Annotated in this window: 90 protein-coding genes and 1 pseudogene (2 of these 91 running past the window's edge); 11 read left to right on the top strand and 80 right to left on the bottom strand. The window is 28.3% G+C overall.

Annotated features, from left to right (window positions below; translation table 11 throughout):
• Positions 1 to 41: the start of a hypothetical protein gene (locus AC2A4K_RS10585; RefSeq protein WP_322502458.1), read on the bottom strand. It extends 250 nt beyond the left edge of the window; the window shows 41 of its 291 coding nt (coding positions 1-41); its start codon is at positions 39 to 41; its stop codon lies off the left edge, out of view.
• A 176-nt stretch (positions 42 to 217) separates the two neighbouring features.
• Between AC2A4K_RS10585 and AC2A4K_RS10590 the strand changes: the two genes are divergently transcribed.
• A complete protein-coding gene (locus tag AC2A4K_RS10590) occupies positions 218 to 934 on the top strand; it encodes a polysaccharide deacetylase family protein (RefSeq protein ID WP_322502459.1) in 717 nt (238 codons plus the stop codon).
• An 18-nt stretch (positions 935 to 952) separates the two neighbouring features.
• Here the strand turns inward: AC2A4K_RS10590 and AC2A4K_RS10595 are convergent, their stop codons facing one another.
• Positions 953 to 1,489 carry an N-acetylmuramoyl-L-alanine amidase CwlD gene (locus AC2A4K_RS10595; protein WP_322502460.1) on the bottom strand — a complete coding sequence of 179 codons (537 nt, stop codon included), beginning with the start codon at positions 1,487 to 1,489 and terminating at the stop codon, positions 953 to 955.
• Between the two features lie 126 nt (positions 1,490 to 1,615).
• Entirely contained in the window at positions 1,616 to 2,251 is a 636-nt protein-coding gene (locus tag AC2A4K_RS10600) for a hypothetical protein (RefSeq protein ID WP_322502461.1), read from the bottom strand.
• A 217-nt stretch (positions 2,252 to 2,468) separates the two neighbouring features.
• Between AC2A4K_RS10600 and AC2A4K_RS10605 the strand changes: the two genes are divergently transcribed.
• Positions 2,469 to 4,124, top strand: a complete 1,656-nt coding sequence (locus AC2A4K_RS10605; protein ID WP_322502462.1) for a SulP family inorganic anion transporter — start codon at positions 2,469 to 2,471, stop codon at positions 4,122 to 4,124.
• A 54-nt stretch (positions 4,125 to 4,178) separates the two neighbouring features.
• Here AC2A4K_RS10605 and AC2A4K_RS10610 read toward each other — a convergent pair whose 3' ends face one another.
• From AC2A4K_RS10610 to AC2A4K_RS10660, 11 genes are all read right to left on the bottom strand, one after another.
• Positions 4,179 to 4,331 (bottom strand): hypothetical protein, encoded by a 153-nt coding sequence (locus tag AC2A4K_RS10610; RefSeq protein ID WP_322502463.1) that lies wholly within the window; start codon positions 4,329 to 4,331, stop codon positions 4,179 to 4,181.
• Positions 4,332 to 4,410: 79 nt separating this feature from the next.
• Positions 4,411 to 5,376, bottom strand: a complete 966-nt coding sequence (locus tag AC2A4K_RS10615) for a carbohydrate kinase family protein (protein ID WP_322502464.1) — start codon at positions 5,374 to 5,376, stop codon at positions 4,411 to 4,413.
• A 38-nt stretch (positions 5,377 to 5,414) separates the two neighbouring features.
• Positions 5,415 to 5,609, bottom strand: a complete 195-nt coding sequence (locus AC2A4K_RS10620; protein WP_322502465.1) for a DUF4250 domain-containing protein — start codon at positions 5,607 to 5,609, stop codon at positions 5,415 to 5,417.
• A gap of 254 nt (positions 5,610 to 5,863) precedes the next feature.
• A complete protein-coding gene (locus tag AC2A4K_RS10625; RefSeq protein ID WP_322502466.1) occupies positions 5,864 to 7,192 on the bottom strand; it encodes an MATE family efflux transporter in 1,329 nt (442 codons plus the stop codon).
• A gap of 16 nt (positions 7,193 to 7,208) precedes the next feature.
• The gene (locus AC2A4K_RS10630; RefSeq protein ID WP_322502467.1) at positions 7,209 to 7,895 is read right to left on the bottom strand and encodes an ABC transporter ATP-binding protein; all 687 of its coding nucleotides are present in this window, start codon (positions 7,893 to 7,895) and stop codon (positions 7,209 to 7,211) included.
• A 1-nt stretch (position 7,896) separates the two neighbouring features.
• Positions 7,897 to 8,652, bottom strand: coding sequence for an ABC transporter permease (locus AC2A4K_RS10635; protein WP_322502468.1), 756 nt, complete (start codon positions 8,650 to 8,652; stop codon positions 7,897 to 7,899).
• On the bottom strand, positions 8,627 to 9,631 hold the full coding sequence (locus tag AC2A4K_RS10640) for an ABC transporter substrate-binding protein (protein WP_322502469.1): 1,005 nt from the start codon (positions 9,629 to 9,631) through the stop codon (positions 8,627 to 8,629). The genes AC2A4K_RS10635 and AC2A4K_RS10640 overlap by 26 nt, the downstream gene beginning before the upstream one ends.
• A gap of 254 nt (positions 9,632 to 9,885) precedes the next feature.
• On the bottom strand, positions 9,886 to 10,071 hold the full coding sequence (locus AC2A4K_RS10645) for a hypothetical protein (RefSeq protein WP_322502470.1): 186 nt from the start codon (positions 10,069 to 10,071) through the stop codon (positions 9,886 to 9,888).
• Between the two features lie 229 nt (positions 10,072 to 10,300).
• Positions 10,301 to 10,492: a hypothetical protein gene (locus tag AC2A4K_RS10650; RefSeq protein ID WP_322502471.1), complete on the bottom strand. Its 192-nt coding sequence runs from the start codon at positions 10,490 to 10,492 to the stop codon at positions 10,301 to 10,303.
• 255 nt (positions 10,493 to 10,747) lie between these two features.
• A complete protein-coding gene (locus AC2A4K_RS10655; protein ID WP_322502472.1) occupies positions 10,748 to 11,605 on the bottom strand; it encodes a hypothetical protein in 858 nt (285 codons plus the stop codon).
• 105 nt (positions 11,606 to 11,710) lie between these two features.
• Positions 11,711 to 12,487 carry a sulfite exporter TauE/SafE family protein gene (locus tag AC2A4K_RS10660; RefSeq protein WP_322502473.1) on the bottom strand — a complete coding sequence of 259 codons (777 nt, stop codon included), beginning with the start codon at positions 12,485 to 12,487 and terminating at the stop codon, positions 11,711 to 11,713.
• A 140-nt stretch (positions 12,488 to 12,627) separates the two neighbouring features.
• Between AC2A4K_RS10660 and AC2A4K_RS10665 the strand changes: the two genes are divergently transcribed.
• Entirely contained in the window at positions 12,628 to 13,050 is a 423-nt protein-coding gene (locus tag AC2A4K_RS10665) for a hypothetical protein (protein WP_322502474.1), read from the top strand.
• Positions 13,051 to 13,129: 79 nt separating this feature from the next.
• Here the strand turns inward: AC2A4K_RS10665 and AC2A4K_RS10670 are convergent, their stop codons facing one another.
• The 11 genes and pseudogenes from AC2A4K_RS10670 to uraA all read right to left on the bottom strand — a co-directional run bounded on the left by AC2A4K_RS10670 (position 13,130) and on the right by uraA (position 24,418).
• Positions 13,130 to 13,630: a DedA family protein gene (locus AC2A4K_RS10670; protein WP_322502475.1), complete on the bottom strand. Its 501-nt coding sequence runs from the start codon at positions 13,628 to 13,630 to the stop codon at positions 13,130 to 13,132.
• Between the two features lie 233 nt (positions 13,631 to 13,863).
• The gene (locus AC2A4K_RS10675) at positions 13,864 to 14,361 is read right to left on the bottom strand and encodes a DedA family protein (RefSeq protein ID WP_416173344.1); all 498 of its coding nucleotides are present in this window, start codon (positions 14,359 to 14,361) and stop codon (positions 13,864 to 13,866) included.
• A 357-nt stretch (positions 14,362 to 14,718) separates the two neighbouring features.
• Positions 14,719 to 15,579: pseudogene (locus AC2A4K_RS10680) on the bottom strand (tRNA 2-thiocytidine biosynthesis TtcA family protein); the annotation flags it as partial.
• 265 nt (positions 15,580 to 15,844) lie between these two features.
• Positions 15,845 to 16,348 carry a QueT transporter family protein gene (locus AC2A4K_RS10685; RefSeq protein ID WP_322502476.1) on the bottom strand — a complete coding sequence of 168 codons (504 nt, stop codon included), beginning with the start codon at positions 16,346 to 16,348 and terminating at the stop codon, positions 15,845 to 15,847.
• 323 nt (positions 16,349 to 16,671) lie between these two features.
• The gene (locus AC2A4K_RS10690) at positions 16,672 to 17,550 is read right to left on the bottom strand and encodes a ComEC/Rec2 family competence protein (RefSeq protein ID WP_322502477.1); all 879 of its coding nucleotides are present in this window, start codon (positions 17,548 to 17,550) and stop codon (positions 16,672 to 16,674) included.
• A gap of 188 nt (positions 17,551 to 17,738) precedes the next feature.
• Complete coding sequence (locus AC2A4K_RS10695; RefSeq protein ID WP_322502478.1) at positions 17,739 to 19,064, bottom strand: ATP-binding protein; 1,326 nt, start codon at positions 19,062 to 19,064, stop codon at positions 17,739 to 17,741.
• Positions 19,058 to 19,768: a LytR/AlgR family response regulator transcription factor gene (locus tag AC2A4K_RS10700; protein WP_322502479.1), complete on the bottom strand. Its 711-nt coding sequence runs from the start codon at positions 19,766 to 19,768 to the stop codon at positions 19,058 to 19,060. Before AC2A4K_RS10700 ends, AC2A4K_RS10695 begins: the two co-directional genes overlap by 7 nt.
• Positions 19,769 to 19,905: 137 nt before the next feature.
• Positions 19,906 to 20,949, bottom strand: a complete 1,044-nt coding sequence (locus AC2A4K_RS10705; protein WP_322502480.1) for an N-acetylmuramoyl-L-alanine amidase — start codon at positions 20,947 to 20,949, stop codon at positions 19,906 to 19,908.
• Between the two features lie 102 nt (positions 20,950 to 21,051).
• Complete coding sequence (locus AC2A4K_RS10710) at positions 21,052 to 21,339, bottom strand: MTH1187 family thiamine-binding protein (protein ID WP_322502481.1); 288 nt, start codon at positions 21,337 to 21,339, stop codon at positions 21,052 to 21,054.
• A gap of 342 nt (positions 21,340 to 21,681) precedes the next feature.
• Positions 21,682 to 22,695, bottom strand: coding sequence for a resuscitation-promoting factor (locus tag AC2A4K_RS10715; protein ID WP_322502482.1), 1,014 nt, complete (start codon positions 22,693 to 22,695; stop codon positions 21,682 to 21,684).
• Between the two features lie 421 nt (positions 22,696 to 23,116).
• The gene (uraA, locus tag AC2A4K_RS10720; RefSeq protein WP_322502483.1) at positions 23,117 to 24,418 is read right to left on the bottom strand and encodes a uracil permease; all 1,302 of its coding nucleotides are present in this window, start codon (positions 24,416 to 24,418) and stop codon (positions 23,117 to 23,119) included.
• Positions 24,419 to 24,605: 187 nt separating this feature from the next.
• On the opposite strand from uraA, the gene AC2A4K_RS10725 reads away from it, so the two are divergent.
• Positions 24,606 to 26,189: an ABC-F family ATP-binding cassette domain-containing protein gene (locus AC2A4K_RS10725; protein ID WP_322502484.1), complete on the top strand. Its 1,584-nt coding sequence runs from the start codon at positions 24,606 to 24,608 to the stop codon at positions 26,187 to 26,189.
• Positions 26,190 to 26,246: 57 nt separating this feature from the next.
• Here the strand turns inward: AC2A4K_RS10725 and AC2A4K_RS10730 are convergent, their stop codons facing one another.
• The 18 genes from AC2A4K_RS10730 to AC2A4K_RS10815 all read right to left on the bottom strand — a co-directional run bounded on the left by AC2A4K_RS10730 (position 26,247) and on the right by AC2A4K_RS10815 (position 55,658).
• A complete protein-coding gene (locus AC2A4K_RS10730) occupies positions 26,247 to 27,218 on the bottom strand; it encodes a polysaccharide deacetylase family protein (protein WP_322502485.1) in 972 nt (323 codons plus the stop codon).
• Positions 27,219 to 27,495: 277 nt separating this feature from the next.
• On the bottom strand, positions 27,496 to 33,006 hold the full coding sequence (locus AC2A4K_RS10735) for a glycoside hydrolase domain-containing protein (RefSeq protein ID WP_322502486.1): 5,511 nt from the start codon (positions 33,004 to 33,006) through the stop codon (positions 27,496 to 27,498).
• 306 nt (positions 33,007 to 33,312) lie between these two features.
• Entirely contained in the window at positions 33,313 to 35,499 is a 2,187-nt protein-coding gene (locus AC2A4K_RS10740; protein ID WP_322502487.1) for a DNA topoisomerase III, read from the bottom strand.
• 182 nt (positions 35,500 to 35,681) lie between these two features.
• Positions 35,682 to 37,100: a PH domain-containing protein gene (locus AC2A4K_RS10745; RefSeq protein ID WP_322502488.1), complete on the bottom strand. Its 1,419-nt coding sequence runs from the start codon at positions 37,098 to 37,100 to the stop codon at positions 35,682 to 35,684.
• A gap of 9 nt (positions 37,101 to 37,109) precedes the next feature.
• Complete coding sequence (locus AC2A4K_RS10750) at positions 37,110 to 37,550, bottom strand: PH domain-containing protein (protein ID WP_322502489.1); 441 nt, start codon at positions 37,548 to 37,550, stop codon at positions 37,110 to 37,112.
• A 166-nt stretch (positions 37,551 to 37,716) separates the two neighbouring features.
• Positions 37,717 to 38,109: a hypothetical protein gene (locus AC2A4K_RS10755; RefSeq protein ID WP_322502490.1), complete on the bottom strand. Its 393-nt coding sequence runs from the start codon at positions 38,107 to 38,109 to the stop codon at positions 37,717 to 37,719.
• Between the two features lie 214 nt (positions 38,110 to 38,323).
• On the bottom strand, positions 38,324 to 41,602 hold the full coding sequence (locus AC2A4K_RS10760) for a ligand-binding sensor domain-containing protein (protein ID WP_322502491.1): 3,279 nt from the start codon (positions 41,600 to 41,602) through the stop codon (positions 38,324 to 38,326).
• An 81-nt stretch (positions 41,603 to 41,683) separates the two neighbouring features.
• Positions 41,684 to 42,784 carry a DHHW family protein gene (locus AC2A4K_RS10765; RefSeq protein ID WP_322502492.1) on the bottom strand — a complete coding sequence of 367 codons (1,101 nt, stop codon included), beginning with the start codon at positions 42,782 to 42,784 and terminating at the stop codon, positions 41,684 to 41,686.
• A 23-nt stretch (positions 42,785 to 42,807) separates the two neighbouring features.
• A complete protein-coding gene (locus AC2A4K_RS10770) occupies positions 42,808 to 44,175 on the bottom strand; it encodes an MBOAT family O-acyltransferase (protein WP_322502493.1) in 1,368 nt (455 codons plus the stop codon).
• A gap of 273 nt (positions 44,176 to 44,448) precedes the next feature.
• The gene (locus AC2A4K_RS10775; RefSeq protein WP_322502494.1) at positions 44,449 to 44,946 is read right to left on the bottom strand and encodes a DUF4358 domain-containing protein; all 498 of its coding nucleotides are present in this window, start codon (positions 44,944 to 44,946) and stop codon (positions 44,449 to 44,451) included.
• A 230-nt stretch (positions 44,947 to 45,176) separates the two neighbouring features.
• Complete coding sequence (locus AC2A4K_RS10780) at positions 45,177 to 46,394, bottom strand: DEAD/DEAH box helicase (RefSeq protein ID WP_322502495.1); 1,218 nt, start codon at positions 46,392 to 46,394, stop codon at positions 45,177 to 45,179.
• A 20-nt stretch (positions 46,395 to 46,414) separates the two neighbouring features.
• Complete coding sequence (locus AC2A4K_RS10785; RefSeq protein WP_322502496.1) at positions 46,415 to 46,726, bottom strand: hypothetical protein; 312 nt, start codon at positions 46,724 to 46,726, stop codon at positions 46,415 to 46,417.
• Between the two features lie 428 nt (positions 46,727 to 47,154).
• Positions 47,155 to 48,501: an NADP-specific glutamate dehydrogenase gene (gdhA, locus tag AC2A4K_RS10790; RefSeq protein WP_322502497.1), complete on the bottom strand. Its 1,347-nt coding sequence runs from the start codon at positions 48,499 to 48,501 to the stop codon at positions 47,155 to 47,157.
• Between the two features lie 565 nt (positions 48,502 to 49,066).
• The gene (locus AC2A4K_RS10795) at positions 49,067 to 51,151 is read right to left on the bottom strand and encodes a cellulose biosynthesis cyclic di-GMP-binding regulatory protein BcsB (RefSeq protein WP_322502498.1); all 2,085 of its coding nucleotides are present in this window, start codon (positions 51,149 to 51,151) and stop codon (positions 49,067 to 49,069) included.
• A gap of 22 nt (positions 51,152 to 51,173) precedes the next feature.
• A complete protein-coding gene (locus AC2A4K_RS10800; RefSeq protein ID WP_322502499.1) occupies positions 51,174 to 52,436 on the bottom strand; it encodes a glycosyltransferase family 2 protein in 1,263 nt (420 codons plus the stop codon).
• Positions 52,437 to 52,440: 4 nt separating this feature from the next.
• Positions 52,441 to 54,090, bottom strand: a complete 1,650-nt coding sequence (locus tag AC2A4K_RS10805; RefSeq protein WP_322503247.1) for a DUF2334 domain-containing protein — start codon at positions 54,088 to 54,090, stop codon at positions 52,441 to 52,443.
• On the bottom strand, positions 54,083 to 54,928 hold the full coding sequence (locus AC2A4K_RS10810; protein ID WP_322502500.1) for a GGDEF domain-containing protein: 846 nt from the start codon (positions 54,926 to 54,928) through the stop codon (positions 54,083 to 54,085). The genes AC2A4K_RS10805 and AC2A4K_RS10810 overlap by 8 nt, the downstream gene beginning before the upstream one ends.
• A gap of 235 nt (positions 54,929 to 55,163) precedes the next feature.
• Positions 55,164 to 55,658 carry a DUF6106 family protein gene (locus AC2A4K_RS10815; protein WP_322502501.1) on the bottom strand — a complete coding sequence of 165 codons (495 nt, stop codon included), beginning with the start codon at positions 55,656 to 55,658 and terminating at the stop codon, positions 55,164 to 55,166.
• A gap of 232 nt (positions 55,659 to 55,890) precedes the next feature.
• Between AC2A4K_RS10815 and AC2A4K_RS10820 the strand changes: the two genes are divergently transcribed.
• Positions 55,891 to 56,916 carry a branched-chain amino acid aminotransferase gene (locus AC2A4K_RS10820; RefSeq protein WP_322502502.1) on the top strand — a complete coding sequence of 342 codons (1,026 nt, stop codon included), beginning with the start codon at positions 55,891 to 55,893 and terminating at the stop codon, positions 56,914 to 56,916.
• Between the two features lie 41 nt (positions 56,917 to 56,957).
• On the opposite strand, the gene AC2A4K_RS10825 is transcribed toward AC2A4K_RS10820, so the two are convergent.
• The 4 genes from AC2A4K_RS10825 to AC2A4K_RS10840 form a co-directional block, all read right to left on the bottom strand.
• Positions 56,958 to 57,398 carry a thioredoxin domain-containing protein gene (locus AC2A4K_RS10825; protein ID WP_322502503.1) on the bottom strand — a complete coding sequence of 147 codons (441 nt, stop codon included), beginning with the start codon at positions 57,396 to 57,398 and terminating at the stop codon, positions 56,958 to 56,960.
• Between the two features lie 22 nt (positions 57,399 to 57,420).
• Complete coding sequence (locus tag AC2A4K_RS10830) at positions 57,421 to 57,966, bottom strand: hypothetical protein (protein WP_322502504.1); 546 nt, start codon at positions 57,964 to 57,966, stop codon at positions 57,421 to 57,423.
• 285 nt (positions 57,967 to 58,251) lie between these two features.
• Positions 58,252 to 61,626, bottom strand: a complete 3,375-nt coding sequence (locus AC2A4K_RS10835; RefSeq protein ID WP_322502505.1) for a beta-N-acetylglucosaminidase domain-containing protein — start codon at positions 61,624 to 61,626, stop codon at positions 58,252 to 58,254.
• Positions 61,627 to 62,108: 482 nt separating this feature from the next.
• Positions 62,109 to 65,492 (bottom strand): beta-N-acetylglucosaminidase domain-containing protein, encoded by a 3,384-nt coding sequence (locus AC2A4K_RS10840; protein WP_322502506.1) that lies wholly within the window; start codon positions 65,490 to 65,492, stop codon positions 62,109 to 62,111.
• A gap of 395 nt (positions 65,493 to 65,887) precedes the next feature.
• Here AC2A4K_RS10840 and AC2A4K_RS10845 point away from each other — a divergent pair, with 395 nt between their 5' ends.
• Positions 65,888 to 66,838, top strand: coding sequence for a fused DSP-PTPase phosphatase/NAD kinase-like protein (locus tag AC2A4K_RS10845; RefSeq protein WP_322502507.1), 951 nt, complete (start codon positions 65,888 to 65,890; stop codon positions 66,836 to 66,838).
• A gap of 62 nt (positions 66,839 to 66,900) precedes the next feature.
• Here AC2A4K_RS10845 and AC2A4K_RS10850 read toward each other — a convergent pair whose 3' ends face one another.
• The 7 genes from AC2A4K_RS10850 to AC2A4K_RS10880 all read right to left on the bottom strand — a co-directional run bounded on the left by AC2A4K_RS10850 (position 66,901) and on the right by AC2A4K_RS10880 (position 81,950).
• Complete coding sequence (locus AC2A4K_RS10850; protein ID WP_322502508.1) at positions 66,901 to 68,670, bottom strand: ABC transporter ATP-binding protein; 1,770 nt, start codon at positions 68,668 to 68,670, stop codon at positions 66,901 to 66,903.
• 61 nt (positions 68,671 to 68,731) lie between these two features.
• Positions 68,732 to 70,462 (bottom strand): ABC transporter ATP-binding protein, encoded by a 1,731-nt coding sequence (locus AC2A4K_RS10855; protein ID WP_322502509.1) that lies wholly within the window; start codon positions 70,460 to 70,462, stop codon positions 68,732 to 68,734.
• An 841-nt stretch (positions 70,463 to 71,303) separates the two neighbouring features.
• Positions 71,304 to 72,332 carry a hypothetical protein gene (locus AC2A4K_RS10860; RefSeq protein WP_322502510.1) on the bottom strand — a complete coding sequence of 343 codons (1,029 nt, stop codon included), beginning with the start codon at positions 72,330 to 72,332 and terminating at the stop codon, positions 71,304 to 71,306.
• A gap of 220 nt (positions 72,333 to 72,552) precedes the next feature.
• Positions 72,553 to 75,303, bottom strand: coding sequence for an endo-beta-N-acetylglucosaminidase (locus AC2A4K_RS10865; protein ID WP_322502511.1), 2,751 nt, complete (start codon positions 75,301 to 75,303; stop codon positions 72,553 to 72,555).
• 415 nt (positions 75,304 to 75,718) lie between these two features.
• Complete coding sequence (gene pulA / locus AC2A4K_RS10870; RefSeq protein ID WP_322502512.1) at positions 75,719 to 79,231, bottom strand: type I pullulanase; 3,513 nt, start codon at positions 79,229 to 79,231, stop codon at positions 75,719 to 75,721.
• A gap of 223 nt (positions 79,232 to 79,454) precedes the next feature.
• The gene (locus AC2A4K_RS10875) at positions 79,455 to 81,041 is read right to left on the bottom strand and encodes an alpha/beta hydrolase family protein (RefSeq protein WP_322502513.1); all 1,587 of its coding nucleotides are present in this window, start codon (positions 81,039 to 81,041) and stop codon (positions 79,455 to 79,457) included.
• 111 nt (positions 81,042 to 81,152) lie between these two features.
• Complete coding sequence (locus AC2A4K_RS10880) at positions 81,153 to 81,950, bottom strand: MerR family transcriptional regulator (RefSeq protein ID WP_322502514.1); 798 nt, start codon at positions 81,948 to 81,950, stop codon at positions 81,153 to 81,155.
• 83 nt (positions 81,951 to 82,033) lie between these two features.
• Between AC2A4K_RS10880 and AC2A4K_RS10885 the strand changes: the two genes are divergently transcribed.
• A complete protein-coding gene (locus AC2A4K_RS10885) occupies positions 82,034 to 82,675 on the top strand; it encodes a GNAT family N-acetyltransferase (protein ID WP_322502515.1) in 642 nt (213 codons plus the stop codon).
• A 163-nt stretch (positions 82,676 to 82,838) separates the two neighbouring features.
• Here AC2A4K_RS10885 and AC2A4K_RS10890 read toward each other — a convergent pair whose 3' ends face one another.
• Positions 82,839 to 83,246, bottom strand: a complete 408-nt coding sequence (locus AC2A4K_RS10890) for a hypothetical protein (protein WP_322502516.1) — start codon at positions 83,244 to 83,246, stop codon at positions 82,839 to 82,841.
• 181 nt (positions 83,247 to 83,427) lie between these two features.
• The gene (locus AC2A4K_RS10895) at positions 83,428 to 83,787 is read right to left on the bottom strand and encodes a hypothetical protein (protein WP_322502517.1); all 360 of its coding nucleotides are present in this window, start codon (positions 83,785 to 83,787) and stop codon (positions 83,428 to 83,430) included.
• Between the two features lie 202 nt (positions 83,788 to 83,989).
• Here AC2A4K_RS10895 and AC2A4K_RS10900 point away from each other — a divergent pair, with 202 nt between their 5' ends.
• Positions 83,990 to 84,325, top strand: coding sequence for a YnfA family protein (locus AC2A4K_RS10900; RefSeq protein ID WP_322502518.1), 336 nt, complete (start codon positions 83,990 to 83,992; stop codon positions 84,323 to 84,325).
• A gap of 114 nt (positions 84,326 to 84,439) precedes the next feature.
• Here AC2A4K_RS10900 and AC2A4K_RS10905 read toward each other — a convergent pair whose 3' ends face one another.
• Both AC2A4K_RS10905 and AC2A4K_RS10910 read right to left on the bottom strand, forming a co-directional pair.
• Positions 84,440 to 85,345, bottom strand: a complete 906-nt coding sequence (locus AC2A4K_RS10905) for a 3'-5' exoribonuclease YhaM family protein (protein ID WP_322502519.1) — start codon at positions 85,343 to 85,345, stop codon at positions 84,440 to 84,442.
• Positions 85,346 to 85,530: 185 nt separating this feature from the next.
• Positions 85,531 to 86,949, bottom strand: a complete 1,419-nt coding sequence (locus AC2A4K_RS10910) for a glycosyltransferase family 39 protein (protein ID WP_322502520.1) — start codon at positions 86,947 to 86,949, stop codon at positions 85,531 to 85,533.
• Positions 86,950 to 87,398: 449 nt separating this feature from the next.
• On the opposite strand from AC2A4K_RS10910, the gene AC2A4K_RS10915 reads away from it, so the two are divergent.
• Complete coding sequence (locus tag AC2A4K_RS10915) at positions 87,399 to 88,730, top strand: polysaccharide deacetylase family protein (RefSeq protein WP_322502521.1); 1,332 nt, start codon at positions 87,399 to 87,401, stop codon at positions 88,728 to 88,730.
• A gap of 231 nt (positions 88,731 to 88,961) precedes the next feature.
• Here the strand turns inward: AC2A4K_RS10915 and AC2A4K_RS10920 are convergent, their stop codons facing one another.
• The 9 genes from AC2A4K_RS10920 to asrA form a co-directional block, all read right to left on the bottom strand.
• Complete coding sequence (locus AC2A4K_RS10920; RefSeq protein WP_322502522.1) at positions 88,962 to 89,375, bottom strand: zinc ABC transporter ATPase; 414 nt, start codon at positions 89,373 to 89,375, stop codon at positions 88,962 to 88,964.
• A 252-nt stretch (positions 89,376 to 89,627) separates the two neighbouring features.
• Positions 89,628 to 90,575: a carbohydrate kinase family protein gene (locus AC2A4K_RS10925; RefSeq protein ID WP_322502523.1), complete on the bottom strand. Its 948-nt coding sequence runs from the start codon at positions 90,573 to 90,575 to the stop codon at positions 89,628 to 89,630.
• On the bottom strand, positions 90,568 to 92,031 hold the full coding sequence (locus tag AC2A4K_RS10930) for a glycoside hydrolase family 32 protein (RefSeq protein ID WP_322502524.1): 1,464 nt from the start codon (positions 92,029 to 92,031) through the stop codon (positions 90,568 to 90,570). The genes AC2A4K_RS10925 and AC2A4K_RS10930 overlap by 8 nt, the downstream gene beginning before the upstream one ends.
• Positions 92,032 to 92,085: 54 nt before the next feature.
• Positions 92,086 to 93,063 carry a LacI family DNA-binding transcriptional regulator gene (locus AC2A4K_RS10935; protein ID WP_322502525.1) on the bottom strand — a complete coding sequence of 326 codons (978 nt, stop codon included), beginning with the start codon at positions 93,061 to 93,063 and terminating at the stop codon, positions 92,086 to 92,088.
• A gap of 134 nt (positions 93,064 to 93,197) precedes the next feature.
• Positions 93,198 to 94,550, bottom strand: coding sequence for a sucrose-specific PTS transporter subunit IIBC (locus tag AC2A4K_RS10940; RefSeq protein WP_322502526.1), 1,353 nt, complete (start codon positions 94,548 to 94,550; stop codon positions 93,198 to 93,200).
• Between the two features lie 345 nt (positions 94,551 to 94,895).
• Positions 94,896 to 95,522: an alpha/beta hydrolase gene (locus tag AC2A4K_RS10945; protein ID WP_322502527.1), complete on the bottom strand. Its 627-nt coding sequence runs from the start codon at positions 95,520 to 95,522 to the stop codon at positions 94,896 to 94,898.
• A gap of 540 nt (positions 95,523 to 96,062) precedes the next feature.
• Positions 96,063 to 97,109 carry a sulfite reductase subunit C gene (gene asrC / locus AC2A4K_RS10950; RefSeq protein ID WP_322502528.1) on the bottom strand — a complete coding sequence of 349 codons (1,047 nt, stop codon included), beginning with the start codon at positions 97,107 to 97,109 and terminating at the stop codon, positions 96,063 to 96,065.
• A gap of 12 nt (positions 97,110 to 97,121) precedes the next feature.
• Complete coding sequence (gene asrB, locus AC2A4K_RS10955; RefSeq protein WP_322502529.1) at positions 97,122 to 97,913, bottom strand: anaerobic sulfite reductase subunit AsrB; 792 nt, start codon at positions 97,911 to 97,913, stop codon at positions 97,122 to 97,124.
• Positions 97,914 to 98,945: an anaerobic sulfite reductase subunit AsrA gene (asrA, locus tag AC2A4K_RS10960; protein WP_322502530.1), complete on the bottom strand. Its 1,032-nt coding sequence runs from the start codon at positions 98,943 to 98,945 to the stop codon at positions 97,914 to 97,916.
• A 258-nt stretch (positions 98,946 to 99,203) separates the two neighbouring features.
• Between asrA and AC2A4K_RS10965 the strand changes: the two genes are divergently transcribed.
• A complete protein-coding gene (locus AC2A4K_RS10965) occupies positions 99,204 to 100,250 on the top strand; it encodes a YdcF family protein (RefSeq protein ID WP_322502531.1) in 1,047 nt (348 codons plus the stop codon).
• A gap of 53 nt (positions 100,251 to 100,303) precedes the next feature.
• Here AC2A4K_RS10965 and AC2A4K_RS10970 read toward each other — a convergent pair whose 3' ends face one another.
• The 4 genes from AC2A4K_RS10970 to AC2A4K_RS10985 all read right to left on the bottom strand — a co-directional run bounded on the left by AC2A4K_RS10970 (position 100,304) and on the right by AC2A4K_RS10985 (position 105,337).
• Positions 100,304 to 100,768, bottom strand: a complete 465-nt coding sequence (locus AC2A4K_RS10970; RefSeq protein ID WP_322502532.1) for a hypothetical protein — start codon at positions 100,766 to 100,768, stop codon at positions 100,304 to 100,306.
• A 58-nt stretch (positions 100,769 to 100,826) separates the two neighbouring features.
• Complete coding sequence (locus AC2A4K_RS10975) at positions 100,827 to 102,311, bottom strand: sensor histidine kinase (RefSeq protein ID WP_322502533.1); 1,485 nt, start codon at positions 102,309 to 102,311, stop codon at positions 100,827 to 100,829.
• The gene (locus AC2A4K_RS10980; RefSeq protein ID WP_322502534.1) at positions 102,304 to 102,969 is read right to left on the bottom strand and encodes a response regulator transcription factor; all 666 of its coding nucleotides are present in this window, start codon (positions 102,967 to 102,969) and stop codon (positions 102,304 to 102,306) included. The genes AC2A4K_RS10975 and AC2A4K_RS10980 overlap by 8 nt, the downstream gene beginning before the upstream one ends.
• A 373-nt stretch (positions 102,970 to 103,342) precedes the next feature.
• On the bottom strand, positions 103,343 to 105,337 hold the full coding sequence (locus AC2A4K_RS10985; RefSeq protein ID WP_322502535.1) for a bifunctional 2',3'-cyclic-nucleotide 2'-phosphodiesterase/3'-nucleotidase: 1,995 nt from the start codon (positions 105,335 to 105,337) through the stop codon (positions 103,343 to 103,345).
• A 242-nt stretch (positions 105,338 to 105,579) separates the two neighbouring features.
• On the opposite strand from AC2A4K_RS10985, the gene AC2A4K_RS10990 reads away from it, so the two are divergent.
• Positions 105,580 to 105,990, top strand: coding sequence for a hypothetical protein (locus AC2A4K_RS10990; protein WP_322502536.1), 411 nt, complete (start codon positions 105,580 to 105,582; stop codon positions 105,988 to 105,990).
• Positions 105,991 to 106,089: 99 nt separating this feature from the next.
• Here AC2A4K_RS10990 and AC2A4K_RS10995 read toward each other — a convergent pair whose 3' ends face one another.
• The 9 genes from AC2A4K_RS10995 to AC2A4K_RS11035 form a co-directional block, all read right to left on the bottom strand.
• Positions 106,090 to 107,274 (bottom strand): ABC transporter permease, encoded by a 1,185-nt coding sequence (locus AC2A4K_RS10995; RefSeq protein WP_322502537.1) that lies wholly within the window; start codon positions 107,272 to 107,274, stop codon positions 106,090 to 106,092.
• Entirely contained in the window at positions 107,261 to 107,959 is a 699-nt protein-coding gene (locus tag AC2A4K_RS11000; protein WP_322502538.1) for an ABC transporter ATP-binding protein, read from the bottom strand. The genes AC2A4K_RS10995 and AC2A4K_RS11000 overlap by 14 nt, the downstream gene beginning before the upstream one ends.
• Complete coding sequence (locus AC2A4K_RS11005; protein WP_322502539.1) at positions 107,952 to 109,082, bottom strand: efflux RND transporter periplasmic adaptor subunit; 1,131 nt, start codon at positions 109,080 to 109,082, stop codon at positions 107,952 to 107,954. Before AC2A4K_RS11005 ends, AC2A4K_RS11000 begins: the two co-directional genes overlap by 8 nt.
• Positions 109,083 to 109,245: 163 nt before the next feature.
• A complete protein-coding gene (bioA, locus tag AC2A4K_RS11010; RefSeq protein WP_322502540.1) occupies positions 109,246 to 110,601 on the bottom strand; it encodes an adenosylmethionine--8-amino-7-oxononanoate transaminase in 1,356 nt (451 codons plus the stop codon).
• The gene (gene bioD / locus AC2A4K_RS11015; RefSeq protein WP_322502541.1) at positions 110,591 to 111,277 is read right to left on the bottom strand and encodes a dethiobiotin synthase; all 687 of its coding nucleotides are present in this window, start codon (positions 111,275 to 111,277) and stop codon (positions 110,591 to 110,593) included. The genes bioA and bioD overlap by 11 nt, the downstream gene beginning before the upstream one ends.
• Positions 111,278 to 111,279: 2 nt before the next feature.
• Positions 111,280 to 112,239: a biotin synthase BioB gene (bioB, locus tag AC2A4K_RS11020; protein WP_322502542.1), complete on the bottom strand. Its 960-nt coding sequence runs from the start codon at positions 112,237 to 112,239 to the stop codon at positions 111,280 to 111,282.
• A gap of 17 nt (positions 112,240 to 112,256) precedes the next feature.
• Complete coding sequence (locus AC2A4K_RS11025; RefSeq protein WP_322502543.1) at positions 112,257 to 112,811, bottom strand: biotin transporter BioY; 555 nt, start codon at positions 112,809 to 112,811, stop codon at positions 112,257 to 112,259.
• Between the two features lie 303 nt (positions 112,812 to 113,114).
• Positions 113,115 to 114,260 (bottom strand): DUF1002 domain-containing protein, encoded by a 1,146-nt coding sequence (locus tag AC2A4K_RS11030; protein WP_416173345.1) that lies wholly within the window; start codon positions 114,258 to 114,260, stop codon positions 113,115 to 113,117.
• 459 nt (positions 114,261 to 114,719) lie between these two features.
• On the bottom strand, positions 114,720 to 115,343 hold the final stretch of the coding sequence (locus tag AC2A4K_RS11035; RefSeq protein WP_322502544.1) for an AAA family ATPase. Its footprint extends 2,778 nt past the window's final position; 624 of the gene's 3,402 nt are visible here — the last part of the coding sequence; its start codon lies beyond the right edge, outside the window; its stop codon occupies positions 114,720 to 114,722.

Here is a 115,343-nt window from a genome sequence, read left to right on the forward strand (position 1 = left end):
GCAATAATTATTCCTAATCCTATTTTTAAATACTTCTCCATACATTATCACTCTCTTTTATATTTTTTATTTTATTAATTATAACATAAAGTTAAAAAAATAAAAAACACTTATTAATTTCAGAATTGCTATATATTTTCTCTTATATTTAATTATTTTTTGACAATACTAATTAAGACATCTTAAATACAAAATCAAAAATTAAGGAAGTGACAAAATGAAAAAATTTATACTTTTACTAATTGCATGTATTTTATCTTTTTCTGCAATTAACGTTTCTTCAGAAATTGTTAAGGCAACCACACTAGAGGATAACAACAAAAAAATCTTTTTAACCTTTGATGATGGTCCTGGTGGAAAGGTTACTGAGGATATTTTAAATATACTTAAAGAAAAAGGTGTCAAAGCTACATTCTTTCTAATAGGAGAACAAGTTGAACAATATCCTGATTTAGTTAAACGTATGGATGATGAAGGACATACTATAGGAGTACACACTTTTACTCATGAAAGAAGTAAAATTTATAGAAATAATTATTCTTTTATTCAAGAAAATCTTAAAGCACAACAAGCTATAGAAAAAGTTATTGGTAAAAAAGTATTTTCTCTTAGATTTCCTTTTGGCTCAAATAATAGCACCTATAGGCTTACTAGTTCTCTAGTAGAAACTTTACATAGTCAAGGATTTAGAATATATGATTGGACTGTAGATAGTACTGATTCTTTAAATCCTAATCTTAGTCCAAATTCAATATTTAAAAAATGCATTACTAATTCTGATTATGTAGTTCTTTTAATGCATTGTGGAAACATAAACAAAAACTCTGTTAAAGCATTACCTGCAATAATAGACCACTTTAAAGGTTGTGGTTATAGTTTTGAAGTAATAGATGAGACAACTCCAGAAATTTATAGATTAAAAAATAAAGGCTGAGAAATCACTCAGCCTTTATTATTTTGTTCCTAAAGTTAAAATTGAATCTACTAAGGTTTGTGCTATAAAAGAACACTTTTCAATGATATCAATTTCATCACCCACATCTAAATTCAAGTTTATTATTATACTTGGCTTATTTACATATAGTAAATTATATACTTCTGCATTTTTTATCCCTTTATTCTTATAATTAATTACTTCGAATGATGAGCATATATTTTCTGCAAACTTTCTTCCTCTAGAATCAAACTCATTTACTGAACATAATATTTCATTTTCCTTTGAAAAATCAATATTTAATGTAATGTGTAAAGATGACTTACTTAAATTAGCTTTTTCAACTCTGCTTTTTAGTTCTTCTCCATTAAAAAGAAATATCTCATTATAAGGAGTACAATCAATAAATTTTAAGTTATTCTTAACAATAAACTTTTTAAAGAAATGGCTTATTGTCTCTCTAATCTCTTCTTTTAATTTATCTGATGTATTTTCTCCTTTAATATGACCTTTACCTAAGTCCATACTTATAATGGCACCTTGAGCTAAATACATATTATCCTCCTATGTTAATATATTATATTTCATAATATGTTTGTTTTAGCCAAAATGCCATAATTCTATTTCATTTGATATTCTTTTGTTTGATTCTACCTTATAAATAAAAATTAACTTTTGAATTTATTTCCTTAATATTGCCTTATCACCATTTTCATAAGTTATAAATTCAAATTCAGGGTTAATTTCCTCTACAAAATTAGCTATCCATGAATTTCTTAGATTATGGAATTCTTCTACATTTCCATCCACTTGATCCCAAAACCTTTTATGTAAATCTCTACTAATACTCCATAATACTTTATCATTAGAATTTTCTAAAACCTCATTTATTCTATCACAAGGCATACCATCTAAAATATAATCATTTAAAGCTGTATAAATTTCAATAGCACTCTCTTTATCTAATTGATTTTTACATTCCTTTGCATTTAATCTTCCATGTTTTTTATAAAGTTCAACTAAATCTTCTTTTACTGCTGGGTCTCTATTAATTATATTATTTATATAGTATGCACATCTACCTTCAGCTGCATTTATTCTTTCTTCTAACCATCCATGAATATTTCCTTCATCTATTATTTCATCTAGTGGTTTATTAGGAGTTTTTTCTCCAAAATTTAAATTAGCATAAGAAATCCATTCATTTACTGGCATTTTTCTTTCTTTTGCTATTTCTAAAACTTCATCTTCTAAATTTTCAAACCATTTTATTTTATCAAATAACCAAAAATGTATTTTTCCTAAAAATAAGCTCATATTTTCACCTCTAAATATAAATTATATTTTAATTATATTTTATCTTTCCCTATTCTTCTGTAACATAGGTTACCACTAAGAGATATTTTGTAAACTTTTCGTAAATAAAGCGTATTTCCTAATTAATAACGTTTCAAATCGTTCCACGAAATTGTAAACCTCCCATTTAAGTAATATAATAGAAATCGACTGTTTTATAAGGAGTTGATATATTTCAATGTATAAACCAAAATTACTCTCTTTATTAGATGATAAAGAGAATGGATTCTCAAAAGAACAATTTTTTAAAGATTTAATTGCAGGTATAATAGTTGCTATTATTGCCTTACCTCTATCAATTGCATTAGGTATCTCTTCAGGTGTATCTCCTGAGAAAGGTCTTATAACTGCAATTATAGCTGGATTCATAATTTCCTTATTAGGAGGAAGTAGAGTTCAAATAGGTGGACCTACTGGTGCCTTCGTTGTTATAGTCTTCGGCATAATTCAAAGCCATGGAATTGACGGATTAATAATTGCTACATTTATGGCTGGTATTATTCTTATTTTATTTGGTTTATTGAGATTTGGTAGCTTAATAAAGTATATACCTTATCCAATAACAGTAGGATTCACATCTGGTATAGCTGTGACACTTTTTTCGACTCAGATTAAAGATTTTTTAGGCCTTACAATGACTAAAACACCATCTGAGTTCATACCTAAATGGGAAGCCTATATATCCCATATGAATACTACTAACTTTTATACTTTAGCTATTGGATTATTAGCTTTAGCTATTCTTATTTTTTGGCCAAAAATTAATAAAAAGATTCCTGGTTCCCTAGTAGCCTTAATCGTGACTACTCTTGTTGTATTTATTTTCAATTTACCTGTTGCAACAATAGGAAGCCAATTTGGAAAAATAAGTTCAAGTATTCCAATGCCTCATATCCCAAATTTAAATCCTGAAACATTAAAAGCATTGATAGGTCCTGCTTTTACCATAGCACTTTTAGGTGGTATTGAATCCCTATTATCTGCTGTGGTTTCAGATGGTATGATTGGAGACAAGCATAATTCTAATGCTGAACTTATAGCTCAAGGAGTTGCTAATATAGGTTCTTCTTTATTTGGTGGAATACCTGCCACTGGAGCAATTGCTAGAACTGCAGCTAATGTAAAAAATGGAGGTAGAACTCCTATTGCCGGTATAGTTCATTCAATAACATTATTACTTATAATGTTATTATTTATGCCTCTTGCTAAGTTTATTCCATTAACTACTTTAGCAGCAATATTAATGATAGTTTCATATAATATGAGTGAATGGAGAACTTTTAAAGCTATACTTAAGGCACCTAAAAGTGATATAGCCATATTATTAACAACATTCTTCTTAACAGTATTATTTGATTTAGTAATTGCTATAGGAATTGGAATGTTAGTTTCTATGTGTTTATTTATGAGAAGAGTTGCTACTTCTATAGAAATAAATGAATTAAATGAAGGTGACTGCTCTGATAAATCCACTATAGATACGGATATGGAAAATCTTAAAGTTGGAGAAAATGTTCTAGTATATGACATAAGAGGTCATTTATTCTTTGGTGCTGTTGATACCTTTATGAATACAATGAAAGAAATAAATGACGATGCTAAAGTTCTTGTTTTAAGAATGAGACACACAAAGACTTTAGATGTAACTGGTTATAAACAAATAAAAAATATAGCCTTAAGTTGTAAATCTCGTAATATTACCTTAATATTATCTGAAGTACAAGATCAACCAAAAAAAGTTATGAGACTTATGGGATTCATTGATTATTTAGGTAAAGATCATTTTGCAAATACTTTCGATGAAGCTTTAGAAAAAGCTAATTCTTTAGTTTAAGAAATACATAAAAAAGACACTAGCATAAACACTAGTGTCTTTTTATATTATGAACTAAACTTCTGAATCTTTATTTTCTAATTCTAGCTCTAAATTTTCCATTTCTTTTTTATTTTTTTGATTTTTATCATATAATAATGATGCTACAAAAGCACTCCCTGCTAGAGCTAGTAGAGCAAGTTTTCCTTTTTTTATTTTTTTACCCATAATCTCACCTCACCACATTTATATATTTATGTATGCTTATAATTAAGACTATTGTCAAGTTTTAAATTTATTATTCACTCTACTTATTTAAATCGTATTTTTCTTCTTTCCATTCTGTCTTTTCTAACTTAGTTAAAACAGTATCTAAAGCCATGTCTGGATGAATAGTTTCTTCATGAGATATTGTTATATTAGACATTGTTATAGCGAATTTAACAGTATCTTCTATAGGTAATTCATTCATATATCCATATCCTAATCCCGCTACAAAAGAATCTCCTGCTCCTGTAACGTTCTTAACTTCAACTTCTGTTGCTTTTATCTTACCACAACATACACCGTCATTATAGAATATACCATCAGCATCTAAGCTTATAAATACTTTTTTAATTCCTAAACCTAAGAAATAATTACTTGCCTTTATTAAATCCTCTGTATCTGTTATAGGGAAGCCTGCTAAAATTTCAGCTTCATGTCTATTTGGTTTTATTGTGTGGAAATCCTTTATAAGGTGTTTTACCCAGCTTGCTTTTTCAGCTGATACTGGATCTAATATAAAATTAGTCTTGTCCTTGAAGTTCTTTAATAAATATTCCATTATCTCTGGATTATCAGAATCTAAAACTGTATATTCTGCATTCTCAAAAATTTCTCTTTTAGAATCTATAAACTCAGTATTCATAGCTCCTATACTTTTCATATCTGCAATAGCAGAAACCATTTCACCATTTTCGTCTAAAATAGCTAAATAAGTTGGGGTACTTCCACCCTCAATTACCATAGAATCATCCATGTAATATCCTATTTTTTTTGAGTGCTCTAATATACTCTTTCCATGTTCATCATTACCTAATATTGACATAAAGTTAGTGTTTACTCCTACTCTTGCCATATTTTCAGCAATATTTCTGCAAACTCCACCAAAAGATATCTTTACATGGCCTGGTGTTGAGTTATATGCTCTGTAACTTGCCTTACTAAATCCAAATACATCTACTACAGAAGCTCCAAACACCAATAAATATGGTTCTTTTCTTAAGTTCATTTAATTAATCCTCCCTATTTAAAAAAACATAAATTATATTATTCAGCAACAAACTGATTACTTTCACTATTATATATGTATCCACATTCCTTTAGCCTTTGTCCAATAACTTCCTTGTCAACTGCTAAATCATCGCACATACTATCTAAATCACTGTAATAATCTCTTAATTTTAAATTTATAATACTAAGTAACATATATGGATTCATCTCTTTATAGTTTCCAATGTCCATTATAAAAATCTCTCCTTTAAAAAAATGCTTTAATATTATTATATACAACTTATTTAAGTTCTACAATTTTTTATTTAATTTATTGTCACATTTTAATAAATCAGCATACTATATTATTAGGTTAATTATAAGCCAATACCTCACTTATAAGAACTTAACCTCCTGTTTACAAAATCACTATAACTCTTACTATACTATATTTATTTCTTTGCATTTACAATAAAAACCGTTGATACTCAACGGTTTTTATTATTTTAAGCATTATTTCTTTTATTCTTAAGCTCAAATAGTAAAAATATTATAAGTGTTGCTAACTCTGCACTTGGTATTGTTAACCAGACACCGTAAACTCCTAGTATTCTAGGTAATATAATGATAAAGATTATAATAAATATCAATCCCCTTAAACTTGATAGCAAAGAGGATTCCTTTGCTTTTTCAACTGCTTGTAAATAAGCTACATTTACTATATTGCTACCATTAAATAAGAATGTTATGAAGTATAAGTAAATTCCTTGTCTAGTTATGCTTAGTAATTTACCTGTATCACTTGTAAATATACTTATCATTTGGTTTGGTAATAGTAATCCCATTCCAAAGAATATCACTCCTAGAATTAATACTATTCTTCTTGTTAACCTTAAAAACTCTTTAACACGTTCCCCTTTTTGAGCACCAAAGTTCACACTTATTAAAGGTTGAACTCCTTGAGAAACTCCATTAAATATAGCAGTAAAGATTAGAACAAGGTTTGTGATGATTCCATAAGCTGATACACCTAAATCCCCTTCAAATTTAAATATTACAATATTAAAAATAAATATAACAAATCCAGCTGATATTTCATTTAAGAAACTAGGTACTCCATTTTTAAGCACTCTTCCTATGTGCTCTATGTTAATTCCTCCAATTTCTAAATGCATAGTATTTTTCTTTTTTATAAAATGTATCGATAAAACAGCTAAAGCAACTAATTGACCTATTGAAGTAGCTAAAGCTGCCCCAAACATTCCCCAATTGAAAATATAAATAAAAATATAGTCTAAAACTATATTTGTTATATTAGATGCTATTACAGCATACATAGCTAGTTTTGGTTCTCCATCATTTCTTACAAAGACAATGAAAGATGATGCCAAAATGAAAGCTGAGTTAAAAGTTAAGATAACTTTTAAATAATCCCTAGTTAGAGAAAAAGTAGCTTCTGATGCTCCTAACATATAGACTATATTATCTAAAAAGAAAAATTCTAGTAAATTTATTATTATACAAAATATAATAGCTGCAAATACAGCTGAGGTAAATATCCTATTAACCTTATGAAATTTCTTTTGCCCCATAGCTATGGATAAAGTTGTTGCTCCTCCAATTCCAATAGCCAATCCTATGGCATTATATAAATTATATGTAGGTAAGGCTATATTTAATGCTGCTAAACCCAACTCCCCAAGTTTATGACCTATAAACATAGTGTCGAATAATATACATACTGAAAGCCCCAGCATTCCAGCCACTGAAGGTATCATATACTTTCTTAACAGTGTAATTTCTTTATCATGTAGTAAATCTAATTTTTTACTCAATGTACCCCCTCCTCAATTATTTGTTTTTTAAAATATATAAGATTTTTTCCTCTATAGTATCTTTTTCTAATTTTCTTATCTGCTTAAAATGTGCCATTAAATTTACTGGATTATCACCTAAAATAAATATGTTGTCTGCAATATCTAAAGCTTCTCTTATATCATGAGTAACCATGATTACCGTATTATTTTTCTCTAAATGAACTTCTTTAAAAATTTTTATAACATTTTCTTTACTATTTTCATCTAGAGATTTAAAAGGTTCATCCATTAAAAGAAGTCCCTCTTCATAAAGAAAAGCTCTGGCTATATTTACTCTTTGCCTCATTCCTCCACTTAATTCCTTTGGAAAACTATCTATATAATCATCTAGTTCCATTACTTTTAACATTCTTTCTATTTTTTCTTTTCTCTCATCTTTTTTATAAAGTTTTAAAAGAGGTAGTTCCATGTTTTTATATATACTCTTCCATTCAATAAGCCTATCCTCTTGAAACACATAAGCAATTTTTGATGGAACACCTATGATTTTTCCTGATTGAAACTCTTCAAGACCACTTATAATATTTAATAGAGTACTTTTACCACAACCAGACTTTCCTAAAATACAATTAACCTTTCCATATTCAAAGGTTAATGAAAATTTATTATATAACTTTTTGTTATTAAAACTTTTCTCTATATTTATTAATTTAATATCCATTTTACCTCATCCATCTAAAAACCCTAACATTAATAGTTTTTTGTATTAAAGAAAAAATTATTCCTATAATGATTACTAGGATTATCCACGCAAAAACCATGTTGGTATTCAAATAGTTCTTTTCAACAAAAAGGGCAGTTCCTATGCCATACTTAGGTTGTCCAATAACTTCACCTCCAATAACTAATTTCATAGTTAAAGAAAATGTAGATACCATAATTCTACATATAGCAAAACTTATACTTGGTAAATAAATATTATTTACTAGATTAATTTTACTTACTCCATAAACATTTGCCATTTCCAATATATTTTTATCTATATTTAACATAGAACCAATTATGGCATCATAAAATATTGGAAAACTTATTACAAAACCAACTAATATAGGTGCACTTCCTTGACTTAACCAAATTAAAGCTAATATTATAAAACCTATAGTTGGTAAAGATCTCATTATATTAAGTATAGGTATCATAAAATTATATATATATTTATTAAATGCACTGGCTACGCCTAAACAGATTGCTATAATTAAAGCTAATATAAAACTTATAAATGTTCTCCCTAAAGTACTTATAATTATTTTAAAAAAGTCATTTGATTTTATTACTTCAATTAATCCCTTAAACGTTAAATAGGGAGAAGGTAATATTACCTCGCTCCCTATAATCATACTAGCTAATTGCCATATAATAAAAAGTATAATTGAAGATAAAAGTATTAATTTCTTATTTTTGTAAGAAAATTTCTTCATTTACCTTTTTACCTCCTATAGCTTTAGGCTCTAAGCTGTAAATCTTGTCATAATATCCAATATAAGCACTTTCACTATCAACAGCACTTACATAATTTAAATTGGCTCTTTCTAATGATTTAGCTATTATTTCTTTTTTGCCTGTTATTCCTACTTCTTCTGCAAAAGAACCAGCTTCTTCTCTATTTTCGTTTGCCCATTTAGTACTATTATCTATTTCTTTTAGTATCTTTTGAACATCATCAAAATGATTATTTACTAAATCTTCTTTAACTATAACACTGGATTGAGGGTATCCCATTTCAGAATCACTCATCTCTTTCCACTGATCATTTAAAGATGCAACTATTTTAGTATCTGGTTTTTTAGTCATTATTTGAGTTAACATAGGCTCTGGAACAACTGCATATTTAGCTTTTCCTTCTATAAATAAAGGAGCTAATTCTGAAGCTGCATTTACATAACTTAAGGTTAAATCTTTTTCAGGATTTATTCCATTATTTTGAAGAATTATTTTAAATATTAAATCAGGAGTCAATCCTTGTCCTACATTATAAACATCTTTTCCTTTAAGATCACTTAAAGTTTTAACAAAATCATCACTGCTTATTACATATAATGAGCCAAACCCTACGGTTCCTGCAAGCTTATATCCAACTTCTTTGTTATATGCAATAGCTGCTACATTTGAAGGAACTATACATATATCTCCCTCACCTTTTAAAACTTTAGATACTAAAGCATCTGATCCTTTTACAATAGAATAATTTATGTTTAAGTTCTTACTTATTTCTGGTTTTTCTTTTATCATTTTAACTATGCTTATCGCTGGCAGCCCATCTGGCACAACTATTTCTATAGATGTTTTTTCATCTGGATCTTTAGCTTCTTCTTTTTTAGAAGTATTACATCCTATGAATAAAAACACTGAAAATACGGCCATTAGAACTAATGATAAAATTCTATTTAACTTTTTCACCCCTATGCCTCCATGTAATAAAATTTTCTATGTTTTATTTTGCCACTTATTCATTATTTTTTCAATATTTATTTATGCTTTTCTTTACCTTGAATTTCTGGCACTGGTTCTTCGTTATTTTTTTTAGGTGTTTTAAATCTTTTTGAATTCCAAGAAGATTGTTGATTCTGTTTTGACATGACTTTCACCTCCTCATATTAAAAACTAATTTTATTTTATGAGTAAAGGCGTATTTTATTCATAACAAAATAACTCTATTTTTTCTCTTGAATTCTATTTATTAGTTCAGTCTCTATAAGTTCTGATTTAGAAAATCCCTTTCTAAAATATCTTATTTGTTTATATTTTATTCCATTCATCTCAAAATCTAAAACATCTATTCTATCTCCACTATAAACAAAAGGATCTCTTTTCCCCTTAACATAAACTGAAAGTTCCATTTTTTATTGCTCCTCTCCTTAGCTCTATAATGCTTTTAATTATAGCATATTTTTCATATTTATGAATATTTTATTTGTACCTGTTAATGAGTAAAAATCGTAATCTAAACTATAAATAAGCTTTTAAATTTGCTTCTATTTTAAACTAGTATTGATTTTTAAATAGGTTTTCAGAGCCAGCTAAAAATTAATCTTTAACTAAAACAAAGTTTTAAATTTTAAAACTTCTTTACTCTATTTTTATTCCTGTAGCCTTAAAAACAACTTCATCTTCAAGACCTAAATCTTTTAATCTTTTTGCGATTCTCATTCTCTCATCTTCTCTTATGAGCAACTCTTCTTTATTATGATTTTCCTTATTATCTTCAACATTTAATATGTGTTGCCAAGTTTTAAACATACCATTATCAAATTTACTCATAGTAATTACCTCCAATATCTTATATTAGAATTATTTACTATTATTTTAATATAAATTCTAAGAATTTGTTTACTAAAATTCATATTGTTGTTATATTCTCTTGTTTAATTTCTCTTTATTAAGTTAAATAAAAAAAGACTTTGTATATTTTAAAGATTTTATTTGTAAAATTAATACAAATCATTTTTTCTCTTTAAACAAAGTCATTTTTATTATTTCTATTAAATATATCTTTCCACAAACATAAAAATTTATTTATCCTTCAGCATTTTGAAGTTCATATATTTCTTCAATAGTTATACCTAACTTTTCTGATATTAACTCTGCTGATAATATTCCAGCAAGGTTTTTTGCTATTCTTAATTGCTCTTCTTTTCTTGCATTTTTAACCGCTATATCTCTTTCTTCATTATACAATCTCTCAATCTTAGTCATTTCTAACAACTCCTTAAGTTCTCTAGCTTGATCATCATTAATAAATTTATCTGTAGACTCAATTATTCCATTTAATATAATTGCTTCATCTCTCTCGGATTTTATAGATTTTGCTAGTTGAACACATTCTCTTAGCATATTTGTGTCTTCATATTCATTTTTCATAAGTGGTAGCATTATAAACTTTATTTTATCAGCCTGTGTTAAGTTTCCTTCTATAACTTTAGGTTTTAATTCATTTAAAACTTTTTCTCCACTTAATTCTGACATAAATATACTTTCTGAACAAATAAGTATATCTCCAAAACTTAATGTATTTCTTGCTTCTTTAACACTTGAGTTATAGATTATGGCCATTCTAACCTTTGGGAAAGTCCCTCTATGTTTATAGTATCTTTTTATAACCTTAACAGCTACCTCTAAATATATAAACATATTTTCATCTATATTTCTCTCATCTTCATACCCAAAAAGTAAGATAGAACCATCTTCTAAAATAAATATTTCATTAGGCCCTCCTTCTAAAACTTCATTTTCAAAAAAGTTTCTAGGTAGCCTGTCCATTATTTTAGGCATATCACTAACTCCTAATGCCTCTAATGGTCTTCCTTTATAAAGTTGTCCCATGAGCTTATATAGAATATCTTTAGCTCCATAACTTATGTTAGTTTTTCCCATACTTTTATCACCTTCACTTTGTTGAGAATATATTCTTTTTCACCTATTATATCACATTTTATTCACATATATAGTTCATCTCAGTGTCAGACTCTAAAGTTTTTCTTAAATTGCAATTATAAAATTATATATGTTTAATCCTATAATCATAATTACTACTGTATTAAAAACTTTCAAAATAACCTCATTACTAAATATTTTATTAAATTTAGCCCCTATAAACCCACCTAAAATACCACCTAAAACCATATAACCTAGCATAGATAAATCATATACTGAAAATCCTGTTCCACAGGCAATAGTTAAAAGTTTAGATCCTTGAGAAAATAAAATTATTATAATTGAATTTCTAGCTGCATTCTTAGCTTCCATTGAAAAAAATATTGTTAAAAAAGCAACATTTATAGGCCCTCCTCCAATACCTAAAAAAGCTGCTATTAGGCCCAAAAATATTCCGATTAAAATACTTAAAACAAAACTATCAATTTTATAACTCTTAAATCTTTCCTTATAGTTCATATAAATATAAACAAATATAAGAAGCAAAGCTAAAATTCCACTTTGTACTAAAGAAACAATTCTACTTTCAACCACATCTAATATTAATGTTAATACCTGTTGCCCTAATAGTCCTCCCAATACTGATCCTATTGCTAAGGCTCCAGTATTTTTTATATCTATTTTACTTTTATAAAGTATTTGTCTTATTATTGAAACTATGGCCATAGCAAAAACTGTAAAGGAAGATAATACACTAATAGTCGCTATATTATAATCCCCTAAAAAGTCTAAAACAGGTTTTATTATTACACCTCCACCTAATCCAGCCATAGATCCAGCAATAGTTGATAATAAAGCAACCAAAAAATAAATTAAAATCATATACCCCTCCCATTTCCCACACTCTTTATACCAATATATTACAATAAGAAATTTTTAACAACAGAAAAATTCAATTATTTACATAAGATTCTTTATGTAGTATGTTATAGTTATAAATATAAACTAAGGAGCTTAGTATTATGGAAACACTAAATGAATTACTAAATTTAGATTTAAATAAATCTAGTATTTTTGATATAACTGAAGAACACTTAATATTATTAAAGACAGAAGATTTTTACACTCAAAATAACTTCTATTTTTATCTTTACAATAAACTTCTTTCTATTGATACTTCTAAAAAGAAAGAATTAGCTTATTGTAACTACCTTATCTCTTATTATTTATTCATAGTAATGACTCCTTTATACTACGAGGAATTAGCTTTTTATCATGGAAAAAAAGCATTTGAATTAGAAAATTCAATTAGATATATGGAATGGCTATTATTATTTGGAACTTTAGAAAAGCCTCTATTGACTTATGAAATATGCTCTAATCTTGCAAAGCAAATTTTAAAAGAAAATCCTGAGTCTACTTTAGCTAATTTTTTTCTTATGTAAAGCAAAAGCACAGAATGCCTACTTTTAAGGACACTCTGTGCTTTTTAATCGTTATCTTCTATCTGACCGTTAAATCCTTTTATTTAAATAGTATATCTCCAAAGAAATATCCTGCAAAAATAAACCCTAAATTCCAAAGAAATATACCTGGAGTAGAATATATTAAAAACTTTCCAAAACTCATTCTTACAGAACCAGCTATTATGGATACTATGGTTCTAAGTACTGGGATTAATCTACATAGAAAAATTCCAAAACTTCCTCTTTCTCTTAAAATTAATCCAGTCTTATTTATAGTAGACTGTGTTTTTGGATATTTTTTAGCCATTTTATCAAGCAAAACTGCTCCCCCATAATATCCTATAGAATATAATACTATACTACCAAGTACCCCAGCCACTACTGAAATAAAAACTATTAAAATTAAACTTTCATTATTCCTAACTGCTATAATTCCAGCCGCCGACATTATTACACCTGCTGGCAATCCTGGTAAATTTAAATATTCTAAAAATACTATTATAAATAATAAAGTTAATCCATACATTGCAAAATAATCTAGAACAGTTTGTATGCTCATAAATCCTCCCCAAACCTTTAGTTAAATATAATTAACTATATTTTATCCTAAATAAATTAATAACACACTTTCAAATAAAATGATTTAATATAAACTTAGGATAAATTGTAATCTTATTTGAGAATTAAGTACATTTTTAATATCAAAATTAATTTACTTAATCCCTATGTACTATTTATAAATTTCTAATAAGTTTGCTTAAAGTTCTAAATTTAATATTTGACCATGAAAGATTAACTTAGTAATGTACCTCCAAAGAAATAGCCTACAACAATACCACTTAAATTCCAACAGAATATTCCTGGAATTGAGAAAAGCACAAACTTAAAACAATCCATTTTTATAGATCCTGCAATAGCTGAAACAAGAGTTCTCACAATAGGTATTAATCTACAAATAAATATGCCTATAAAATCATGTTTTTCCAATATATCCTGTGTTCTTTCTATTGGCTTTTTGGTCTTTGGAAATCTCTTTTCTATTTTCTCCAAAAGAGGCGATCCCACATAATAACCAACAGTATATAAAGCTATGCTACCTACTAAACCTGCTATTAAGGAAATAAATATTACAAGAAACAAACCTTTATGAGCTCGTCCTGCCATAATTCCAGCTGCTGGCATTACTATTCCTGGTGGTATTCCTGGTATAGAATATTCTCCAACAACTATTATAAATAATACTATTAACCCATAAATGTGTATATAGTGCATAACAACTTGCATGTCCATAAATTGCACCAACCCTTTCTATTAAATTATTTAAACATCTGTAAAAAAGCTAACACAATGTAATATAGTATATAGTAACACATTTATTGGTAATTTTCTATCTATCATAATTTGCTTTTATACTAAAAAAGTGCATGAATCTAAGAATATTCTTAGTCTTCATACACTTCTTAATACACATTAATTGCTAAGTTTCATACTTTTAATTTCTTTTAATGAAAGTCCTGTTTTCTCTGCAATAACTTCATCATCTAAAAGTCCAATAAGATTTCTAGCTATATTTTGTCTTTCATAAGCCACAGCTTCATTTACTAAGCCCTTTTGTTTTAATTCAGCTGTTGAATTTAATAATGAATATTCATCATAAAAGTCTAAATAAGAATAATGTTCTCCATCAATATCCCATCCTAAGATAGAATCAACACTTACATTTTGAGCTGCTCTAAATATTGATTTATCTACTCCATCAAACTTTTCCTTAAACTCTTCTATCATATCCTTAATTTCAAAACGCTTATTACCAATCTTCTTAGCAGCAACCATACATGCACAGTTTAATGGCCATATTCCAGCTCTTTGTATCCATCTTTTTATATATTTTTCTTCTATATAATATAATGGTCTTATAAGCTCTATTCCCTCAAAGTTTGCAGCTTTAAGTTTTGGAAGCATTGTTTTAAAGTTACCTGCATATAAAACATTAAGCATTGTTGTTTCTATAACATCATTAAAATGATGTCCTAAAGCTAATTTATTACATCCAAGCTCCTTTGCCTTTCCGTATAATGACCCTCTTCTCATTCTTGCACACATGTAACATGGATAGTCTTTAGCTATATTATCTACAACTTGGAATATTCCTGATTCATATATATGTACTGGTATATCTAAGTATTTGCAATTATCCTCAAGCAGCTCTCTAATTTGAGGATGATATCCTGGATCCATTGCTAAAAAAACAAGTTCAAAATTTATTTGCCCATGCTTCTTAAGCTCTTGAAATAGTTTTGCCATTATTAAAGAATCTTTTCCTCCAGAGATGGCAATTGCTATTTTATCTCCTTCTTCAACTAATTTGTAGTCCTTTATAGCTTTTATAAACTTTGACCAAACTTGTTTTCTATATGTTTTAACTAAACTTCTCTCTATTTCAGCTAAAGGTCTTCTCTCATTAAATGGCACTAAAATCTCGCATCCTTCTCCTGCTACACCACTCATTTAAATCACCTCACAATATAAAACTCTTTTGTTATTATAACAATTTTATTTCTTTTTGTCTTTATAAAATAATAGTTAATTAAAAGGGAACCAACTATAAAAAATTAAAAGCTATATAAAAACTTCTTAAATTAGGTCTACATTAAAATAATAAGACTTATAGAAAGATCTACATAAGCTTTAAAATTTAAAACTATTACGTAGATTTATAAGTTTTATTTTAAGTTTATTTAATATAGCTAATTTGTTTTTATATAGCTAAAAACTATCTTGTTATTATATTTAATTTTCCAAAATACTTCTTTCTTATAAAGTTGAATAAAGGAACTCCTATAATTGTTATTACAACAAATTCTCCTAAAGCAACCTGGCCCATTGATAAAACTAATGGTAATCCATAAACATAATTAAGCATCCACCCAATTATAAGACCATTAAATATAGTTGGCCAAATTGAAGCAATCCAAAGAGCCTTCTTTCCTTTTATATACTTTCCAGTTAGATATATAGCCCAAACACTTATAAATGTTGCAAATGTTCCTAAAACCACATCAACTGTACCATTAGGACCTAAAATATTTGCTATGAAACATCCTAAAGTTAATCCAATTATATAATCTGAATTATAAAAAGCTAAAAGTACCATTATCTCTGATACCCTAAATTGAACTCCTGAATAACTTATTGGAGCTAAGGCTATTGTTAATGTTGCATATAATGCAGCAATAAGTGCTGATGTAACTATTCTTTTTATATTTTTATCTGTCATACTTCCTCCTTAAAACATCATTTTTGAAAGACTCCTAACTAAGATGTTTTAAGAAAAATAATAATTCACAAAGAAAAAATTTATTTCCTCTAAATATGAGAAATAAACTCTAATATTCTTGAAAATAATTATAAATAAAAAACCGTAGAAAAAGTTTCTACGGTTTAAAGCATGCAAATAGATATTACATAAAAAAATTTACATAATTATACTTAAAACACCGTAGTTTTATTTAAAGACAGGAGGCTTCCGAACTGTCTATATCCTATTTTCTAAGTCATTATATACTATATGTATAAAAAAATCAACATATCATTTAATAACTATTTAGCACTCTCACTGTGTAATTTTACATCAAGCTTTTCTCCATTAGATGTAATTGTTATATCTCCATCTCTAAATGTTTCATAAACTGTAACTCCTGCCTTTTTAAGATTGCTCATAGTTTCTTTATGTGGATGACCGTATTTATTATCTTTTCCACAAGAAACTATAGATATACTAGGATTAACAGCCTTTAAAAATGGTTCACTAGTTGATGAGTGAGATCCATGGTGTCCTAGTTTAAGAACATCTGCTTTTAAATCTTTATGCTCATTTAATACTTCTTGTTCTACAAGGGCTTCTGCATCACCTGTAAACATAAATGAATTCTTACCATAAGATATCTTCATTACTGGTGAATAGTTGTTTAATTCCTCATAATCTGTTTTTACAGGAGAATAAACTTCTACCTTTGTATTCTTCCCTAAATCTATGTTAGTTCCTTCTTTTATTGGTTTTATTTTTAAACCTTCATTCTTAACTGCCTTTAACATATTTTCATAGGTTTTTGTTGTGTGAGCTACCTTAGGAGCATAAAAATCTTTAACATCAAAGTTTTCTAATACCTCATCCATTCCTCCTATGTGGTCCTCATGTGGATGAGTCGCTATTGCTATATCAATAGTCTTTATTCCTCTGTTTTTTAAATCCTTAACTAAGTCTTCTGCTCCCGCATTTGTTCCTGCATCTATAAGCATATTTTTTCCATTAACCTGAATTAATTCACTATCTCCTTGTCCAACATTTAAATATGTAACACTCATACCATTCCCTTGAACTTGAGAAGTCTTTGCACTTTTATTACTATTTTGCGCTCCACATCCTGCAAAGCTCAAAACTGTAATTGTACTTATTATTGCTAATACCTTTTTAAACATTTCTCCTCCAAAACAATTTTATATATTCTTTATAATATTAACATATTTTTAATCTTTATTGTGTTTTTTCTTAATTTTAATAACTATTTTATGTATAATATCCTCTTCTAAATTTAATAAAAATATAATATAATTAAGGTATAGTCAGCAAATATATAATTATAAAAAAGAAGCATAGATTTTTATATCTAAGCTTCTTTTTCCCTATTTATAGGAATAAGCATTTTCAAAACAAATTTATCCTCTAAATGTTCAATGCTTATTTCTCCATCATATTTTTCTAAAGCTAATCTTATATTTTTAAGCCCTATTCCATGCAAAAATTTATCTTTTTTATCTGTTAAAAATTTCCCATTTAATACTTGAACTTTATTAGTCTTTGAATTTTCAATCTTAACAACATAAAAATTATTTATATATGTTCCTTTAATATATATATATCTTCTTTCATAATCTCTTATCTTTTTACAAGCTTCTATAGCATTATCGATACAATTAGAAAAAATAGTACATATATCAAAATATTCAATAAAGTTAACCTTTGAAAAATCTATAAATACTTTTAAATCAATTTTATTTTTAATACAAGAATCTCTTTTATTATTTAATATTACATCTAAAACCTCATTTCCTGTATTAAATCCAATATTAAGCTTATCAATTTCTAATTTAATGCTATCTATATATTTTTTTCTAATTTCTGAGTCCTTATTATTTCCTTCAATACAAGAAATATGATTTTTCATATCATGATAAAGCCTCTTTACCTTTTCTTGATTATCTCTCAAATTAGAATAATATTCATATTCCATTTCCAATTTATTTTTTATAAATTCATTTTCTAACTTTAACTTATTATTTTTAATTATTTTGCTAACAATAAACATTAAAGACATATTAGATAACAAAATCAGTATGGCAATAAAAAATATAGAAATATCATCTCCTAAATTCTCATTTCCACCACTAAAGGCATATCCAAAAATAACTAATATCATTATTATATTTGTTGCTATAGGTGTAAGCATATATAAAAAATCGCCTTTACCAATATCCACATGAAGCTTTAAATACTTAACAATAATAATTAAAGATATCAAAATAACCTTAGATAATATCATTGTTTCAAGTCTATAAAAATTTCTGTTTAAAAGTTCAGAAACACTACTTAAATCATTTATCTTAACCACAAAGGATATAGACAAAGCCTCTACTGTAAGCATAAACAACCAAAATATTAAAGACACCATAATACATTTTATATTGTTAACCTTAAAATTTCTCTTATAAAATACTAGACCTAAAAAAAAGCATATTATTATTCGCTCATTAGGATATACATTTATAAATTTCAAACCAATAGAAAAAATTATTATTATTATAAATGAGAAAATCCCATATTTAGTACTTCTCTTTTTTTCACTAAATTGACTTATAAGAATATAAAAACTTAACCACTCTATAAGTATAGAAACAGTCTCCATCAAATCCCAAGTTATATTGTTCATCAGCATATTAAGTCTCCTAAAATACTAGTTAATCTCAGCTTTAAGTTCTTCATTCTATGCTTACTTACAGGTAGATTAAATTCATTTATTATAAGAGAGTCTTTTTGAAGCTCCTCTATTTTTGATAAATTAACAATATAGCTTGTATGACATCTAAAAAAACCAATATTTTTTAGTTCTTTTTCTAATTTGTTCATACTAGTCTTTACTATATATTCCTGGGAGTTAGTATGTATAATCACCTTTCTATCAAAGGTTTCAAGAAACAATATCTCTTCAATCCTAAGCTTAAGCATACTTCCCTTATCTTTTATTGTTATATATGTATCTCTTTTTTTAATAATACTCTCTACACAAGCAGTTACTTGCTCTTTTAATTCTATAAGCTTAACTGGTTTTATCAAATACCTGAAAGCCCTTACTTCATATCCTTTTTGAACATAATCCCATAAAGCTGTTATAAATATAATCTCAACCTTATCGTCATATTCCCTAACTTTTCTAGCTGTTTCCATTCCAGTTAATTTTCCCATTTGAATATCTAAAAAAAGTATGTCCAACTTTTCTGGATATGATTTCAATAAATCTTCTCCACTTTCAAAAGCTATTATTTTATAATCAATACCTATTTCATCTAAAACTTTACTTAAATTATTTTTTAGTTCTTCTCTTTGCAAGGAATTATCTTCACATAATGCAATAGTAAACATGTCTAATAATCTCCTTTTACCTTATTGTACACTCGTAATTTTATCATATTTTTCTATACATTGGTGAAAATTCTAAGTCATTTTTTAAATATTTAATAAAACTAAACAAGACCTAGAAAAACCAGGTCTTATTAACATTAATCCATTTTAATATACTTTGCAGTAAACCATGCAGTCTTATATCCATAACCAGCAAAGTAGGTAGCCAAAGCATATCCATTTTCTGTTTTATGAACATAAAGGCGTTCATTATTTTTAACATATCCCATTTTACTTGATGTTTGCGCTGGATTATATCTAGCATCTAATTCTGTAACTATATTTATAGATGTTGCATTAGTATCTATTTTCAAATATTTTTGATTAGCACTAACCCATACTTTTGAAGACTCTACTCCACTAGAATCTTTCCAGTAAGTCACTGGTAAATAGTCCTTTTTATCACATACTTCAGGCAAAATCCTAATTCTCTCTCCAGCAAATATTTCTCCTAAATCTCTATAATTAGTACTTGGGTTATCCCTTGGATCTAAAGCAACTATTGCTTTTGCATTAGTTATTTTTAAAAACTTATCTTTTGAAGAGTCATTTATAGAAGGCGGAGTCTCACCACCATTATTTTCTGAATCAGATCCACTATCATTACCTATACTATTTCCATCTATAGCTTCTGCAATTAATTTTCCTATAAAATCTGGTCCTTTTTCCTTATATATTCTAACATCTTCAGTTGCTTCACAAAAACAAACTTCTACTATAACTGCTGGCATTGATGTTTTTCTTAATTCATATAGCTTAGAATTAACTTTAACCCCTCTATTCTTAAATCCAGTTTCACTAGAAACTTTATTAACTATTTTTTTTGCATATTCTTCTGCTTTTCCTCCAGTGCCATAAATCCAAGTACCTGTTCCCAAGGCACCTTCATAAATATCATAAGCCTTATCAAAGTGTATTGATATAAATAAATTTACATTATTATCTTCTGCCTTTTGTACTCCTAAATATAAATCTGTATTAACATCACAATCTCCTGGAGTTACATCAATAACATTATGACCTAGTTGATTCAAATACTTAATTACAGCCTTATAAACCTTTCTGTTCTCAGTTGTTTCATCAATTATACCACTTGCACCCTTTGCTTGAAAATTATGTCCACCTCTTACTGCTATTTTCATAAGAAATTACCTCCTGAAAAATATTTTCTTCTCATTATATAAATATTTTCAAATAGTAATTTCAGTTCCAATATTCTAAAATTTTCTTTAATTTATGTTATTTTATCTGTATTTTCCAACTTTTTCTTCCATAGTAACTCCATCTTTTTTATAATCTATTTTTACTATAGATATAACTCTTCCTGCCCCTTCTTTAAGACATATCTCTTGAGATTTCTTTACTATTTCTAATAATTCATCAATATTTCCTTCCATAGTTGTTTCCATAGGTCCAACCTCATATTTGACACCAGTTGATTCTATATACTCAATAACCTTATCAACAACTTCATAAAGTCTTTCTTCTTTTACCGATGGGATTATTTGCAAACTAACATTACAAGTCATCATTTTAATTCACTCCTCATATTAAAATTTCACATTATACATTTTATACATTAAAATTATCATGTAATAACCAAAATAGGTTTACATAATTCTATATAATTACATTTTATCATAAATCCTATTTCAGTTTTAATTCTTTCTATTTTTATTGATTAAAAATATCTAAGTTAAAATCATCAGATAAGTATTGTAGCATTCTCTCTTCCGCTCTACTATTTCCTTTATTAGCAAAATAGCTTCTGTTCTTGCTAGGTCTAAGACTGTTATTTCTATAAAACACTGCTTGTAAAAAGATTTCTAGTTAAAACAAAAAGACAGGCTAAAAAGCCTGTCTCTTTATCGTAGTTAATTTAATATATAAACGTCTAAGTTTCTAACGCCCCAGTTAGATGCCTCTGCTTCTGTATTAAAGAAAAGGTCTATCTTATTTCCTTTTATAGCACCACCTGTATCAGCCGCAATAGCATAACCATAACCTTCTACATATAGCTTTGTTCCTAAAGGTATAACATTAGGATCCACAGCAATTGTACTGTATCCATTTGGATCTCTAAGAACATGCATTCCTGATGCTGTATATGCTTCTGCTGAGCCTGCTGGATGATTATAAGCTGTAGAGGTAACACTTAGTTTTTTCTTAAAGTTTATACTTTCTCCCCCTCTACTTAGGGTTTGAGCCTCTTGCGTACCTTTTACAACCTCTTTATTTACAGGTTCCTTAACAACTAATTCCTGTACAACGTTATTACTTACTTCTTTTCCATTCTCATAAACAAGTTCGCGAGTTACTTTTTTCTCGCCATTTTGTCCACTGCTTAATGTTTCTGTATATGTTTGTGGCTTAGATTCATCCTTTTTAACTTCTGTTGTAAATTCTATAGGTTGAACTTCTGTAACTTTCTTTACATCAACATTTACCACTTCAACATTCATTCCATCTTTTAGACTCTCATCTTTGCTTGGTAGTATCTTATCATTATCATCAAAAGGTATTCCTTCTGATTTTAACATATCCTCTACATTATCTTCCGCACTAACAATCTCTTTTTCACCATCTGCTGTCTTTACTTTTACATTAACAGCCTCACTTATAATGATTGTTTCATTTCTTGATATTTTACTTTCTAATGAAGGTGTTACTTTGTCTTGAGGTGCTACTGTTATTCCATTATCGTGTAAAGCCCCTTGTACTGTACCTTTGTAGGTAACAATCTCCGTTTTCTCTCCATTAACTACTACGTTAAGAGTTTTTCTCATTGAAAATACTATTAGCCCTCCAGCTAGCACTAACCCCGTCAGTCCTATAGCTAAAGTCTTATTTCTATTTTCCCTTGAAAATAACTTTTTAATGTTTACCATATTATCTCCTCCTTCTGGCAAATAAAAGTTTTACGCTTCCATGCGAAAGTTATACGCTTTTCTGTATGTCAGAAGGGATTTTACACTTTTTAAGTAAAATACCTTTTTCATTGTAACCCATTTGTAATAATTAATCAAATGACCTATTTTACTCATATTCGTACTATTTCTATAAATTCTTAGGTGTATTAGCTAAAAAGCAAGTTTAACTCCATAAATGCTCCCTTATGCTTCGCATAACTATAAATAATGCATAGTTTTATGCTATTAATTAAAAATTCAGACAATTCTCTATCTTTATTTTAGAGGTATTTTTGGAAAAATATAAACTAGATTCTATTAAAATCCTAAATAAAAATAAAGGATAAAACAATGAAGTTTTTATCCTTTATTTTACTTACTTTAATAAAATCTAGTTTAATTATTCTTTTTCATTCATTAAACCTAATTTATCAAATAACATAAATGATAAGCTTAAAATCATAGCAACTATTGTTGCTAATCCCATTCCTTTAATTTCTACTGCACCAAACCTTACTGCAATATTACTTAATCCAACTATCATTACTACTGATGTTAGTATTAAGTTTCTTGATTTTGAATAATCAACCTTTTCTTCTATAAATGTTCTTAATCCAGATGTAGCTATAGTACCGAATAGAAGTAAACTTACGCCTCCTATTACTGGTGTTGGAATACTTCTTATAAGAGCTGACAAAGTTCCTGAAAATCCTAATAATAAAGAAAGTGCTCCGGCACCGCATATTACGTAAGAACTATAAACCTTTGTTAATGCCATAACTCCAATATTCTCACCATAAGTTGTTGTAGGTACCGAACCAAAAAATCCAGATATCATTGTTGATAATCCATCTCCTAAAAGAGATTTATTAAGTCCCGGATCCTTAGATAAATCCTTACCAACAATACTACTTGTTACTACTAAATGGCCAACATGCTCTGCAACTACTACAAAGGTTGCTGGTAAAATTGTTAATATTGCATTTAAACTTGGTTTAGCTATATGTATTTGAGGTAGGACGAAAAGGCTTGCCTCTTTTACTGGCGTAAAATCTACTAATCCTAAGAAGCAACTAACTACGTACCCCGTAACTATACCTATTAATATAGGTATTACTTTTAAAAATCCTTTTAATAATACTGAAGATAAGATTACAGTTATTATTGTAATCATTGAAACTAGTACCCATGTTTGATTTAAAGTTGGTGAGTTAGATAAACCTACTGGGAAGCCAGCCATATCTGCAGCTGTTGGAGCTAACTCCAACCCTATTATTGTTACTATAGATCCCATAGCTGCTGGTGGAAATAACTTTCTAATCCAACCAGTTCCTACAAAGCCTACAATAATAGCTATAGTAGCAAACAATAAACCTGAAACTACAAACCCACTTTGTACTTCAGTAAATGAATATCCTTCTCCCATTAAAAGTAATACTGGTGATATAAATGCAAAACTTGATCCTAAGTATGCTGGAATCTTTCTCTTTGTTATAAATGCATATAATAATGTTCCTATTCCATTAAAGAATAAAACCGTTGCAGGATCAATATTTAAAAGAATTGGTACTAAGACTGATGATCCAAACATTGCAAATAAATGTTGGACACTTAAAGGAATTGCTTTTTTTAGAGGTACTTTATCCTCTACTCCTATGACTTCTAGTAGTTCTACCTCTTTATTTTGTGCAGCATCTGCCATGTTATTTCTCCTCCCTTTTCTAGACTCTCAGGTCTAAATTAAAAGTTTATATAAAATATAGCATACCGTTCATAATAATTCAATATTTTTTTGTCGTATTTTATGATATAATAAGTATTCATGTACATAAAACTATTTTTGTGCATTAACAAATTATTAAAATTAGAAAAAGAAAGGACAGAACTTAATGATTACAGTAAATAATGTAAGCTTAAGATTTGGTGGAAGAAAACTTTTTGAAGATGTTAACTTAAAGTTTACTCCTGGAAATTGTTACGGAGTTATCGGTGCAAATGGTGCTGGTAAATCTACATTTTTAAAAATATTAGCTGGCGAAATAGAACCTAATACAGGAGAAGTTTCAATCCCTGCTAAGACAAGAGTTTCAGTTTTAAAACAGGATCACTATAAATATGATGAATGTGAAGTTTTAAAAACAGTTATAATGGGAAATCCAAGATTATTTGAAATAATGGAAGAAAAAGATGCTTTATATGCTAAGCCAGATTTTTCTGATGAAGATGGAATAAAAGCTGCAGAACTTGAGGCAGAATTTGCTGATTTAGATGGATGGGAAGCAGAATCAGAAGCTTCTTCATTACTTCAAGGTTTAGGAATCGGTACTGAGCTTCACTATAACACTGTTGGTGATCTTAAAGGTGATGAAAAAGTTAAGGTTCTTTTAGCTCAGGCTTTATTTGGTAAGCCAGATGTACTTATACTTGACGAGCCTACAAACCACTTAGATATAAAAGCTATTACATGGCTTGAAAACTTCTTAGGAAACTTTGAAGGAACAGTTATAGTTGTATCCCATGATAGACATTTCTTAAACATGGTTTGTACACAAATATGTGACGTTGACTTTGGAAAAATCAAATTATATGTTGGTAACTATGATTTCTGGTATGAATCAAGTCAACTTGCTCTTCAAATGGCAAAAGATCAAAATAAGAAAAAAGAAGATAAGATTAAAGAACTTCAAAACTTCATTGCTAGATTCAGTGCTAATGCTTCTAAATCTAAGCAAGCAACTTCTCGTAAAAAGTTATTAGATAAGATAACTTTAGATGATATTCAACCTTCAAGTAGAAAATATCCATTTGTTGGTTTTAAACCTGAAAGAGAAGTTGGAAATGACATATTAGAAGTTAATGGAATCTCAAAAACTGTTGATGGAGTTAAACTTTTAGATAACGTAAGCTTCAGAGTTAATAAAGACGATAAGATTGCTTTCGTTGGAAATGAAAGATCAATAACAACTTTATTCAAGATTATAAACGGAGAAATGGAACCAGATTCAGGAGATTATAAATGGGGTGTAACTATTTCAAATGCATACTTCCCTAAAGATAATACTGAATTCTTTGATGGTTGTGAATTAAGTCTAGTTGATTGGCTTAGACAATTCTCTGATGAAAAATCTGAATCTTACTTAAGAGGATTTTTAGGAAGAATGTTATTCTCAGGTGAAGAAGCTCTTAAACAAGCTTCTGTGTTATCAGGGGGAGAAAAAGTTAGATGTATGCTTTCTAAGTTAATGCTTAGCTCAGCTAACGTTTTAACATTAGATCAACCTACTAACCACTTAGATCTTGAATCAATAACAGCAGTAAACAATGGTTTAGATGACTATAAGAGTGTATTATTATTCGCTTGTCACGACCACCAATTCGTTCAAACTATAGCAAACAGAATCATAGAATTAACTCCAGAAGGAATTAAATTCGATAAATCTTGCTCATATGATGAATATTTAGAAACTAAATAATAAAAAAGCACTAGTTTTTCTAGTGCTTTTTTTATTGGATATATTTTGAACTGAGCCCTAAACATTAGCATCACTTATAGTTTTAAACTCATATCCTTCTTCTTTATAAAATTTTATTATTTCAGGTAATGCTTTTACGGTTTTTTCTTTACCAAAAGTATCATGCATAAGTAGAACTACTTGATTCTTTCCCTTTGATGTCTTTTTAACATAATCAATCATTTCCTGTGGAGTATATGGTTTTCCTTCAGCATCTCCATTTAAAGCATTCCAATCTACACTTACAATTCTATTCTTTTCTAAGTTATTATTTAAGTCCTGTAAGTTTCTATCTTTATAATATACTCTACTATTATATCCTCCTGGCATTCTTAGAACATTTGTATCAAATTCAACTCCAAGAACTTCTCTCATTAATTCATTTGTCTTTTTAAACTCATCCATGAAATAATTAACATCTGTTATATTGCCAGGATAAAGACGTTTAAAATTATGACTATAACTATGGTTAGCTATGGCATGCCCCTCTTCAATTGCTCTTTTCAAACTTTCCTTTGGCGCTTGTCCAGACTCTAGTCTTGAACCTAGCATAAAGAAAGTTCCTTTAACATCTTCACTTTTTAGAATATCTAAAACCTGTTCTGTAAGCGGACTAGGTCCATCATCAAAAGTAAGAAATACATACTTCTCATCTCCTTCATAAGAACCATCTACCATTTTACTTACATCTTTTACATTAACAGCATAGTTTTTACCATCAAAAGTAACGTTTCTACCTGGAACAATATCAGTTAGTTCATATTTAGGAAGCTCAACTGTGGATTCTTCCGTTTCTATCTCTTTATTTTCCTCTTCTTTAATTTCATCTCCTGTATTTCCCTTAGCTATTTCTGTTTTTCCATTTAAAGCAATTCTTGTCCCTAAAAAGACCAAGACAGCTATAGTGATCAAAACTACTCCAATTCTTCTTCGTATATATTTTCTTTTTAAAGCCTTACTTTTTCTTTTGCTGAAAACTTCCTTACTCATATTACCTCCAAAACACAACTTAATTCTATTTAATTATACAAATTTCTTCCTTTTTAAATGGTGAAATTTCTATTACAGAACGGTGTTATTTTATGTACTTTTAATTAATTCTTTATATAAACTTTTTAAATAACAAAATAAATTTCTTTATACCAATAGTATATTCAAAATACGCTTTTATATTATTTTATAAAAAAAAATTAACTCTACTCTTTTAGCTTTTTTCATACAAATAATAAATTAAAAGAATAGAGTCAAATTTTAATTTTTTATAAGATTAATTTAATATTTTATGTGATATAAATTGAACTTCATAGCTATTTATTAAACCATCTAAATTCAAATCAGCCTTTAAACTTACGGCATTACTTTCATCTACTTCTCCTTGATATTTAGATGCTATTGCTAAATCTCCTAAATCAACTTTTCCATTTTCGTTTATATCTCCAGTATTTTCACTTATCAATCTATTATTAAATAGCTCTAAAGCATTTTTTAAGGAGATTATTGAAGAGAGCACCTCTTCTAAATCCTTTGAAGTATTGTAAATATCATAACAACTATTTATAGTCTCTAAAAGTATATCCTTACTTCCTTTGTGATAATTTCCAACTTCGATTCCTTCTACAGCATTTTGAATCTTATTATTCCCTTCATTAATTAGAAGTTTTAATTCCTCTTTAGCTTTTTTTATGTCTGATTTTTCTCCAAATACCTTTAATTCAAAGAAGGATGCCCATATATTACTAGCAGGCAAACTATTAACTTGAAGTTTTACATATCTAACATTATCTTCTGATAATAAAACTTCACTTAATTGTTCTGCCACTAAGTTATTATTATTGTCAAAAACAGTTCTCCATTCCTCACCATCTTCTGATACTAATATAGAGAATCCATAGGCAGCTTCTTTTTCCCATTTAATACTTACTCCATCAATATTATAAACATCTTCTAAATCAACCTGCCACCACTGATTAGAATTTCCATTTGATGCACACCATCTTGTATTTTCATCTCCATCATTTCCTTTATTTGCTTCTCTTCCTAATTCATAAGAGCTTGCAGTAGCTGGTTTATTTAAAACTAAATTATTCGCGACAACTTTTAAAGTAGATACAATTTCTTGTAAATCATCCTCTCCATATAAATCACTTATAATCTTAATATCTTTAGCTTTAATATCCGTAGAATTAATTTTTTTATTTGCAGTAAACTTTACTTCTAAAATATTTCCCTTTCCATTAAAAGCTTTATTTTCACTTGGAATTTCAAGTTTTACAAAAACTTCTCCTGGATTTCTTTCTTCAAAGGAAACTACTTCAAAACCATTTACCCCAACTAACTTATTAGATAAAGATAAAACTTCACTATCATAAGTTAATAATAACTCTAAGCTTCTCATATCAATAGCTTTATCAACTGATATTTTATAAGAAAACTCTTCTCCAATTTCTACAGAACTCTTAGTTTCTGAAACTAACATTGTATCTGGTTTTGGTGGTTCCTCTCCACTTATTAACTTTCTAACTATACTTTCTAAAGCTTCTTTGGCCTCATTAACCTCTTCTCCAAAATCCACACCATCACCTAATCTGTATCCTCTATCTAAATCACCTAAAATTTTATCTATTTCTACTTCCCATTCTGGGTGCTCTTTTAATATATATCTTATCTTTTCATTATCTTGAATTCCTTCTCTAAATCTTTCAAATCTTACTGAACTTCTCTCTGGATAAACAATAAAGCAGTCTCCTGATTCAAATCTTGTATGATCTGTTGTTTCTAAAGGATTTTCAACCCAATTATCAAAAGACCATCTTAAAAATCCATCAATATCAGTTTTAGCAGAATACCATCCAACCCAAGCACTTTCTGTTGGATTTGAATAAGTAAAGAAATTTGGATAATCTCCAGTAGCTAAATACAAAGTTGTATTTTGTCCCTTTTCTCTTCTTTCTCTAGCAAAGTTAGCAAATTCCTCTTCATTATGAATTTCTCTTACTGCCACTGACATATCATCAACTTTATCTGATATTTGCTCTACATTTCCATAATCCATAGCACCTGATATTTTAAGAGGAGTATCTTTTAAAAGTTCAAAAACTGGATTCATAACATTGGCTGGTCTTTCATCCATAGCTATATAAGTTATATCCTCCCATCCTTTTGATTCAAGATGAGCTACAAAAGCATCTATGAATTGTCCCCAATAAGAATTCCAAGTTGAGCTTCCAGGTGTTAATATCTCAAATACTTCCTTTCCTTGTGCTTCATCATAATATGATACTCTATTAGCCCAAGGCACCATGCTATAACAATTTATTTGATCATCTATTCCAATTTCCATACAAAGCTCTACATACTTATCAAAATCATCAAAATTAAATTCAAAAGTTCCATTGGATTTTTTATTCCACTTAATCATAGAATCATAAGGATCATAAGTTTGACCATTCCAAGGATCTTTAACAATGGTAGTTGTTATAACCTTTTGCCCAGCATCCTTTAACCTTGCTAGGTGAGGTTTTAAATAATTTATGTGTTCTTCTGACCATAAAGGAACATTAAAATACCTAGCTACTGAATATGGATTTTGCCACATATCTAGATGGAATGTCCAGTCCTCTGGTACAGGTAATGTCATATCTAAAATCTCTAAGTTAACATTAAAAATAACTTCCTCCCCAGATTCTGCTTTGGCTTTTATTGTCCCTTTATAATTTCCTTCCTCAGAACTTTCAGGAATTTTCAATGAAAACCATAAAGGTTGAACACTTCTTCTCTCAATAAGCTCCTCTTCATTTATATCTACTATATCTGGTATTAACTTATTATCCGCTCTTACATATTCAATAAAATTGATTTCAGAATTAGTAGAATCTATAGTATAGCCATTTTCCTTTACAAAATCAGAAACTTCTAATTTTACTCCCCTCATTTCAGCAAATTCAGTCCATAAAACTAGTTGAGAATTTAATTTTTCACCTTTCCAAGAAGTAATATTTAACTCTTTATTTGAACTCTCAGTGATTATACTTTCATAATCTTCTTTAAAATAATGTTTGTCCTTACTTCCAACAAAGCCATTCAAGCTCTTTTCTACCTGAGAATCTATATAGTTAATTACCGGATTCCAATGTGTATTATCCTGAGCTATATTTCCATCTATTCCATTTACCTCAAAATAAATTAAATCTCCTTCTTTTAAAGTCAACATTAAATCTAAATTATATCCACTAATATCATTATAATTTAACTTTTGCCACTCTTCATTTTCTGGCCAAACTCTATTTTCATTTTGCATTACTCTAAGATTTACTCCATTACCACCTGATAATATTTTTCTAACATTTCCACTTACTAATACATCTCCATCTCGAGGTGCTTTAAAAGCTAAAACTGTATTTTGATTTGTTCCTGGATGCATTGATGAAGGTTTATAAATTCTACTCCATTCATGGGTTCCTTGCCATACTCCTCCATCTAAAGTAGCATTATAAGTCATATCTCTATATTCTCCATTAGAGAACTCTTTGTAATACCAGTTATTTTCTCCTTGATTAACTGAAAATCCCTTAGAAAACGCATAAATATTTTGAATCTTATTAGGATCTAAAATAATATTGGAATTATTGGCTAATACTCCTTCGGATAAAGTAACATCACAATCTGTTCCATTTTCATCACTTATATGTCCTCCATTTAATCTTATGTTAGGAGCATTATCTAAATCTTCACTATTATCCCCTGATGAAACTATATATTTAAAACGAAGTGTGTCACTTCCTGTTCCACTTATATAATCAGCCAATCCATCTGATTCTTTTCCTACATTAAGTGCTATTTGAGGATTACCTTTTACATAAACCTCTTTATCAAATTTAACTTCAAGCTCAATAGCATCTCCAACACCATAAACTCCATCCTTAGTTACCGCCTTAATATCCAAAACTTTAGATCCTACTCTATTCTCAACTATTTCATCAATTTCATTTAAAGTTAATCTTAAGCTTTTTATATATGGCTTATTGTAATCTTCTTCCCAATAGCCATAAGAAGTTAAAATATAAGTACCATCATTTAAAACTTCATTACCTGCATAACCACAATCTCCAGACTTAACAGAAGGAGTAAAATCTTCCATGAGTCTTATTCTATATTGTCCTTCCCTATTATGAACTAAGTCATCATAAGTACCTACCCAAGCAACCCAATCTCCAGCTACCCAATCATTATTATCTCCCGTTCCATTTGGATCTCTTATTATTTCTCTAAAAGTTATTAATAATCTTCCTGATATAGGATCATAAGTTGCCTGATGTCTTTCTCCCATCAAAGCTCCTTGAAGTTCTACAGGCTCTGTCCATGTTTCCCCTTCATCATTAGAAAAAGCAATCATAGAATTATGCTTCTTAGCTTGTGATCTAGCTATTAAAGCTAATTGATTTCCATCTGGAGATCTTAAAACCTCGATTTCACAAAGCTGAGCAGCTTTTTCTATGGAATTATGCTCTTCTAAAAGCCTAACAGGCTCTGTCCAAACTTCTTCTCCATTTTCATCAAAACTTAAATAAGTTTTCCAGTTATTATAACTAAAATCATGGAATATTCCCATCCACTTATTGTCAAACTCTCCATTTTCATCTTTAAGCTGAGTTAGACTAGCGTGTGCAACTATACCAGCATATTTTCCTGTAGGAAAATGATCTTCAAATTCACTCCATGTTTCTCCATCATCCTCTGAATATGCAGTTCTAAATCCTCCTTCTGGACTTCTTGGAACTCCAGATATCATTTGAATTCTAGTAGTTCCATCTGGTTTATTTATTTTATATATAACAGGAGTTTCTTCACTTTTATTCCAGCTCACTGGAGTCTCTAATCTATCACTCCAAGTTAAACCTGCATCTTCACTTTTTTTAAGAACCACTGGTCCCACACCATGCCCCTTTGGGTAAACAGCATACATGGTTTCTTCATCATCCATCAAGACGGTTGACGGATGTCCTAAATAAACACCCTCCTCTTTATCAACTAAAACCTGTCTTTCTATATCCTTTGATAAGTCAACAAAAGGAATATCATATCCAATCTTAACTTCTTGTTTGCTTAATTCTTTTACCTCTTCTAAATTTAAATATTTATCATATATATCTAAATAGTCTATATCCCCTTCAAAATACCATTCTCCTGAATTATTACTATCTAAATTTCTTCCAATATTCATAGAGTTAAGCTCAGTAACCATACTAACGTTGACTGGACTTTGTGATGAGCCAACTTCATTTCCATCAACATAAATCTTTACTCCAGAATCTCCTAAAGTCATAACTCCTGTATGCCAAGAATTATCACCATATCGCTCCGTAGATTTTATATTGCATAAAAAATTATTATTCTCTCTTATATGAGCATTTAATTTACCATCTGTTAAGGTTAATGCTAATTCACTTGAATGATCCTTTGAATCTGATACACTAAATAAGGTTCTAGCACCACTATTTGAACCAGTCTTAAATTTAACTACAACTGTCATTTCTTTTAAATTTTCAACCTTATCTATATCTTCACTTATATCTACATATTCTTTTTCAGAACTTAAAAAGTTTTCTTTAACCGAATAGCTTAAAATATAATTATTATTTTCTCCCTCTACTGATTCTAAAGGCATATTCTTAGAATCCACATCAATAGTACTTGCTAAAACACTAGTTGAAAATAAGTTCACTGCAAAGATGATTCCTAAATACTTACTTATTTTCTTTAAATTTTTTCTTACCCCCATCTATATCCTCCTAAATTTCTAATTTCTTTTTAAAGCAAATAAAATACGACTCCTCCTCTCCTATTTAAAATCAAATAAATATTTTACTAAATTCTCTTATCTTCAAATTTATGTATACGTTTAATTTTTTTCTTTATGCTATTTTTGAAATATGAAAATTAATAAGCTTTTTACATTAAACTTAGGAATTTTTAATTATAAAAAATTTTCTTTTTAAATATCTATTAAAATTCCAAAAAAATAAGAGTTTAAATATGCTATAAAGCATACTTAAACTCTTTAACAAAATTTGTACTTTAAATTTAATTAATCAAATTTAAATCCACTTAAAAGATCTGCAAATGGATTATTCCCTTCTTCATTCGCCTCTTTTTTCATTTTTTGCATTATTTTATTTACTTCTCTTTTATTAGTTTTATTATTTTTATCAAATCTCTTCTTAAATTGAGATTCCTTCTCTCTAAAATTACAGTTAGCTCCTGGACAAACATATATTTTACCTTCTCCATGACCTCTAAGCTCTAACTTTTTCTTGCACTCAGGACATCTAGCGTTAGTTACTCTAGAAATATTTTCTCTATACCCACATGCTCTATCCTGACATACATTCATAGTTCCATTCTTTCCTTTAACCTCAAGCATATACTTACCGCACTCTGGGCATTTTTTACCAGTTAAATTATCGTGATGGAACTTATTCTCTCCAAGTTTTACATCTTCAATTAATGCAACTGTATAATTTCTTATATCCTTTATAAACTTCTTAGAATCGCCTTTTCCTTTGCTTATTCTCTCTAACATCTCTTCCCAGTTAGCTGTAAGAAGTGGAGATTTTAAATCCTTTGGAACTAAATCTATAAGCTGTTTTCCTTTAGAAGTAGGTACTATTTCTTTTCCTCTTTTCTCTATTACAAAAGAATTAAATAGTTTTTCTATAATATCAGCTCTAGTTGCAACAGTACCTAGACCACCAGTTTCTCCTAAAGTTTTTGCTGATGATTTATCTATAGACATATACTTTTGAGGATTTTCCATAGCAGATAATAAAGTTCCTTCATTAAATCTTGCTGGCGGCTTAGTTTCTCCTTTTTTCACATTAACTTTAAGAACTTTAAACTCATCTCCCTTATTTAACTTAGGAAGCTCTTGTTCTTTTATATCTTCTTCTCCATCATCTTCTGTATCCCTGTCATAAAGCTTTTTCCATCCTTTGGCTTTGACAACTTTTCCCTTTGCAATTAACCTTTCTCCATTAACATCTCCTGTTAAAGTTGTTTGAATATATTCAAATGGAGGCATTAAAACGCTTAAAAATCTTTTAACTACAAGCTCGTAGACCCTTCTTTCATCTGAACTTAAATTAGCTAAGTTTCCTCTTTCTTCAGTCGGAATTATCGCATGGTGGTCTGAAACCTTGTTATCATCTACAAAACTTTTATTTGCTTTAATTCCACCTTTTAAAAGCTCTGTAGCTATAGTTCTAAACTCCCCTGTAGCTACTGCCTTTAATCTATCTGGAATTGTAGAAACTATATCCTTTGAAATATACCTTGAATCAGTTCTTGGATATGTAAGAAGCTTATGATTTTCATATAATCTTTGCATTATATTTAAAGTTTGTTTAGCTGAATATCCGAATATCTTATTACAATCTCTTTGAAGTTCAGTTAAGTCATATAATTGTGGAGAAAATTTCTTTTTATTAGCTTCATTTATACTAAGAATTGTTCCCTTCTTATCCCCATTTAATTTACTTACTACCTTTTCTTTAAATTCCTCATTAAATATTCTTGAATTATTTTCTTTATTAACCCATGTGAAAGAACACTTGTCTGTATCCACAGAGATTGTATTAAAAGCTTTAGGCTTAAAGTTCTTTATATCCTCTTCTCTTTGGACTATCATTGCTAAAGTAGGTGATTGAACCCTTCCAGCTGAAAGTTGAGCATTATATTTACAAGTTAATGCCCTAGTAACGTTTAGTCCTACTAGCCAATCCGCCTCTGCTCTACATTGAGCAGCTCTATATAAATTATCATATTGCTCTCCTGGCTTTAAGTTTTTAAATCCATCTAATATAGCCTTATTTGTTTGAGAAGATATCCAAAGTCTCTTAATAGGCTTCTTAACATGCGCCTTCTCTATTATCCAACGGGCTACAAGCTCTCCTTCTCTTCCTGCATCTGTAGCAATTATAATTTCATCTACGTCTTTTCTTTCCATTTGTTTTTTAACTTCATAGAATTGCTTTGTAGCTTTTTTTATAACTTTAAGTTTCATATTTTTAGGAAGCATAGGAAGAGTCTCCATAGACCATGTTTTAAATTTATTGTCATAATCCTCTGGTGATTGTAACTCAACTAAATGTCCTAAAGCCCAAGTTATGATATAATCTTTTCCTTCTATATAACTACCTTTATTATTATTGCACTTTAAAACCTTAGCAATTTCTCTACCAACACTAGGTTTTTCTGCTAATACTAATTTTTTCAATAAAATCATCCTTTCACAGTACTAAATTCCTTTTTAGTACCTCTTTAGGTATTATTAAAATATTTTAATAACACATTACATAATAATATACTACATTAAATATTCTTACTTAACAAATAAAAAATTGATGTCCAAATAATCTAATCTATTCAGACATCAATTTTAAATAAAAAGATTCTCAACTAAGCCCATCTTTTAAGCTCATTATATATATCTACTTTTAAGTTTTTTAATTTTATCCAATCCATCTTTTTTTGAGAATAGAATCTTAGCTTAAAACTTCCTATATTCTTCCTCATTTGAAATGGATTTGATGTAACTTTAATCTCTTCCATACTAGATCTTTTTATAAAAAATTGCCTCTTATTAAAAGACTTATAACTTACATAATACAAATCTTTTCCGAATCCAAACTTAGTATTTCTATAAAGTAAAGTTCTATCAATAACAACTAAAGTTATGGCTACCATCATCACCCATATCTCTCCAGTTAATAAGAATATTATTATACCTGAATAAATAGCTACCTGAAGAGGAACTGTATAAAATCTTCTCATTACGCTTTTTTCTGGCTTATATACCTCTCCCTCAAATATAAATTCAGGTACAAGGTTTTTAAGTATTTCTCTATATCCATTTTCATTGCACAATGGAAATATAAGCTCATCTTCCTTTAATGTGTTTCCATATCCAACAACACAACACTTTATTGTATAAAACTTAAATATTTGATTTATAACATTTTGTTCTATTTTTAAAGCATGTATATTATCTGTTGATATTGAATAACTTCTTCTCGTTATTAAGCCATACTCCACCTTTAAATAGTTATTATTTCTGTATATTGTGAATTTGTAATATTTGGATAATATTGCTGATATTGAAAATACTAATATTATTAATAATAAGATACTAAATAAAAAAAGTGCTGATAAAAATATTGCTAATATTGTATTTCTAGATATTACATTTTCCTCAATAACATTTGTAAAAAAATTTATTAATCCTTGATTTAACCCTTTGTATATTTTATTCATAAAATGTATGCTAGAATATAAAACCCCTATTCCTAATATTATATTATTTCTAAGCATTGATAATAAAATTAAATGAATTGCTGATATATTGTAAACTAAAGTCTCATTTATTTCTCGTTCATCATGTATTAAGTTTCTTATTCTATCACTTAAATTCCTATAAAGAAAGTCTAAATCTTTTTTCTTAAGTACCATAACTATTTCGGCACTTCTCTTAGAAGCCGGATATACACTATCAATCTTTATTTTTCTTAATTGAAAAATTCTATATATTATATTTCTTTCAAGTTCTATTAGAGATATGCTTTTTAAAGGAACTACAAGTTCTTCTTTAAATATGGCTCCTTCTTTATATATTAAAAATCCATCATCAATTAAAATACTTGTATTTAACCATCTTAATATGGAAAAAGCTAAAATCAAAACTATAGATAATATACTAGTTGTAATAATATGCTCGTTAAATTTTAAAGCTAAAAATATTATTATAGGCCAAGCTCTTTTTATTATTTTTAAAAAAGTTATAAAAATATTATACCAATGATTTTTTTTATGAAATCTCATTTTTCACCTCTAGATATTCTCTTTGACTATATCATAAAACATTTTTACTTGGCTTTCTCTAAGAGCTGGAATTCTTACTTTTCCTCCAGCAGTATATATATTGACACTTTTAATTCTTAAAAGCATTGATATTGGATCTTCAAATATATTTATGTATTTAATTTTATCTATTTTAATGCATATATATCTCTTAAACAAAACTCCGTATCTAATTTCAATAAGATCATCAAATACAAAATATGACCATGAAAGGAATTCAAGTATTGTTCCTATTAATCCTAATACAATATATAAGATACTAATTATTAATTGAAAAATATATAATATAATACTTATAATTCCATGAAACTCTTTAATTCCTATTTGTAAAACAAAGTACATAAACAAAAAAATTAATGTTCTAAATATGATAGCTCTAACAATAAATAGTTTACTTAATTTATATTTCATCCACTCCTCCTTTATTAATAAAAAAACCTATAAGAAAATCACTCTTATAGGCAACCCTGTTCTGCTCTATTTCTAAAGTTTCCCTTAGTATTAAATATTTTACCACATTATCATTTTTATTTAAATCATTATATTTATAAAGCATATTTTAATCTATTATATCCATTTATTTGTATCTCATAAATTTAACCTCATTTTTCACTTGGCGTTCTATAAATTTTATTAATTCTTCTTTATTATTATTTTCTATAAAATTTTTAATCTCCTCATAATTACGCAATAAAATTTCTATTATTAACTTTATCCAATTCACAACTTTCTTTTCTGAAGTTCTTGTCCAATCATAAGAAAGAGCTAATTTTAAATCGTCATAAAGAAATTCAACTTTATTTATTTCTCTCATTTTCTTTATTAATCTTTCAACTAACTCCGCATATTCATTATTTCTCAATAACCCCTTAAGTATTAAATCATTTTTTAATACTACCTTCCCTCGTTTACTTTCTACTACTTTTATATTGGAAGCCATTTTTATTGCACATCTTTTTAAATCAAACATCTCTTTCTCCTAATACATTACTTATTCCATAAAGTTTATGTATTATAATTACGCTAAATTCCTTAAAAATAAATTAATAAATTTTATAGCAAATAACTAAAAGAAAAAAGATTGTATCAAAACTCAATAATAAAACTTGTAAATATTATGAAGAGAATATCTGAATAAGTTTTATTTTAGGTTAATTTTGATACAATCACTTATACTAAAATTTCTATTTATCACTTTGTTTTAAAGGCAATGTAATTATGAATGTACTTCCTTTTTGCAATTCACTTTCTACCCTAATTGTTCCATGATGTAATTCTATTATACTTTTTACTAAAGTTAGTCCAATTCCACTACTTCTATATTTCTTTTTAGATACACTATCTGCCTGTGCAAATCTTTCGAATATCATTTCTTGTTGCTCTTTAGAAATTCCAACTCCAGTATCCTTTATTGCAATTTCTACTTTATCATCCTCACACTCTTTTATATAAACTTCAATAGTTCCATGTCCATGAGTGTACTTTATTGCATTCGACAATAAATTAATAACACATCTTTCAATTTCATTTTTATCACATTCAACTTGTAATTCCTCTATTTCTGGATCTATTATAAGCTCCAAGTTATTTTCCTCAACATAAGCTTTTAAGCTTAATGCTGTATCCTCAACTAAAGAAACTATTTCATAACTATCTATATTAAGTTTATATGCTCCTGATTCTATTTTGGATGAATCTATTATATCATTTATTATCTTTAATAAGTGATTTGCATTATTTTTAAGTGTGTTGCTATAATCCTCTACTTGATATTTTCCTAGAGAATCCTCTTTATTTTTTAGCTTTACTAACTGAACTGTTGCCAATATAACATTTAAAGGAGTTCTAAGTTCATGAGAAAGATTAACAAAATAATCATTTTTAAATTTTTGCCTTTCAATCATTTCATCCTTTAAAGCTGTAGCTTCCTTGAAAAGTTTTTCTTTTTCAAGATAAAGTTTTTCCTTCTCTTTAGCTTCTTTTTTTAATTGTTCAGCTCTTTTTTTAACTATCTTTTCTAATGCTGTTATGTAACTCCACATTAAAAATATAACTATTACAGCACTAGAAAAATATATCAAATAAGCCATTGGAGTTCTCCAAGGTGGAGGCGCTATTTTTAAATCCAAAGTGGTTATAGGAGTTAAATCACCATGATTATCTCGTGCCCTAATTAAAAGTTTATAAGTTCCGGATTCTAGAGTGGCATAATTGGCATTATTTCTTTTATTTGCAAAAACCCAATCTTCATCAATTCCTTCTAATTTATATTCATAGGTTATCTTTGTTGTGTTTAAATAATCTGGTAAAAAGAAATCAATGGATATATTATTTTCATTATATTTTAAGTTAAGTTCTCCTCCATAATAAGGATATGGCTTATTATTCACCTTAATTTCATCTATTACTACCTTTGTCTTAGTTTTATTTCCAGTAAAATTTAAAACCTCTTCAGGATAAAATGCAGTGACACCGTTTATTCCCCCAAAAAACATTTCTCCATCTTCACTTTCAAAGTATGATCTACCGTTAAACTCATTACTTTGTATTCCATCCATAATAGTATAATTTATAAATTTATTTGTTTTCGTATTAAGCCTAGATAACCCTCCATTTGTGCTTATCCAAAGATTATCTTCTTTATCTATAAGTATTCCATATATAAAATTATTAGCTAGTCCATTTTCAACAGTATAATTTGTAAAAGTATCTGTTTTAGGGTCTAATTTGCTTAGCCCAGCTTCTGTTCCAATCCAGACATTTCCTTTGGAGTCTTTTGCTAAACAACGTACATCATTACTTATAAGACTATTCCTATTAAAGCTATCACTTACATAACTTTTTAATATTCCTTTATTCTTATCAAACTGTACTACTCCACCATTAATTCCAATAGTAATCCATAACAATCCTTTCTCATCTTCTGATATGCTTGTTACAGCATTTTCAACAATACCTACAGCTTTAAATAAATTTGAATAATCAGTAAAAGTTCCAGTCTTATCATCATAGGATTGTAATCCCCCTCTAGCTCCAATCCATAAAAGTCCATCTTTATCCACATAAAGATTTCTAGCATCCATTTTATTTATTTCCTGCATACTTTCTGGATATTTAATCCGCTCAACTACTCCTGTCTTTTTATTTATTTTATTTATCCCGCCCTGAGTTGCAACCCATAAATGATCTTTATCTGCCTCACATATTTGCCAGACTACATTACTACTTAAGGTATCAGGATTATTATTTTCACTATAAAAATTTCTAACATCACCTGTTTTAGTATTTAGAGCATTTAATCCTGAGGAATTTGTTCCAAGCCATAAAGTACCATCTGAATCCTTATAAATTCCACTCATACTATTAGCACTAAGAGTATTTTCTTTATTAGGTTCTCTTTTATATTGTTTAAATGGCTGATTAGGGTTTAGTAGACTTATTCCATTATATGTTCCAAACCAAAGAAGTCCACTTCTATCTTCATATGCAGTTAAAACATTATTGTTTACTAAACTAGTATCATCATAGTATCTATTTTCAAAAAGATGCTTTTTTTTATTGTTTTTATCATATTTTAATAAGCCTTTTTGGGTTGCAAACCATATATTACCATATGTATCTTCATAAATACCATTTACACTATCTGGAGTTATGTTAAAAGACTCAATTTCTTCATCTATAAACTTAACATCTTTATAATTACTAGATATACAAATAATATGTTTGTCTGTTACAGCCCATATATTATCTTCTCTATCCTTATAAACTAAAGAAACTGCTGAATTATCATCATCAATTAAAGTATTTATGGATTGAAATTCTCTAGTCTTAGTATTAAATAAACTTAATCCCTCACTTGTACCTGCCCAAACATTTCCATACTTATCTTCACATAATGAAGTAATCACATTACTCTTTAATCCTTTTGGATATGTATCTTTGAAAATTTGATCAATTTTTTCTGTTTTTGGATCATAAATATTTAGTCCCTTACGAGTAGCTACCCATATTGTTCCGTCACTATGCTTTAGTATATCCCATATATTATCATTAGATAACATACTCTTCCCATCTTCATGCTCAAACATTCTAGTAACCTTATTGGTAATTATGTTTATGCTACTTATTCCTCTACTAGTTCCAACAAGAATATTATCCTTATCATATTCAGCTATAGATGATATAAAACCTGAATTAATACTTTCTTTATCATCTTTTGCTTCTCTAAAGATAACAAACTCATGTCCATTATATTTGTTTAATCCATCAGATGTTCCAAACCACATGTATCCTCTACTATCTTGAAATACCTTCGTCACAGTGGATTGAGATAAACCATCTTTTAAAGTTAAACTGTTGAATCTAAGCTCTGATTCTCCTAATGCAAAGACATTTTTACATTGAATTAACATTAGTATTATAGAGAAAAAAACGTATCTTCTAACTAATTTTTTTATATTCAATTTTATTACCTCTCTAAAACTAAAATAACAATTTAATTTTCTCAAAAAACAAGAATATTGTCAAACTATGTCATATTAGCTTTAATACTTTAATCTAATAATATTAACATCTCTCAAAAAATTATCCATATTGTACAATATTAAAGCATCATTAAAATTCTCATTTTCCATATATTCACTTACTTTAAATGGAAAATCCCTTAAATCTACCACATGAATCTCCTCAAAATTTTCACTCAAAAATGGAATCATTGAGTTTGCAAAAGAATCCTTAAATACTAATAATTTTTCTCCATTTTTAACTTCATGATTTCTTATTATAGTAAGTCCATTATTTCCTCTAATGAAAAATGAATACTTATCTATCGTATTTAGCTTTTCATAATCATATAGATTATTAAAACTTTCTCCTTGAATCTCCATAGTTGCATTATTTATATCATAATAAGTAAGAATATCACTTTCTGCATTAAAAAGCTTAGATTTAGAAAAATATGTGCCATAAAACCCACTAACTTCATGTTTCTCTATATTCCTTAATTCAATAGGCTTTTCCCCTAAACTTTCCATATAGGCTCCATAAGCTAAATAAGCTCCATATGTTGTCCAATGATGGTCTGTTTTATAATATATATAATCTTCTTTATTCTCCGTTAAAAGTTTTATCAAATCAATATTAGTATCTTTGTTACTGACCTCATAAACCTTAGATATAAGTTCTTCTTGTTCTAAAAGCTTTAATCCCCAAGGAATATATTCTTCATATATGGTATATGAATTAGGTACAATCATAGTTGTAACTCTTCCATTATACCCATTAATAAATTCCTTTAATGCTTTTAAATTGTTATTAAATCTTTCCTCATCATAGGAAATAATCTTATCAAACATATAGTTCTCTTTTCCATAAACTATATTATTATTTTCAATTTTCCCTAAGGCATATTCACTTATGGACTTTAAGTTTATCCATTTTTCTCTAAAAATAAAATTATCATTTATATATTCCTCATAATCACGGCTATAGGTTCCGCTTATAAATGCATCAAGAGAAAACTTAGGCTTTTTAACTAAAATTCTATTTTCAAACTCTGAAAAATCTATATTTTTTTTACTCATATCAAAAGCTGCAAATGTAACTACAAGAGAAAAAAATATGAAAACCATAGGATATTTTTTCATAAAATATTTCCTTTCAAATTAGTTTAAAATCTAAAATACAAAAATGGATTATAAGTAGAATCAATTAAATATGCTACTGATATTATAAATATCATACTTAAAATAAAACATTCTACATATTTATTTTTCTTTACCATTTTTTCATAAATATTATTAATAACTTTGCTAGAACACAATATAGCTATTAAAAATACTAAAAAATAATTTCTTAAATAGTATATGAAATCTAATGACCAATTTGGTTGAAACAAATATTGTATGTTCCCTAAATCCTCAAAGGCAAAAATCGCCCATCCAAAAATTATGGCAGATATACTATATATATGTGACACTAATTTACGCTTATTTAAATATTTAATTAAATAAAATTTTTCCAAAGTAATTAAAATAAAAAAATAAAGTCCCCACACTATAAAATTGTATTCAGCCCCATGCCAAAAACCAGTTAAAACCCATACTACCAAAAGATTTAATACTGTTCTTTTATATCCTACTCTATTCCCCCCCAAGGGAATGTACAAATACTCTTTAAACCAATTTCCTAAGGTAATATGCCATCTTCTCCAAAACTCTGTTATACTTCTTGATATATACGGAAAATTAAAGTTTTGAGGAAAATTAAACCCAAGCATTCTGCCTAATCCAATTGCCATAGAAGAATATCCACTAAAATCAAAGTATATTTGTAAAGAAAATGCTATTACTCCAAGCCATAATAGGGAAGTAGAAACATTACTAACCCCTAATCCTTCAATCTCATTCCATAAAAGTCCTATATTATTTGCTATCAATACTTTTTTTCCTAGACCTATTATAAACTCTTTAATTCCCTCTTCAATTTGATCCATTTTTATATTTCTATTATTTAGCTCATTATTTATATCAGAATATCTAACTATAGGTCCTGCTATAAGTTGTGGGAAAAGACAAACATACGCACCAAAATTTATTATATTTCTTTCAGCTCTAACGTTTCCTCTATATACGTCAATAGTATATGACATAGTTTGAAAGGTATAAAAACTTATACCTAAAGGAAGAGTTAGATAGATTAAAGACATGGATGCTCCAAAAGCTGAGTTTATATTCTCAACAAAAAAATTTATATACTTAAATAAAATAAGTATTCCTAAATTAAATGTAACTGAACTAATTAAAAAAGCTTTACTAATAAATGCTCTTTCTCTGTATTTTTCTATTAATATACTTAAGGAATAATCTACTATTATTGATAAAATCATTATGAAAAGATATTTTGGTTCTCCCCAAGAATAAAAAAATAAACTTAATATTAGTAAAGTTAAATTTTTTAATTTATTTGGTGTTAAGTAGTATATAATAAAAGCTATTGGCAAAAATCTAAATATAAACATAATACTGCTAAATACCATTTTAAATCTCCTAAAAATTTAATTTTATATTTATAGAGACTTTTACTTCTTTTAAATTAATTAGAAATAAAAGTCTCTTTATTCGTTTTATATGTAAAAAAATTTATTCCTTAATATATACTACTTCTTTCGTCATATAAAAATAAGCTGTATCAAAACTTTTAATAATAAAGCTTATAAATTCTTAGTTAAATCTAATAATTCTCGTAATATATTTATAAGTTTTATTTTGGTTTATTATTGATACGGCCTATTCTTATTTAAAATTAAATGTTATTTAAATGCTTCCTCATAAATCTTATTCGCTTCTTCTAATTGATCTTGTGGTAAAACAAATAATGAAACATAATTTCCCTTAACTTTCACTTCTGAAGACTTTACAACTTTCTCTTCCTCTGGATAAAAAGCCTTTCCAATCTTATCTTCTAAAATTTTATCTACTGATTCCTTAACAGAATCAATCTTTCCCTCTTTAGCCTTTACAATTATAATGGCAGAATTTCCTGGAGATATACCAGTTTCAGCAATTCCATATTCCTCTACATCATCTAAGTTTAAATGATAAATTTCATTAGCCATTTGGTCATCTACTGGCATAGGCATTCTAACCATATCTGCCTCCACTAGTTTATTAGTCATATCAGAAGCACTCATTGACATTTTAACATTACTTTGTTCAACCTGAGTACCATTATTATCTTTAGCTCCACATCCCGTTAATGTAGCTCCTATCATAACAGCAGCTAAAACACTTATAAAAATTTTTTTCATCCCTAAATTCACTCCCACATATGCATATTTGTTATGTTAACGTTATTATACATTATAAACCTACCCCCTCCAACATCTTTGATTAATTGTTAATTCTTTAGTAACTTTTCAATTGTAAACTCCTAAAACTCTCCTTTAAATGCTAAGATCTTTATTTAAAATCATAATAAAAAGCACCTTAAGAATTTTCTTAATGGTGCTTTAAATTAAAAACAAAATCTCTACTTTAATTATTTCTTTTTAAATGGCTTCTTTCCAATAGGCTTTTTCTTTCCATTATTACCTTTACTTGAAGAAGTATTTTTTACATTTGTCTTATGAATTTCTCCTTCATATAAATATAGTCTAGGAATTTGAACCTTTAACTGTCTTTCACATTTTCCAACTATTTTTTCTTCTTTATAATCAGCTAAAGAATAAGCAACTCCTTCTTCTCCTGCTCTTCCTACACGCCCTACTCTATGTAAATAGTTTTGAGGATTCATAGGTATATCTAAATTTATTATATGTGTAGCTCCCTTTATATCTAATCCTCTTGCAGATACATCTGAAGTTATTAAAACCTTAGCCTTTCCTTTTCTAAAATCTTGAAGAGCATTCTTCCTATCCATTTTATTATCGCTTCCATGAAGAGATACTGCATTTATTTTATTATATTTTAACTTCTGAATTACATTGTTTATATTATAACTATTATTTATAAACACTATAACCTTTTTCTCATCACCTATAGCATGTATAAGCTTTCTTAAAAAATCTATTTTATCCCTTAATTCAACCTGGAAATATCCATGTAATATATTTTCATTAACTTTATTAGCAGCTTTTGCTTGTATAAGCTCGCTTTCCCCAATTAATTCTTCTGCTGTTTCTAAAGCTTTTTCATTCATAGTAGCTGAAAAGATAAGCTTTTGCGAATCTCTAGGACAAGCTTTTACAACACTTTTGACATCTTTTATGTTTATAAAATCTAATAGCTTATCACCCTCATCAATAACTAGAGTTTTAATAGTATTAGCTGTTATTTTCTTTTTGTTTATAAGCTCTAAAACTCTTCCTGTACTTCCTACAAGTATATGTGGCTTGTTTTTAAGTTTTTCCATCTGTCTCTTAATATTTCCACTACCAACTAAAGTTGTTGAAGTTATTTTCTTTCCAAGTCCTCTTTTAAGATCATTTAAAACGTTATTTATTTGAACTCCTAATTCATGAGTTGGTGATAATATTATTGCTTGCATCTCATTTTTTGAGTCATCAATATTCTCTATTATAGGAAGTAAATATGCTAAAGTTTTTCCCGTTCCTGTTTCAGCCTTTCCTATAACATTTTTCTCTTTTAAAATCTCTGGTATAGCTTTTTCTTGAATATCTGTTGGCTCACTTATATTTAATCCTATTAATGATTTTGCAACCTCTTCACTTAATCCTAATTCTAAAAATTTATTCATTAGCATCCCATCCTTTTATTCTAAAGTTTAACCTTATTATTTTTTAATATATTCTCACAAAGAGTTTCGAAATGAGACGTATCTATTCCCTCTTTATTCAACTTAGAAAGTCTTGCGTTTATTCTTTCTAAGGTCTCTTTCCCTTCTTTTTTATCTCTTTTCTTAATACATGTATTAAAATAATCAACTAAATAATCTATCTTTATTACTTCATTTGCTAAGTCTTCTCTATCATCATTTACAAGCTCTAACAATAAAGAATATACCTTAGGAGAAGTTGAATTTCTATGCATCTTTAAAAAATCATTATTTCTACTAGTTATCTTTGCCATATCTTCTGTTCCTTTCTAAATAAATTATGATTCCACATAAATTATTAACATAACATCATTTAATATATCATAAGTAAAAAGAAAAAAACAGAAGAAACTATATCAAAAGTAACTTTAAATAAAACTTATAAATATATTCCTAGAATTACTAGATTTTAAGTGAAAGTCCAAATTTTTAATTTGGTACCTTGAACTTATGCAATCGAATATCATGAGATTGTATTCCTAAGAAAATAACAGTCTCGGCTTCTTAACGCAAACTCTTTTACGTAATAGCTTAAATTCTAAAGTTCATCTAGATATTTTCTTCATATTATTTATAAATTTTATTATTTAAAGTTTTGACATAGTTCCTTCTTAAAATCATAGTGAAAATCTATTATACTAAACTTATTATTTTATAATTAAGGTTTCAATATACTTTAATTTTATACGATACCTTGATCTAACATCGCATCTGCAACCTTCTTAAATCCAGCAATATTGGCACCAACTATCAAGTTTCCACCATATCCGTATTCAGAAGCTGCATTTCTAGAATTATAATAGATATTTTTCATTATATCCTTAAGTTTTGAATCAACTTCTTCAAAAGTCCAAGACATTCTTAGACTATTTTGACTCATTTCTAAAGCTGATGTTGCTACTCCACCTGCATTAGCAGCTTTTGCTGGAGCAAATAAAATTTTATTATCTACAAAAAGTTTTTGAGATTCTAAAGTTGAAGGCATATTTGCACCTTCTCCTACAGCGATTACTCCATTATCAATTAAAGTTTTTGCACTATTTGCATCTATTTCATTTTGAGTAGCACAAGGAAGTGCTATGTCACATTTAACATTCCAAATCCCTGAAAATCCTTCAGTGAACTTAGCACTTTTAACGTAATTTACATATTCAGAAATTCTTCCTCTTTTAACTTCCTTAATTTCTTTTACAACTGCTAAATCTATTCCATTTTCATCATATACATATCCTGATGAATCGGATAGAGCAACTACTTTTCCACCAAGCTCTTGAACTTTTTCTGTAGCATATATTGCAACGTTTCCTGATCCTGATATAACAACAGTTTTTCCTTCTATTGTTTCCCCATTATCTTTTAACATTTCATCTACGAAATATGCTAATCCATATCCTGTAGCTTCTTTTCTAGCTAAGCTCCCACCATAAGTTAAGCCTTTGCCTGTTAAAACTCCGGCATCTACAGAGTTTTTAAGCTTTTTATATTCTCCGAACATATATCCTATTTCTCTTCCACCAACTCCAATATCTCCAGCTGGTACATCTGTATTAGGGCCTATATGTCTATAAAGCTCACTCATAAAACTTTGACAGAATCTCATTATTTCTCTATCTGATTTTCCCTTAGGATCAAAGTTTGATCCACCTTTTCCTCCTCCAATTGGAAGAGTTGTTAGTGAATTTTTAAAGATTTGCTCAAATCCTAAGAATTTTATTATACTTAAATTAACTGAAGGATGAAATCTTAATCCACCTTTGTATGGTCCTATAGCACTATTAAACTGTACTCTATATCCTCTATTAACTCTTACATTACCAGCATCATCAACCCAAGGAACTCTAAACATTATAACTCTTTCTGGCTCTACCATTCTCTCTAAAATCCCTTCTTCAATATACTTTGGATTTTTTTCAAGGACAGGTACTAAAGAATATAAAACCTCTTCTGCAGCTGCTAAGAATTCATTTTCTCCAGGATTATTCTTCTTTAAATCTTCCATTAAATTGTCTACATATTTTTTTACTTGCATTTTAATGCCCCCTTGTTGTTTTTTAAATTATATATTAACCATGGCTTCTTAAATCCGCCCCATCTAATTTGAATTTTAAGTATTTAACCATAGTTTTTATTAAAGTTTAGTCAAGAGAGATTAACCTTTTAACTAAATCTTATTTTATATTATAACACTAAATACCATTTATTGAATATTAATCTTAAATATTTAATAAATTAATAATTTTACCATTCAGTATATTTTAATTAATCATTTTTATCATTAAAATATCTTAATTTCAACTCTTTTTTTACTTATATTATAATTTCTCAACATTTTCTTTTATTGTGAATTATCTTTAATCCTTTAAAAGAAGGCTATGTTTTAAACTTTCAAATTGCTCTTCTTTTTCTATTCCTTAAACAGCTACAATTAATTATAATTCACGAGTAATTTCTTTTATACTATTAACTATTCTATAATTTTTATACTTATCATTGGCTATTAATTTCTTATGAATCTTTAAAAACTCATCATATAATTTATTATAATAAAGAAGACAATGATTTTAACATTGTCTTCTTATATTTAAAGTTTAAATTTATTTGTTTTTCCTGTATTTCTTTCTTATTGTTATCACTGAAACTATAAGTAAAATACCTATTACAGCTACAAATCCTAAAAGAACTTTTCCTTGTGTACTAAGTATTTGTTCTTTACTGGCTTCCTCTTGCTGAACCTTATTATTTTCATTCATTAAAAATGTTGTATTACCTTTTTGATCTATTAGTACAGCTTTTCCTTCAAGTTTATTTATTAAAGCTTCATCGTTTAAATATTCTCCTGCATACACAAGTGATTTAGCATTTGGAGCAGTTATAACCATAACTCCACTATCCTTGTTAAAAGTTGACTTACACAATTGTATAGAAGAAACTTCCTTAGCGTAGTCGGGATTTATGTTTAACTTATCATTTCCTTCAAAAGAAGTAAAATCTCCATTGAATTTTATTGGTAATGATTTATTAACCTCTTTTATAAGTGGATTCTCCTCAGGAGTTCCTATAAGTATGAGATTCTTTTTCTTTAAATCATCTGTTAAATCTGAATATTTAACAACCTGGATTTCTCCGCTATTTTCATTTATATTTCTTCCAATATAAGAACTAATATCTAATCCCATATCTAAATAATCTAAATAAGGCTTATCAGGAACTACAATAACGGTATTATTTATAGAATTATTTTTTATGAATGGATATGGCAAATATTTTAAGTCATAATCACTTCTATCTGTAAAGGAAAGATTTAAATAAGAATCCTTTGACACAAAAGCCCAAGGAGTTTGTTGTTCTGTAAAATCACAGTATTCATCATTCATTTCTAAATCAAATCTAACCTGAATATTTAAAGCCGAATCATCCCTAATTTCTTTTGGTATTTTAACCTCTAAACTGTCATTATCAGCATCATCAACAGAAAGCTTTTTACTTCCAGCAGGTACTCCATTAACTAATACCGTTAAAAGTGACTTATCAAAATCTAGATTTTTAGAATACTTAACCTTTGCTACTATGCTTGCTTGGTCGTTTAACACTCTATTTTTTGGAACATCTACACTTAAATTCATTGTTTGTTTAAATGGTCCCTCCATAAATGAATTATCATATCCAAGACTATCAAAGGTCATTTTTACTCCATTATTAGACTCCGGTGTTACAACTTTCATATCATCATTTATAAACATAACATTATTAGGCTCTTCTTTAATTATACTTTCATTTCCTAGAGCTCTAGTTGCCTTAGTAAGAAGTTTAGGATTATTACTTATTACTAATAATAGTCTTTTTCCCTTATTATAAGGAGATATAACTTGTTTTATAATAGCCTCATTATCTAATCTCTTTTCCTCTTCTCCACTTAAAAGACTCATAAATTCTTTAGGAGTATTTTCTTTGGTTCCAATGAAAATCAAGTCATCATTTGAACCTTCATTAACCTCTGAAAAAGTGCTTATACTTCCATGTAACTCGTCACTTTTTTTCAAAGTTCCTAAAGAACTTCCAACATACATAGCCGCAGTAGCTTCATCATTATTATAATTGTCTGGTAGGCAGACCTTAAAATTTCCCTTTGTATCACTACTTTTTAAGTAAGGATATGGATAATATTGAAGTGTTGCCGGTGAATTTAATTCCTTAAAATCAACATGGACAAAGGAATCCTTACTATAAACAATCCAATTGGCAGGATTACTATCATCAGTACAAGGAAGATCACTTATTCTCCTTGCTGATTTTATAGTTACTTGATTTACTCCTTCTTTTAAAACATCTTTTGGAATAGGAACTTTCCATGTCTCTTTATATTTAAATTTTCCATTTAATTTTGTTGAACTTATCGGTACATCGTTTATATATACTGTAAGAGTAGATATATCATCTACTAAAAGTTCACTTTGAGTAAATATTAAATTTAAATAAGCATCCTGAACATCCCACATTTTGCTTATATCAAAGTATATACTTTCTGAAGATATAACACTACTTTCTTTATAATCACTTCCAAATATAAAATTTTTACTTAACACATTGTCATAATATTCAGCTCCATAGGCCTTAGTAGAAAATAAATTACTTGATAGCATAAGGCCACATATTAAAAAGGAACTAATTATTTTTTTCATTCATATCACCTCTAATCTTCTGTTAATCAAACCTTTCCGTCTTATACCACTTAACTTCTCTTTTGAACAATTTATCTTTAACATATTGAATCATTGCATTTATAGTTACAATTAACCAAAGTTGTGAATATGTAAAATACATTATTGCAACTAAAAAAATATTTTCAATGGTTGCTTCACCTTTTTCTATGGTTAATGTTATTGAAACTTCTAAGATATACAAAACATAGGCTAATATCCATAATATTAAGAAATTCGCCGAAACCTTAACCTTTATATCTGTAAATATTCCCAATATAAATAAAATATCAGATATAATAACAGATGCTAAAAATAAAAAGTATACTGTGAAAAAATAAGATATGTCAAACATTACAGTCTTGGAATTACCTTTAAATATTGTTTTTATATACTTAGCTAAAACATATATATTCCCCTTTGCCCATCTTGTTCTCTGCTTAAACCATACCTTTAAAACTTGTGGCTCTTGTTCCCATGTTACTGCTAAAGGATGAAAGGCTATTTTATATCCTAATTGATATATTCTAAAACTTATTTCTGTGTCTTCTGCAATGGCTTTAGTATCCCATCCACCAAGTTTCTCTATTATACTTCTCCTTATAACAAAATTGGTTCCCGGAATTGTACATAAGTTAAAAAGTTGCCATCTTCCAGCTTGTGCAATCCATTGAAAACTTAAAGTTTCTATATTTATAAATTTAGTTAAAAGATTTCTCTTTTTATTTCTAGTTCTGAATTTTCCTATAACAGCCCCTAAAGTTCTGTCTTTATGAATTCTAGTTATTAAATGCCTTAAGGCTAAGCTTTCTGCTGTGTTATCAGCATCATAAATGGCTATATAATCTCCAGTAGACTCCTTATATCCTAAATTTAGTGCATTAGACTTTCCCTTGCCTCCTGTTACACTATCTGTTGTTATTATTTTAAAAATACATTCTGGGAAGTCTCTTTTTGCTCTTTCTAATTCATCTCCTGTATTATCGCTTGAATTATCATTTATAACTATAAGCTCCATCTTATCCTTTGGATAATTAAAAGACAGAAGGGATTTTGCTGTCTTATATATAACTCTTCCCTCATTATGGGCTGGAACTAATATTGATACTGTAGGACATTCACTATCCTTAAGAAGAGGAAACTTTTTATTATTTATGTAAGAATAATACTTATAACCACCTAAAGATAAGATTATGTTGACTAGAAGTAATACCCATATAGAAGCTAAGGAATATAGAAATAAATAATTTACTACTGTATTACTCATATTATCACCTATAAAACTTTTTCTTTCCTTTTATTTTGAAGTTTATAAAGATTATTATAAATACTATAATAAATCCTCCAACAACAAAAATTAATATATTATTTATGTTATTTACAACTCCCTTATTCCCATTGATATTTTGCTCTTCATTTAAGTTATCTTGAGAATAGTTTGTGGAAACAACTCCATCACTGGATTTAACCTCTATACCTTCCCATTTAACCCAATTGTTATAGTCTTTCATATTTAAAAACTCAACATTATTTGACTTTAAGAAATTAATTATCTTCTTTAAATCATCCATACCTACAAAAGAATGATAGAAAAATCCACCTTCTGGGGCTCTAACTATATTTAAAATATCGTAGTTTCTCTTTAAATTATTAAACCACATCTCATCATTAGGATCTACATACTCTAAGTTTTCAGGTATTAACATGTTGAAACATTCAGTGTTCTTTAATATATAAGGATATGATGTTGTTGTGAAATTATCATCACTACTTTGGTATTGTCCAACATAAGTTGAAAAATATTTTTTAATCTCCTTATATCCCTTTGAATCCATGCCATAATGTGGTGCCTCAAAACCTAAAGGATAAATCCCATTTTTTACACACTCTTTTATAGCATCTCCCATATTATCATGTATATATGTACTTAAATCCCAAGTAACAGGTGAATTATTCTCTTCATCCCAAAACTCAAAATCTTCATCATCATTAGCACCTTTAAATCCACCATGATCATATCCATGTAAAATTACACTTCCCCCTTTATCTTGCATGTATTTTATTGTATCAACAAACTCTGGCATATCAGAAAGCTTAGTTACATGGCCAGTTTTTAAATTTCTATATGTTGGTATAAGAGCTATAATAAATGGTATTCCTTCTCCATATAGATAATCAGCCATTTCTCTTAACTCATTTGTATCTCTAAAAAGATGAACATCTTCTATTCTTACAAAGATTCTTGGTTTTCCTTCTCTATTTATTTGAAAGAAATCATTTAAAGAATCAGCTAACATGAAAAGATTCATAGTTTCATCAGGCAAAAGAGACATGTGATATAAGTTATTTTTAACCCACATATTGGGATACTGTTCTCTTCCATCACTAACATATGAATATACTTTATTAAGTTCTTCAGGATTTATAACTACTGAATTAATATTCTTACTTATGTAAAACTTCTTTGTTTCTCCATCATCTTTAAAATCATCCCTATTATAATTTACCTCTTGTACATTTATGTTTTGAATTCTATATTCTAAATCATATTTTTTTAAATCTAAATACTTTTCTAAGCCTGTTCCTATAAAATATATTTTTCCAGTATAATTGTTTAAATCATTATATAACGTCTTATTTTCTCTATTTCCATTTAGAGATATTACTATCATATAATTGTAGCTATTAACATCTCCCTTTTTGTAATCATCAATATTCATAGTTTCAGCTTTTTTATTTCCGTAAGCCCCTAGTAATTCACTTACAGAGTTTAAAATATTATAATCTAAAGAAAAAATAGTCTCCTTATCATACACTATTAAAACTTTTTCTTCTTTACTCAATGCCATAGTTTTCTTTAATGGAACTACCAAAAATATTAGAAGTACTGATAAAAAAAGTGCTAAAACCTTTTTATACATCAAACTCTAATTCTCTTTCAGCTATTTCTTTAAATTCTATGGCATTTTTAATATTTTCATCATATTGAGCGATTCCTATTTTAACTTCTAACATAATACTTTCATCTTTATTTTTAACTCTCTTACTTATATTTTGAAGTTTCTCCTTTAATCTTCTCTTAACTACTTCTGCTCCTTTCAAATCTGTCTCTTCCATTAATACAGCAAAATAATCCTCTCCAAATTTATAAGTCATATCTTCATTTCTAACTGAAGAACTTAAAGCATCGGCTATATCAACTTCTAGCTCTTTTAAACTATTTGGATCTAATATGGATTTGAATTCATTAAAATATGGAAAAGTTATAATCATAAGTGTTAAAGGATATCCTCTTCTTTTAGCCCTACTCATTCCTCTTCCTATATCTTGATAAAATCCTCTTAGATTACTTAAACCTGTTCTTTTATCTATTGTAACTAAACTTTCATGTGATTCTTTAATTTTCATATACTCTTCTTGAATTTGATTTAAAACTGTTGAAAAACATCCTACAGTTATAGTTATTATTGGAATAAAAATTATCCATATGTACACATTAGGACTTACTTCTTCTAACTTTACAAAGTTATTATATAAGTTTAAGGATGCATATATAAATATGGTTATTATACTTGAAATTATAGAAAATATTGACCCTTTTAAGTATGCAAAAAAAGAAATCACTATGATTATCCCTATTAATATAAAGTCCTCTAAGTTTAAACTTTTTAACCTTAAAGATAGTATTATAAGAAGCACAGATATTTCTAAAAGTAATGTCAAAAATAAACCATCTAAAACTTTGCATTTATTCTTCAAAAAAACACCTCCTATATAAACTAATTTTATGTATATTTTTTATTTAATAATAATTCTTATTTATTGTTTTTTCAATACGCCTTAACACTTTTAAAATCTTTTGTTTACATAATTCATATTTTTACACAATTTGCATATTATAAATATATTCTATGTATTTTTTATGTATTTATATCATAAAAAAATACTATGATTTTAGCATATCAAAATCATAGTATTTTTATAATTTTTTTTATTATCTAATAACCTTTTGAGGATTTGAAAAGAAAAATAAATCCAGCATTTTCTGATTTATTAAAACTTCATATGCAACCATCTTAGTTTCCCATCTAACTACAATAACATAAACTTTTTTATCATTTTGAACCTTATTATAGCATTTTTTGACCTTTGCATTAGAGTATCTCTTAAGTTCACTATTACCTAAAGGTGCCACGATTTCAACTTCTCTTAAATTTATATTACCCTTTACTTTTCTTCTAACTCTCTCGTAAATAGCACTTATCTCAAGTTCTCCATCAGTAAATTCATAATCATACTCAACCATAGATAGTCTTTTTGCTATAAAAAGTGGTAAACATATTATTAATAAAAAGATTAATGCCGGTATTAATCCTACAAACATGAATATTCCTGCCGCAAAAAACAAAGATATAATCATAACTGGTGCTATTAGTTTATGTAATGCTGATTCTTCACTTTTAATACTTAATTCGTAAAATTTCTCCATACCCTTCTCCCTCTTATATTTGTTTTTTCTTACATTATATCATAAAATTTTCTTTGGTTTCATATAAGAGGATAGTAATAAATATTAATTTTTTGTATTATTTCCACATTATTTATTTTAAATTTTAACATTAAAATAATTTTATTTTGCAATTTTTATTCTTTAATCTTTCATTTTTCTTAATAAAGTGATAAAATTAAATAGTATTAAACTTTGATAGGAGTGTTAAACTATGGATAAAAAGATAGCTATTGATTGGAATAATCTTGGTTTCTCTTATATGAAAACAGATTACCGTTATATTTCTCATTATAAAGATGGTAAATGGGATGAAGGAAAATTAGTTACAGACAACAAATTGAGTATAAGTGAAGCTTCAACTGCGCTTCATTACGGACAACAATGCTTTGAAGGTTTAAAAGCTTATAGAAGAAAAGATGGAAAGATTCAACTTTTTAGAGTAGATGAAAATGCTAAAAGAATGAATAGATCATGTGATAAACTTTTAATGCCTGAAATACCAGTTGAAAAGTTTATAGATGCTTGTATGCAAGTTGTTAAAGCTAATGAAAGATTTGTACCTCCATATGGTACTGGTTCAACTCTTTACATAAGACCTTTCATGATAGGTGTTGGTGATAATATCGGAGTTAAATCTGCTCCTGAATTTATATTCTCAGTATTCTGCGTTCCTGTTGGGCCATACTTTAAAGGCGGAATGAAACCTGTAAACTTTATGATTGCAGATTATGATAGAGCTGCTCCTAAAGGAACTGGTGCCGCTAAAGTTGGTGGAAATTACGCAGCAAGCTTGAAAGCTCATGAAATAGCAGCTAAAAAAGGCTTTGCTGATTGTATATACTTAGATCCAGCAACTCACACTAAAATTGAAGAGGTTGGAGCTGCAAACTTCTTTGGAATAACAAAAAAAAGTGAATTTGTTACTCCATATTCAGAATCAATACTACCTAGTATAACAAAATATTCTTTAATGCAAATAGCTAAGGATTATTTAAAAATGCCTGTATTCGAGAGAGATGTTTTAATAGATAACTTAGATGAATTCGCTGAAGCTGGTGCTTGTGGTACAGCTGCTGTTATAACTCCAATAGGAGGAATAGAATATAAAGATAAACTTCATGTTTTCTATAGTGAAACTGAAGTTGGTCCTACTACTAAAAAACTTTATGAACTTTTATCAGGAATGCAATTTGGAGATGTGGAAGCTCCTGAAGGATGGATATTTGAAGTTAAATAATACATAAATTAAGAGGGAGTATACACTCCCTCTATTTTACTTTACATATTCTTTTGGCTTTTAATAAAACCTTCTTTTATTTCACTAAGTAAGTCACTATAGGCTTCATCTTGATTTATTACCTTAAATGTTTCATTACCAATTCTAACAAACTCATCTGTTAATGATATAAGCATATACTCTTCACCCATATAAACTCCGTATGAATTTAAACTTGATGAGTCTTTAAAAGTTTTTAGTATTTTTATATCCTTAAGTCCATTATATAAATTTTCTATGGTATTCTTATTCCCTATTTCGTAAGCTTCAACTTTTGGAATTCCATTAATATCAACTTTCATCTCAGTTATGATTATATACTTTGGTCTTTCCTTAAACATATTAGAAGCCGTACCTATTTTAATAGGCATAAGGAAATAGGAACCAATAGTTATTAATAATATAGCTAAAAAAGCAATCACTATTCTACGCAAGAATTTCATAAATTCCCTCAAAAATAATTTCTTACTTTATTACTACTCCTCTTACTTCTAAATTATTCTTTTTTGCTAAATCTTTATAAATTTCTAAAACATCTTTTTCCTTAAAAAACATAGGAAAACTCAAATTATAATTTCCCCATATGGTCATAGGAACTTTTCTTAAATAAACTGTACAAAAGAAAAGTTCTCTTGTATTAAGTTTAGTTATAAAAGACATAAGCTCTTTGGATTGACATTCAAAAAAAACACTATTTATATCATCACTCTCAATATGATTCTTAAGTATTTCTTTGTCATCCCCTTCTAAGTTTTCTAAAAGCCTATTCTTACTTTCCTTATCTAAATTCTTTATATAAAAATCAACTATTACCTCCCCTTCTTCTAGTTCAAAAAGTTCATTGAAGAAGTTTATAAAGTCCTCTTCTTTTTCCTCAAAACTCTTTTCTTTACCGCCATACTCTAAAAGCCCATTTGAATAAGTATCTAAACCATTTAATATATTATTAAATCTTATATGAATCTTTTCTTTAAAATCCTCTTCACTTATTGATTTTAAAATCTTGCTCATTACTTAATCCTCCTTCAAGAAAATCAATTTTAACTTTAGTCTCTACCTCAAGATAATGCTGATTTTAAGAGAGTCAATTATACAGAGCTTAAAATCAGCGACAATTTTAAACTCTTATACAAGACTAAACGTATTTTTCTTTATACTTAATTATATTTATATATACTCTTTACTTACAATATATAAGTATATTAAAATCTTAATAAAATAAAATTAGACTTTACCAAAGTATTAAAAAAAACTTTTATAAAGCCTAATTTACTATATTCTAGATACTATTAGATATTATCTAGCTGTTCTTAGTGTTATGGATTCCTTAGTTGAAATCTCTCCATTTGAGAATTTAGCTGCAACTTTTAAATTATAGATTGTATGTCTATTTAATCCTTCAAATTTGTAAGTCGTTTCACTTACTGGAATTTCAGCTACCATCTTACCATCTTTATAAAGTATATAACTTTCTAATCCAATAGTACGTTCTGGAGTATTCCAATATACTGAAACTGAATTTTTATCTACTTCATTTGAAGCAAACTCTTTTACTGGATTTGATACAATCTCTTTAGATTCTCTTGCTATAATTTCATATAGTTTTAGTGCTGGTTTTGAAGAATCAAAATCAAATTTAACCTCGGTTATTTTATTATTAACAGGTAATTTATTTATTTGCTCATCTAAAATTCCAACATCTGTCCAATTTCCATCTAAATCTTTAACACTTACTTTTGCTTCAGAAATATTCTCTTTATCTTGTAATATTTCAAGTTCTGAAACATCAGTAGTTCTACTTAACTTATAAACAAAAGAATCTCCTTCATTTATAGTCTCTGCTTCATAAGCTGTTGATAAATCACCATCATATAATTTAGTAAAATCTCCTTTTGGAGTTCCTTCAACTAACTGAACTGCACTTTCATCAACTTCTTCTACTGTTTTATTAACTTCTATTTCATATATTTGTACCCAACAATCATAGTTATGACCACTAGACTCTATTTTAATATATCTAGCCATTTGTCCTTGTGCATTAGCAGATGCAACCATTTTTCCATCCTTAGATGTATATTGTAATTCTCCAAGCGATATCCAATTTTCACCATCTTCTGAAATCATATACTCAGAATGTCTTATAAAATCATTTGGATGGAAGTATGTGTTTATATCATGAATTGGTTTTACTATACCTAAATCAAGTTCTATCTTATCTCCCGCATCTGTTTCTCTATTAGAACAATATCTAGTATCCATGTTTCCATCTATTGCATTAGCTATAACATTATCTTCATGAGTCCCTATATTTTCTGTTATAGAAGGATTTGCTTTATAAAGTGGTAATACTTCAAAATTCTCTACATTTATAGTCTTAGCTTTTCCATTGTTTAAAACTCTAATAAATGTAGCATCCACTACCTTCTTAGCTTTTAAAGTTCCTTCTTCTACTATAGTTTCAGCCTTATTCCATTCTATTCCATTTAATGAATATTGAATTTCTATATTTTCATATTGATCTGCTTTAAAGCTTACTTCTTCTACTTTTGTAGCTTTAGGTAATTCCATTTCTAAATAAGAATCTTTCTTTAAAGACACTTTTTCTAACTCTTTAATTGAATAACTTCCTTCATTCTCATATGAAACCTCTACATTTTCAATATTTGAAAGGTTAGTGTCAAATTTACCATGGAACTGTGGTAAAATAGCTTTTCCTATATTTTCTTTAGCAAAGTTAAGAACATCAATAACTATAGGTTTTAAACGCTTTGTTCCTACTGCAACTATATTATCTTTTTCTCCATCTCCCTCCAAACTTCCAACAGTGAATGTATCCATTAATTCTAATTTTTCTTGAGATAATTTATTACTATTCATCCAAAGCTCTAAATTTACTTCCTCTGATGCAATTAAAGCATCCATTGCAGATACCCCAGCTTCACCTAAAGCTTTATATGCATTTAGATGTTGCTTTATTTCATCTAAAAGATTTTTATTTTCTAGTTTAGTTGTAATACTCTCATAATCTGAAACAATTAAAGCAAATTCATTTCTTAATTCTCTAGCTAACTCTAATGTTGATTCTCCGTTATCCATAGCTGCCTTAAGAGCATCTATCTTCTCTGTTAAATACCATGATTCATCAAATACAAATGGACCACTTGCTCCACCATCATCTTTTAAATAGCATGTGTTTGAAGCAAATCTCATAAATTCTTCTTTTACTTCTGGAACAAACGCCTCTATTGATTTCTCCCAACTTTCCATATAATTAAACTCATTAGTATTCCAAGTATAGTCAGCTATACTATATAAAGCTACCTTTGATGCTTCTGCTTGATTCATTGGATTTGAAAAAAATCCACTAACATTATCAAGGTCTTGACTTAAGTTATGAAGTGGAGCCATTAATATTCTGCTATCACAGTAATCATTTACGGGATAGTTCCACCAAACAGCTAGGTCCTTATCTACTCCTGTTTGTATCTTCGGCCATTCAAATACTTCTTTAGAAACATTGGACATTGTAGCATGACCTGTCCACATTACTTGTATATCTTCATTTAAAGTTTGCATAAATGGTTTAAAGTATCTATCCATATTAGGACCCCATGCTGAGTTATACCTCGCTGATATAACTATCATAGGAGCAACATCTCCCTTAGCCTTTACAAACTCTCTATCTATCTTATTAATCCACTCTGCTTGTTTTTGTCCATTTCTCCAATCATCCGTATCATCAAATAATACTCCAAACTGACGAACACCTAAATCGTATAACTGCTCAAATTTATTTATAAGAGCATCGAAATCCTCATCAGTAAATTGAAGAGTTGCCCCTGGATGGATTGTCCAACAGAAATTGAAATTATTTTCTGCTCCAGCTTGTGCAAGCTCTGCTATTTGCTGTGCTTCTTTCTCTGGATATAACTCTTTCCAATCTAATCTATGGTATGGGTCATCTTTAGGAGCGTAAATATAAGTGTTCATCTTATACTCACTAGTATCCTTCATAAGACTCATTCTATCCTCATGGCTCCATGGAGTTCCATAGAATCCTTCTATAAACCCTCTAAACTCTATTTCTGGATAATCAGTAACAACTACCTCTGCAAATTTATTATCCTCAGTAGATTGTTCTAATATTTGACTTAATGTTAATACTCCATAGTAAGCTCCATCTTTATCAGATCCAATAATAGATATATTTCCTTTAGAGTTCTCATCATTACTTGTTTTTAAAATATATCCTTCTTTTCTAGTTAGAACATCACTTTCTTCAAGGTTTCCTTCTAAACATCCTAAACAATGTTCACCATCAGATGAAACTATAATATTCGCTTTTCCTTCTACGACCTCGCTTGAAACAGTGAATGAGATTCCATTTTCACCTAAAGCTCTCTCAAGTCTAACTGAAGTCGCTGGCTCCTGTTCCCCATGATAAACAACATTAACTTCTCCATCTAAAGACATACCTTCTAAGGATGAATGTTCTAAAGTTTGTGGCACTGGATATATTTCAGCCTCTACTTTTGAATAAGCATCTTCCTTACTATATTCATCGCCTACATAACTAGCAAATGCCGTAACAGATGTAGAAGTTATAATACTCATAGCACACATAGCTGCCAATGCATTCTTAATAATCTTTTTAATCTTTTTCTTTTTCATATAAATCCCCTCTCCCATTATAAGCTGTAATAATAATTGTTCTGAGAAAAAATTTACACAGTAGATAAAACATTGTTTACTTTTAGTAATTATGTTTACCTCTTTATTTTCGTTCTATTTCTGCAAAATATTTCTCGACATTATATATTATATTCATATATTTACCAAATTATGACTAAAAATAGTTCTGAATTAAACTTTATTGTTCCAAAATATTATTTAACTTAATAAAATATTTAAAATATCTAAAACACTGTATAATATCACAATTAACCTTTATTATTTCTTTAGAATTTCAACATGTATTTTGTTGGTGCTATACGCTTTTTAACTTAAATAAAAAAGGATATATCAAAAGATTTTAATAAAACCTATAAATACACTCTAAAAACCACTAAATTCCCCTAAGAATTTATAAATTTTATTATTGTATTTTGATATATCCCTTAAATCTATTCTATTTTTAAACTCATTCTATAAAATTATCTATCAGTTCTTAAAGTTAGAGACTCTTTACTTGAAAGTTCTCCATTTGAGAATTTAGCTGCAACTTTAAAGTTATAGATTGTATGCCTATTTAAACCTTTAAATGTATAGCTTGTTTCATTTGCCGGAACTTCTCCAACCTTCTTTCCATCTTTATAGAGAATATATCCTTCTAAGCCAAATGTATGCTCTGGAGCTTCCCAATTTACAGTTACATCCTTTTTATTAATTTCAGATGTCACAAAATTTCTTACTGGGTTTACTATTATTTCTTCTTTTTCTTCTCTTTCTCTAGCTATAATCTCATATATCTTTGGTACTGATTTTGAAGCATCAAATTCAATTTTAACTTCAGTTATAACATCATTTACAGTTAAGGTATTTAGCTGACTATCTAATATTCCAACTTCTTTCCAATTTTCATCTAATCCCTTAACACTTATTTTTGCCTCAGATATTCTTTCTTCATCTTGTAAGAATATTAACTCTTTCATATTTGTTATCTTAGTCATTTTATAAACCAATGCATCTCCTTCTTCTACAGCATCAGGCTCATAAGCTGTTGATAAATCTCCATCATATAGGTTTTCAAAATTACCTAAAGGTGTCCCAGTAACTAATGATACTGAGCTATCACCCATATCTGGCACTGTTTTATTAAATTCTATTTCATGTATTTGAACCCAATAACCACTATTTTCTCCTTTAGCTTCAATCTTAATATATCTTGCTAATTTTCCTTCAGCATTAGCTGTAGCGACTTTTTTTCCACCCTCATCTGAATACTTAAGTTCTCCTAAAGAAGTCCAATTAACTCCATCTTCTGAAATCAAATATTCAGAATTTCTCATATAATCAGTTTGTGCAAAATGAGTCTTTATATCATATAGAGGTATAGTAGCACCTAAATCCACTTGTACATAATGTCCCTTTCCTGTTGCTTTATCTGACCAATATTTAGTATCCATGTTTCCATCTATAGCTTTATCTATAGTATAATTTTGATAAGTTCCTATATTTTCTTTTATTGTTGGTTTAGCTTTATAAACTGGTACTAGCTCTAATTTATTTAAATTTATAGTTTTAGGCTCTTGTGAAGTATTAACAACTCTAACAAAAGTAGCATCTAAAACCTCACTTACACTTAAAATACCATCCTCTAAATTAGCCTCAGCATTACTCCACTCTAATCCATTTAGAGAATACTGAATTTCTAATCCCTCATAAGAATCTGCATCTAAGTTTATCTTTCTTAATTTTGAAGCCTTAGGAAGAACCATTTCAACATAATCATTTTCCTTTAAGTTTAAATTCTCAATATTTGATACACTATAATTACCATTCTCAAACTTAACCTCTACATTTTCAATTCCTTCAACTGAAGTATTGAATTCTGCATTTGAATCTGGTAATAAGGAATTACTAATCATACTTTTTGAGAACTCTATAGTTTCCTCAACTATAGGCTTAAGTCTCTTTTCTCCAACAGCAACTACATTTTCTTTTTCTCCATCTCCTTCTCCACTTATAATCTTATAAGTAGTCATAAGTTCAAGTTTCTCCTCAGCAAGATTACTTTTATTTAGCCACTCTTCAACATTGCCTTCTTCCGCAGCAATTATAGCTTCCATAGATGCTACACCAGCTTCTCCTAAAGCTTTATAAGCATTTAAATGTTGTTTTATTTCATCTAAAAGATTTTCATTTGTAATCTTAGTTGTGATACTTTCATAATCTGATATTATTAATTTAAACTCTTCTAATAAAGCTTTCGCTGATTCTACAGTTGACTCTCCATTTTTAATAGCATCTTTTAAAGCATCTATTTTTTCTACTAAATACCATGACTCATCATACTCAAAGGGACCACTTTTTCCTCCATCATCCTTTAGGTAACATATATTGGAAGCAAATCTCATAAATTCTTCTTTTGCTTCTGGTACAAATTTTTCTATAGAAGTTTCCCAACTTTCCATATAGTTAAACTCATCAGTATTCCAAGTATAATCAGCTATACTATATAGAGCTACCTTTGAAGCCTCTGCTTGATTCATTGGATTTGAGAAAAATCCACTAACATTATCTAAATCTTGATTTAAATTATGAAGTGGAGCCATCAATATTCTACTATCACAATAGTCATTTACTGGATAGTTCCACCAAACAGCTAAATCCTTATCAACTCCTGTTTGAATCTTTGGCCACTCAAAAACTTCCTTAGATATATTGGACATTGTTGCATGTCCTGTCCACATCACTTGTATATCATCATGTAAAGTTTGCATAAAAGGCTTAAAATATCTATCCATATTTGGTCCCCAAGCTGAGTTATATCTTGCAGATATAACTATCATAGGCGCCACGTCTCCCTTAGCCTTAACAAACTCTGTATCTATTCTATTAATCCACTCAGCTTGCATCTGTCCTCTTGACCAATCATCTGTATCATCAAAAAGAACACCAAACTGACGAACTCCTAAATCATAAAGCTGTTCAAATTTGTTTATAAGAGCCTCAAAATCCTCATCTGTAAATTTAAGAGTAGCCCCTGGATGGATTGTCCAACAGAAATTAAAGTTATTCTCTGCCCCTGCCTTAGCAAGTTCAGCTATTTGCTTAGCCTCTTCTTCTGGATATAGCTCTTTCCAATTTGCTCTATGATAAGGATCATCTTTAGGAGCGTAAATATAAGTATTCATCTTGTACTCACTAGTATCCTTCATAAGACTCATTCTATCTTCGTGACTCCAAGGTACTCCATAAAATCCTTCTATAAATCCTCTAAATTCTATTTCTGGATAGTCAGTTATAACAACCTCTGCAAACTTTTCATCTTCATTAGACTGCTCCAAAATCTGACTTAAAGTTAAAACTCCATAATAAGCACCATCTTTATCTGAACCTATTATAGATATATTTCCTTTTGAATTAACATCATTACTTGTTTTTAATATATAGCCTTCTTTTCTACTTAAAACATCGCTGTCTTCTAAATTCCCATCTAAACATTCTTCACAATGATCTCCTTCTGAAGAAATTATGATATTAGCTTTTCCCTCTTCAATATTATCTGATACAACAAAAGGAATGTTACTTTCATTTAAGGCTCTTTCAAGTCTTACAGATGTTGCCATCTCTTGCTCCCCATGATAAACTACATTAACCTCTCCTTCTAAACTCATACCTTCTATTGATGAATGTTCTAAGGTTTGAGGAACTGGATAAATTTCAGCTTCTATCCTTTGGCCTTCTTCCCTCTCTTTAGGTTCCTCTCCATTATAACTTGCGAAAGCAGTAACTGAGGTTGATGTTATTACACTCACAGCACAAGTAGTAGCTAAAGCACTCTTAATAAGCTTTTTAATTTTTTTCTTATTCATTTAAAAATCTCCCCTCTCAAAATATTTTAACTTTTCACTTTCAAATAGTATTTCTCCTTGCTTGCAAATAAAAATCTTTAGTAAACATTTACAGTAAAATTTAAATAGATTAACAGTTTTAACTAAAATAATTTTTATTCCAAACTCTTTGAAAATTACTTCCCAATATATAAATATATTCCTATAATCATTAAAATATATCTTAATTGCTTTTCTAAAACAAAGTTTTTATATTTTCTCAATAATATCCTCTAAAAAACTCATCACTTAAATTAAATGATGAGTTTTTCATTTATATAATAATTAATATTACTTCTTAATACATATAAAAGTTATTTAATGCCATACTAAAATTAGTAATTATACTAGAAAATATATGTTGAGGTGATTTAACCGTGTTTAAGTTTTTGAAGAAAAACGCTTTTATTCTTTTTTTAATATTAAGTATTTTAGGAGGTTTTTTAGTTAATGATACTTTATTTGTAGCTGCTGAAGAAAATGATGTACATCTAGTTTTAGATACCAAAAACATTACTAATTTACCTCATAATTTTCGTACAACATCAAATTTAGATAATTTAGAGACTGTACCTAATTTAAATCTAAAAGGATTAGATACTCTTAATAGTTCAGGTAGTCAGCAATTTTCGCCTGAAAATTTATCCCTTTTGGTAAATGAAATAAAAACTGAACTTCCAATAGCCATTGTTGATTTGCGTCAAGAATCCCATGGTTTTATCAATGAATACCCTGTTAGTTGGAAAAATGCAAAAAATAATGCTAATGCTGGCTTAAGCAAAAAAGAAGTTATTTATAATGAAATAAATAGCTTAAATAGTATTCCAATAGGAGCGCCATTAAAATTTTTTAATCATCCTGAATTAAATGTTGTTCCCAAAAAAGTTTTTTCAGAAAATCAATTAGTTACATCTAATTCAATGTCTTATGTTAGAATTCCTGTAACTGATGGAAAACTTCCTACTGATGATATGGTAGATTATTTTATTGAGTATATAAACACAATGCCTAAAAATACTTGGCTTCACTTTCATTGTAAAGAAGGGATAGGAAGAACAACAACCTTTATGATTATGTATGATATTGTTAAAAACTATAAAAATGCTACTCTTGATGAAATAATACAGAGACAATTAGCACTTTCTGGATTAAAAGAACATAACATAGCTTCTTTTCCAACTAAAGAACGCTTAGATTTCTTTACTAATTTTTATAACTATGTACAAGAGCAAGAAGGTAACTTTAAAACTACTTGGAGCGATTGGCTTAAGAAAAATAATACATCTATTACACTTAATGAAGTTAACAAATTTGATATATGTGCATAAATAATAATAAAAAATATAGAAGAGACTCTAAAAGCCTCTTCTATATTTTTTAATAAATTCTTTTAAGCTTCCTTTAAAAAGCTATATTGTGCACAGTATAAATTATAATAATATCCTTTTCTTTTCAATAACTCTTCATGATTTCCCTCTTCAACAATCTTTCCATGAGAAAGAACAAATATCTTATCACAATCTCTTATTGTTGAAAGTCTATGAGCTATAACTATAGATGTTCTACCATCCATAAGCTTTCTAATTCCTTCTTGTACCAATCTTTCGGTTTCAGTATCAATGTTGGCTGTAGCTTCATCTAAGATTAATATTCTAGGATCTGCAATTAAAGCTCTTGCAAAAGCTATTAATTGTCTTTGTCCTAAAGAAAGTCTTGAACCTCTTTCATTAACATTTGTGTCATATCCGTCCTCAAGTTTTTCTATAAAACTATGAGCGTTAACAGCCTTTGCTGCCTCAATTATTTCTTCCTCTGTAGCATCTAATTTACCATAACGAATATTTTCTTTAATTGAAGAAGCAAAAAGGAATGAATCTTGAAGCATTATTCCCATTTGACTTCTAAGACTTTCTACATCAACAGAGCTTATATCTATTCCATCTATAAAAATCTTTCCCTTTGTTGGATCATAAAATCTGCTTATAAGATTAGTTATTGTAGTTTTTCCAGCACCAGTTTCTCCAACTAAGGCTATTTTTTCACCAGGATTCAAAGTAAATGTTACATCCTTTAAGGCATGATTTCCATCATCATCATAAGAAAAAGTAACATCTTCAAAATGAACCTCTCCCTTAATTTTAGGAAGCTTCTTCTCAGATGCATTTGCTACCATATCATTTTTGGTGTCCATAATATCAAAAATTCTTTCAGCTGCCGAAAGGTTAGTAACAAAAGCATTATAAAAGGCTGATAAATTCATTATTGGTCTCCATAGCATTTCAATATACATTATAAAAGCCATTAAAGTTCCTAGAGATAGACTTCCTCCATTTGTTAATTTATATCCTGCAAAAAGCACAATAGCAATTCCAAATCCTCTACATATATCTACCGTTGGCCAAAAATAATCTTGAAGTCTAACTGCATGTAAAAAACCATTAGCATGTCCATTTAAATGATTCTTAAACTTTTCTCTTGAATACTCTTCTCTACTAAACCCTTGAACAACTTTCATTCCTGAAAAGACTTCATGAGTATATCCTAAAAGTGATGATCTATTCTCTCTAAAAACGCTCCATCTCTTATTTGCTTTTATTTCAATAAGAAACATTCCTGCAAAAAGAAATGGTAAAACTACAAGACAAACCAAAGTAAGGCTTGGATTCATTAAAAACATCATAAAAATAACTAATAAAATTGTAAAAAGATTTGGTATTAAATTCACAATACTATTATTTAAAAGATTATTTAATGCATTAACATCTCCAACTACTCTAGATAAAATTTTTCCTACTGGCCTATTATCAAAAAATGAAAAACTTAAAGTTTGTATATGAGTATAAAGCTCATGTCTTATATTTACTAATATTTGATTTGTTATTTTACTCATAGACATGGTTCTTATTTTAGAAAGCACCATTGCTACTATATTTAATAAAACTAAAACTAGGCCTATTCCTAATAATCCTTTTACATCTCCAACTGAAACAAATTTGTCTATGGATACCTTCATTAAATATGGATTTAATGTATTACAACTCATAATCAATAAAAGCATTAATATTATCCCTAAAGTTTTCCACTTGTATGGAACTACATATTTTAAAAGTCTTTTAATAGTCTTCCATTTATGAGTTTTTTTCTCATTAATCTCTTCCATTATTCCTTCCCCCTTTTCTACTATAGCTTAATGTTATTTTTCTAAAACTTTTTAGATTCTTTTAAATCACCTCTTGTATAAACTCCAAATCTTGGAATTGGTGACGATATATGCTATAGTAATATCCCTTTTTCTCTAATAAGCTTTCATGATTTCCCATCTCAACTATTTCTCCATCTTTCATGAAAATTATTATATCTGCATCCTTAACCCCAGATATTCTGTGAGCTATTATGAAGGTTGTAGCCTTTTTTTGCTTTTTAGATAAATTCTTAAGCACCTTAAATTCTGTTTCCATATCAAGAGCTGAAGTAGCATCATCTAAAATTAATATTGGAGTTTTTCTTACTAAAGCTCTAGCTATAGCTAACCTCTGCTTTTGTCCTCCTGAAAGCCCTAAACCTCTTTCACCAACTTCTGTTTCAAACCCTTCTGGCATTTCATTTATAAATTCATATGCACAACTATCTTTTGAGGCCTCTATTATTTCCTCCTCACTTTTACTTCCACCAAAATCTATATTATCTCTTATGGAATCTGAAAATAAGAATGTGTCTTGAAATACTACTGCCATATTACTTCTTAATTTATCTAAATCCCATTTCTTAACATCCACACCATCAATTAATACTGTCCCTTCTGCAGCATCATAATGTCTTCCTATAAGAGAAAGAATTGAACTTTTACCACATCCTGTTTCTCCCATAATAGCAACAGTACTTCCTGCTGGCACCTTTAAATTTATATTCTTTAATACTTCCTCTTCACTATATTTAAATGAAACATTTTTAAATTCTATATCACCTTTAAGTATATCTGGATCATAAGGATTCTCTATAGAAGTTATTTGTGGTTTTCTCTTAAGAATATTAAATATTTTATCCATTGAAGCTCTATTTTGAGACATCATATTAACAAGCCATCCTAAATTTCTTACACAAAAAGATAGATTCAAAATATAACTACTAAAAGCTAAAAGTGTTCCCATAGTAATTTGTCCTTTAATAGATAAATAGCCTCCATAAATTATCATAGCCACCGGTGCTAAATTTGTTAAAAGATCAATTGCAGGTAAGAAATTACTTAAAATCCTGGCTTGAGTTATATTTAAGTCATAATAATCCTTATTAACCTTTAAAAATTTTTCAGTTTCATGCTTTTCTCTAGCAAAAGCTTTCACAAGCCTTATTCCTGCAATGTCTTGTTGTGCCATAAGATTTATATCAGCCACTTTATCACTTATTTTAGAATAATTTCTTTCAAATTTTTTATTTACTAAAATAGCTAAGAATCCCACTGGAAGTAAAATCACTAAACAAGTTATTGTAAGAGAAGGACTCATATTCATCATTATGGTTACAGAAATTATAAATAATATTATGCCCTCTATAAATAATCTAAGACCGTAGGAAATAGTTTCCCAAACAATATCTACATCCTCACCAATCCTAGACATAAGTTCTCCTGTATTGGTACTATCAAAAAATGAAAACTCAAAACTTTGAATTTTTTTAAAAAGATCGGTTCTTATTTCTTTACTCACATTTAAGGAAAATTTATCAAACATAAATTCTTTAATGTATCCTAAAATCCCACGTAAAAGTGCTAGGCTCAAGAAAATTCCAAAGAATAATCCTAACTTGCTTGAATCACTACCTAATAAAATATCATCAACAAATATCTTTTGAAGATAAGGGAAAAAGCTATCTATTCCCAAAACAATTATCATAGCTAATATTGGAATTATTAAAAATCCTATTCTTTTAGCTATATAGTTCTTAAATATCCCCATATGTCTTGCCCCCTTTGTTTATAGCTTTCTCTATAAGAGTATTAAAACTTTTTTAAAAGAACATCACCTATATTCACATTCTATCCCTCCTTATATGTAGAAGTAAAAATTTATATTAAAACCTATATAATTCTTTATTTCAAAGATTTATATAGCTTTAACTAACTACTATTTATGCAGCTTTTTATATAGCTTTGATCTAACTAATTCTTTTATTTTAAATATATAATTTTAGTAAATATAAAAAACTTATCTCCTTCAAAATATTTAGTTTTGAAAATAAAAAACACCTATATCCTTAAGCAGTGCCTAAGGACATAGATGTCCTATAAAATTAAAGATATAATTAAAAGATTTCTAAACTAAGCAAAATAGGAATACTGTTAAAATTTAAGTTTGTAAACTACTAAGGTTTTATATTTTTAAAAGTAATCAATACGTATAAAAAGTATTAAAAATCCCATATTATATTGGGTCCTCTTAGTAATAGTAATCTCTATATCATAACTTTATTTTATTTAAATAAAAAAGCACAGCTTCTCAGCCATGCTCTTTAAAATCACAAAAAGATTTCTATAAAGTTTTATGGAAAGCATTAGATAAATTCCATAAAAGGAGCAATTGACTGAGTACACATTATTCTTTTTGTAGGAAATAATAAATACATATCATGAACATATTCATTATCTAAAATTCTCATTTAATTGCCTCCTTTCATAAATTCAATCTTAATATTAATTATACTTGATTTTACGTACATTTCAACTATTTTATTCCATATTTTACGTTTTTTATCAATAAATTTTGTTTAACTTACCTGTTTTATATTATCTAAAATCTATTAATATTCTTCTTTTTCTTTTATTCTATGGAAAATCTCTTCTTCATAATCGTCTATATCAAAAGTATCTCCATTATAATTTTTATCTGCTCCTTTTATCTCTTCAACTTCCCAAGAATCATCAAAATCTATTTTTCTTCTTTTCTTTAAATAATTATCACTTAATTTTGGTTCTTCCTTTAGATTACTTTCATATTTAATATCATCCTCTTTAACTTCATACTCTTCATTATCAATAGATTTAGCAAAATCTAATATGTCTTTTAACATTGATTTTGCACCTTTTAGTATTTCTTCAAAACCTTCTTCATTTAACCCTTCAAAAACTCCTGCAGTTCCCCATACACTATTTCCTTCAATGTCCTTTAAAATTGATTTTGCACCTTTTATTATCTCTTCAAATCCATCATCATTTAAGCCTTCGAAAACTCCTGCAGTTCCCCATACACCACTTCCTTTAAAGAAAGTTCCATTTTTAAAATATTCTTTTACTATATTTATATTATCTTCAATGTCAACTTTATATTCATCATCTGTTTTTATATCTAAACGACTATTAGCTTTTGCCATTACGCTAACATCCTCATCAATATCTATTTTTTTTTTATTCTTTTGTAATTCTGAATTTTCATTAACTACATTATCAATATCGTAATCTACTTTATCATTATCATAAGTATCGTAGTCTACTTCATCATTATCGTAAATATCGTAATCTACTTCAGTATTTTTAATATATTCTTGCATAGGAATTTTATTTCTTCTATAAGTACTAACATTATCTTTCACAAGAGTCACTCTTGTGAAACTGAAGCTATCTCTTAAAGTCATTCTGTAAACTTTCCTTTTAAACAAAGGATGTTCTAAAGTTAAAACATAAACTCCTAAGGGAACTAAGAACTCCACAATTCCAGCAAAATCTGTATCTGCCTCATATTTTTCTCTTCGGTTTTCAATTTTAACTCTACATTGTGAAATAGGTCTTCGATTTTCATCTAATACATTTAAAAAAATTCTTTGATTAATCATAACTATTCATTAAGAGTTTTCTACCTCTTAAATTTTTCACACTCCAAAGAATACTATACATTATATACTTATTCTTAAAATTTCTTTTTGCTAATAAAATTTATAAAATAAAAAGACTTCTAAGAATTATTTTGAGATTAATCAAAACACTCCTGAAAGTCTTTTTTATTTTAATTGCTTAATAAATAGATATAATAATTTTAAGGTTTAAAGCTTACTATTATGGATTATATTGAAGTTTTGTAGTCTCTGATAAATTTCCTTCATAATCTTTTAACACTATAGAAATCTCTGTAGCTTCTTTAGGAATCGGAATATTATCAAACCCATCTTTTCCTCTTAAATATGAATACTCTATTCCTTCTACAGTAATATACATTTTCCACCAATCCTTAGAAGTTGGCCCATCAAAGATTAATTTACCATTTACAACTTTGTAGTTTCCGTTATAAGGTGTTGCATAAAAATCCTTAGTTTTACCTTTAGCTGTAACGGTATCTAAAACCTCCTTTTTATTATCAATTGTAGATACTTTCACTTCATATTTCTTACCATCTTCTTGTTTTAATGGCACTTTAATAGAAGTTGTACCTGGTTTAAATGTTTTTGAGAATATTTCTTTTTCTTCTCCACCCTCTAGTAAATTTACTTCTACTTCTATACCTTTAAAGGACTTCTTTTCTGGATTACTCCAATCTATTTCTAATTCCTCGGCAGTCTCAGTTACTTTTAAATCTTGCACCTTATAATCTTGTGAAAACTTAATTTTAGCGGGTTTACTTTCACTGCCATCTTCTCCTTGAGCTGTTAATAAAAGTTCCTTAGTATCCTCAGGTAAATTTTTAATGTAATAAACATCATCATAAATTCCACCTAAATAAGTTAAAGTTCCCTTATCTCCTTTGGAATAAAGATTATATTGTTTAACTTCATCATAATCTTCTAATTGCCACTCTACATAGATTTCATTAGTATTTAAATAATCCTCTATTTCAAATTCCTCTGGCATATCAGGAGTATAATCCTTACTATCAGTTATTCTTACTTCACCAATGTTCACTTGATAATCAGATGAAACTTCTCCATTTTTCGGAGAGAAAGCAAGTCCAATTACAGCAATTTCTCTTCCTTCAAATTGACTTAAATCAACATCTTTACTAACCCATCCATTAGTATCTTTATCTGAACCTTTAATTGGAACATATTCAACCTTATCAGGATTATCTTTAAATATAAGTCCTAAAGCCATTTCTCCAGCATTTTGACCAGATACTTTGTTGTAAGTTATTGTAGCTTTAGACTTTTTAACAACATCTAACTCTGTTTTAAATAAGCGTAAGTAATTCTCAGAATCTAAACTTCCATTAACAACTAAAGAACTTCCTCCCTTATATGCTCCTATTTGTTTATAAGTAAATTTATCACCCTTTTCTACATTTGGACCATAATCAAAGTCAGCCTGTAATTTACTTCCCTCAGACTCAATCCACCATTGCCATGTTGGAAGTATATCTTGAATGTTCATATTTGCCCATTCTTCTTTATTTGATATAACTCCATCTTTATAATAATGCACTCCATGTCCTGTGTTAAAGTTTGTCACAAAAGTTGCACCATCAACAACTGAACGCTCAGTTATATATCTTGATACTCCTCCCCACTGACTAGCATCCTTAAGCCCAACATCAGGTCTTGAATATCCTTCTTTTTCTCCTGTATCTAACGGATCAATTGTTACACCAGTATAAAACATTCTTTCACGTTCAGCTACCATCCATTGATAGTCAGCCTGTCCTCTTCTATTTTGAGTAGGATCTCCTAAATCATCATCTAAGCCTGCCTTTACATAATCAGGTGTAAATAAAGCTATTCCGGCTTTTGGATTTCCATTTTCATCTAATATAACATCCATATTTCTTGTTGAATTATGAGAACCATCAAACTTACCCATGGCAACCTCAACACCCATAAGAACTGAATCTAAAGGATTAATACCTATGCGCTGAGCCTCTGCTACACTTGCATCTATATATACAGGATTTGTGCTATCTCCATTATTCCATCCATCTGGAGAGTTCCAATTATAATTCATAAATATTGAATCATTTACACGACCAAGATTTTGATCATATACATAAGAGCTATGTGAAGATATAAGTGATGGTTTATATGTTAATTTACCATTTACATCATCTACACAATCATACCACTGAGTATATACACCTGCATCTACTAAAGTTTTAGTAAACTCTTTATATGGAATAATATGCGATGGATCTATACTTGTTTCTTGGTTTATAAAATACCCATCAAAACCAAAATATTCTTTTATTTCAATAAGCTTTTTAGCAACTATATATTCACCATTTTCATCCTTCTTTAATAAGGCATCATATGGTTGTCCTGATCTTGGTATAAATAAACATCCAATTGATTTAACCCCATTTTTATGAGCCGCATTAGTATATGCTGGGTTTGGAAGATTTAATATTCCAAATTCAAAATTACTACTATCTTCTCCTCCACCATATAAACGTAATGGAACCCCCTCTGTTGGCATACCATGCCATCCTCCATAATAATCAGTATACTGCCAGAAGTTATAAGCATACTGGCTAAAATCATTTGTATATGCTGTACTATCAAAGAAATAATTACCATAGTCTCCATTTAAGTTAGTAAGTGATGTTTCTGAACTTAAATTTGGATTTGCTTGAGTCTCTGAAAATGGTTCTATACGCTCTTGAAGTGGCACCTGAGCTCTTAACATTTCAGCATATGGATCCTCTTCCGGATTCCAATTTTCAATATCAATTGCTCTATATCCATGTTGAAATGGTTGATTTGCACCTTTTGTTGCATCTCCTGTTGGCGGAAGTGAAACACCAGCCTTCGTTGTTATAGCTAATGAAGATGTAACTACACATACTGTAGCAGCTATAATAGCTATCTTCTCTCTCATTTTTCTCATATTATTCATCCCCCTTATATTTACAAATATAGATAATATTTAAAATAAAGTATAGTTTCTTTAGTAAACGTTGTCAATGACATTTCATATGTAAATTCTTATTTTTGTAATAACTTACAATTTAAAAATATATTTATGATTATATTTTATTTGCTATAAATCAAATATTTACAATAAAAAAATAAGTAAAAAACTAATGTTTTACTTATTTTTCCTATCATTTTAAAACATAAATTCATACTATATATTAAACAAAGATTGTTTATGCAATATACTTTCTCCCTCCTATCTAAGTTTATTAGTAGTTCAAAACCTACCTAAATTAAGTTAACCTTTATTTCTTGAAAAATTTAGAGCTATTCTATTTATCCTCCTAGAATAGCTCTTTTTTTATATAATTAGTACTTCTTTAATATTAATTATTTTTTCTCTTTCTAAAGAATATAATTCCAGCTCCAACTAGTATTAAGCCAATTATCCCCAAAGAAAGAGCACTTGTTCCTCCTGTATTAGGAAGATTTCCTCCTGATGTCTTTTCTAAAACATTAACATTTATAGTTTTAGTCACCTTATTTCCGTCCTTATCAACTACCATATAAGTAACTTCATATTTTCCTGCTTTATTTGGATCAACATTATTTTTTATAACCTGAATCTTTGAAGTTAAATCTCCATCCTCTTTATCAAAGGCAGTAACTCCTTTTAAAGGATCAAACTTTTCTCCAAAATTCAATTCTAAATCCTTCGCATCTATTGTTGGTTTGCTATTTTCTGATGGCTTATTTGTACCATTATCATCTGGATTTTCTGGTTTATCTGGATTTTCACTTTCTCCACCATTATCTGGTTTATCTGGATTTTCAGTATTTCCTCCATTGTTATCTCCATTAAAGCTATCTTTTTGTACTAAAACGTAAGAAGATTGTGCTGGAACTTGAACTTTATTTCCTTTAATTTCATCAATCTTTTCAGTACCTGCCTTATTTCCATTTACAATAACAGCCCAGTCATTCATTGGAAGAGTTATCTCTACAGGTTCCTTATTTGCATTAAATACTACCGCTATGTCTTTCCATGAATCCCCTACATTTTCACCATTTAAAGTATATGCAACAACATTGTCATTTGTGAATGATTTTCCTTTTTCTAGGAATGTAAGATTGTTTTGAATATCTTTAGCAGTGTTCATTCTAAATACTTTATGAGATTTTCTAAGCTCTATTAATCCTTTATAGTAATTAAACAAGTCATTATATGCTTCTTTTCTTGTCCAATCAATTTTATTTACACTATCTGGTGCATTATAACTGTTGTGATTGAAGCTTCCATCTGAATTAACCTTTGTTCTTGCCATCTCTTCTCCTCCTTGGAAGAAAGGAATTCCTTGAGATGTTAAAACTATAGCTGAAGCCATTTTATTCATAGCCTCTAACTCTTCTTTAGATGCATCTTTATTTGTAGTTTGAAGTTTATCCCATAAAGTTAAGTTATCATGAGCTGATACATAATTTATTGTTTGATATGGTTCATTTGCCCAAGGTTCTACTCCATAGCCATCATATGGACTTGGGGAAATTCCATACTTGACACCACTATGCCTTACTGAACCAACTATTCCAAACTTAACAAGCTCTTCTAAACTATTATATCCATTAACGAAACCTGGTTTATCAGCATCAAAAACATGTCCTTTAACTCCATCTCTCATATCATCACTAAATGCAGCAATTTGCATATCACCATATTGTGGAGTATTTTTCTTTATGGCTCTTTGATTTTCTGGAAGAGGTGTATCTCCTCCTGTCCATCCTTCTCCATAAATTATTATGCTTGGATCTATTTTATCTAATTCTCTTCTTATATCCTTCATAGTTTCTATGTCATGAAGCCCCATAAGGTCAAACCTAAATCCATCTATTTTATATTCACTAGCCCAATATTTTACTGAATCAACCATCATTTTTCTAACCATGCTTCTTTCTGAAGCTAATTCATTTCCACAACCTGAACCATTTGAAAATCCTCCAGATTCATTCTGTCTATAATAATAATCTGGAACGGCTAAATTTAAATGGGAATCAGCTGTTGCTCCTGTATGATTGTAAACTGAATCCATAACAACCCTTATACCCGCTTTATGAAGTTCTTGAACCATTTCCTTAAACTCTTTTATTCTAACCTCAGCCTTATACGGATCTGTTGAATAAGATCCTTCTGGTACATTATAGTTCTGTGGATCATATCCCCAGTTATATTGTGGTTTATCTAATTTTGTTTCATCAATTGATCTATGATCAAAAGTTGGAAGTAAATGAACATGTGTTACCCCTAATTCTTTTAAGTGATCTATTCCTGTTTTTATATTCTCATTGGCAGGAAGTGTTGTATTAGGTTGCCACATTCCTTGATATTTACCTCGCATCTCCATTTTAGTATCTGAAGATGTGTCAATTGAAAAATCTCTTATATGGATTTCATAAATTACTGCATCTGTTGGATCAATAAACTCTGGCTTTTTATCATTTTCCCATCCTTCTGGATTAGTTGATTCTAAGTCAACAACCATTGCACGTCGTCCATTAACACCTACAGCTTTAGCATAAGGGTCAGTCACATTAGATTCTACTCCATTATTAGTAACTAGATAATCATAATAAACTCCTTTTTGATCCCCTTTAATAGAAGTTGTCCAAATTCCTTTTTCTCCTTTAGTCATTTCTATAACTTCCTTAGAGTTAGTTTCTTTAGTATAATCTCCTGTGTTATACATAGCTAATTTAACTGAAGTCGCCATTGGAGCCCATAATACAAAATCCGTTTTATTCTTCTTATATAAAGCACCTAACTCTCCGTTATAATGATAAAGTTTTTCAAACTCTTTATCAGCAAAGATTTTTCCTAAAGTTACAATAGCAGGTTTAAATCCTTCAATTTCTAAAATATACTCCTTAGTTAAATCTAATTTCTTGTCTGTTACTATTTTACCAGAGTTTAAGCTTTCTGGTATCGTTACCGAAATTGGTTGAGAAACACCATTTTCTTTTAAAGTAATCTTTTCATTCATATCTTGAGATGGCATCTTAATATTAGTTGTGAAGTTTATTTCATTTATTAAATCAATTTTAGCTCCTGTTATCGCTGGATCTTTTATTGCATCTTCTGCTCTAAAAACTATTTCAAGGTTATTTTGAACTAAATATGCATTAACTTCCCCCTTATTGTTTGCATAAGCTAAATTTATAAATCTATCAGCATGTCCATCTTTATCAGACCAATCTGGCCTTCTAACTATAATTCCAATACCTCTTGGATCAGCATCTTTTACTCCATCATAAACAATTGTTGATAGTTTTCCATAATCATCTTCTGATGATAAAGGGTATCCTTCTCCACCTTTAACCCCATCTAACCAAGACCAAATATCCCAATTATCATAATTTCCATCAAATCTGTAATAATGAAGATTTAAAGTAACCTTATCAAAATTTCTATTTAAAGGCTTAACCTCAAAAGTTCTTTCTCCATCTTCTTTATGATTTATAATAACTTCTTGATCTCCTTTTGAAAGGTCAATAAACTTATCTGAACCAAAATAGTTTTCTGCCCAGTCATTACCTGATTCACTTCTACGTAAGATAAATCCTAACTTTCCTTCATTTGTGTTAGTTTTAATAACTGTAAATTCTCCTTCATCATCATTTCCTATAAATTGAGAAACTTTAGTGTTGGTATCGGTACCATTCAAGTCTCTCTCCCAAGTCCATAAATTCCATCCGTTGTAGTTCTTATCAGGTCTGTTATATCTTATTTTAATATAAACACCTTCTGAACTTTTCTCATCAGCCTTAGTTATTTTAGGTATTTGTATTAAAGTTATGAAAAATACAAAACTTAAAAGAACTGATAAGAGCTTTTTAATTTTTCTCATATTCTCTCCCCCTATTTTAAATGTAAATATTTACATGTCACATATTACCATATATTCTCTGTACTTACAATATATTTTTATACAAATTGAAACTAAATTCAATAAAAAATTAATAAAAACTCAGAGTGTAAATATAAATAACACTCTGAGTTTTTATTATAAATTATGTTTTTATTTAATCAATACTCACATCTACTAAATCTTACTAAAAATTTGTATTTATTTAGTTCACAGTTATATCCTCAATCATCACTGCTCCGCTATCACTTTCATAAAAACTTAAGCTTAGTTCATCTACCTCTTTCATATCTATGTTTTCAAATAATTCTAAAGGTACTCTAATCATTGATAGAGGAGTAAATGAATCCCAAAAATAATGCTTGTACTCAAAAATTTCAGTAAAATCTAATTTTCCTTCCACATATGATAAGGCCTTTACATCATCATTTATTTTAACCTTAACTACATTTCCTTCTTTGTCTTTTAAAGTAACATTCACTTTTAATTTTTTATTTGGATCATTTAATTCATCTGATGGATCTAAAGCTAAGTTTATTATTAAAGCTTTTTTATTAGATAAATCTTTATCTATGGGAATAGTAATTGAAGCATTGTCACTTTCCCATCTAAGGTTTAAAAGCTTTTTCACATCTAACTCATCATTGAAAAACATAGGCACATTGAAGCCTTTTGTTTCATCACTTTTATAAAATGAACTTTCATTTAAAACTTTTAAGTCCAAATCCTCTTTTTTTACATCATCGAAATTATCATAATTTAAAAGAATTTCATTACTAGAACTCCAACTTTTCGTTTTAACTCCCAATCCATACATTGTTGTTGGCTCTATTGAATCCTTTTTGAAAAAGCCTTCTTCCTCATCTCTAAATAGACTGTCCATAAAATCTACAGAAATATTTTTTAAAAATCTTTCCTGTTCTTCTCTATTTAACTGTGATTCTAATTTCTTCTTATTTGCAATTAACTCCAAATCATTATTAATCAAATTACTATTAAAATTATTATGATTTGCTTTTTCTAGTATTATTAAATTTCCCTCACTTTTTCTACCAGGTTCTGCTACCATTTCATCAAACATAGGAATTCCGTCTAATCCAGCTACATCCCCATCATATTCAGGCACAACTATGGTAGTATTAACATCTGGCCATTTTCTTTCTGTGGATAAACGAGCTGGTGCAACTGATAAAATTCCTTTAATATTTTCGTTCTCATTAGCTATGTCGATTATAGTATCTGCTCCTCTAGAATGTCCAATTAAAACTATGTTCTCAAAATCTATTTTTTGAGATAACTCAGCATCATTTTTTAATACATTTATAAACTCTTTATACATGGCTCTTATTTTTTCATTGTCATCATTATCTCCATAGCTCCAAACATATGCTGGCTGAACATCTAAAGCTGCTCCTACATAGTCATTTTCCCCTAGATATTCAGTAAGATATTTAAAACCAGTATCAAACCTTACATTTTCATTCTCATTATTATGGGAGCCATGAATTACTATTGCTAAAGGCTTTTTTCCTTGACTTTTAGGAATTGTTATTGTTCCTCTTAATTTATATGGTAAAACCTTTCCACTTTTAGAATCATAGGTTCTATCTCCTAAGTTAAACTCTAAAGTGTCAGTCTCTTCATTTCGAGATTTTCCTTCTTCAACATTAAGGGTTGTTCTAGAAATTTCTTTTACTGATATCTCTTCTTTTTTATTCTCATTTCCTTTTTCTCCACACCCACTTAAAATTGTAGCAAACGCCACTAAAACAATAATTAAAGCCTTTTTCATTTGCCCCTACACCCTTTACATTTTATTGTAAGGTCATTATAAATTCTCTAAAATTTACAGTCAATATAATTTCCTGAACTGTAATTTATATGTTTTTATTTTGTAATAATTTTACTCAATTTTCATTTGTTTCTGACAACTATATGATTTAGTATTAAATATATCATTTAAAAGATCTATTTCTATTAAGCTTTCTAACTTCAAATTGTTATCCCCTAGATAATTATTAAATTTTTTCATTTGTTCCTTTTCATTTTCCTTGCTATAACTTAATGTTATGTAATTTCCCTCAGATAATTTTTCAACACCTATTATATTCTTATATTCTTCCTTCATTGGCTCAATAAATTTAAAAGCATATGACTTTTCTAAATCTCCCTTATTATCATAAAAATACATCATTCCTCCATCATCTGCATTCTTAATATTCTTTTCAATTATTAAATCCTCTAATTTTGAATAGTATAAAAGTTCTTTATAATCACCTAATTCCTTACATAGCATTTTTATTATCCATCTTTCTTTGAAATACTTAACTTTAACCTCCTTTTCTTTAACTGCTTTTTTAGAAAATTCTATTTGTGAATTTAAATTATCTATTTCTACTATAGTATTTTTTAAGCTTTCAATATTTCTTTCAGCTTCTATTTTCTTATCTTTTAAAAACTTTATAAGTTTTTCTGTATCTTTAGTTTTTAATATCTCTTGAAGTTCTTTTATGCTTACTCCTAACTTCCTACATCCTTTTATTATGTCTATATGAATAAATTGTTCTGCTGAATAATATCTATATCCACTGTTTTCATCAATGTAAGCAGGTTCAATTAAACCAACACTTTGATAATACCTTAAAGTTTTTATAGTTATTCCTTTAATTTTTGAAACTTCTCCTATAGAATATAATTTCATAAAAAATCCCCTTTCTTAATTGACTCTCCCCTTAGGGGATATATTATAAATTAATTATATACTAAATGAAGGGATGATTTTATATGAGTGAAATAAATTATAGGAAAATAGAAAAAACTGATTATGAAGAAGTTAAAAAAATAATAAATAAATCTTTTAAATTATATAAACTTATAGATGACGAAAAACTTCTTGATAAAGTGCTTACAATATATCTTCATTCTTGCTTACAAGAGACAACCTACTCTTTAGTAGCAGCAAAAGATAATAAACCGATTGGAGTTATTCTAGGAAATGTTTCAAAGAACAACTCAATTACAAACTCAATTTATCATTTTGGAGTAATTCTTAGTAAGTATATATCAATTGCATTAGGAAACTCTAAAGAGAAAAAAGAATTAAAGCAATTTGCAACAGTTTCAAAAGCTTATGAAAAATTATTAGAAGATAGAAATAATGAATTTCAAGGCTCTATAACACTTTTTGCTGTTAGAGAAGGTTATAGGGGCTTTGGTATTGGTAAAACCCTTGTAAATAACATTTTAAATTATATGAGAGAAAATGAAGTGAAAAAACTTTATCTTTTCACAGATACAATATGTAATTATGGTTTTTATGATAGCCAAGGCTTTAAAAGAGTAGATACTATTTCCTTAGATATGAGCTCTCAACCCACAAACTCTATTTTATCTTTAGATATATTTTTATATTCATATGATTTGTAAAGTTTAACCTCTCTTAAATTTAATAATAAACTTTAATAATTAGCTCTGTTTTAGGTGAATATTTTTATCCTACTAAAAGTTTATTTAATAAACTATAGACTTAAATGCATTTATAATACTTATTTAAATAACAAAAAGTCACGGAATTCTCCGTGACTCATCATTACTTTAATTCACAAAACTCTTTTTCTATCTCTTTTAACCTCTCATAAATATATTCACATTTATGCTGAACATAATAAGTTTTTCCTATTTGCTCCATAAAAAGATTCTTGTCCAATTCTTCAAATCTATTTGTAGTTTCTTCTCTTAACTCCTCTAACGCATTATAAAAATGAACTCCGTAAGGTCCTATATCCTCTATTTCTTCCTTAAAGATCTTACTTACTTCATTTAAATTAACCTCAATAATACCATCACAAGTATCATCTATAATAATCATATTAAAATCATCTTTAATTTTAATATTCTTGAAACTCTTTTCTCCAAAAATTTGAGATTCATCTCTAAATTCTTTTATAAGACTTGCAGCTTCTTTTGCTAATATTTTTCTTTTCTCAAAATCTCTCATTCACTTTTTCTCCTTAAAAATCAAAATAAAAATAAAACCAAAACTTTTAATTATATATTTATAGAAGTATTATTTAGATAATAACATTAGAATATAAAGCACAACAATATTTTCTAATCTATTTAAAATTTAATTTATTTTGAATGAAATTTTAAGTTTTTTTATAAATTACTAATAACTTTTAAGCTATAATATTTTCTTTTTTATTCTCATTAAACTTTTTAACTTTTTCTATGAAATTATCAAACATATAAAGGTATACCATCATTACTCCTATTGAAGCTAATATGGCAACTGTTAATAATTCTCCTCTTCCAAAATGAAGTATCTCTTTATCACTTATTAGAACTCCATAAAATAATAAAGATACTGAATTTTCTAACACAACAACTTTCCTCAAATTAAATGCAGATTTAACATCCTCCTCATTTATTGATTTAATTGCTTCTTCATTCTTCGAATAAAGGTTGTACACAAGATAAGAAACTATTCCTACTTGCATTACCATGAAAATTAAAGCTATAAAAAATCCTACTATCACTTATTCTCCCTCCAGTTCTCTCTTATCCTTTCATACCTTTGTAACCGTTTTGTATCAATTGTAATTATACCATCTTATTCTTTCATTTCCAATACAGTATGCATTCAAACTTCTCTAAATTGATATTTTTCTATGTAAATGCTATAATTTTGCATACTTAAACTTATAATAAAACTTAATACTAAACAAAGGAGAAAAAAATTTGGAAAATTTAAGATCAATATTTTACTTTCTACTAGCTGGTATTTTTGAAATAGGCGGTGGATATCTTGTTTGGCTTTGGCTAAGAGAAGGAAGAAGTCTTTGGTACGGAATTTTAGGTGCTATAGCTCTTATATTATATGGAATTATTCCAACCCTTCAACCAGCTAACTCTAATTTTGGAAGAGTTTACGCAACATATGGTGGTATATTTATTGTACTATCAATATTATGGGGATGGAAAGTTGATAATATTATTCCAGATAAATTTGATTTAATCGGTGGTTTAATCGCATTAATTGGCGTTCTTATAATCATGTATGCTCCTAGAAGTTAACTAGCAATTAAAAAAGCTATATCAAAACTTACAAATAATGTAAAGATAATATCTAAATAAGTTTTATTTTAGGCTATGCTTTAAATTATATTTGATATAGCTCTTTACTAGTTTTTATAGATACAATTTAGTTTCTAATCTCTTATCATATTCAGACCAAGTTCCACTTTTAGTTTTCTCTTTTAACATGGTTATTTTATTCATTGTTGCATCTAATCCATCTGCATAATTTACTATGTATGATTCCTCAGTCTTCATTTCTCTTGGAGATCCATATTCTAATTTTCCATGATGCTGAGTTATACATCCCTTTATTCTTGCTATAAAGTCATCACTATAAAGCTTTGAATCTTTTTTTACTGCTTCGTCTATCATTTGAACCCCTATTACAATATGCCCCTCCATCTCTCCTCTTAAGGTATATTTAAATGGTCCATCATAATAAAGTTCTTTTGTCTTTCCAATATCATGTAATTTTGCAGCTAATATTGCTGTTTCAGGTCTTCTACAATGATATCTTTCACACAATATTGACGTTAGATACATTACATTTAATGTATGTTCTGCTAGTCCACCTATATAATTATGATGCATGGATACTCCTCCAATACCCCTTTTGAACTTTTCTAAAAACTCATCATCCTTAAAAAAATAATCATTTAAGGCCCTTCCCTCACTAGAAACTATATATTTGTCTGTTATTTCATCTATTTCCTTCATTATCTCTTCTATAGGCTTCTCTACATGAGGAAGATAATCTCTTTCATCATATTCTGATAGTACTTTAAATTTTTTAACCTCTAAAATTCTATCTCTATTTCCTTCTACCTTTAAAACATCACCCTCTTTTATGCTCTCACTTTCTTTTTTAATTATATTAGCTTTTACCTCTCCTGTTTTATCAGCCAATATACAAACTACCTTTGCCTCATCTCTAAAAAGAATTCTCATAACCATTAAAGAAATCTTAACTGATTCTCTATGCTTGATTTCACTCAAATAAATATCTTTTTTACTCATATAACTCATCTCCATTTCCAAACTATAATCTATAGGTTTATTTATAAATTCAGATACCTTATATTAAACGAATCTTCTATGATTTATTATTAGCCTTTAATCCATATTAATTCTTAAATATAAATAAAAAAGATGATAGCAAATTTTGCTATCATCTTTTATAAAATTTACTTTTCATCTTAGAATTATAAATTCTTATAAAATAAAGAGCCACTACTTTCTTTTTCTTTTAATTTGAAAGCTGTGAAAGCAAGAATTATAAATATCCATGAATATGGATAAGTATATCTGTCTTGGAACTCTGTTATAAGACCAAATAGAGAAGCCCCTCCAAATATTATATAAAATAAATCTATTGAATAATTTCTATCTCTTCTCTTTCTATAAAGCCCTAAATAAGTCATTAGTACAAGAACTAACCAAAATACCTTTGTATATAATGCACCTTCTGTACTCATTCTTATTATCATTTTACCTTCTGTCTTTCCAAGCATGTTTAAATACTCATCTCTATTATACCCTTCATCTAATCCAACTTCAGCCCAATAAGCTCCTGCAAAGTCTCCTGTATTCCATTCATTCATGAATTTAGTAACATAAAACTTTAATAATTCCATTTTTGGAGTTTCTGTTAATCTTTCTTTTATAATACTTTTTGCAACTTCATCAACCTTTTCATAATCTCCATCATATTCATTGAATATTTTTGCATCTTCCTCATTCCATCTTCCCTGAGATTCAATGTTTGTTCCCTTTAAAATTGATATACTTAAAGGTTCTGTTCCATGCCACAATGGATATTCTGTTATATTTAATGCCATTAGCATATAGCTTGCTAAAGCCCATGGTAATATAAAACTTAAAATCACATTTAGAGAAGTTAGAAGTTTTAATTTTATTCCTTCTTTAAAATATATAAGTATATACATTACATATGCAACTATAACAACATATCCTATAGGTCTAAACAGTTGAGATAAGCTTAATAACACTCCAGATCCTAATACAAATAAAGACTTCTTAGAAAAGCTCTCAGCCCTATATCCTTTTAAAATCATGAGTACACTTGCAATAAAAAGTGGCATAGCCATGTTCTCAGAAGAAAATACATTATTATAAAAAATCATAGGTGGAAAAATTGCAGCAACTGCCATAACTCCAATTCCCTTTTCTTTATCTTGAAAAACCTCTTTACCAACAAAATAAAGTAATATTACATTTATCATAGAAAATACTATATTGATAAGTTTAATTGTAACTAATGGGTTAGAGAATATATTTCTAATCAGTGCAAAATATAGAACAGTTATAGTCATATGAGGAAATCTTCCCATATAAGCTGTACCTTTAAACATATAACTTGTACCGCCTAAAAAATCTCCTGCACATATAAACATCCTGTTAAAATCACCAACAGGAATACTATCTATATTATAAAACCATAACAATCTAATTGCCAAAGCCACAATTAAAATAAATGTCATTAATATAACTTTATTAATCCCTTTTTTTATCGCAATGAAAATTCCTAAAACAAATAAAAAACTTAGTGCTATTAGTATAAGTGATACACTTGTAACTTCATCAAAAAGATATGCCTTCACTACTGTCCCGCCTATAACAAATAAAAGTAATATTCTTAAGGCCCAGACTAAAAATATATCAAATCCTTTTTTAATATTTGTCATTATATATCTATAATTAACTTAATTAAGTCAATATATAGAATTCACCCCCTTGTTAAACTTTATTTCCCAGCTACACCTTAATTATACATACAACTTTACATTTTTGTAAAATAAATAAAATTAATTATATATTTTTATCTTAAAATATTATATAACTTAAATTTTCTTGTAAACTAAATTTATTTTAAATCATAAATTATATATATCTTTATAAAAAAACAAATTCCATTACATTTATTAATATTTTTTTAACCTTTTTGTAAATCAAACCCTTAATATGTAAAATAATATTATTAATGTACACTTTTCTTTTTTATTACAATTTATAAAAAGAATTGATCATAATTAATACAAGGGGGCACTACATGAAAAAACATTTTAAAGTGTCCATCTTAATTTTTTCTATACTTTTATTAAGTGGTTGTGGACTACAAAATGGTCCTACTAAAAACACACTATCAGTTTTAGGCTTAGAAAAATTTGATGGATTAGATAAACAAGAGGATAATATCAAAATAAACCTTAACGGTAAAATGCAAGATTTAAAATTACCAATATATTTAGATAAAAATAGGTATTTAGTTCCTATCAGTGAAATAGTAAAAGATAATGGCGGTGAAATTAAATTAGAAGATGAAAATTTAGATATTAACTTTGAAAATAAAAATATCAAAGTTAATTTAAAAGATAATACTTGGAATGATGCTACAAAAGAAAACTCAGAAAATAATAAATTTAAAGTTAACCCTATAGTAGAAGACGATGTAGTATATATGTCTTTAATAGATGTTGCTAATATGTTAGATTTAAAAAGTAGATGGTACGCAAAGGACAAGCTTATTAAACTTTATACTAATAAAGATATGTTGGATGTTAAACCTTACAAGGGAAATGGTCCTCAAAAAGGAATAATAAGATTTGAAGATGTTAAGTCAACAGGAACTGGTTCAGAATATGATTCACATTATCTTGAAACAATAAGAGTTATGGGTAGATATTTAGGAAAGAAAAACATCCCTTACCATATAGCATGGATACCTAGATATGTTAATCCTGGTAAAAACATAGATATGGATCCTTCTAAAGAAAATAACTTTGCTAACGCTGAGCTTATATATACTTTAGATTTTGCATCTTCTCATAAAGGAGAAATAGGTCTTCATGGATATACTCACCAAACAGGTGATACAGTGAGTGGAGAAGGATTTGAATTTGGAAAATATAATCCTTCTGTAGAAGATGTAACTACAAGAATGGATCAAGCTATGAAAATAGCTAAAGATTTAGATATAAATATAGGCTTCTTTGAAGCTCCTCATTATACTATAAATAAAGCTCAAAATGAAGCTTTAGAAAAAAACTTTAAATATATATTTAATGATTATGATGAGAATAAACATCAAACACAACCTATGAAATCTCCAACTGGAAGCGGTACTTATTATGTTCCAACTCCACTTTATTATGTTGAAAATGGTAAAGAAGATGTTATGTTAAATAAAATTGCAAAAATGTCTAAAAACACTTTCGCTGGAATGTTTTATCATCCATTTTTAGAAATGAATTTAATAGACTTCAAAGATGGACAAGATGGTTATCCTGAAAGTAATTACAAAAAAGATTCTACACTCCAAAGGATAATTGATGAATTTGAAAAGAGAAATGTATCTATCATCTCAATTGATCAAGTTTCTTAAAATTAAATTCTTCTAAAAGGAGCTATATCAAAACTCAAAAATAAAACTTATAAATATTCAGAGTACTTGCTATAATTAATGACTACAATGTAACTAAAGTTCCATTGTATAAGTTCAAGAATCTAAATTAAAATTTAGACTTTCACTTAAAATCTGGTAATTCTCTAAATATATTTATAAGTTTTTTTGAGTTATTTTCATAGAAATACTTTAAATTTACTATGCTTATATTTAATTTTTATTTTTTGAATCTTCCCAAACTTTAAAGAATAATGCTATAAAAAACAAGGTTAAAAATAATATTTTAAATCCTTGAATATTATAACTTAATCCATAGAAAGCTATTATAAAGACTACTATAATAGTACCTACTGAAACAAATTTGTTAAAGATTTCATTAGAATATAATATTATATTTATGCTGATTATTAAAGCAATAACTAAAAGAATTATGGCTATAAAAGTTATGAAAATAATACCACCAGCCTTTAGAGCCTCTTTTATCTCTAAGCTTAAAAGTTCATAAAAATTATTAATGTATGATTTTTCAGTTGTATTTAGAAATATTAAATTTGATATAAACGCTAATCCTATAGCTAAAAGATTCCTATCATCATAGCATATATTTCTTAAAACTCCTTTCAAGGCTCCCCCTTAGAAATTACTTTACTAAATTATATTCATGTTAATTTTTTAATATGCCTTACTATAAAGATAATATCCGTTAATTCAAATAAAAATCTACGTTTTAAACCAGCTTTAATTTTTATATAGGTAATCTGTATCTGAAGGACTAGCTAAAAATCAATATTAATATAAAAAAGTATATAAATACATTTAAAAGCTTATTAAATCAGAGCTTTGTAAAAAGTATTTATATACTCTTAAGTAGTTAAACTAGTTATATTTGATTAAATCTTCTTCTCTTGGAATAGCATCAATTGCACCATAATTTGTACAAGTTAATGCCCCAACCTTATTTCCATAACTTATTATTTCTTGCCATGAATTAAAATCTAAATCTTTTTTATTTTTTACTTCGCTTACTTTTTTAAGAACAGCTCCAACAAAGGCATCTCCAGCGCCAGTTGAATCTACTTGAATTATTTTTATTGATGGAACTATTTCTAAATTGCTTCCATTACTTAAAAGAGTTCCTTTTCCACCTAAAGTAACAGCAACTATTTTTGCTCCTAAAGAATGAAGTTTTTTAATTCCTGCCTCTAACTCTTCTTCCTTGGTTATAAGCTTTATCTCCTCATCGCTTAGTTTTAAGAAATCACAGAGACTTATAAACTTCTTACAGTCTTCTATAAACTCTTCTAAGTTTTCTTCCTTTATAAGCATATCTCTATAATTTGGATCAAAGGAAATGAAGTTTCCATTTTCTCTTCCAAACTCTAAAAGCTTAAAGTAAGTTTCTTTAAGTTCTCCTTCTAGAAAACCAGTAGCTGAACCGAAATGAATTATATCATCTTTTTCTATTTTGTTTAAGTCTATATTATTAAAAGAATAATCTCCATCACTACCTCTATGGAACTCGAAATCTCTTTCTCCATTTTCGTCAATAGCAACGAAAGCTAAAGTTGTGTATCCTTCCATTTTAGTCATTTCAGTATTTATTCCTATACTTTTTAACATATCTACTAAGAATTTTCCAAAGGAATCTTTACCAACTTGTCCTAAAAAATAAGACTCTCCTCCAAGCTTACAAACAGCTGCTCCCACGTTAGCTGGAGCACCTCCTGCCTTTTTTTCAAAGTTTATTCCATTTTTGAGACCTTTACCTATATCTTTTCCTATAAAATCTATTAATAATTCTCCTATACAAAATACCTTATTCATTATAATTCACCTCATTCATTTCCCATATATTTAAGGAATTTATTTTAGCTTGACCATCTTCTGTTTTTAAGCTTAAATTAAAACTTTCCTTATTAGGATAAAGCTTTAATGATGCCACTTCCCTTCCATCTTGGAAATATATTTCTACTGATGATTTATCTACAAACATGTTTACTTTTAACTTTCCGTTAGACTCCAACTTAAACTTTCTTACCTCCTTTTCTCCATTAAGCATTGAGTTTCTATCTATTAAACAAATCTCTCTTTCAAAGTCATAAATTAATGAAGTATGTTCTTTCTCACTTTGCATAAAATCAATTTCAAACTTTGATGCCTTATATTTATCTATTTCTATTTGAAGTTCATAACTATTCTCTTTTATTTCATTAAAGCTTAAACTCTCTGTATATATATCATTTAAGTTTACAATTTTCTCTCCTCTAAGAGATTCCATTTCCTTTATAGGGTTTTGATATAGAATTCCATCCCTTAAAGTTAATTCTCTAGGCATAGTTAATGAAAATACCCAACCATTCTCTTTGCTACAATGGAATTCTTCTTTTTCAGGAAGTCCCATCCACCCAATAAGGATAGTTCTTCCTTTTTCATCCTTAAATACTTGAGGAGCATAAAAGTCAAATCCCATATCTAACTCTTTAAATTCATTATCATTTCTAAATTCTAAAGTACCATAATTGAAATTTCCCACTAAATATCCTGATTGATATATATTTTGATATCTGAACTCCTCTTTTTCAAGCCCTTGTGGTGAAAAAATAAGAACCTCTTTATTATCTAATTTAAAAAATGAAGGACATTCCCACATAAACCCAAAGTTCTCATAATCGGTTTTTAATTCACCTTGAAAATCCCAATTATCTAAATCCTGTGATTTGTATATTACACATCTACCTTTTAGATCCTCTCTTTGTATTCCAAGAATCATATAGTATTCATCATCTTTTTCCCAAACATACGGATCTCTAAAATGAGCTGTGTATCCCTTTGGTAATTCTTCAATAACTGGTCCTAACTTCTTTATTTCACCATTTTCTTGAAGGACTCCCTTACATTGATAAGAAATCCTCTCTCCCTTATCTCCTTTAACATTTCCTGTATAAAAAACTTCTAAGTTTCCATCCTTAACAATAGCTCCACCTGAATAGCAACCATTTTTATCAAAATAATCTTCTGGAATTAAAGCTATCTGAGGAATTGAAAAATCTTTAAAATCTTTAGTTTTTACATATCCCCAATGTTTATATTTATGTTCGCATCCATATGGATTCCATTGAAAGAATATATAGTATTCTCCATTATAATAACTAAGTCCATTAGGATCATTTATAAGTCCAAAGGGAGCCTCAAAATGAAAATTACCTCTCCATAAATCCTTAGAACTTTTATAAGATTCTTCTGACCTTTTATTTATTTCTTCTTTATTTAAAAATTCCACTTACTTCACCTTCCTCTATGAATAAATATATTTGATGAAGTAAATGTTTTGTATTTACTTTAATTTTTTAACACTTTCTCTTATTATAAGCTCTAAAGGAATTTCGCAAGTATTTGTACTTTTCTCTCCATTTACTAAACTTAAAATATTAAGTGCTATTTCTTCACCAAATAATTTATAATCAATTTTCACAGTTGTTAGTGATGGGTATGTTATTGCACTGACTTCATATCCTCCAAAGGCTGCAATAGATATATCTTCTGGTATGTTTTTTCCTCTCTCAAGAAGATATCTCATAAGTCCAAGAGCTATATTATCTGTTGAACACACAACGGCTGTTGGATTATATTTTAAAACCTCTTCTCCTCGCTCATAAGCTTTATCAAAAGAAAAGTCAGTTTCAACAAAATCTATATGACTCTCTTTTCCAAAGGTATCATAAAATCCCTTCTTTCTAAGAACCCCAACTTCCCTATCACTTTCACTAACTCCTAAGAACACAATTTTTTTATGTTCTTGTTCCTTTATATATTCACCTAAAACTCTCCCTATTTTCTCATCATCTAAAACTAAATAATTTACATAATCATTCTTTTGTCCAGTAAACAAAATAGGTATTGGAAGTTTATTCACCAATTTCACATGCTCCTTTGAAATTTCAAAAGACATGATAATGATTCCATCTACCCCTTGGTTATATAATTTATTAATTTGCTCTAATTCTTTTTCTGTATTGAATTCACTTGTTAATATTATGCCTTGATATCCATGTTGTTCCAATTTTCTATTTATACCATTTAAGGTTTTTCCAGCTGTAAATGAATCTATTCTAGGAACTATTATTCCAATTAATTTACTTTGTTTAGACTTTAATCTTTTAGCAAAAAAGTTGGTTTCAAAGCCTGTTTTTTCTATTGCTTCTTTTATCTTAGTTGTATTCTCACTACTTACATAGCCACCATTTAAATATCTTGAAACTGTGCTTTTAGATACTCCAACCATATTAGCTATGTCTTGTATTGTAACCTTCATTCTTTTCCTCCTAAATAAAGATATATGTATCTTCTTATATTATAAATTATATCATTACTTAGAAGATTTTAACCATATATAGCCACTTAGAATATTTGAAATCAGGCTCTGTCATTTAACAGAGCCTGAAGATCTTATTCTTCTGGTTTAAAGAATATATATGTTAAAGCGAATGCAACTCCAAATCCAATAGCAATAGTTATAAAGTATTGGATTAAACCTGTATTTATATAAAGTAGTGTTCCTGGTAAGGCTGTTATTCCCATACCTGTTCCTGCAAGATTCATAATTGATGCAAACATTCCTGATGCAACTCCACCTATACATGCAAATATGAACGGTTTAATAAATCTTAAGTTTACTCCGAATATAGCAGCCTCTGTAATTCCTAAGAATGCTGGTATTGCTGAAGATATATATAATGAACGTTTTTTCTTATCTTTTGTTTTAAATCCTACTGCAAGAGCCGCTGCTCCTTGAGCCACTATAGCTCCTGTTATTACTGCGTTAAATGGATTTAATCCTGTACTTGAAATCAATTCAACCTCTAAAGCATTAAATATGTGATGAACTCCAGTCACAACTATAACTTGATGAACTCCACCAATGATTGCTCCACCTATACCAAATGGTAAACTTAAGAACATTTTGAATAGTTCTAAGATATAAACTTCACTTGTATGCATTATTGGTCCTACTACTAATAGACCAAGAATCATTGATACTAATAAAGTTAAAAATGGAGTAAGTATTAAATCTAATACATCTGGCATAAACTTTCTAATAAACTTTTCAAGTTTAGCAGCTATGATACCTAAAACTAAAGCCGGAAGTACTGATCCTTGATATCCTACTATAGGAATACTTATTCCTAGTAATGAAATATAAATTGGATCTGCTCCACCTGCAACTTGCCAAGCATTTGGAAGTTGAGGAGCTACAAGCATAAGCCCTAAAACTATACCGACTACAGGAGTTCCACCAAACTTCTTCATTGTTGACCAAGCCACTAAAGCTGGTAAGAATATAAATGCTGTATCTGTTAAGACTTCTGATAAAGTATTAAAAGTTGGACTAAATTCTACTCCTAAGTTAATTAGTAGTCCTCTTAATCCCATAAATAAACCAGTTGCAACTAACACTGGAATTATAGGAACAAAAATGTCTCCTAAAGTACGAGATATTTTTTGTGGTAATGTCATATCACTATATGCATCTTCTTTTACATTTCCAGTTTCCACTCCTTCGCCATTCATAGCAGCAAAAACTTTATTTACGAAGCCTGTCCCTAAAATTATTTGATATTGAGCGGCTGCAAAAAATTGTCCTCTTACTCCGTCAATATTCTCGATTGCCTTCTCATTTATTAAGCTCTTATCTTTAACTATAAGTCTCAATCTAGTTGCACAGTGTTCCATTGATTTTATATTTTCTTTTCCACCAATATTTTTCAATATCTCTTGAGCAACTACTTGTTCTTTACTCATTTTAAAACCTCCTAAAATTTCCTTCTCTTTTGATATCCTTTACTTTATGAATATATGGTATCAGTTCCACACATTTTCTGTCAAGCTATTCTTTTTAAATTTTTATATATATTTCTTTATTTAATTATTAAAAACTCAATAAAATATCTATTTTAATAAAAATTTATTATAAAATAACTTTTTAAATTCTAATATTCACATTTATTTAAACCCTTTACATATTTTATATGGAATTAGTTTCATATTTTCACCATAATTTTTGTCAGCATAAAATAAAGAATGAAGAAGGTTAGTGAAATTTATCACTAACCTTCTTCATTCTCATATTACACAATACCAATACATTTATCTTAATATAAATTCTTTTTCTATTTGTAAAGACTCTTTTAAATCATCAACAGTCTTCATTACGTTTCCTTCTATATCAAGAGCATGATTTCCTCCCTCAATTACAAAGGTTTCTACATCATCTCTATTTTCTATATTCATTCTATTATCTATACTTAATAAAGGATCCTCATTTCCTGTTATAACTAATGAATTAGGTTCTATATTAAACTCATTTAAAGTTTTATTTATTGGACTTATGTATATATTTCTTATATTTTTAAATCTTTTTCCTAAATCTTCATTTAGAAAATATTGAACACTTGTTCCAATGCTTTTTCCTATTATTAAAACTTCTTCATAATCTTTTTCTATAGCATTATCTATAACCTCTAAAGATTCTGAAACCATTATACTAAATTCTTTTTCAAGATTAAATTCACTTCTATTTATTTGATATCCATATTCTACTTCTAAAATATCATATCCTATCTCTTTTGCTAGTTGTTTTGAGTAATCTAAATAAGATCTATCTAAACAATATCCTATTCCAGGTAATATTACACAAAGTTTTTTCCCTCCAGCATCAATAAATCTTGGACTTAACTCAACACCCCAATATGATTTAATTGTTCTACTACTCATTTTAAAAACCTCCTAAATATTAAAGTCTTCAAAAATCTGTCCTAAAAAGTGATATGAAAGGGAGAAGAAATTTTCACTTCTTAGGACAAATTACTTATTAAATCTATAATAAATTTTGCTAACATTCTTTGCTTGGTACATTTATTATTATAAATTTAAATAATAATACAAGCAAAGTCTCAAAAAAATAAAGATTTAAATTTAAGCTTTAATTTATTAATAATTTGTTAATAAATTTATATTTTGTTAATATCTATCTTCTAATTTATTCTATTTTTTTGCTTATATAAGAAATTGCATAGATTATAGAAATTTTTTATTTTTCTTAATCTATGCAATTTTAAATAAATTTGACCTTTAATTTTAGTAAAAAACCGCACTGCTAAAGCTTATATACTTATATTTCATTTAAAGAGTATACCCCTTCCCTTTAAATGAAAAATCTATAAATCATATAAATCGTCAAATTCTAAACTATTATTATCCTCAAATTAAAATCAACATTAATATAATTAGGTATACTTTCCTAACAGCTAACCCTTATCTTAAAGGTCTGTTAGACTCTATTGATTTATGCATTTTTATTGGTTTAACATTGAAGTTTGATCTGTACTCTGTTTCAGCCCAGAATATATTATCTGCCACTAATGCTTCTGGATTTAATTCTACTCCATCTAGAATTATTTCTTTAAATTTATGGTATCCAGCTCTGTCGATTAAATGTCCACCATGTAGGTATTCTGGTTTATAATCTAAAGCCCAAGCAGAGAATTTTTGCCAGTTACCAAATATTCCAAGAACAACTTCTTCTGTTGCAAAGTTTATGAATGTTTTTCCCATTCTAGGAGTTTGTTTTCCTGTTCTTCCACCTATGACTATTCTATAGTATTTTTCTGGTTTTCTAGTCCAAGCACTTGCAGGACATGCTAACACACATTCTCCACAACCAACACAACAACAAGGATCTTTATCAACTAATCCTTTATCATTCAAGCTTAAAACTCTTGTAGCATGATGCTCACAAGCTCTAACACAAGCCCCACATCCTATACATCTCTCTGGATGGTATTCCATTCTAGCTTGTCCTATAACACCAAAATCTTGAAAATGGCCTTTAGCACAGTCATTTGGGCATCCAGCTACTGATACTTTTATATGATAGTGTGATGGGAACACTAATTTTTCTATTTTGTTAGCCATATCCTTAGTATCAACATTTCCTTTTATACAGTGTGAATTTCCTATACATGCCATAACATTTCTAGCACCTATTGTTGGATATCCATTTTCATCAACTTTCATATCACAATTACATCTATCAACTTCAACTTCTTGTAAATAATTTTCTATAAACTTATTTACTGCTGGAATATTTTCATATTTAATTCCTGGAATATTGAATGTTTGTCTCATCCCCATATGAAATGTTCCATTTCCCCAAGTTTCTGCTATTTCTTGTATTTGTGATAAATACTTAGCATCTACTATCCCTCCTGGAATACGCATTTGAAGCATAAACTCTCCTGGAACCTTTGATTGACGAAAACAATTTAATCTAACCTTTTTAATATCTATATCATGATTCATAAATAATACCTCCTAGTCTAATAATGTCTTTGCTTTTGTATAGTTAAATACTGGTCCTTCAAGACATACATATGTTTCATTTATTCTACAATGTCCACATTTTCCTACTGCACATGACATTTTCCTTTCAAATGAAACCCATATCTTATCTTCTGGAACTCCAAGTTTTAAGAATTCTAAAGCTGTAAAATGCATCATTACTGGAGGTCCAACTATGATAACCTCGTAGTTATCTCCAAAGCTTTCTAAAGGTAATTTATTTAAATGAACTGTTACAAGTCCAGTTTCCCAACCTTCTTTTGTATCATTGTCTAACGTATATATAGTATTGAATTTTTCATTCCATCTATCTAAGTCATTTTTAAATAGTATTCCATCTGAATTTTTGAATCCAAATACAAGACTTAAAGTTTCAATATAATCAGGTTCATCATAGAACTTATTTATTAAACTTCTAACTGGTGCTACACCTGTACCCCCAGCTACTACTATTACATTTTTATTCTTAAATTGCTCAACAGGCCATCCTTTTCCATAAGCTCCTCTTAAGGCAATCTTATCTCCTGGCTGTAATTTAAAAATTTCATCAGTAACCTTACCTACAGCTCTTATAGTAAAGTCCAAGTATCCAGGACCAAATCCACTCACAGAAATTGGTGCTTCTCCAACCTTAGGAAGAGATAATTCTAGGAATTGACCATGTTCTGGAACAACATCAGAAGCTATTCTAAAAGTCCACTCTTTGTCAGTTTCCTTAACTATGTCTATTATTTCACATGTTTTAGGTGTTAAAATATTTTCCATTTACATCTCCTCCATTATCTCTTTTACTGCTTTTGAAACCTTATTAATAGTAGCTGTGATTGATATATTTTCAGGACATCTATCTGTACATCTTCCACAGCCTACGCACATATGCTCTTCTCCAAATTGAGCTTTATAATCATGAATTTTATGCATAACCTTATATCTCATTTTGTCTCCAGCTGTTTTTCTGAATACATGTCCACCAGCCATTTCATCAAATCCATCTACATGACAAGATGCTTGTATTCTCTTTCTTTCACCTATATTGTGATTTGAATCATGAACTATATCTCTTGTTGTAAAACATGTACATGTGCTACAAGCAATTGTACAACTTCCACATTGAATACATCTTTTATTGTATTCTTCCCACATAGGATGATCTTTTAATTTGTTTAAAACTTCAATATTCTCTATTTCTGGAAGTTCAACTTTTGCTATATTTTCTTCAATAAATTGAAGTTCAAACTCTTCTTCTTCTTTTCCTTCAAAATATTTTTGGAATTCATCTTCTTTAACATTGAATAATAAGTTATCCTCATTAAATCTTACTGCTAAACTATAATCATCAGTTTTATTACTATTCATTGTTGTACAGAAACAGGTATCCCATCCCTCTGTACATTCCATGCAAACAAATTTAACTCTATCTCTCATTCTCTTATAAAATGTATCTTCAAAGTTTCCATTTTTAAGATATATAGTATCTTGTCTTCTTTGTGCATTTATATCACAAGGTCTTGCAAATATAAGCATTTTCTTTTCACTATCCATTTTACTTTCTCTAAACTCATTTTCTATAAAATAGTATAAAGTTTGAGAAATTGGAGTAATAACCTCTTTAACTGGATAAGTTGACTTTTCTTTATATACTATTTCTTCTACATTATTTATAACATCATACTTTATAATATCTGTATCTGAATATCTTCCTTGTTTTTTAAATCCTTTGGGAGCATAAATTATATACTCTTTTTTAAGCTCATTGAATAAATCATTTACTTCTTGTAATTTTAATTTGTATCCCATTCAAACACCTCCAAAATTTAAACCTTGTAACTCCTAATAGTTTATTTTTTAACAAACTATTTACAACTTTATAATACTCCTTTTTGTTCCATAAGTTAAATTCTATTTTATTATTATTATTATAATAATTTACCTATATATAATTAGATTACTCTTTCTTTCTATATTTAGAATGCAAAAAATAATGTTTTAATATTTTTTGATTTTTAAATTAAAACCATTTACAATTTATATATATTTTTTATTTGGAGGTGTATTATGACTTTTATTTTAGCTTTAACAGCAGTAATGTTTTTAATCTTTCTAGTATCCTATTTAAAAGATCCTAGAAAATTAATAAATGGATTATTATTTAATATTTTTCTAATCTTTTTAATGCTATCAATTGTTTATTTAGCTTTCTTGACAGAAAATAAAATTTTAATGGTTTTAGTTGGAATATTCTTTATATTTATTATTTTTATATTATTATTTGGAATATATGTTCTTATAATAGCTTTATTGATAAACTCCAAAATTGTATTAAAACATGAAAGTAAAAGTCCAGCTAACTTGCTAACTCTCTTTTTAGCCTTAGCTCTTATAGCACATTTGATTTTCAGTTTTACTAAACCACAATTATATTTTTCTGAATATTTAAGACCTTTATTAGGAGCTTTTACTTTTATAGAAATTTACTTTATTTTTGATATATTTAATTTTTTAAGCATATCATTACTTTATAAATTTAGAATAAATAAATTAAATCAAGATTTTATAATAGTTTTAGGAAGTGGACTAATTGGTGACAGAGTTCCTCCTCTTTTAGCTAGTAGAATAAATAGAGCAATAGAATTCTATAGAAAACAAAGCAGAGTTAATAATCCTCCTAAAATAATATTTTCTGGTGGGCAAGGTCCAGACGAAAAAATTTCTGAAGCTTTAGCAATGCAAAAATATGCAATAGCTACTGGAATTCCTGTTGAAGATACTATATTAGAAGATAAATCTAAAAATACATTGCAAAATATGAGATTCTCAAAGAATATAATGGATAAATTAGTAGAAAACAAAAAATACAATTGCGTCTTTGTAACAAATAACTTTCATGTGTTTAGAGCTAGTTTATATGCTAGAAAAGTAGGTCTAAAAGCACAAGGTATAGGCTCCAAAACAGCTCTTTACTATTTGCCTAATGCCATGATTAGAGAATATATAGCTATAGTTGTAATGAATAAAAAGAGAAACTTAATAGTAGTTTCACTTATACTCATTACATGTATCGCTATATACTTATTGGACTTTTTTATAACTAAAATTCTATAAAATAAAAAAGAAACCCGTAGAATTTAGTGGGTTTCTTTTTTATTTATTATATTTTATTTGTTAATTCCATTTCCTCTTCCTTGAAAACCTCTATTTCCTTGACCATTACCACAACTTCCTCTTCTCTCCATCATATTTTCTCTTCTTCTATTGCATGCATCAGAAAATTCAATTCCTAAATATTTAAAAGCTTTATCATGAATTTCATAATATCTATTTAACTCTTCTTCACTAAGATTTCTCTTTGATTTTCCATGATATTGGTCAAAGAAAATCTTTTCCTCTCCTGTTAATTCATTATATCCCTTATCAAAAAGTTGTTTTTGTTCCTCTGTTAAATTCATATTAGAGTTATTTTCACACCAATATCCCTCTGAATAATTATCATCTGAAGTATTTTCTTCGTTAACCGCTAGTGTTTGAAAGTCATCACTTGCCTTTGCCGTAACAGTTCCTATCATTCCAACTCCTAAAACTGTAGCTACAGATAGTGTTATTGCTATATTTTTAACTTTCATCTTAATCCCTCCTAGTTATTTTATGATTTAATTATAAATCTTTGCTGTTACGCCACTGTTACGTGATAAAATTATATATATTTAACTCAACCCAAAATTCAACTCCATGCTCTTTATTTTCAACTCCATATTGTCCATCATGTAAGTTTATTATTTCTCTCACAATAGCTAAGCCTAATCCTACCCTATTATCTTCTGAACCTCTATGCTCACTTTCTCTTATAAATGAATACCATATTGATTCCTTTTTACATTCTTCTATTTTTTCTCCACTATTATAAACTGATATTTTAACTTTATTTTTATCCTCATAAATCTTTGTTCCTATAATTATTTCTTTATTTCCATCTACATGACATATAGCATTATCTATAAAGTTATTTAAAACTTGTCCTATTCTTATTTTGTCACCTATAAGCCAGATATTTTCTAAATTTAAAGAAATATTTATTCTTTCGTTTCTTAATCTAATACTAAAAATATTAATAACTTCTTCTATTAAATTGTTCAAATAAAACTTTTCTTTTTTTAATGAAAAACTTTTAGATTCTAATTTATATAAATCTAAGAGATCCTTAACCAACACTCCCATCTTTTCACTTTCATCACATATAACATTAACATAAAACTCTCTATCCTCTTCTCTCTCTGCTATGTTATTTCTAAGTCCCTCAGCATACCCATTTATTACTGTTATTGGAGTTTTTAATTCATGAGAAACACTCGATACAAACTCTCGTTTTAATTTTTCTTCTTTTTTCTGTTTATCTAATAATTCATTTAATTTTATGTTCTTATCACTTAAATTTGTAAAGGCCTTTTTTATTTCATAGGATAACTTATTTATACTATTACCTAAATTTTCGATTTCATCTCCTGTAAATACCTCTACTTTTTCTTCAAAATTAAGTTTTGAAATCTTATCTGTAATCTTATTTAACTTTCTAATAGGTTTGGTAAATTTATTTGAAAAATAAACTGCAATAATTATAGAAAATAGCATTATAGGAACAAATATAATTATTAGAAATTTAAGGGCTATATTAACACTATTCTTAATAGTGCTTATAGGAGTCTTAGTTATTATGTTATATCCATAGTCATTATTTTTGTTTATTGCACTTAAAAACTCTATATTTTCTGTTCTCTCATACATGGTATATACTTTAGAATTACTGCTTATTTCATATTCTTTTCCAAAAGTACACATTCCCATAGACTTCCCCATATTATTCTTATGGTTCCCCATACCATTTCCCATAGGTTTAGTACTAAATACTAAATTATTACTTTTATCATATATATCTACTGTAAAGCCTTTTGTTTTACTCTGATTTAATATATCATTTTCTACATCCTCATTAATTCCTTTTTCAACTTTTACATCTATGTATTCCCCAAAGTAATTTAATTCTCTGCCTATATTTTTTATATAGAAATTTTCAAAGCATGTAGCAAAAATAATTATTCCTATTACTATTAAAGAATTTATAAGTAATATTCCCGTTAGCAACTTCCCTCTTATAGATTTTATTTTACTCACCAAGTCTATACCCAAATCCTCTTATATTTTTAATAAATGAGGCATCCTTTCCTAACTTTCTTCTCAATCTTGTAATATGAGTGTCTACAGTCCTAGAATCACCCTCATAATCATATCCCCATATTAACTCTATTATATTTTCTCTGTTATATATTCTTTCTTTATTTTTCATAAAAAGTAAAAGAAGTTCATATTCTTTATGAGTTAATTCAACCTTTTCTTTATTAATCTCTATAATATGATTATCAATTTCTAAAGTTATATCATTATACTTAATAACTTTCTTTTTATTTTCTATTTGAACTCGCTTCAATAAATTTTTCACTCTAGCTATAAGTAATTTAGGGTTAAATGGTTTTGATATATATTCATCTGCTCCCATATCAAAGCTAACCAATTCATCTATATCTCTATCCTTAGCAGTTAACATAAGTATTGGAACCTCTGATTTTTCTCTTATCTTTTTACATACTTGCCAACCGTCATATATAGGCATCATTATATCTAATATAACTAAAGATATATTCTCGTGATAAAAAATTTCTATGGCCTCTTTTCCATTGGCAGCTAGAAACACTTTATAATTTTCCTTTTTTAGAAAATCTGATACCAACCTTAAAATTCTTGAATCATCTTCAGCAACTAATATATTTATCATGAATATCTCTCCTTAAAATCTATTTACACATTAATTTAATCACTAAAATATGTAAATTTTAAGTATTCTTCTTATAAAAAAAGAGTCAAAACAGTAAAAAAACTGTTTTGACTCTCTAAATTAAACTATTCTTCTGTACTTCCAACTATTTTTGTTTTAGCTTTTTTAGGTTTTTTCGTATTATTATTTTTAGCCATATTACTTTTCTCCTTAGAATTCTTCTTTTAAATTAATAATTGCAATTACTTATTTATAAACTATTATGTCTGTATTTTTATAAATGTATACTGGTACTTTATACAAAAAAATATGGTTATTTGTCCTTCATTACAAATAACCATATAAAGTCTTTTAATTAATACATTCTTTTAAATTATTTAGAAAATTTATATGTATAAGTGCTTAATCCTTTTCCAGCATCACCTTGTACTTCTATTCCTTCAAAATCTCCTACATAATCCTTTCCATTAGTATTAGATAGGAACTTTCCTTGAACTCCTTCTCCAATTATTTTCCAATTATTATCCTTAGAAGGAGTTAATGGTGATTTCGCCTTAATATAATCAGATAATATCTGTCTTGTCTCATCTTGTGAAAGATAAACTAGCTTATCCCCTGATTTTAAAGTTGGGAAGTTTCCTCCACCACCTGCTCTATAGTTATTAGTTACAACTAAAAACTCTTGGTCCATATCAATAGGTTGTCCATTATATGTTAAATTTTTTATTCTATTTGAATCCTTATTTATAACATTTCCGTCTTTATCATACTTTGGTGCTTCTGTTACATCTATATCATAATTAACACCATCTATAATATCAAAATTAAATCCTGGGTATTCAAGATTCACAAAGTCTTGTGGTTCATTTGAATCCTTTTTAACTTGATTAAATTGACCAGCACTCATTTCTAGCCACTCTTTAACATCAGATCCTTTTACTTTAACAACAGCTACCAAATTAGGAAATTTATATATATTAGATATATCTTTTATCTTTATATCTCCACTCTTTAGATTAAAATAATCTTCTGAGTTTATTCCACCTTCAGTTAATCCAGCTTTAAGAGGTGCTGTTGCACATAATACTGGTAAATCCTTATAAGGTGTAAGTTCTTCGTTATTATTAGCTATAAGACCTTGTACATATTCCTTTTGAGCATCATTTATAAGTTGTATTGGAGCACTATCTGCAACTAATGAAAAATAACTATTTAAATCCTTTGTTATTTTTCCTACTGGCGCATTTACATACTCCATAGTGGCTTCATGATATGGTTTTAAAAAGCTTACTAACTCTTCATCATTTGCTGCCCCTTTAGCATCCATATTTTTAGTACTTCCATCTGCTACAGTCCATTTCCCATCCTTATTTTGATTAAGAGTTAAATCTATAACGCCTAATTGCTTAGCAAAGTTAAGTGGCTGAACAGTAGGTGTTCCATTCATTGTACCTTTTTCAACATCAACATCTCCTAATGATTTATATTTTTCATTTGGAAATTTATCGTGAGAATGTCCTGTTACCACAGCATCTATCCCATCTACCTTTGTTAATTCATAGGCTTCATTTTCATCACCTTTATTATATTCTCCATCACCATAACCACTATGTGATAAAGCTACTATAACGTCTGCTCCATCATTTTTCATTTGAGGAACAAATTTTTCTGCAGTTTCTTTTATGTCTGCGACCTTTACTTTTCCATCTAAATTTATTTTATCCCAATTTAAAATTTGAGGAGGAACAAAGCCTATTATCCCAACTTTCAAATTTTGTTCTTGTCCATTTGAATCCATAACCTTCTCATCAATTATTTTATATGGTGTGAAAACATTAGTTTCTCCATCATCTTTATATATGTTAGCATTTACAAATGGAATATCACTATTATTAACAATATCTTGGAGATAATCTAACCCATAGTTAAATTCATGATTTCCTAATGTACCAACATCATATCCCATTTTTTCTAAAGTTGAATAAACTGGTGATTTCTCTCCTTCTTTAGGTGGATTAACCTTACCATAGTAATCTCCTAAAGGAGTTCCTTGTATGTCATCTCCATTGTCAACTAAAATCACATTATCTATATTATCATTTACATTTGAATTTGGATCAACTTCTTTTTTCGCTTCTTTTATGAGAGTTGATATTTTGACCATTCCCATATTATCTAATTCAGAATCAGTATAATAGTCATAGTTCATCAAATTAGAATGCATATCCGTTGTAGCTAATACTCTTAACTTAACTTGATTTTCATTTGATGCCTGCTCACTTTCACCTTTAGAATCACAGCCCCACAATAATGATCCCGTCATCAACTGAGCTGCTAATATTGTTGCTATTATTCTTTTCTTTTTCAAATTTTACACCGTCCTTAATTTAATTCTTAATAACCTTTTAAATCGTTTTAACTATAAATAAAGTTTAATATATCGTTTACAGAACAATTTTAACATATAGTTACTAATTTAACAAGTTATTTACATATAGACCATTTTCTTAATTTTTCCTTAATTATTTACAAAGTTTATCTATTTATTTTACATTTTGTTAATTTTTATGATATATTGTAATAAATAACTTTTGAAGGGGGAATTCTTTTATGGAAAATCAAAAACAAAATAAATTAGGAGCTGGGATAATTGCTATTTCTATAATACAAATAATCTTCTCAGCCTTTGGACTTCTTGGCTCAATCCTTTTATTAATGCCAAGTTTCCAAGAAAATATGGCTGCAATTTCTGGAGTATCACTTAATCAAATGGGTTTCAACAATGTAACAATTATTATTGGATTAGTAGCAATAATATTAGATCTTTTAGGAATAATACTAATACTAAGAAAAAAAGCTATCGGACTATATATATACTTATTAGTGACTGCTGCTAATATAATTTATTCAATTGTACTTAATGGAATTAGTATATTCTCATTAATAGGTTCATTAATCTTACCATTATTAATGACATTTTTTGTTTATAAAAAGAAAGAACTTTTTGGATTAAGTAAATAATAGCACCATAAAACTTGCATTAATAAAAAAGACGGAAATTAAAATAATTAATTTCCGTCTTTTTTATAGTTTCTTTTAATTTGAAATATAATTTTAATTTTATCTATAAATAGCCTTTATAGGATCTAACTTACATGCATTGTAAGCCGGTATTATTCCAAAGACTATTCCCTCAATTATTGAAACTAATGTAGCTCCTATAAATGTACTCATTGTAAGAATTGGCTTAAATGGCAAGAATGCTCCTGCTCCTTTAGCTACTAAGTAACCTAATAATATTCCAATTAATCCACCTATTAGGGTTACTAATACGGCTTCAAATAAAAATTGAAGTAAAATACTTTTTGGTTTTGCTCCAATAGCCCTTCTTATCCCAATTTCCCTTTTTCTTTCTGAAACTGAGACATACATTATATTCATAACACCAATTCCCCCTACTAAAAGAGAAATTCCTGTTATAAATGCTATGAATTTTGTTAATCCACCAATTATATTTTCAAAAGCTTTTGTTACTTCTTCTGGATCTTGCATTTCATATTTTCCTGCAATATTAGGATGATTAGCCATTAAATATTTTTCTATCTCTTTATATACAGCCTTTTTATCCACATCTGCATTAAGTGATACATCTAAAGAAGTTATTACTTCATTGCTATTCATATTATCTATAGCTTTTTGAGGAACATAACTTGTGCTTCCTCCAAAACTCATCATATCAACCTTAGGAAGAATACCTATAACCTCAAAATTAATTCCATTCATAGTTACAGCTTTACCAATACCACTTTCAATCGGATTAAACAATTCTTTTGCAACGTTATTATCTAATACAATTAAAGACTTATTTTCATCTCCATCTTCAAACCATCTTCCATACTGAACTTTCTCATTTTTTCCATCGTATGGTCCTAACATAGTAAATTGATTCTTATCAAAATATTGAAGTTGACTACTTGAAAAACTCATTACTCCCATAAAACCTTGAGATGGCTTCACATCTTTAACTCCCTTTATCTCTTTTATACCTTGCATATCTGATTTTGTAAAAGGTTCTAAAAGACTCATATTTGCTTCAAAGTTATCTGGTTTAAATGTTATGTTTATCTTATTAGCATTAGTTTCTTGAGAAGATTCTAAAACATAAGCTTTTAATCCATCACCTACTGAAAGTATTGTAACTACAGAGCTTATGCCAATAATAATACCAATCATTGTTAGAAAAGTTCTTAACTTATGAAACTTTAAACTAGCAATGGCAGTTTTTATTAAATTAATTGATGACATAATCTTCCCCCTTTGTTATCACTCCATCCTTAACTCTTATTACCTTATTGGCATATTTAGTTAAGTCTTCATCATGTGTTACCATAATTATTGTCTTATTATCCTCATTAAGTTTCTTTAAAATCTCCATAATTTCTGTACCAGTATTACTATCTAAAGCACCTGTTGGTTCATCTGCAAAAATAACATATGGATTATTTATAAGAGCTCTTGCAATAGCTACCCTTTGTTGTTGACCTCCAGATAACTCTAAAGGAAGCTGGTTTTTCTTTTCAGATAATCCAACCATATTTAAATACTTATCTATAAGTTCTTCTCTTTCCTTACGAGGAACATTTTTTTCATTATATAACAGTGGCAGCTCAACATTGCTTCCTATAGTCATAGAATTTATTAAGTGGAATTGTTGAAATATAAATCCCATATATTTATTTCTTATATCAGCCTTTTGATTCTCTTTTAACTTACTTACATCAACGTTATTAAACTTGTATGTACCATCCTCAAAACTATCTAATAACCCTAATAAGTTCATTAAAGTTGTTTTACCACTACCTGATTTACCCATTATCATGACAAAATCACCTTGTTCTATAGTCAAGTTTACATCCTTTAACACATGGAACTTTTCTTTACCTAAGTTATAGTATTTATTTAAGTGATTAACTTCTACTATATTACTCAACCTTCATACCCTCTTTCATATTTGGAGTAGGGTTAGAAACTATTTTATCTTCTTCATTAAGTCCACTATTTACTATAACTATATCCTCACTTCCCTCTTTAGATGAATATGTTATAACTTGTTTAACAAGCTTTCCATCTACATTCTTAAATACAAATTCTTCATTATCTGCATTTAAAATCGCTACTTTAGGAATTTCTATTGGCTTTTGCTCTAAGTTAACAGAAGCTTGAACATGGAATCCATTAGTTAAATCTTCTTGTGAATCTGGAGTTATGTTAACTTCGTAGTAAGACATGTTTCCACCAGATGCTCCTCCCTGAGCTCCAGCTTGTGCTGCTAAAGTAGCCCCACCATCTACAGGAGTGTTTCCAACTGAAGTTATTTTACCTTTTATATTTTTATTTGTTGAAAGTATATTTATTTCAACTTCTTGGCCATCCTTAATCTTAGGTTGGTCTTTTTCATTTACAGTTCCACTAATATAATAATTACTTGATTCAACAGTCATATATGGTTGTGTAGGACTACCATTTGATTCTCCTAGTATTACTTTACCATCTATAGGAGAAGTTACTGTATAATATTCTTTATCTTTTAATGCCTTTATTTGTTTTTCTAAAAGTTTTATTTGATCATCAACACTACCTGTTGACATGCCGCCTGCATTCTGACCTAAATTTGGAGCCTGCCCTCCTTGTGGATCTTGATTTTCTAATCCAGAATTTTTTAAAGCTTCTAACTGTTTTTTTGCTTCCTGATTTTGCTTTTGAATCTCTTCCTTCTGGCTTTTAGCAGAATTTAATTGAAGCTCTAATTGTTCTATTTGACTTTGAACTTGTTCATTTTTATAGGTAAATAAAGGAGCTCCCTTTTCAACAACATCTCCATTTTTAACTTCAACCTTATCTACAGCTCCCTTTGTTGCATCTAAAAATATATTTTCAACTTTTTCTGGTTCAATTTTACCATTTACAAAGACCTTATCTGTAGAAGGTACTGTATATATTTCCATAGTTGCTACAGACTCTTTGTTCATGCTCTGTTTTAAAAAATAACTTCCTACTCCGACCCCTGCAAGTATTACGACCGTTACTATTGCTATTATGTATTTCTTCTTCATGAATATCCTCCCTTATAAATTCTTTATCCTAATAATATCATATTTTAAAAAAATATGTATAAATTTTGAATATTGTTAATCTTAAATAAACCTTAAATTACCTTTTTATCTTTTATTAACAAGAATAAATATCTATATAAAAAAATAAGATAGCAAAACTATCTTATTCTCCTAAAACATTTTCTATACATTTTTGGGTTGTCTCAACCATAAAAATCATATCTTCTTCTGAAACAATATATGGAGGATTAAAGTATAAAACATCTCCTAAAGGTCTTAACAGCAATCCCTTTTTTAGAGCTTCCTTATAAATTTTATATCCTATTCTTAAGTCACTTTGAAATCTTTCTTTTGTTTTTCTATCATTAACTAACTCTATAGCATTTATCATTCCAATACTTCTTATTTCTCCTACATTTTTATGTTCTTTAAGAACAGAATTTAATTTTTTATTTAAAAACTTCCCCTTTCTATTTACCATTTCCAATATATTTTCATCTTCAAATATATTTAAAACTTCAACAGCTATGGAAGCTCCTAAGGCATTACCTGAATAAGTATGTGAATGCATAAAAGCTTTATGCTTATTATAATCATCATAGAAGCACTCATATATTTTATTAGCTGTCAAAAGTAATGCCATTGGCATATACCCTCCTGTTAATCCCTTTGATAAGCACATAAAATCAGGACATATCCCAGCATATTCAGTAGCAAACATCTTTCCGGTTCTTCCAAACCCTACAGCTATTTCATCTGCAATAAAATGCACATCATATTTATCACAAGCCGCTCTAAGCTTTTTTAAATATAGTGACGGGTATATTTTCATACCTGCTGCAGCTTGTACCAATGGTTCTATAATAACTCCTGATATAATCTCAGAATTCTTTTCCAATTCTTCTTCCATATAAGAAAAGCATTCACAATTACAATTTTGTCTATCTTTTGAAAACTCACACTTATAACAATTTGGTGCTTTTACTCTTATAACATCTATCATTAAAGGCTTATATACAGCACTATAGATATCCAAATCTCCCATTGAAAGAGCTGCTAAGGTCTCCCCATGATAAGCATCTTCTAAAGCTATAAATTTTTTCTTTTTTTCTTTTCCGCTTTGTTTATGGTAGTGAAAACTCATCTTTATAGCTGCCTCAATAGCAGAAGAACCGTTGTCACAAAAAAATATCTTATTTAATCTTTCTCCTGTTAACTTTATTAATCTTTCACTTAGCTCTATAGCCGGTAGATTAGAAAAATTAGCAAAAATAACATGTTCTAGTTTATCAACTTGATTTTTCAAAGCATTATTTATTCTTTTATTAGCATGTCCAAAAAGATTACACCACCATGAACTAACACAATCTAAATACTTTTTATCATCTAAATCATAAAGATATGGTCCCTTTCCACTCTTTATTATTATAGGTTTAAGCTCCTCATAATCCTTCATTTGAGAACATGGATGCCATATATACTCTAAGTCTTTTTTTATTAATTCTTCTTTAAACTCCATAAAGCACCTCATTAAGTTCATTTAAATCATATTCTTCTATATTCTCTAGACTTGGTACAGTAGAAATATTTTTTACTCCTGTTAACTCTCTTATTATTCTTTTATTATCTGTGTGTATTATATTTTTTCTATTAAATCCATTAAGTACTATTCCACTAACTTTTAAACCTAAGTTTTTTAAATAACTTATGGTTAAAACCGTATGATTAATAGAACCTAATCCACTATTAGATACTAATATTATTGGTAGGTTTATTTCTCTAACTATATCCTCTAGCATAAATTTTTCATCTGAAAAGCTTATAGGACATACTATTCCACCGCTTCCTTCACAAAGGATAAAATCATATTTTTCACTAGCTCTTAAATAATCCATTTTTATTTTTTCTATATTTATAGGAACCGCTTCAACTTCACTTGCCAAATGTGGTGAATATGGATGTTCTAATATATAAGAAACCATATTATCATAATCCTCTTTTAACCCTGAGATTTTCATAACCTCTTCGCAGTCCATAGGTATTAGTCCTTCTTTCCTCTTTACAGCTCCACTTAAAACAGGTTTATAATATCCTGCATTTATTCCATCTCTTCTTAATTTTTTTAGAATTAATCCACTAACAAAAGTCTTACCAATGTCAGTGTTTGTACCTATGATATATACTCCCTTTTTCATAACTAAAAAATCCTCATTCCAACTTTCTCTATTAACTTTTTATCATCTTTTATCTTATTTCCACATGTGGTTAATAAATTGCCTGTTATAGTAGCATTTGCTCCTCCTTTAAAGGCATTTTCCCCAAAGAATTTAAGTAAATGTCTCCCTGCAGCTAATCTTATTTTTGCCTCTGGATTTATAAATCTAAAAATAGCTATGGTTCTTAATATCTCCTCTTCTTCTAAAGGTGGTACATCTTGAAGCTTTGTTCCTTTAATGGCACTTAATACATTTATAGGAATTGATTTTATTTCTAATTCCCTAAGAGTAATAGCTAAGTCTATTCTATCTAAAATTGATTCTCCAAGCCCTATTATTCCTCCAGAACAAACCTCTAACCCAATCTCTTTAGCATGTTTTATAGTATTTATTCTCTCCTCATAAGAGTGAGTTTTGCATATTTCATGGTAATATTCTTTAGAGGTTTCTAGATTATGATGATATCTTTTTACCCCAGCCTCTTTTAATTTAATTAAAGCTTCTTTATCTATTATGCCATGGGAAGCACAAAGATTTATTTTAAGTTCTTTATTTAGGTTTGAGTAATAATTAACAACTCTCTTAAAGTCATCAGCATAAAGGCCTTTTCCCGAAGTCACTATAGAAAACCTATGCACCCCTTCCTCTTCATTTTCTTTAGCAATCCTTTTTATCTCTTCGTATTCAAGAAGATTATATTCATTTATATTAGTCTTGTGATGCTTAGACTGGGCACAATAAGCACAATCTTCTCCACATCTTCCACTTTTCCCATTAACTATGGAACATAAATCAACTCCATCACCATGAAGTTCTTTTCTTATATTATTAGCTTCTTTAAGCAATATTTCTAAATCACTATTAAAAAGCTTAACTCCTTCTTCTTTAGTTAATTTAATATTTTTTAAAGCCTTTTCTTTCATTTTTAAAATAAAATCCATAACTACACACCTCAAACTTATACATACTCAAGTCTTTTTAATCTTGAAACCACTTTAGAACCAACTAATGAAATTATAAAAGTCAATAATAGATCGCTTGGCAGACATGCTATAGCTCCAATACTAACTGCTGAAAATAAACTCATAGTATCACCTAAGTAAAAATTATAAATTAAATACATATAAGAAACTCCAAATATATATATAACTAAAAGCCCAGAAATACCAGCTAAGAATAAATTTTTAATAGTTATTTTCTTTAAGTTTTCTGTTATCTTTCCTATTATATAAGCTCCAAAAATAAAACCAATTAAATATCCAAAGGTAGGTTGAAATACATATGAAAGGCCTCCACCTTGAGTAAATATAGGAATTCCAATTAATCCTACGGATACATAAATTATTTGAGCTAATGTACCTCTTTTAGCCCCAAGTAAAATTGCTCCTAATGCACAAAAGAAATACTGAAGTGTAAATGGCACTATAGGAATAGGTATTCTTATAAAAGCACCTATAGCTGTAAGTGCAGCAAAAATAGGTATTAATGTTAAGTCTCTTGTCTTAATTTTCATAAATATAATCTCCTTTAATTCTTATAAATCCATAATATCTCTCAAAACAAATTTATCTTGATTATCAAAGTATATTTCATATAATACTCTCACCGTTCACAATTGTCAACTAATAAATATTTTTAGGTTTACATTTGTTTTATTAAAATTTATTGGTTTACCAAATATCCAATTTAAAGATTTTTTATTAAAACAAAAGACTATGTTTTGAACTAGTATTAATTTTAAGTTATGTCTTAGGGAATATCTAAGCTAAAATAGATCCAAATAAAAAGGAGAGCTCTAAAGCTCTCCTTTTTATTACTATTTATTTTGTTGTGTTGATTGATCTTCAGGTTGTTCATTTGACTGATCCTGTGGTTGATCTTGAATATTCTCCTGTTTACTTGAATCATCTGAATTATTTCCTGTTTTTATAACTATATTACCATTTTCATCGTATGTTATTCCGTCCTTAACCTTCTCACTAGCTGAACTAAACATATTTACAATAAAGTCTTTAATATCAACTAGAGCATTCTTTATTCCGTTTAATGCCTTCTCTAAAAGTCCACTCTCTTCAAGTTGTTTTCCTGTATCCTTTAATACTTGTTGAAGCTTATCATTCATTTGATTTAAAGACTCTTTCATAGCATTGTAGTTGTAATCTAAATCATTTATTTTTGACATGAATTGTATAGTTTGCTCTTGTTGACCTTGTGTTAAAACTATATTGTAATTATTAGTAACATTATTTACTATCTTTCCGATTTCTTCATCATTTTTAGGCTTATCTTTTATTACATCAGTTTTAATATCGTTAACTACTACAGCAGCCTCATCCTTACCTAATGTTTGTCCATCTTTAGTTTTAGCATCGCTAAGATTATTAGTTAGAGAAATTTCTTCTCTAGCAGCTTCTTTCTTTGGAAGAGATAACTCTTCTCCTGAAGCATCTTCAAATCCTTTTAATATACCTGCTAAAGCAGCAGTTCCTGTTACCTTAAATGGAGCATCTGCTTTTACATCTGCATTATTTACCCCTGATGTAAGAAGTGCATTAGCAAGCATACTTCCTGTTACCTCTGTTAGATTGTTAGTAGTTACATTTATTCCACCTTTATCCTTAACTACTACGTAAGAACTTGATATAGATTGACTACTTGCCGGAATAGGTTTGCTTGTATCCATACCTAATTGTTCCCTTATATCTTGATTAGTTACTTCTATTATTTTAACTTCATTAGCCTTTACTCCAAAAGCATCTAACATTTGTAACTTTTCTGCTTCTGTTAGATTAGCTCCTAAAGTTACTACAGCTTCAGTTTTCTCACTTTGTGCAAAAACTGGAGTTGCCATTCCAAACATGAATGTACTCACTATGGCTCCACAAATAACTTTCATTAAACTTTTCTTTTTTATCATAATCTTTTCGTTGTAAGTAATAGTTAATCCCTTTAATTTAACCATTGCTCTATTACTACAACAACACCTCCTAAAATATAATTGTTATGAGAAGTTAAGCTTATCTATTTCATCACCCTTACTAAACTTCTTCACCCGTTTTCAAATTATATCATGGCAAATATACCTAAAAATTAAAATTTGATTACTTTAATATATCTTAATAAAAAAGTAATTTCTATTTATTAATCAAAACTATAAAAACCACATAACCAAACATTATAAAGCCTAATACAATTAATACTTGTACTAGGCTTCTTTAATTAAAACCATTTAATTTTTAAGCTATATTTTAAACAAGCATTGATTTTTAGATAGAACTGTAAGGCCATATTAATGAACAATTAGTATTGCATTATTCTGGATTAGATGCTAGTAATACTTTGCAAAATTAAGTAGGTCTAAAGGGCTAGCTAAAAATCAATATTCACCTAAAACAAAGCCAAATTCCAAAATAATATTTGTTTAAAAACTACCATGTTGAGTGATATTTTTCTTTAAGAAACTTTCCTTACTTTTTAATATATCTTCTGCTAATATTTTGTTTAATGTATCCAAGTTAAATTCTTCATCACATACTCTTACGCTTTGAACTCTTATTAAATTATCTAAAAACTGCTTTATCATAAGACCATTTTTAAGAGCTAACTCTCCTATTCTCTTTTGCATATCCCCAATAGCATTTTCTAAAGCAAGTTCAGCATCCTCATCTAAAGAGAACCCTTTTTTAACTAAGGTACTTAAGGCTATATCACATAATTCTTTTTCATTGTAATTTCCAAAGTCAACCCAAACAGGGAATCTATAGTTTAATCCTTCATTAGCTAATATAAGATCTTTCATTTTTCCTCTTACACCGCCAAGAACAATAACTATTCTATTACTGTTATTATCTATGAACTTTATAAGGTCTGAAACTATTTCATTATATCTTTCTTCCCCAAAGAAGGTATTCCACTTATCTATGTATAAAACTTTTCCAATATGCTTATTCAACATATCCTCTACCTTTATACCTGAATTAACCATTGCCATAAATTCATATTTATCTATTTGAACTATGCTTTTAGCTTTTACTATTCCCATGCT

The organism is Clostridium sp. LIBA-8841 (assembly GCF_057782475.1).

Excerpts from the sequence above, each read along its gene's own strand:
- AC2A4K_RS10590 (WP_322502459.1), top strand. The coding sequence starts at position 218 with ATGAAAAAATTTATACTTTTACTAATTGCATGTATTTTATCTTTTTCT.
- AC2A4K_RS10595 (WP_322502460.1), bottom strand. The coding sequence starts at position 1,489 with ATGTATTTAGCTCAAGGTGCCATTATAAGTATGGACTTAGGTAAAGGT.
- AC2A4K_RS10600 (WP_322502461.1), bottom strand. The coding sequence starts at position 2,251 with ATGAGCTTATTTTTAGGAAAAATACATTTTTGGTTATTTGATAAAATA.
- AC2A4K_RS10605 (WP_322502462.1), top strand. The coding sequence starts at position 2,469 with ATGTATAAACCAAAATTACTCTCTTTATTAGATGATAAAGAGAATGGA.
- AC2A4K_RS10610 (WP_322502463.1), bottom strand. The coding sequence starts at position 4,331 with ATGGGTAAAAAAATAAAAAAAGGAAAACTTGCTCTACTAGCTCTAGCA.
- AC2A4K_RS10615 (WP_322502464.1), bottom strand. The coding sequence starts at position 5,376 with ATGAACTTAAGAAAAGAACCATATTTATTGGTGTTTGGAGCTTCTGTA.
- AC2A4K_RS10620 (WP_322502465.1), bottom strand. The coding sequence starts at position 5,609 with ATGGACATTGGAAACTATAAAGAGATGAATCCATATATGTTACTTAGT.
- AC2A4K_RS10630 (WP_322502467.1), bottom strand. The coding sequence starts at position 7,895 with ATGGATATTAAATTAATAAATATAGAGAAAAGTTTTAATAACAAAAAG.
- AC2A4K_RS10635 (WP_322502468.1), bottom strand. The coding sequence starts at position 8,652 with ATGAAGAAATTTTCTTACAAAAATAAGAAATTAATACTTTTATCTTCA.
- AC2A4K_RS10645 (WP_322502470.1), bottom strand. The coding sequence starts at position 10,071 with ATGGAACTTTCAGTTTATGTTAAGGGGAAAAGAGATCCTTTTGTTTAT.
- AC2A4K_RS10650 (WP_322502471.1), bottom strand. The coding sequence starts at position 10,492 with ATGAGTAAATTTGATAATGGTATGTTTAAAACTTGGCAACACATATTA.
- AC2A4K_RS10655 (WP_322502472.1), bottom strand. The coding sequence starts at position 11,605 with ATGGGAAAAACTAACATAAGTTATGGAGCTAAAGATATTCTATATAAG.
- AC2A4K_RS10660 (WP_322502473.1), bottom strand. The coding sequence starts at position 12,487 with ATGATTTTAATTTATTTTTTGGTTGCTTTATTATCAACTATTGCTGGA.
- AC2A4K_RS10665 (WP_322502474.1), top strand. The coding sequence starts at position 12,628 with ATGGAAACACTAAATGAATTACTAAATTTAGATTTAAATAAATCTAGT.
- AC2A4K_RS10670 (WP_322502475.1), bottom strand. The coding sequence starts at position 13,630 with ATGAGCATACAAACTGTTCTAGATTATTTTGCAATGTATGGATTAACT.
- AC2A4K_RS10675 (WP_416173344.1), bottom strand. The coding sequence starts at position 14,361 with ATGGACATGCAAGTTGTTATGCACTATATACACATTTATGGGTTAATA.
- AC2A4K_RS10685 (WP_322502476.1), bottom strand. The coding sequence starts at position 16,348 with ATGACAGATAAAAATATAAAAAGAATAGTTACATCAGCACTTATTGCT.
- AC2A4K_RS10690 (WP_322502477.1), bottom strand. The coding sequence starts at position 17,550 with ATGTTTAAAAAGGTATTAGCAATAATAAGTACAATTACAGTTTTGAGC.
- AC2A4K_RS10695 (WP_322502478.1), bottom strand. The coding sequence starts at position 19,064 with ATGCTGATGAACAATATAACTTGGGATTTGATGGAGACTGTTTCTATA.
- AC2A4K_RS10700 (WP_322502479.1), bottom strand. The coding sequence starts at position 19,768 with ATGTTTACTATTGCATTATGTGAAGATAATTCCTTGCAAAGAGAAGAA.
- AC2A4K_RS10705 (WP_322502480.1), bottom strand. The coding sequence starts at position 20,949 with ATGAAAATAGCAGTAAGAGGTGGACATAATTTTCAAGCAAAGGGTGCA.
- AC2A4K_RS10710 (WP_322502481.1), bottom strand. The coding sequence starts at position 21,339 with ATGATGACTTGTAATGTTAGTTTGCAAATAATCCCATCGGTAAAAGAA.
- AC2A4K_RS10715 (WP_322502482.1), bottom strand. The coding sequence starts at position 22,695 with ATGGTAAACATTAAAAAGTTATTTTCAAGGGAAAATAGAAATAAGACT.
- uraA (WP_322502483.1), bottom strand. The coding sequence starts at position 24,418 with ATGGCAGATGCTGCACAAAATAAAGAGGTAGAACTACTAGAAGTCATA.
- AC2A4K_RS10725 (WP_322502484.1), top strand. The coding sequence starts at position 24,606 with ATGATTACAGTAAATAATGTAAGCTTAAGATTTGGTGGAAGAAAACTT.
- AC2A4K_RS10730 (WP_322502485.1), bottom strand. The coding sequence starts at position 27,218 with ATGAGTAAGGAAGTTTTCAGCAAAAGAAAAAGTAAGGCTTTAAAAAGA.
- AC2A4K_RS10735 (WP_322502486.1), bottom strand. The coding sequence starts at position 33,006 with ATGGGGGTAAGAAAAAATTTAAAGAAAATAAGTAAGTATTTAGGAATC.
- AC2A4K_RS10745 (WP_322502488.1), bottom strand. The coding sequence starts at position 37,100 with ATGAGATTTCATAAAAAAAATCATTGGTATAATATTTTTATAACTTTT.
- AC2A4K_RS10750 (WP_322502489.1), bottom strand. The coding sequence starts at position 37,550 with ATGAAATATAAATTAAGTAAACTATTTATTGTTAGAGCTATCATATTT.
- AC2A4K_RS10755 (WP_322502490.1), bottom strand. The coding sequence starts at position 38,109 with ATGTTTGATTTAAAAAGATGTGCAATAAAAATGGCTTCCAATATAAAA.
- AC2A4K_RS10765 (WP_322502492.1), bottom strand. The coding sequence starts at position 42,784 with ATGAAAAAATATCCTATGGTTTTCATATTTTTTTCTCTTGTAGTTACA.
- AC2A4K_RS10770 (WP_322502493.1), bottom strand. The coding sequence starts at position 44,175 with ATGGTATTTAGCAGTATTATGTTTATATTTAGATTTTTGCCAATAGCT.
- AC2A4K_RS10775 (WP_322502494.1), bottom strand. The coding sequence starts at position 44,946 with ATGAAAAAAATTTTTATAAGTGTTTTAGCTGCTGTTATGATAGGAGCT.
- AC2A4K_RS10780 (WP_322502495.1), bottom strand. The coding sequence starts at position 46,394 with ATGAATAAATTTTTAGAATTAGGATTAAGTGAAGAGGTTGCAAAATCA.
- AC2A4K_RS10785 (WP_322502496.1), bottom strand. The coding sequence starts at position 46,726 with ATGGCAAAGATAACTAGTAGAAATAATGATTTTTTAAAGATGCATAGA.
- gdhA (WP_322502497.1), bottom strand. The coding sequence starts at position 48,501 with ATGCAAGTAAAAAAATATGTAGACAATTTAATGGAAGATTTAAAGAAG.
- AC2A4K_RS10795 (WP_322502498.1), bottom strand. The coding sequence starts at position 51,151 with ATGAAAAAAATAATTAGTTCCTTTTTAATATGTGGCCTTATGCTATCA.
- AC2A4K_RS10800 (WP_322502499.1), bottom strand. The coding sequence starts at position 52,436 with ATGAGTAATACAGTAGTAAATTATTTATTTCTATATTCCTTAGCTTCT.
- AC2A4K_RS10805 (WP_322503247.1), bottom strand. The coding sequence starts at position 54,090 with ATGTATAAAAAGGTTTTAGCACTTTTTTTATCAGTACTTCTAATATTT.
- AC2A4K_RS10815 (WP_322502501.1), bottom strand. The coding sequence starts at position 55,658 with ATGGAGAAATTTTACGAATTAAGTATTAAAAGTGAAGAATCAGCATTA.
- AC2A4K_RS10820 (WP_322502502.1), top strand. The coding sequence starts at position 55,891 with ATGGATAAAAAGATAGCTATTGATTGGAATAATCTTGGTTTCTCTTAT.
- AC2A4K_RS10825 (WP_322502503.1), bottom strand. The coding sequence starts at position 57,398 with ATGAAATTCTTGCGTAGAATAGTGATTGCTTTTTTAGCTATATTATTA.
- AC2A4K_RS10830 (WP_322502504.1), bottom strand. The coding sequence starts at position 57,966 with ATGAGCAAGATTTTAAAATCAATAAGTGAAGAGGATTTTAAAGAAAAG.
- AC2A4K_RS10835 (WP_322502505.1), bottom strand. The coding sequence starts at position 61,626 with ATGAAAAAGAAAAAGATTAAAAAGATTATTAAGAATGCATTGGCAGCT.
- AC2A4K_RS10840 (WP_322502506.1), bottom strand. The coding sequence starts at position 65,492 with ATGAATAAGAAAAAAATTAAAAAGCTTATTAAGAGTGCTTTAGCTACT.
- AC2A4K_RS10850 (WP_322502508.1), bottom strand. The coding sequence starts at position 68,670 with ATGGAAGAGATTAATGAGAAAAAAACTCATAAATGGAAGACTATTAAA.
- AC2A4K_RS10855 (WP_322502509.1), bottom strand. The coding sequence starts at position 70,462 with ATGGGGATATTTAAGAACTATATAGCTAAAAGAATAGGATTTTTAATA.
- AC2A4K_RS10860 (WP_322502510.1), bottom strand. The coding sequence starts at position 72,332 with ATGATTAATCAAAGAATTTTTTTAAATGTATTAGATGAAAATCGAAGA.
- AC2A4K_RS10865 (WP_322502511.1), bottom strand. The coding sequence starts at position 75,303 with ATGAGAAAAATGAGAGAGAAGATAGCTATTATAGCTGCTACAGTATGT.
- pulA (WP_322502512.1), bottom strand. The coding sequence starts at position 79,231 with ATGAGAAAAATTAAAAAGCTCTTATCAGTTCTTTTAAGTTTTGTATTT.
- AC2A4K_RS10875 (WP_322502513.1), bottom strand. The coding sequence starts at position 81,041 with ATGAAAAAGGCTTTAATTATTGTTTTAGTGGCGTTTGCTACAATTTTA.
- AC2A4K_RS10880 (WP_322502514.1), bottom strand. The coding sequence starts at position 81,950 with ATGAAATTATATTCTATAGGAGAAGTTTCAAAAATTAAAGGAATAACT.
- AC2A4K_RS10885 (WP_322502515.1), top strand. The coding sequence starts at position 82,034 with ATGAGTGAAATAAATTATAGGAAAATAGAAAAAACTGATTATGAAGAA.
- AC2A4K_RS10890 (WP_322502516.1), bottom strand. The coding sequence starts at position 83,246 with ATGAGAGATTTTGAGAAAAGAAAAATATTAGCAAAAGAAGCTGCAAGT.
- AC2A4K_RS10905 (WP_322502519.1), bottom strand. The coding sequence starts at position 85,345 with ATGAGTAAAAAAGATATTTATTTGAGTGAAATCAAGCATAGAGAATCA.
- AC2A4K_RS10915 (WP_322502521.1), top strand. The coding sequence starts at position 87,399 with ATGAAAAAACATTTTAAAGTGTCCATCTTAATTTTTTCTATACTTTTA.
- AC2A4K_RS10925 (WP_322502523.1), bottom strand. The coding sequence starts at position 90,575 with ATGAATAAGGTATTTTGTATAGGAGAATTATTAATAGATTTTATAGGA.
- AC2A4K_RS10935 (WP_322502525.1), bottom strand. The coding sequence starts at position 93,063 with ATGAAGGTTACAATACAAGACATAGCTAATATGGTTGGAGTATCTAAA.
- AC2A4K_RS10940 (WP_322502526.1), bottom strand. The coding sequence starts at position 94,550 with ATGAGTAAAGAACAAGTAGTTGCTCAAGAGATATTGAAAAATATTGGT.
- AC2A4K_RS10945 (WP_322502527.1), bottom strand. The coding sequence starts at position 95,522 with ATGAGTAGTAGAACAATTAAATCATATTGGGGTGTTGAGTTAAGTCCA.
- asrC (WP_322502528.1), bottom strand. The coding sequence starts at position 97,109 with ATGAATCATGATATAGATATTAAAAAGGTTAGATTAAATTGTTTTCGT.
- asrB (WP_322502529.1), bottom strand. The coding sequence starts at position 97,913 with ATGGAAAATATTTTAACACCTAAAACATGTGAAATAATAGACATAGTT.
- asrA (WP_322502530.1), bottom strand. The coding sequence starts at position 98,945 with ATGGGATACAAATTAAAATTACAAGAAGTAAATGATTTATTCAATGAG.
- AC2A4K_RS10965 (WP_322502531.1), top strand. The coding sequence starts at position 99,204 with ATGACTTTTATTTTAGCTTTAACAGCAGTAATGTTTTTAATCTTTCTA.
- AC2A4K_RS10970 (WP_322502532.1), bottom strand. The coding sequence starts at position 100,768 with ATGAAAGTTAAAAATATAGCAATAACACTATCTGTAGCTACAGTTTTA.
- AC2A4K_RS10980 (WP_322502534.1), bottom strand. The coding sequence starts at position 102,969 with ATGATAAATATATTAGTTGCTGAAGATGATTCAAGAATTTTAAGGTTG.
- AC2A4K_RS10990 (WP_322502536.1), top strand. The coding sequence starts at position 105,580 with ATGGAAAATCAAAAACAAAATAAATTAGGAGCTGGGATAATTGCTATT.
- AC2A4K_RS10995 (WP_322502537.1), bottom strand. The coding sequence starts at position 107,274 with ATGTCATCAATTAATTTAATAAAAACTGCCATTGCTAGTTTAAAGTTT.
- AC2A4K_RS11005 (WP_322502539.1), bottom strand. The coding sequence starts at position 109,082 with ATGAAGAAGAAATACATAATAGCAATAGTAACGGTCGTAATACTTGCA.
- bioA (WP_322502540.1), bottom strand. The coding sequence starts at position 110,601 with ATGGAGTTTAAAGAAGAATTAATAAAAAAAGACTTAGAGTATATATGG.
- bioD (WP_322502541.1), bottom strand. The coding sequence starts at position 111,277 with ATGAAAAAGGGAGTATATATCATAGGTACAAACACTGACATTGGTAAG.
- bioB (WP_322502542.1), bottom strand. The coding sequence starts at position 112,239 with ATGGATTTTATTTTAAAAATGAAAGAAAAGGCTTTAAAAAATATTAAA.
- AC2A4K_RS11025 (WP_322502543.1), bottom strand. The coding sequence starts at position 112,811 with ATGAAAATTAAGACAAGAGACTTAACATTAATACCTATTTTTGCTGCA.
- AC2A4K_RS11030 (WP_416173345.1), bottom strand. The coding sequence starts at position 114,260 with ATGGTTAAATTAAAGGGATTAACTATTACTTACAACGAAAAGATTATG.